Below are 110863 nucleotides of genomic sequence, written 5' to 3' on the forward strand. Positions count from 1 at the left end.
TCGCCTTGATCGCCTATGTCTCCAGCCTGGTCGTGGCTGAGGCGCTGGCGCGCCGGCGCAGCGAAAAGGTGCAGGCCGGCGCTGAGCTGCGCGGCCTGGCAGCGGCCAATTTGTGTGCCGCCCTGAGCGGCGGCATGCCGGTGGCGGGCAGCTTCTCGCGCAGCGTGCTGCTTCACGAGGCAGGCAGCCGCAGCCGCGCCAGTGGCGTGTTCGTCGCGCTGTTCATGGGCCTGGCCATGCTGCTGCTGGCCGGCCCCCTGGCCTGGCTGCCCAAGTCCGTGCTGGCAGCAACGATTCTGGTGGCCGTGCTCTCAGGCCTGAAGTTCCAGCCCTTTGTCGAGGCCTGGCGCTATGCCCGGCCAGAAGCCCTGCTGATGGCCGGCGTGAGCGCCATCGTGCTGTGCTGGAGCGTGACGGCCGCGCTGGCGCTCGGGGTGCTGGGTTCCATCGCATTGCTGCTGCAACGCACGGCCCAGCCCCATGTGGCCTTGATCGGCCGGGTTCCGGGCACCGAGCATTACCGCAATGTCGGCCGCCATGCAGTCGAGTGCCAGCCCGGGGTGCTGGGCCTGCGCATCGACGAAAGCCTCTTGTTCACCAATGCCCGCAGTCTCAGCGATGTAGTGCAGGGTTTGCTGAACCAGGAGCGCCAGGAGGTACACCGGGTCGTGCTGCTCATGTCGCCGGTCAACAGCATCGACTTCAGCGGCCTGGAGGCCTTGCGCGAACTGCACGCCCACTTGAAACGTCAGGGTTTGCGCCTCGATCTCAGTGAGGTCAAGGGGCCGGTTCTGGACCGTCTGCGTGCGGCCGATTGGCAACAATGGTTCGAGGGTCAGGTCTTTCTCAGCCACCACCAGGGCATGGTGGCCGGTGAAGCACAGGCTTGAGCACCAGCCTGTGGACAAGGCTGTGGACGAAACTTGAACAAGTCAGGGCTTGTCCACAGGCCGACGGCGATCCGCCAAGTTGTTATCGGTCGAGCCGAAAGTTCAGGGGCAGGCCTCCACAAGCTTTGGAAGCTGCCAAACACTTGTCAGGACTGAGAAAATTGCGCTTGTCCACAGCCAGGGTTCACCCTTACTACGACTACCATTCTTAAAGTTCTAAATCCTTATTGATATTGCAAGGCGAAGTTTTTGATGAACACCGACACCCTGTACTCCGCCTCCTGTGGCTTTGAGTCGGCTTGCCAGATTCCGGCATTGCCCTCGGGCCACCGCAGCCGCGGCTTGCATGGGCACAGCTATTTCGCCACCATTCGGGCCCAGCTGCCCGCGGGCTGGGCGCCGTTTCCTGGCGCAGAAGTTGAAGAACTGCGGCGCCGGCTGGAAGCCTGCGTGGCACCGCTGGACCATGCCCTGCTGAACCAGACCATCGAACAGCCAACCGACGAGAACATCGCCCGCTGGATCCGCCAGCGCCTGGAACATGAGTTCGGTGTGCCCGGCATTCAGCAAGTGGGCATCCAGAGTACCCAGCACAGCGGGGTCGATCTGGACGTCAACGGCATGGCCCATGTCTGGCGCCGTTACCGTTTTCAAGCGGCCCACAAGCTGCCCAATGTGCCGATGGGCCACAAATGCGGCCGCATGCATGGCCATGGCTTCGAGGTGATCGTCCATGCCAATCAGGACCTGGGTGAGCGCGACATCAGCATCGATTACGACCATCTGGACGAAGTCTGGGCACCCTTCCATGCCGAGCTGAACTACCACTGCCTGAACGAGATCGAGGGCCTGAGCAACCCGACCAGCGAGGTGATCTCGGCGTGGTTGTGGGCGCGCATGAAGCCGCTGCTGCCCGAGCTGAGCTGGCTGACCGTCTACGAAACCGGCTCCTGCGGTGCCAATTTCGACGGCCAGAACTACCGCATCTGGAAGGAGCTGACCTTGGACAGCGCCATCCAGCTCAAGGCCGCGCCGGCCGACAGCCCGCTGCGTGCCATCCACGGCCACACCTACACCTTGCGCCTGCACCTGAGCGCCGAGCTCGATGCAGTGATGGGCTGGACCGTGGACTTTGGCGATGTGAAAACCTTGTTCGACCCCATCTTCAAGGCCATCGACCACCGGCCGCTCTACGAGATTGCCGACCTGCCCGATGGCGACACCGCCAGCCTGGCAGCCTGGGTGCTGGGCAAGGCCCGGGTCGGCCTGCCTCAGCTGGACCGTGTGGACATGTACGAAACACGCGGCTGCGGCGCCATCGTCAGCGTGGCCACCGCGGTGGACCTGATCCCGGTTTGAACGCCTGCCGACGAGAACCAACCAGCACACACGCATGACTTACGCCGTCAAAGAAATTTTCTACACCTTGCAAGGCGAGGGCGCGCAAGCAGGCCGGGCCTCGGTGTTCTGCCGCTTTGCCGGCTGCAACCTCTGGAGCGGGCGCGAGGAAGACCGCGCCCGTGCTGTCTGCAACTTCTGCGACACCGATTTCGTGGGCACCGATGGCCAAGGTGGCGGCAAATTCGCCACGGCCGAGGCACTGGCCGACGCGATTGCCTCGCGCTGGCCCGCAGACCGGCCTGGAAGGCCTTATGTCGTCTGCACCGGGGGTGAGCCCCTGCTGCAGGTGGATACGCCCCTGATCGAGGCTCTGCACGCGCGCGGTTTCGAGATCGCTGTCGAGACCAACGGCACCCAGCCGGCGCCGGAAGGCCTGGACTGGATTTGCGTCAGCCCCAAGGCCGATGCCGAACTGGTACTGACCCGCGGCCATGAGCTGAAGCTGGTCTATCCCCAGCCGCTGGCGCGGCCCGAACGTTTTGCCGGGCTGGACTTCCAGCATTTCTTCCTTCAGCCGCTGGACAGCGTGCTCAAGACCCAGCACATCCGCGAGGTGGTGGACTACTGCATGCAACACCCGCAGTGGCGCATGTCGGTGCAGATGCACAAGGTCATCGGCATCGAGTGATTCAGCAATGGCCTGGAAGGCATGAAAAAAAGGGAGCCGAGGGCTCCCTTTTTGCTGTTCAGCGATTGCAGGGCTGAAACGCCCCGCTGCTGGCTTTTCTACTTCACTTCCAGCCCTTGGCAGCCAGGCTGCGGCCGATCAGTTCGGCAATCAGCTGGTGACCGTAAGGCGTGGGGTGGAAACCGTCCGAGAAGGCATAGGTCTTCCACCAGTTGGCGCCACCGGTGGCACCAGCCGGGATCGTTGCCGAGAGCGCGCCTGCTGTGCAAGTCGGGAAGGTGTAGGTCGGCAAGCCATCGGCACCGGTGCCGGTCTGCGGGCAGGCCGTGTTCTTGACATTGCTCAGGCCGTACTGGGCCGGGTTGGCAGCTTGGTCGTTGAGGGCGCTGTAGAAGTCGGCCACGGCCACGCGAGCCTGACCGGCAAAACGGGTGTCCAGGCGCTTGTTGAAAGCCGAGATCCAGCTCTTGAACAGTGCCTCGGATTGGGCGCGCGCTGTGGCACCGGCCGTGCCACCGCCGCTGGCCAGAGCGATGCCGTCCAGCACGCGCTGGAAGCGCGGTGTCACTGTGATGCTGGGCACGTTCAGGATCACCACCTGCTGTGCGCCCTTGTCGAGCACATAGCTCTGGATGCCATCGGCAAACTTGTCGGCCAGGGCTTCCATATAGGTCGCACCACCGGTGGCCATGCCCGCGGCGCCGCCGCTCATGATGGTGGTGACCTGGCTGGCGCTCAGCACCGTGCCGAGCAGCGCGGCGTAGGCCGCGGCCTTGTCGGTGGGGGCTTTCAGATAGGCGCCGACCAGGTCGGCCGCGTCATTGCCACCGCCGTCGATCAAGGCCAGGTCCGAAGCCTTGTAAGGGCCGGACAGGGAGGCTGTGATCATCTGCAAAACGATGCCGCGCGGGTCCGAACCATTGGCCTGGTTGATGACACCGCCGCCGATGGCGTAGTTGCCGCAGCCGGGCTTGCTGTTGGTGGTGAAGGTCGTGCCGGTGAAGGCGTAGAAATTGCAAAGCGTGGTACCGAAGCCGGCAGCAATTCGCTCCGGATAGATCTGCGTTTCAGCGCCTTGCACGGTGAAACGGAAACCGAAGGTGCCCGAGTCGGCCAGGCTGTCACCAAAAACCTTGACGGCCATGATCTTGGCCGGCGCCGGAGCGTCAGGGATGGAGTCGCCACTACCGCCGCAGGCTGTCAGGGCCAGGCCGACGGCCAGTGGGACGAGGAGTTTTTGAAACTGCTGCATGGAACAACCTTTGTTTGAAGAGTGGCGACAGGGGCCCGACTTGGGCGGCCCATCTTGGGGCTGAGGCGAACTCTAGGCACCAAGATGGTCCCTGAGCCTGCGTGTTTGCCCCAGAACAAGGCCTGATTTGGGCCAGAAACACAGAATTTAGAGTGATTCCTCCAAGAACTTGTCACACGCGGGACATGGGAGCGGCTGACGAGAACTTGTACGCAGTCCTGCTCAGGGCTGTCAAGGTACAAGCTTGTGGATAAAAAAAGGACAAACCATGGCTTATCCACAGCTGAGATCGCTTGGCCCGACTTGTTATCGCTTCGTGTCTGGCAAGAGCAGGGTCGTACCCACATGGTTTGAAGTGAGTTAAGTCTTTGATATCAAAAGTGAAATGTTACTTGTCCACAGAAAAGTAGCCCCTCTACTAAGACTACCAATTTGAAATATTGAAATTGCTATGAATAAGAGAGCGGCCGAGATTTCTTGGAATGTGCACAGCCGGCTCCGGGCATAGCTGGGCCATGCCACACTTGCTCCCCATGGACATCCCAGACCTGCAAAAGCGCTTACGCAGTTTTGCTGCCGAACGTGCTTGGCAGCCTTACCAAACCCCCAAGAACCTCGCCATGGCCATGGTGGTGGAGGCTGCTGAACTGGTCGAGATTTTTCAGTGGATGACGCCCGAGGAATCGCAGCGCATTGCTGAGGACCCGATCAAGCATCAACACCTGGGCGAGGAAATTGCGGATGTCATGCTCTACCTGCTGCAGATCGCCGATCACACCGGTGTCGATATGGCGGTGGCCGTGGAGCGCAAGCTGGCCTTGAATGCGATCAAGCACCCTGTTGCTTGAGGTCTTGACCTTCTGGCTTTTCTTTTTTGTTTCCGCTGCGACGGCAGCCGCCACGCCATGCAGACGATTGCCGTCATCGACTTTGAAACTTCCGGCCTGGGGCCGAGCAGCGGCGGGCGCGCGACCGAGATTGCTGCGGTGCTGGTTCGTGACGGCCGCATCGTCGACAGCTTTCAAAGCTTGATGCACAGCGGCGTCTGGGTCCCGCCCTTCATCGAGCAACTGACAGGCATCAGCAACGCCATGCTGGCCGAAGCGCCGCCGGCCGCGGAGGTCATGCAGGAGCTGGCTCGTTTCACCCATGGCTGCCCCTTGGTGGCGCATAACGCATCGTTTGATCGCGGCTTCTGGCAGGCAGAGATGGCCATGGCCGACTGCGTACCTGATCCAGCCCATGAATTCGTCTGTACCGTGCTTTTGGCCCGCCGCCTCTATCCCGAGGCGCCCAACTGCAAACTCGGCAGCTTGGTACGGCATTTCCAGCTGCCGGACACCGGGCGCGCGCACCGGGCTTTGGCCGACGCCATGAGCACGGCTCATCTGCTGCTTCGCATACAGGCCGACCTTGCCGATCGTTTTGCTGCCGATCTGGGCGCTTGCAGACCCGACCATGGCCTCCTGAGCCGCCTGCAGCGTTGCAGCAAGACGGCCTTGCAGCGAGCGGTGCAAAGCCATGCACGCGAGCATCAAGCAGCGAGTGCCCCGCTTTCAGCCTAGAAAAAATCGCGCTGTCAAGCGCCAGACCCGGCCGCATTGGCAAGCAAAATACCGCCCTTCCGTTTCGTGTTCCCGCGCCTGAGCACTTGTCGCCACGGCCTGTCTCAGGCTCTTGGCCATAGGTTCGGAACTTCGGGAGTGGTTCGTTCTTGGTTTCCTTTTGAGTTCTTCCTTGTATGTCGAGTATTCAGGTTCGCCCCGCCACGCTGCGTGATGCCAAGGGCATTGCAGAAATCCATGTCGCGGCTTGGCAAGACGCCTACAAGGGCTTGCTGCCCGATTCCGTGTTGGATGCCTTGTCCGTGCAGAAGCGCCAGGCCTTCTGGCGCGAAGCCATCGATCTCTGCGAGCCCCAGGTGGTGGTGGCCCATATCGACAACGAGTTGATGGGCTTCGTCGGCTTCGATCGCTCGCGCGACAAGGGCACACCGTCCAGCACTGGCGAGATCTGGGCCATGTATGCCAACCCCATCCATTGGGACAAGGGTGTCGGCCTGGCACTCTGGGACGCTGCACGCGACGGCTTGCAGGAAGAGGGCTGCACCAAGGTCACGCTGTGGAGCTATCTGCGCAATGAGCGCGCCCTGCGTTTCTTTGACCTGGCCGGTTTCAAGCGCGAGCTCGGCAGCGCCAAGACCACTGAGGTCAGCGGCGTGCGTCTGGAAGAGATTCGCCTGCACCGCTCTTTGGTCTGATGGTGAGCGCGCCGCAGCGGCGCGCGACAGCAGGCTCCGGAACAACCAGCCGCCTTCGGGTCGCTGGTTTTTTTTCGCATAAATAGAATTTAAGTAACTTGTTATTAACGATGACTATCCGTTGATGAGTTCGATTCAGTTTTCTTCTTTGATCATGGATCAGATTGCGTGCAAGGACGGGGTAAAGTAATGGCCCCTTACTTTCTGAATTGACGACAAGTGCTGGCCAAGCTGACTTCCAAGAACCAATTGACCTTGCCAAAAAGCGTGACCGAGCCCTTGGGGCCGGTGCAGTACTTCGAAGTGCACACCCAGGCCGGACAAATCATCCTCACGCCCGTACGGATCCAACGAGGCGATGCCCTCCGGGCCAAGTTGGCCGAGCTGGAAATCGACGCCAAAACCATTGAGACCGCCTTGAGCTGGGCCGGGAACAAGCTCGCCCCTGCGGCCAAAAAAACGGCGGTCGCGAAACCGGCGGCAAAAGAGAAAGCGGTGTCGCGAAAAAGCGCGCTTGTAAAAGCACCCGCAAAAGCACGCGCAAAGGCGCCCACGAAAACGGCCGCAAAACCATTGAGTGAAGCCAAGGCCAAGCCCGCCGCGGCGAAGAAGACCGTCAGCAAGGGGTTGGCAAAACCATCGAGTGGCCGTAAAGCACCAGCCAGCAAGGCCAGCGGCAGCGCAGCCCTGAATGCCCGCCAGGTCTTCGGCCGCAACAGTGGCAAGGCGGCTGGGCGATGAAGGCGAGGGCGGTGTCTGCCCGCCGGGTGGCCCTGGACTTGCCCGTGTTGCTTCAGGCTCTGCTGTGCAGCGATCCCAAGTCGCAGGCTTTGCGTCAGGCCTGGCAAGGTGCCGACTGTTTGCCCTTGGTCAGCGCCGAGATGGCGCAGTCCCTGATCTCGGCTCTGAGTTTTCCGGGCTTGCAGCTCAGTGGTGCGCAGCAGCAGGAACTGCTGGCTGACTTTCTGCCTTATGCCGAGGTGGTGCAGCCTCTGGTTACGGGGCGGCGGCCGCGCGCGGCATCGCCGAGCTTGCAGCTGGCCTTGTCCGAGCAGGCGCGGGCCAGTACTTGGGTCAGTGATTGCCCGAAGGAGCGTGGCCGTTGCCAGCGCGCCTGGCTCAGGCGTCAGCCGGATGCTGTTCGCAGCCTCAGCAGCGATGAGTTTCTCGCCAGCCTGTCAGCACCTGGACAGGATGTAACGAGTTAGTCTGCTAGGCTCCTCGGTTCACCATGAATCGATTCGATCAAGCATCCACCACCACCGGCATGTGGCGTGTCGTCTTCTACGAGCGCCGTGCCAATCGTGTGCGCCTGGACCGGTCCGGGCCCTGGTTGACCAGCAAAAGTCTGGCCCGGCAATGGGCCAGTTGGTTCGGCGAGCGCGGCTATCACGTCGCCTTGCAGGATCAAAGTGGTGAGCTTGAACGCTTGACCGTCGGCTTGCCGGGCTGAGCGCTACGGTCAGTGCAGCTGCGGCCGGATGGCGGCCGTGCAGAAGCCTTGGTGTTCCAGCCCCCAGCCTTCGGTGGCGCTGTCCTTGCAGTGGCTTTGTACCTGCTGGGCGCTCAGCTTTTTGGCGGCCGCACGTTGCACCAGGGCTTCGGCCTGGTTTGGGCTCAGTTGCAGGGCAAACAAGATCCAGCGGCGCTGCAAAAGCGGGTCGGTCCAGGCATCTTCGAGTGCCCAACGGATCTCTTCTTCGCGGTTCAGATGCTGGGCGGCCAGCACGCGGGGTGCCAGGGCCAGGACAAAGCGATTGAAATCGCCGCGCAGCTTGTCGCCTGGCAGCAGGGCTTCGATGCGTGCCAGGCGTTGGCTCCAGCCCGGCGTCGCCAGCTGCCGGGTCACCAGGGCCTGCAAGGCCTGGATGGGGTTGAACAGGCGCAGGCGGTTGGGCGGCAGCACGTGCAGGGGGATGCGGGCGGCCTCCTCGTGGGGCAGGGCGGTGACGAAGCTGCACAGGGTGGCAACCCGTGTCCATTGCTCGGCGTTCAGGCCTGCTGTGCTTTGGATCGGGCCTTGCTGCAGGCTGTGCGCCAGGGTCGTGGCGCTGGCCCAGCTGTGGGCGGCCTTGGCCTGGTTGGCGGATCGACTCAGGGTGACCAAGTTGCCTGCGGCATAGCCGGCATCGTCACGCACCCGGTCAATCGATCGTTGCTGCTCACTGCCGGGCTGATCGTTCAGGCGCAGACGGAGGATCGGGCAGAAGTCGGCGTCGATCTGTTGCAGGAAGTTGGGCGTCAGCTGCACCAGTTCAAAGCTGCGGCCCCGTGTCCAGGCGTGGCTGCGTAAGGCCAGGTAGCGCTGTGTGTGGGCGTGGGCTGGCAAGGTACGTTTTCCGAAGGTCGCGGCACCGGCCAGCCAGCCTTGGCGTACCGGTGAGTTGGCATAGAGCAGGGCCACCGGCGGCGTCAGGCCATGGTGGGCATAGTCCCAGCCCAAGGTCTGGCCGTGCACCAGGTGGGCCGGCAGCGGCAGCGCCGAGGTGGCCTGGGCCTCGAAGGCCAGGTCTTGCTGCTTGGAAGCTGCGGCCGCTTGTGTCGTGACTGCTGATGCTGAAGTGTTTGCGATCTGTGCCATGAGGATGCTCCGGTTGCCGGTCACCACGATGTTGGAGCGACCTTGTGGCACAGTGTCTGGGCCAGCTGGCTCATAGCGTGAGCCAGTGCTTCAATGCGGAGGATGCGGTGGACAGAACCGAGCGTTTTTACAAGATCGAGCTGCTGATTCGCAGTCGCGAGTGCGTCAGCTTTGCCAGTCTGCTCGAGGCCCTGGAGGTGTCACCAGCCACTTTGAAGCGGGACATCCAATATCTGCGCGAGCGCATGGACGCACCGATTGAATATGACCCCGCGGCCAATGGCTACCGTTTCGGCCAGCAGTGGCGCGGTCGCCAGCATGAGCTGCCCGGGGTCTGGTTCAGCGAGAAGGAGCTTCACGCCTTGCTGACCATGCACCAGATGCTGTCCAGTCTCGATGAAGAGGGCATTCTGAGCCGTCACCTTCAGCCCATGTTTGACAAGCTGACCGGCATGCTCGGTGTCGATGCAGCCGAAGCCGCAGCCCTGACCCAGCGCATCAAGCTGATCAGCACGGCCAGGCGGCGTGTGGTGTCGGCCTGCTTCGAGACGGTGGGCAGCGCGGTCGTCAAACGCCAGCGCTTGAGCATCGGTTACCGCAGTCGCGGGCAGGGTGGTCAGCTGCGTCGCCGCCAGGTGTCACCGCAACGCCTGGTTCACTACCGCAACACCTGGTATCTCGATGCCTGGTGTCATGAAAGCGAGGGCCTTCGCCGTTTTGCACTCGATGCCATGGATGGGGTCGAACTGCTGGTGGAGCGCGCCAAGGCCGTGCCGCTGAAGCATCTGGAAGCGGAGCTCGATCAGGGCTACGGGATCTTCGCCGCAGCCCAGGTGCAGCAAGCCCAGCTGGTGTTCAGTGCTGAGGCCGCAGCTTGGGTGAGCAAGGAGGAGTGGCATCCGGCTCAGCGCAGCGAATGGCTGGTCGATGGCCGTTGGCGCCTGGAGTTGCCCTATGCGGACGCGACCGAGCTTCTGATGGACCTGCTGCGTCATGCCGGGCAAGTCGAGGTGCAGGGCCCGGCGGCCCTGCGTACAGCCTATGCCAAGCGCCTGCGAGCGGCGGCTGCGGCGCTGGCCGATTGAGGCGCTTCTGCCTTCAGTCCTGGGTGTCGAGTCGGGCCAGACGTTCGCTGTGCCAGTAGACGTCGTCGCCGCCCAGGCCGTCCAGATTGGCGCGGTTGAGCACCCGTGCCAGCACAAACAGCAGGTCTGACAAGCGGTTCAGATATTGGCGTGGCGCCGCATTGAGGGTTTCCGAGGCGGTCAGGGTGACCACTGCACGCTCGGCACGGCGGGCCACGGTGCGGCAGACATGGGCGATGGCGGCGCTGCGCGTGCCGGCCGGCAGGATGAATTCCTTCAGCCGGGGCAGGGCGGCGTTGTAGTGGGCCAGGGCCTCGTCCAGGCGCAGCACGGCAGCTTCCTTGAGCAGCTCATAGCCCGGCATGCACAACTCGCCTCCGAGGTTGAACAGCTCATGCTGGATGGTCACCAGCAGCTCGCGTACGTCCTCGGGCAGGGGCTCGGCCAGCAGCACGCCAAGGTTGGAGTTCAGCTCGTCCACATCGCCCATGGCCTGCACGCGCAGATGGTTCTTGGGCACGCGGCTACCGTCACCCAGGCCGGTGCTGCCGTCGTCGCCGGTGCGGGTGGCAATGTTTGAAAGTCGATTGGCCATGGGGCTTGCCGGATCCGGCGCTTGCAGTGAAGAGGCCGGCATCTTGCCCCAGATTCAATGGCCTGGGGCTTTCAGTGGCGACGACCGCTGCGGTGGAAGGCAGGCTTTTGGCCTGGGGTCTGGGCCTGGCGAGGGGTTTCGGAGCGTGTGCTGACTTTCAAGCCAGGATCGCCCAATACTGAGTCCGGTTTGGGAGCTAGCTTATCCAGCAGGTTCTTGAAGGCCAGTCGCAACAAGTCCAGCCGCAAGGCGCCAAGCAGGGCCAGCAACAAGGCCAGCAGGATCAGCAAGGTCGAAAGATCAGCCATGATGTTCAAAGCCTCCATCGCGTTTCGGCAATTCGCCGATGCAGCAATGGTGGCACTCGAGTGGCTTGCCGTCCATGACCTGGCTCAGTTTTGGCCAAGAAAAAAGCCACCGGCTTTTGGCCGGTGGCTTGTTGCACTGAACTCAGTCAGGCGCTTCAGAACTGGCGGTTGTACTGCACGCCCAGGAGACCCGAGCTCAGCTTGAAACGACCCTTGATGGTGGCGCAGCTGGAGGTGTTGCCGGCCGCGTTGCAGGTCGGTGCTCCGGCGGCGTTCACTTGGGCGCCGTTGTCATACATATTGATCTGGCTGCTGGCCACGTGGATCAGGCTGGCAGCGAAATCGATCGAGTTTTTGGCGTCCAGCTTCCAGTTCATGCCGGCCGAGATCCAGGTGCGGTCATTGTCGGGAATCGACGGTGTGCGGTTGCTTTCGCTGACCGGGCTCTGATCGAAGGCAATACCACCGCGCAGCTTGACGGTGTCGCTCCACTGGTAGTTCAGGCCGAAGGAGCCGCGCACGGTCTTGACCCAGCGCTCAGGTGTCAACGAGTCGGGCAGGTTGTTGGCGAAGTCGATGCGCAGTTCCTGGAAACGCGAGTGGCGGGTCAGGGTGACATCGGCCATCACAGCCAGCTTGTCCTGCTGCTTGAAGAAGGACAGCGACAGCGATTCCGGGGTGTCCACCTTCAGGCTGGCGGCGCTGTCGGTGTAGAGGCCAACCAGACGCTGTTGCACCGTGGTGCCGGCATTCGTGCCGGGCAGGGCGGTGTTGAGCAGGGTGGCCAGATTGCCGGCCGGTGTGGCGACCGTCCACTTGGCATCGCCCTTCAGGGTGTGGCTGATCTTGGAGCGGTAGGCGATGCCAAAGCGTGTGTCTTCGTTGGGGCTGTACATCAGTCCCAGGTTGAAGCCCACGCCCCAGTCCTTGCCTTCCACGTCGACGCGGCCTGAGTAGGTCGGGTTGCCAGAGACGTTCTGGATCAGACCGCCGAGGCGGTTCAGGACGGCTGCGCGGATCATGGCAGCAGGCACGCCGGGCTGAGCTGCCATGGCGGCTGCCACTTGCTGTTCGACGAGCAGGCCCATGGCGCCGGAACCGAAGTCGGCGGCCTTGGCCAGCACGCCTTCGATGTGCTGCGCGGTCACACCGGCGCCAAGGCTCAGCTTCTCGTTGACCTTGTAGGCGATCGAGGGGTTCAGCGCGATGGTCTTCAGCTCGGTGCCGATGGCGTTGTAGCGGCCCGACCAGCTTTCGTCATAGGTGCTCTTGGAACCAAAAGGCACGAAGAAGGCGAAGCCCACCGAGGTGTTGGCATCCAGCTTGTGGGTCAGGTAGGCATGGGGGACGGCTGTCGCTTTGACGAAGGTACCGCCGTTGTTGCCGTTCTTGATCGGCAGGCCAAAGCTGGTGACGCTGCCTTGGTCGGTGTAGGTGCCGCGCGGTACGACCACGTTCAGGACGCCGGAGGCATGGGTGCCATCCAGGCGGGTCATGCCTGCGGGGTTGTAGAAGAGCACGGAGGCGTCGGAGGCCTCGGCGGTATTGGCATTGGCCGTGCCTTGGGCGGCGGCCGATTGGGAACCGAAGTGGTAGCCCGAAGCCATGGCGGCTTGTGCGCACAGGCTGCCGACGACGGCCAGACCCAGGGCGGAAAGCTTGAATTTCATGATGTCTCCAGTGTTGTAGTGGTGAGCCATTTTTCGGGCTTTTTACCATTTTGATGATAGCCTGGGGCGTCATTTCTCGCCCGTGCGGATGGTGAATTAGAGCGATCTGCCCAGCGTCGGTAGTCACCTTGGAGACATCTTCATGCAAAAACGGACAACTTCGGGTAAGCCCTTCCGTAGCAACCCTGGGTTCTTGCTCGCTCCGGTGTTTTTGTCTGTGACGGGCCGCGGTGGCAATGGCGGCGGCAATCCGCTAACGCTTGGATCAAGCTGTATGCCGCTGAGCGAGTGATGTCCGAGTCAAGCAAGCAGGCCCGCGTGCTGCCGGCAGAGATGCTGACGGCCCTGCAGGGGCGCTTTGGTACCCGCTGCAGCACGGCCCTGGCCCAGCGGGAGCTGCACGGCCGTGACGAATCCCCTTTCGACGTGGCGCCGCCCGACGCGGTGGTGTTTGCCCAAAGCAATGAGGAGGTGGCCTTTGTCCTGCAGCTGGCTCAGCAGCATGGCGTACCCGTCATCCCCTACGGCACCGGCACTTCATTGGAAGGCCATCTGCTGGCGGTGCAGGGTGGCATCAGCCTGGACCTGAGCGGCATGAAGGCCATCCTGCAGCTGCACCCCGAGGACCTGACGGTCACCGTGCAGGCCGGCGTGACCCGACAGCAGTTGAACCAGGAGATTCGCCACAGCGGCCTGTTCTTCCCCATCGACCCAGGGGCCGATGCCTCGCTGGGCGGCATGGCGGCCACACGCGCCAGCGGCACGAATGCGGTGCGCTACGGCACGATGCGCGAGAACGTGCTGGGCCTGACCGTGCTGACGGCCAGCGGCGAGCAGATCCGCACCGGCAGCCGCGCGCGCAAGAGCAGCGCCGGCTACGACCTGACCCGTTTGTTCGTGGGCAGCGAGGGCACGCTGGGTGTGATCACCGAGCTGACCCTGCGCCTTTATCCGCTGCCCGAGGCGGTGTCGGCCGCCATTTGCTTTTTCCCCAGCATCGACGCGGCGGTGCAGACCACGATTGCCATCATCCAGATGGGCATCCCGATCGCCCGCTGCGAGCTGCTCGATGCCCATGCCGTGCGCGCCGTCAATGCCCACGACCATCTGGGCTTGCGCGAATCGGCGATGTTGCTGATGGAGTTCCATGGCTCGGCGGCCAGCGTGGCCGAGCAGGCGCAAAGCGTGCAGGCACTGGCTGTGGATCAGGGCGGCGAGGCCTTCGAGTGGGCCAGCACACCCGAGGCGCGCACGCGGCTGTGGACGGCGCGCCACCACGCTTATTTGTCAGCGCTTCAGACCCGGCCGGGCTGCCGCTGCGTGACCACCGACACCTGCGTGCCCATCTCACGCTTGGCCGAGAGCATCAATGAATCGGTGCGCGAGGTCGAGGCCACCGACCTGCCCTATTTCATCGTCGGCCATGTTGGCGACGGCAATTTCCATATGGGCTATCTGATCGATCCGCAGCAGCCGGCGGAGCGCGAGCTGGCCGAGCGCCTGAGCGCGCAGATGGTGGCCCGAGCCCTGCGCCTGGGCGGCACCTGCACGGGCGAGCATGGCATCGGCCTGCACAAGCAGGGCTTTCTGCTCGACGAGGCCGGGCCGGGCGCGGTGGCCCTGATGCGCAGCATCAAGGCGGCGCTGGACCCGGCTCAGATCATGAACCCGGGCAAGATCTTCGTGGCCTGAGGGGCGGTGGACGCCGCAGGCCACGCGGGATCACAAGGCCTTGACGCTGTAGCTGACCGTGCTGCCGCTGTAGCTGGCCAGCACCTGGTAGTTTTTGGCCACACCGCCGCTGCTCAGCTGCACGCGGTAGCTGACCTGGCCAATGCTGCTGGAGTCGACCGTGATCCACGCCTTGTCCTGGCCGGCCATCAGCGTGGCGCTCGAGCCTTGCACAGGCCGGCCATTGCTGTTTTGCCAGTTGCTGAACTGGTAGTCGACATAGCTCTTGCTGTCGCTCCAATGGGCGGCGCGCAGCTTGCTGCGGCCCAAGCTGAAGTTGCTGCTGTCGCTGCCGCTGACCTGGCCCAGCTCGAAATACTGCACACCGTTCATGGTGAGGCTGCTCTGGCCGAGGGCGTCGACTTCGAGCAAGGCGATGGCGGTGACCGGGCCGAAAGACTCACCGCCGCCGGTGCCGACGAATTTGTCGAAACCCAGCTGCAGCTTGATGTTGTTGCCCGGATTGTCGAGATTGCTGACGGCGGTCAGGAAGTCGATGCGCATGCTGCCATCGAGGGTGAAGCTCTGGCCGTCGATCAGGCCAGCGATCTTGTCGAAGCGAAAGCTGATGAAGCTGCCCGCCGGCAATGACGTTGCCGTGCTGCTGACATTGGTATCCATGACGATGGACCCGGTGCAGTTGCGTATCGTGGTGATGCCCAGGCTGCTGCAGCTGATGGTCTCGGCCAGGATCTTGCGCCGATCGCTGTCGGCGCTGCTGGGCTTGGGGCTGGTCTGACGTCCGCCCATCAGCTCGCCAAAAGGCAGGAACACGCTGCTGGGGTCATTGCTCCGGCGGACCAGGTCGGCGGCAGCGGCCGTGGTGGCCTTGACGCTGTCTTGGGCGGCCTCGCCACTCTGAGCCAGGGTAGCGGCCTTGGTCGGCGGGGCGATCAGCTTGACCGGCTCGGGCACCGGCACCGGCAGCGGGGTGACTACGGAAGAATCGCCGCCCCCACCACCCCCGCAAGCGCTGAGGCCCAGCGAGGCGATGCTGATCAGCAAGCAGGTGGCTGCTGTGGCGATGGGCCGCTGTGCGAAAGCCGGGCGGTGCTTTGAGTTCGTGTCGTGCAGGTTCATCTCAGCCTCCAAGTCTTGAGGCTTGAGATGCTAGGGCGAATGTGGCCTGGAAGCTGTCCCCCACAAGTGGGGCGCTTGTGCGGCTGACGCCTGCCGGCCTGCGCCGGATGGCTCAGTGCGTGGGCGGCGGCACGCTCCAACGCCGCGTGATGTCGCCCTTGTCATTGGCGCTCTCCAGCTGCACGCCAAAGCCCCAGAGTCGCGCCACATGCTTGAGCACCTCTTGTGCGCTGTCGTGCAGGGGCCGGTCCATATGCTGGGTGTGGCGTAGGGTCAGGGAGCGGTCGCCGCGCAGATTGACGTTCCAGACCTGGATATTGGGCTCGCGGGTGCTGAGGTCGTACTGGCGCGACAAGGCCTCGCGCACATGCTGGTAGCCGCTTTCGTCGTGGATGGCCGAGATCTCGTACTCGGACTGCTTTTCATCGTCGAGGATGGAGAACAGCCGGAACTCGCGCATCAGATGCGGGCTCAGGTACTGGCCGATGAAGCTCTCGTCCTTGAAGTTGCGCATGGCGTGGTCCAGCGTGGGCAGCCAGTCGCTGCCGGCGATGTCGGGGAACCAGCGCCGGTCTTCTTCGGTGGGCTTTTCGCAGATGCGCTTGATGTCGGTGTACATCGCAAAGCCCAGGGCATAGGGGTTCAGATTCGCCATGGGCTGCTGTGCCACCACATTGGTGTGCGACTTCAGCCATTCGATCATCATGCCGTCGCTCAGATAGCCGTCGTCGTACATCTGGTTCAGCAGGCGGTGGTGCCAGAAGGTGGCCCAGCCTTCGTTCATCACCTGGGTCTGGCGCTGGGGGTAGAAGTACTGGGCGATCTTGCGCACGATGCGCACGATTTCGCGTTGCCAGGGTTCCAGCAGGGGGGCGTTCTTTTCGATGAAGTAGAGGAGGTTCTCCTGCGGCTCGTCTGGAAAGCGCCGGGCTTCGGCGGCCTCATCGGCCTTGTCAGCCCGCTTGGGCAGGGTGCGCCAGAGCTCATTGATTTGCAGCTGGGCATGGGCCTCGCGGTCGGCCAGGCGGCTGCGTTCCTGGGCCAGGGACAGCTTGGCCGGGCGGCGGTAGCGGTCGACACCGTAGGACATCAGCGCATGGCAGGAGTCCAGCACCTGCTCGACCTGGGCCAGGCCGTGGCGCTGCTCGCAGTCGGCGACGAAGTTCTTGGCATAGACCAGGTAGTCGATGATGCTGGACGCATCGGTCCACATGCGGAACAGGTAATTGCCTTTGAAGAAGCTGTTGTGGCCGTAGCTGGCGTGGGCGATCACCAGGGCCTGCATGGCCATGGAGTTCTCTTCCATCAGGTAGGCGATGCAGGGGTCGGAGTTGATGACGATCTCGTAGGCCAGGCCCATCTGGCCGCGCTTGTAGTTGCGCTCGGTGGCGATGAACTCCTTGCCATAGCTCCAGTGCCGGTAATTGACCGGCATGCCCACCGAGGCATACGCGTCCATCATCTGCTCGGCGGTGATGATCTCGAGCTGGTTGGGGTAGGTGTCCAGGCCGTAACGCTCGGCGGTGGCGCGGATGACGTCGTGGTATTCGTCGATCAGCTCGAAGGTCCAGTCGCTGGGCGAGGGCAGGGGCTGGGCCGGGCGGGGGCCGGCGGGCTTCATTTCTCGCAGGGGCGCGCGGCCGCGGCGGCCGCCGTATTCATCGGTCAAGGGTGCGATGCCGATCTGGCGGCGGTTCTCGATCTGGCTCATGCCTGTGCCCCTTCCTTTTTGAAGAGCTCACGGAAGACCGGGTAGATCTGGGAGGCCTCGGTGGCTTTGCGCATGGCGAAGTGGCGCACCTCTTCGCTGAGCTTGCTGTACTCGTCCCAGAGGTTCTGTTCCTGCTCGGCCACTTGCACATAGGCGAAATAGCGGCAGAGCGGCAAGATCTGCTGCGCCAGCAGCTCGCGGCAGCGGCCGCTGTCGTGGTGCCAGTTGTCGCCATCGCTGGCCTGGGCGCCGTAGATGTTCCATTCGCTGCTGGGATAGCGCGCGCGGATGATTTCTTCCATCAGCACCAGGGCGCTGGAAACCACAGTGCCGCCGGTCTCGGTGGCGTGGAAAAAATTCTGCTCGTCCACCTCCTGGGCCTGGGTGTGGTGGCGGATGAAGACCACATCGATCTTCTCGTAATGCCGCGTCAGGAAGAGGTAGAGCAGGATGAAAAAACGCTTGGCCAGGTCCTTGCGGCTTTCGTCCATGGAGCCGGACACGTCCATCAGGCAGAACATGACGGCCCGGCTGGTCGGCACCGGCGTGCGCACGCGGTTGCGAAAGCGCAGGTCGATGGGGTCGAGAAACGGAATCGCTGCAATGCGCTGCTTGAGGAAGGCGATGCGATCCTCGGTTTCCTTGAGCATGCGTTGCACTTCCAGCTCGGCCGGGTTCTCGCGCTTGAGCAGGGCCAGGCGTTCTTCCAGCTCGTGCAGCTCGCGGCGCTTGCCCGTGCCCAGGGCGATGCGGCGGCTCAAAGCGCCGCGCATGGAGCGCACCACATGGAGGTTGGTCGGCGTGCCGTCGTTGGTGAAGCCGGCCCGGTGGCTCTTCCACTCCGGTGTTTCGGCCAGTTGGGTGCGCTCGAGATTGGGCAGGGCCAGGTCCTCGAAAAACACCTGCATGAATTCTTCGCGGCTCAGGTGGAAGACGAAGTCGTCCTCGCCCTCGCCGGAATCGCTGGCTTGGCCGCCGCCCTGGCCCTGACCGCCACCCTTGGGCTTGGCGACACGGTCACCTTTGACATGCTCGGTATTGCCCGGCCGCACCACCTCGCGCACGCCGCCCTCGCCGTGTCCAAATACCGGCTCGCTCAAGTCCTTTTTGGGGATGTGCACATCCTCGCCGCGCTCCATGTCACGGATGCCGCGGCCGTCCACAGCGCGGCGCACCGCCTCGCGGATCTGTGTTTTGTGGCGCTGCAGGAAGCGCTCACGGTTGCCGATGGACTTGTTCTTTCCAGAGAGCCGTCGGTCGATGATCTGCTGCAGCATGGGTGCTTGCTCCTGCGTGTCGCCTTCGTTTCCTTCAAGAACTCTTGCGAACCCTCAAATACCACTCGCACAGCAGCCGCACCTGCTTGGCCGTGTAGCCCTTGTCCACCATGCGCTGCACAAAGTTCTCGTGCTTCTTGGCCTCGTCGGCGCTGGCTTTGGCGTTGAAGCTGATCACAGGCAGCAGCTCCTCGGTGTTGGAGAACATCTTCTTCTCGATCACCGTGCGCAGCTTCTCGTAGCTGGTCCAGGCCGGGTTCTTGCCGGCGTTGTTGGCGCGCGCGCGCAGCACGAAGTTGACGATCTCGTTGCGGAAGTCTTTCGGGTTGCTGATGCCGGCGGGTTTCTCGATCTTCTCCAGCTCGGCATTCAGGGCCACGCGGTCGAAGACCTCGCCGGTGTCGGTGTCGCGGTACTCCTGGTCCTGGATCCAGTAGTCAGCGTAGGTGACGTAGCGGTCGAAGATGTTCTGGCCGTATTCGGAATAACTCTCCAGATAAGCGGTCTGGATCTCCTTGCCGATGAACTCGGCATAGCGCGGCGCCAGCGCTTCCTTGATGAATCCGACGTACTTCTGCTCGACCTCGGCCGGGAACTGCTCGCGCTCGATCTGCTGCTCCAGCACATACATCAGGTGCACCGGGTTGGCCGCCACCTCGGCGCTGTCGAAATTGAAGACCTTGGACAGGATCTTGTAGGCGAAGCGGGTGGAGATGCCGCTCATGCCTTCGTCGACGCCAGCGTAGTCGCGGTATTCCTGGAAGCTCTTGGCGCGCGGGTCGGTGTCCTTGAGGCTCTCGCCGTCATAGACCTGCATCTTGGAATAGAGCGAGGAGTTCTCGGGCTCTTTCAGCCGGGTCAGCACGGCGAACTGGCTCATGATCTTGAGCGTGCCGGGCGCGCATTTGGCCTCGGCCAGGGAGGAGCCGCGGATCAGCTTCTCGTAGATCTTGACCTCTTCGCTGACACGCAGGCAGTAAGGCACCTTGACGATGTAAATGCGGTCCAGGAAGGCTTCGTTGTTCTTGTTGTTGCGGAAGGTCTTCCACTCGCTCTCATTGCTGTGGGCCAGCACCACGCCGTCGAAGGGGATGGCGCCGAAACCTTCCGTGCCCTTGTAATTGCCTTCCTGTGTGGCGGTCAGCAAGGGGTGCAGCACCTTGATCGGTGCCTTGAACATTTCCACAAACTCCAGCAGGCCTTGGTTGGCCAAGCAGAGGCCGCCCGAGTAGCTGTAGGCATCGGGGTCGTCCTGGGCATAGGTTTCCAGCTTGCGGATGTCGACCTTGCCGACCAGGGAGGAGATATCCTGGTTGTTCTCGTCGCCCGGCTCGGTCTTGGCCACACCCACTTGCTTGAGTACGCTGGGGTAACGCTTGACCACCTTGAAGCGGCGGATGTCGCCACCGAATTCGTCGAGGCGCTTGACCGCCCAGGGACTGAGGATGCGGTTCAGATAACGCCGAGGAATGCCGTACTCCTGCTCCAGCAGGGGGCCGTCTTCGACCACATCGAACAAGCCCAGCGGTGACTCGTTCACTGGCGAGCCGGCCAGGGCATAGAAAGGCACCTGCTCCATCAGGCTCTTGAGCCGCTCGGCGATGGAACTCTTGCCGCCGCCGACGGGGCCCAGCAGGTAGAGGATCTGCTTCTTCTCTTCCAGGCCCTGGGCGGCGTGGCGGAAGTAGCTGACCACTTGCTCGATCGCTTCCTCGAGGCCGTAGAACTCGGCGAAGGCGGGGTAGATCTTGATCGTCTTGTTGGCGAACAGGCGGGACAGGCGCGCGTCGTGGCGCGTGTCGATCATTTCCGGCTCGCCGATGGCCTTGAGCATGCGCTCGGCCGCGGTGGCGTAGGCGAGGGGGTTGCGCTTGCATTCGTTGAGGTAATCCTCGAGCGAAAGCTCTTCGACGCGGGTGCGCTCGTAGCGCTTGGTGAAGCTGCTGATCACGTCCATGCTGACCTCCGGTAAGGTCCCGGGCAGCACGCAGACACGGCTCGTCAGCGCATCACCTGGGAAGTTCTGATGAAGTCCTTGCGCTCACAAGCCATGGCGGTGGCTGGGGGCGTCATCAGAGCTTTCCGGGAACAGTGGCAGTGGTTCCAGCTTGGCCCGGCTGAGGCCGTTCAAAGGGTCAAAAAGCGCGGCAATCACCGCAGTTCAAACCGCCCGCCAAAACCAAGCATGGAGCGATGCTACGCCGATCTGCCGATTTTGGTGTGACGCCGCTTTGGGCGCCCGCGTCAGTCGTTTTTTCGCAGCCGTTCGATCAGGCCGTTGAGCTCGTCCAGCGAGGCAAACTGGATGGACAGCTCGCCCTGTTCACCGCGTTTGGTGCGCTTCTTGACCCGCACCTCGACCACCGCGGTCAACAGGTCAGATAACTCCTCTTCCAAGCGCAGCAGGTCGCGGCTCTTGTCACCTTTGACGCGCAGCAGCGGCGTCTGGCGGCCGGCGCCTTGGCGCGACACCAGCTTTTCGGCTTCACGCACGCTGAGCTTCTTGGCGGCGATCTCGGTGGCGCAGGTGATCTGGTGCGCGCCGTCCAGCGGCAGCAAGGCGCGGGCATGGCCCATGTCGATGTCGCCGGCCATCAGCATGTTCTGCACCGGCTCGACCAGCTGCAGCAGGCGCAGCAGATTGCTGGCGGCGCTGCGCGAGCGGCCCACGGCTTGGGCGGCCTGTTCATGGGTCAGGTGGAACTCGTTGACCAGGCGCTGCAGGCCCTGGGCCTCTTCCAGCGGGTTCAGGTCCTCGCGCTGGATGTTTTCGATCAGGGCCATGGCGGCCGCGGCCTCGTCCGGTACGGCCTTGACCAGCACCGGCACCTCGCGCAGACCGGCCAGCTTGGCGGCACGGAAGCGGCGTTCGCCGGCGATGATTTCATAGCGCACATCGCTGAGCGGCGAGGGCGGGGCGATCGGGCGCACCAGGATGGGCTGCATGATGCCCTGGCCCTTGATGCTCTCGGCCAGCTCGTAGAGTGAGCCTTCGTCCATGCGCGTGCGCGGCTGGTATTTGCCGGCCTGCATCTGCTCCAGGCGCAGCTGGCTGGGGCTGCCTTCGCGGGCGGCGGCTGCTTCCGCTTCGTTGACTTTGGGGCCGAGCAGCGCTTCGAGGCCGAGGCCGAGGCCTTTGGGTTTCTTGGTGACCATGGGGCGATTGTCCCTTATGACTCGGCGCGCATCAGCTGGGCCAGCAAGACCTGACCCTCGGGCCAGTCGCCGAGGCCGGAGTCGGCATTGAGATGACCGCGCGGGCCAGCCAGCACCAGGCTGGCGCCCCAGTCCGCCGCCATCTGCGCGCCGCGCTCGGGCGCACAGAAAGGGTCGTCGCTGCTGATCACGGCGATGGCCGGGAAGGGCAGGCGGCCGCGCTGGATCTGGCGCCAGTTGTGCAGCTGCGGCGGGGTTCCTGGCGCCTCGGTGTCGGGTGGTGCCACCAGCAGGGCGCCGCGAACGCGCGCCGTGTGGCGGGAATGCGAGGCCCAGCTGGCCACCAGCTGGCAGCCCAGGGAATGGGCCACCAAGACCACGGGTTCATCCTGTGCTTGCAGCACCTCGTCCAGGCGCGCCATCCAGTCGCCGCGCAGCGGCCGCTCCCAGTCGGATTGTTCAACCCGCAGGTGGCCGAATTGCGCCTCCCAGAGGCTTTGCCAATGCCCAGGGCCGGAGTTCAACCAGCCGGGCAGCAGGAGGACGGTGCTTGCTTTCATTCGCTTGCCTTATGCTTTCACTTCTTTGAATTTGATTGTGCTGGAGAAGTCATGACGTACGCGGTTTTTGTGGATGGACAAGAGGGCACGACGGGTCTGCGCATCCATGAGTACCTGGCCGCGCGTCAGGATGTGGAAGTGCTGCGCATCGACGCTGACAAGCGCAAGGACTCGGCCGAGCGTGCGCGCCTGCTCAACGCCGCCGATGTGGCTTTCTTGTGCCTGCCCGATGCCGCTTCACGTGAAGCCGCGGCCATGATCAGCAATCCCAAGACCTGCCTGATCGACGCCAGCACCGCGCACCGCACCGTGCCCGGCTGGGCCTTCGGCCTGCCCGAGCTGTGCAAGAGCCAGCGCGATGCCATCCGCGGCGCCAAGCGCATCGCCAACCCGGGTTGCCATGCCAGTGCCTTCATCCTGGCCTTGCGCCCCCTGGTCGATGCCGGCCTGCTGGCGCCCGAGGCCTTGGTCTCGGCCACCTCGATCACCGGTTATTCCGGTGGCGGCAAGGGCATGATTGGCGAGTACGAGGCGGGCGGCAATGCCAAGCTGCTCTCGCCCCGCCCTTATGCCCTGGGTCTGGCCCACAAGCATCTGCCCGAGATGATGGCCCACACCGGCCTCAAGAGCGCGCCGGTCTTCATGCCCATCGTCGGCAATTTCTACAAGGGCCTGGCGGTGACCGTGCCTCTGCACCTGAGCCAGCTGCGTGCCGGCACCCAGGCCGAGCATGTGCAGCAGGCCCTGGCCGCGCATTACGAAGGCGAGCGCTTCCTCCGCGTGATGCCGTTGCGCGATGCTGACACCCTGGCCGAGGGCTTCTTCGATGTGCAGGGCTGCAATGACACGAACCGGGTGGACCTGTTCGTCTTCGGCTCCGAGACGCAGATCCTCGTCATGGCCCGCCTGGACAACCTCGGCAAGGGCGCCAGCGGCGCCGCCGTGCAAGCCATGAATGTGCACCTGGGTCTCGAAGAAAGCCTGGGTCTGGTGTGAGCCCGGCGCTGCGCGGTGAGGCCGAGCGCTGGTGGCGGGATGAGGAGGTCTCGTCGGCGGCCGTGCAGGCCTTGCGCGAGCGCGTGCGCCTGTTCGGCCGCCAGCAGACCCAGGGCAGCGATGCGCAGGACATCGCCTGCGCACGCTTCGATGAACAGGGCGAGCTGCTCTTGGGCGCCAGCGGCCGCACCGAGTTCCAAAGGCTCTACGTCGACTATCTGTGGGTCCGGGAGGACTTACGCGGGCAGGGCTTGGGCAGTGCTTGCCTGCGCCAGATCGAGGCCCAGGCCTTGCGTCGCGGCTGTGTCGACGCCTTGATTGAAACCCAGTCCGACGAGACGGCCGCGCTCTACGAACACCTCGGTTATGTCTGCATCAGCCACGTGCACGATTTCGTGCCGGGCTTCACCCGCCACACCCTTTTGAAGGTCTGGAAACCGCGCGATTGATTCGCACTGGCACCGCTCAAATAGACGGTTCGGGAGAGCGGTAGTGGTAGCGGTAGGCGACGGCAAAGCCCAGATGACGATAGGCGCGCTGAGCGCTTTCGTTGTCACTGCCGACTTGCAGATAGGCTTGGGTCGCGCCCTGGGATTTGGCACGCTCCAGCAGGGCCGCGCACAAGACCCTGGCATGCCCCTGTCCGCGCCTGGCGGGCGGCGTGAAGACGTCATACAGCCCCGCCATGGCCCCTTCGCAGGCCAGCTGTCCGCAGGCCAGCAGTTCACCGTGCTCATCGCTCAAGGTATGGCCTTGGTAGACCACCGGCGAGGCGAGCAGGCGTTGGGCATGGGCCTCGATCTCGACGGCGCTGGATTCGCGCAAGGCTCCGACCAAGTTTGCGTACGAGGGCGCGTCCAAGAGCTCCAGACTTTGGCCTGGGGGCAGGGCGGCGGGCAGTTCGTCCAGATGAGCGCGGACCATCACATCGGCCGCATCGAAACGGGCCCAGCCTTTGGCTCTCAGCGTGGCATCCAGATCAGCCGGCTGGGTGAAGGGCGTGAGGCGGACGATCAAGGGCAGGCCAGCGGCCTGGAAAGCGAGCTGGCAGCGCGACAGCAAGTCGTCGAGCGGCAGGCTGCCGGCTTCCAGCGCATTGATGCAGCGCGAACGCTTGGCCTTGCCGGGTGAGAGGCGGATCAGCCAGCCCTCGACGCGTTGCTGTTGGGGTGGGGCGCTGGCATTGAGCCCGGCCTGCTCGGCCCGCCAAGCCAGGTCCCAGTCGCCGGTCAGCAGCGCAGCCTCTTCGCTCATCGCCGGCCCATTCACTTCACATGCTGCCGACGCGGCGCACCATTTCACGTGCGAACTCGATGAAAGCCTGGGCACCCTTGGAGGCAGGGTCAAACACCACGCCGGGCAGGCCGTAGCTGGGCGCTTCGGCCAGGCGCACATTGCGCGGAATCACGGTGTCGAAGACCTTATCGCCAAAGTGCTGCTTGAGCTGATCGCTGACCTGGTTCTGCAGGGTGATGCGCGGGTCGAACATCACCCGCAGCAGGCCAATGATCTGCAGGTCGGCATTGAGATTGGCATGCACCTGCTTGATGGTGTTGACCAGGTCCGAGAGGCCTTCCAGCGCGAAGTACTCGCACTGCATGGGCACGACCACGCCGTGGGCGCAGCAGAGGCCGTTCAGCGTCAGCATGGACAGCGAAGGCGGGCAGTCGATCAAGACGAAGTCGTAGTCGTCGTTGGCGGCAGCGAGGGCGCCCTTGAGGCGGCGTTCGCGGCGCTCCAAATCAACCAGCTCGACTTCGGCGCCGGCCAGTTCACGGTTGGCGCCCAGCACGTCGTAGCCGACCTTCTCGCTGGTCTGCTTGGCTTCCTTGACCGAGGCCGATTCCAGCAGCACGTCGTAGACGCTGAGCTCCAGCGCGCGCTTGTCGATGCCCGAGCCCATGGTGGCATTGCCCTGCGGGTCCAGGTCCACCACCAACACGCGCTGGCCGACCTTGGCCAGGCCGGCGGCGAGGTTGACGGTGGTGGTGGTCTTGCCGACCCCGCCCTTTTGGTTGGCAACGCAGAAGATCTTGGCCATGGTCTCGTTTTTCTAAGCAGGCGTGATGGTAGCTGCAGAAGGGTCGTGCTTTTGTGGCGAGGCGTGTACGCGGCCGCGCGCGGCACACATTTTCAGGCCTTGGGGCGAATCCAAATCAGGCAGCGCTGGGCATCGAGGCCGGGCACCTGCAGTTGTTCCACGTGAAACACATCCAAGTCGGCGGGCAAGGCGGCCAGCTCATCGCTCGGATGTTGGCCCTTCATGGCCAGCCAAATCGCCCCGGAATCGGCGCCGGGCTTGAGGTGCTGGCGGGTCAAGGTCGTGAAGTCCAGCAGAGATGCAAAGGCACGCGAGGTGATCAGGTCGAAGGGCGAGGTGTTCAGCGCTTCGACGCGTGAATGCTCGCCATGCAGATTGGGCAGACGCAGCTCGGCCGCCACCTGCTTGATGAAGCTGGCCTTCTTGGCCACGGCGTCCACACAAGTGACATCGATGTTCGGTTCGCAGATGGCCACCACCACGCCTGGCAAGCCACCGCCGCTGCCCACGTCCATCAGTCGCAAGCTGCTTTGCCCGCTGCTCTGGCTGTGGCGCCGCAGGGCGGGCAGCAGGCTGAGGCTGTCGACCAGATGCTGGGTCAGCATGGCCTGGGGTTCGCGTACGGCGGTCAGGTTGTAGACCTTGTTCCACTTGCTGATCATGGCCAAGTAGGCCAGCAGCCTGTCGATCTGGGCGTCGCCGAGGCTGAGCTTCAAGGTGTCGGCGGCGGCGACCAGGGTAGGGCGCAAAGTGGACCAGGTGTCGTCAATCATCGAAATCGGGTTCCGGGTGAAATGGGGGGTGGTGAAGGCAGTGAAGCGCTGTGCTCGACTCAGGCCAAGGCCGGGTCGGGTGCCGCGGGAGCCGCGCCGCCCTCAAAGCCCTTGAAGCGCTTCTTTTTGAGGTGCACCAGCAGCAGGGAGATGGCGGCGGGCGTGACGCCCGAAACGCGCGAAGCCTGGCCCAGGGTCTCGGGTCGGTGGGTGTTGAGCTTCTGGCGGACCTCGAAGGACAGGGCCTGGATTTCGTTGTAGTCCAGTTCGGCGGGCAGGCGGAGGTTCTCCAGATTGGCTGCACGGGCCACATCTTCGACCTGCTTGTTGATGTAGCCGGCGTATTTGACGCTGGTTTCGATCTGCTCGATGACGGCATCGGCCATGGTCTTGCCCAGATCGGCCGTCAGTGTTTCACGTGAAACAGCGGCTTCCGGCCGAGCGATGGCCGCCACTTCGGCCAGGGTGTCGTAGACCACGCCGGGGCGGCGCAGTAGGTCGATGAAGTTGTACTCGCGCTCCAGCGCTTTGCCGACCAGACGCTCGGCATCGGCCGCCGGCAGGATGCTGGGGTGCACCCAGGTTGACTTCAGCTTCTCTGTTTCACGTGAAACAGCGTCGCGCTTGCGGTTGAAGGCAGTCCAGCGGATGTCGTCCACCAGGCCCAGCTGGCGGCCGACTTCGGTCAGGCGCATGTCGGCGTTGTCTTCGCGCAGCTGCAGGCGGAACTCGGCGCGGCTGGTGAACATGCGGTAAGGCTCGGTCACGCCCTTGGTGATCAGATCGTCGACCAGCACGCCCAGATAAGCCTGGTCGCGGCCCGGCAACCAGGGGCCTTGGCCGCGCACCTGCAGGGCGGCGTTCAGGCCGGCGAACAGGCCTTGGGCCGCGGCTTCCTCGTAGCCCGTGGTGCCGTTGATCTGACCGGCAAAGAACAGGCCGCCGATGTCCCGGGTTTCGAAGCTGGACTTCAGGCCGCGCGGGTCGAAGTAGTCGTACTCGATGGCATAGCCCGGCCGCATGATGTGGGCGTTCTCCAGGCCCGGGATCGAGCGCACGGCGGCCAGCTGGATGTCGAAGGGCAGGGAGGTGGAGATGCCGTTGGGGTAGTACTCGTGGGTCGTCAGGCCCTCGGGTTCCAGAAAGATCTGGTGGCTGTCCTTGTCGGCGAAGCGGTTGACCTTGTCCTCGATGCTGGGGCAGTAGCGCGGGCCCACGCCTTCGATCACGCCGGTGAACATGGGGCTGCGGTCGAAGCCGGAGCGGATGATGGCGTGCGTTGCCTCCGAGGTGTGGGTGATCCAGCAGGGCAGTTGGCGCGGGTGCTGCGCGGCGTCGCCGAGGAAGCTGAACACCGGTACCGGATCGAGGTCGCCGCCTTGTTCTTCGCACTTGGAAAAATCAATGCTGCGGCCGTCGATGCGCGGCGGCGTGCCGGTCTTGAGCCGGCCTTGCGGCAGCTTCAGTTCTTTCAGCCGGGCCGAGAGGCTGATGGCCGGCGGGTCACCGGCGCGGCCGGCGCTGTAGTTTTCCAGGCCGACATGGATGCGGCCATCGAGGAAGGTGCCGGCGGTCAGCACCACGGTGCGGGCGCGGAACTGCAAACCCATCTGCGTGACGGCGCCGACCACGCGCTCGCCCTGGCCGTCGGACTCGACCAGCAGGTCGTCCACGGCTTGCTGGAACAGCCAGAGGTTCGGCTGGTTTTCCAGGCGGTGGCGGATGGCGGCTTTGTAGAGCACCCGGTCGGCCTGGGCGCGGGTGGCGCGCACGGCCGGGCCCTTGGAACCATTGAGGATGCGGAACTGGATGCCGGACTCGTCGGTGGCCGCGGCCATGGCGCCGCCCAGCGCGTCCACCTCTTTGACCAGATGGCCTTTGCCGATGCCGCCGATCGAGGGGTTGCAGCTCATCTGCCCCAGGGTCTCGATATTGTGGGTGAGCAGCAGGGTGGCGCAGCCCATGCGGGCGGCGGCCAGCGCCGCTTCGGTGCCGGCATGTCCGCCACCGACCACGATGACATCGAATTCCTTGGGGTATTGCATGGGGTTTGCTGCTCTCTCGCTGCTGTCTAGGCGGCCCCCGCAAGCGCTCGCTTTGGGCCGGTTTCCACGTCGCCAAAGCTGGCGCGGGCAAACCCGTGATTTTACGGATCGGCTGTGGATAAGTCACGGCCGCCGGCCGCCTCAGCGCCGACAATATCGCGATGAATTGCCGTCCCCATTGCGCCGCCTGCTGCATAGCGCCTTCGATCAGCTCGCCCATCCCGGGCATGCCCGTCATCAACGGGGTCAGCAAGCCGGCGGGCGTGCGCTGCATCCAGCTCGATGCGCAAGACCGTTGCCAGATCTTCGGTCACCCGGATCGTCCCGCGGTCTGCAGCTCCCTGCAGCCCAGCGAGCAGATGTGCGGCGAATCGCGCGAGCAGGCCATGCGTTGGCTGGGCTGGATGGAGCAGGCGACAGCGCCTTGACAGGCCTGCGTCCTAGACTGGCTCAACAAAGTTCCCTAAAAAAATACCCACCGGAGACAAGAGCCATGAGCCAGGACCTGAACGACCCTCACGCTTCCCCCGACTCGCGGGCCCGCCGCCAGTTTCTGTTGCAGACCGGCCTCGTCGGTGCGGCCGCCGGCTTGGGCTTGCCGGCCTGGGCCGAGGCGGCTTGGCCCAGCCGTTCCGTGCGCCTGGTCGTGCCTTTTGCGCCGGGGGGCAGCTCGGAGATTGTCGCCCGCGCCACCGCCTTCGAGCTGGGCAAGACCCTGGGCCAGACCGTCTACGTGGAAAACAAACCCGGCGGCAGCGGCAATATCGCCATGGCCGAGGTGGCCCGCGCCGATGACCAACACACCCTGGTGCTGGGCCATATCGGCACCTTGGCGGTCAACCCCTTCATCTACGACAAGCTGCCCTACGACCCGGTCAAGGACTTCAAGCCCGTCACCTTGCTGGCCAAGGTGCCCAGCCTCTACGTGGTCCACCCCGATGTGCCGGCGCGCAACCTCAAGGAGTTTGTGGCCTTGGCACGCAGCAAGCCCGGTCAGCTCAACTATGGCTCGGCCGGCAATGGCAGCGCCGGCCATTTGGCCATGGAGTATCTGAAGATGGCGGCCGAGCTCTTCATCGTCCATGTGCCTTACCGCGGCACCGGTCCGCAGCTGACCGATCTGCTGGCCGGCCGCCTCGATGCGGCCTCGGTCGGCGCACCGGCCGTGCTGCAGTTCATCAAAGCCGGCAAGTTGCGCTGCCTGGCCACCGGCTCCAAGGCCCGGCTGCCGCAGCTGCCCGATGTGCCGACCGTGGCGGAGCAGGGCTTTCCGGGCTTTGAGATGACCCAGTGGTACGGGCTGCTGGCGCCGGCCAATCTGGCCCCGGCCCATCTCGACCGCTTGGCCACGGAATCGGCCAAGGCCATCCGCAGCAGCGCGTCGACCGAACGCCTGAGCGCCGATTCGGCCGAGGCCGTGGGCAACACCCCGGCTCAGTTCGCGGCCTTCATCGCCCAGGAACAGCAGCGCTGGAAGCCGGTGCTGAACCGGGCCAAGGTCAAGCCGGATTGATGTGGGCCGGCGTCGCCGCAGCGCCAGTGCTGCGGCGCTGGGCGAGCCAGGCTTTCAAGCGCGGGTGGCCCCAGTACTTCTCGAAGAAGTGATGCATCACCGTGTTGACTGCCGGCTCCACAAAGGTCACCGCGCCGGCCACGGCCACATTGCCGGTCAGGGCGTAGGTGACGCCGAAGGAGGTGCCCAAATGGAGGACGCCGAAGCTCGCGGTTTTGGCCATGGTGTTCTCGCCTATTGATGTTTTGATTTCAATAGGCGAATGCTAAAAGCGCGGCCACTCGCCGTCCATTTGGCAATCTCGATGGCGGCAATAGCCGGTGCTCAACCGGCCTGGTTGCTGGCCGGCGGCACGCTGCGCAGATCCTGCGCCACGCGCCCGCCTTGCAAGGCGATGATGCGCTGGGCCGAGGCGATGGTCTCCGGCCGGTGAGCGATGACGATGCGGCTCAGGTTGAGCGTGCGCAGCGAGGCGTTGAGCTGGCGTTCTTTCTCGACATCGAGCGCGCTGGTGGCCTCGTCCAGGAACAGGTATTGCGGCCGTTTGTAGAGCGCGCGCGCCAGCAGCACGCGCTGCCGCTGCCCGCCCGAGAGGCTGCTGCCCATGTCGCCGACCAGACTTTGATAACCCATGGGCAGGGCGCTGATGTCCTCGTGCACACAGGCGATGCGCGCGCATTCCTGCACCCAGGCCGCGTCGGCCTCGGGGTCGAAGAAGCTGATGTTGTCGGCAATGCTGCCGGCGAAGAGCTGGTCGTCCTGCATGACGGTGCCGATGCGGGCGCGCCAGGCAGCCAGACCCAGCTGGGCCAGTGGCCGGCCACCAATGCGGATCTCGCCGCGCTGCGGGCTGTGGATGCCTAGCATCAGCTTGAGCAAGGTGGTCTTGCCGCAGCCCGAGGGGCCGACGATGGCCACGGCCTCACCGGGCTCGATGCGCAGGCTGCAGCCCTGGATCACCGGTGCTTCGCCTTCCGCGTAGGCAAAGCTCAGGTCCACCAGCTCAAGCGCTTCCGGAGAGCCGGCACTCACTTTGGACCCCGCGCTCAGGTCGGCCGGCTCGGCCGCGCTCAGCACGATGTCGGCCAGGCGCTCGCCCTGCAGGCGCAGCATGCTCAGCTCCACCCCCTTGTCGATCAGGCCGGCCACGCGGGTGCTGAACTGCTCTTTGTAGGCCAGGAAGGCGAACAACATGCCGACCGAGAGCTCACGGTCCAGCACCAGCAGGGCGCCCAGCCAGACGATGGCCACGCGCTCCAGGCCGAACAGCAGGCGCTGGCCCACGGCCATGCCCAGGTCCAGCCGGCGAGTGGCGATGCTGGCGTTCATCTGCTCGACCACCAGATTGGCAAAGGCGGCGCTGCGCTCGACTTCGGCGTTGTAGAGCTTGATGGCTTGGGCGCCGCGCAGCGATTCCAGGAAATGGCTGTTCTGTTTGGCCTCGAACACCAGGGCCTCTTCGCTGGCCTCGCGCAGCGGGCCGAAGTAAGCCCAGCGCAGCAGGCCATAGCCCAGCACGGCCGTCAGCGCCACGGCGCTCAGCCGCGGCGAGTAGACGGCCATCATGGCCAAGGTCAGCAGCACCATGGCGCCGTCCAGCAGGGCTTCGGCGAAACGGGTGGAGAGGGTGCGCTGGATCTGCTGCACGCTGGAAAAGCGCGACCAGATGTCGCCCAGATGGCGCTTCTCGAACCAGGCCAAAGGCAGGCGCAGCAGGTGGCCGAAGACCTGGGTCAGCCACTGCAGATTGAGCGAGGCCGAGAGCACCAGCACCGCCCAGGAGCGCAGGGCACTGATGGCCGTTTGCAGCAGCACCAGCAGGCCAAAGCCCAGGCCCAGGGTGACCAGCAGGTCGCGGTCGGCGCTGACCAGCACCCCGTCCACCACCCATTGCAGCAAAAAGGGCGAGAGCAGGGCCAGCAGCTCCAGCGCCAGGGCCAGCAGCAGGATCTGGCCCAGCGAGCGCTTGAGCCCGCTGATGCGCCCAAACAGCTGCCGCCAGCGCAGGCGCGGCGCTGGAGCCTGGGGCCTGAAGTTCGGACCGGGGCGCAGCTCCAGGGCCACGCCGGTGAAGTGGCGCGACAGCTCGGTCAGGGGGATCTGTCGCCGGCCATGGGCCGGGTCGTGGATCAGGGCCTGCTGGCCGCGCACCTCGACCAGGACCACAAAATGGTTGAAATCCCAGTGCAGGATGGCCGGCAGCTCCAGCCGCGCCAGATGTTCGGGCTCGGCGCGCAGGCCGCGCCCGGCCAGGCCCAGGGGCGCGGCCATGCGCAGCAGGTCGGCCATGGTCGCGCCCTTGAGCGAGAGCGAGAAGCGCCGGCGCAGCTCCGGCAGGTCCAGATGCAGGCCGCGCGCGCTGGCCACCATCGCCAGGCAGGCCAGGCCGCATTCGGCCGCTTCCGTCTGCAGAATCACCGGCACGCGGCCACGGCGGCGCCAGCCCAGGTGCAGGCGAGACAGCAGGCCGGGGGCGGCGTCGGTGGAGGGAGCGGGATCAGACACGTTGGGCCAGGCTCAGCAGGGGTTCGAAAATCCACTCGATCAGGCGACGCCGTTCCAGCATGACATCGGCATCGAGCTGCATGCCGGCGGCCAGGGCTTGGGGCTGTCCGTAGGCGCTGACGGTTTGGTGGTCCAGGCTGACGGTGATGCGGTAGAGCGGCTCGCTGCCGGCGCCCTGGCTGAGCGCGGCCGGCAGGTTGAGGGTGGCCAGCTCGGCCGGGGCCAGGGGCGTGCGAGAAACCTGAAGCACGCGCCCACTTTGCTGGCCGAACTTCTGATATGGAAAGGCCTGGTAGCGAAGCTGCACCGCTTGTTGCGCCTGCAAAAAGCCGACTGCGCTGGAAGGTGCGAACAGCTGGGCCTGCATCTGGGTTCGTGCCGGCAGCAACTGGGCCAAGGCCGCGCCGCCCTGGATGCTCTGGCCGGCCTCGGCCAGCAGGGTGGAGACGATGCCGTCGCTGGGCGCACGCAGCACCAGGCGGCGCCGGCCTTCAGTCTCCAGGCCTTTTTCCTTCAGCTCGGCCAGGTCGCGGGCGATTTCGGCCTGCAGCACCTCGCTGCGCAGCGGCAGCTCGCGCATCTGCGCCTCGGCCGCCTGCAGATCGCGCTGCAGCGCCTCGCCTTGGCGGGCCAGGGCCTGGGTTTGCGATTGCAGGCCGAGCAGTTCCTCGCGCTTGCTCTGCAGCTGGGCGGGCGAGATGAAGTTGTTGCGGGCCAGGTTTTCCTGCCGCTCCAGCGATTCGCGCGCCAGGGCCAGGCGCTCGCCGTGCAGCTGGCGCTCGACCTGCAGCTGGGCTTGTTCGCGCAGCAGGCCGGCGCGTTTCTGCGTCAGGGTTTGCAGCTGTGTGCGCACCAGGGCCAGCTGCTGGTTGGCCGTGCCTTGCAAGCTCAGCTGACGGCTTTGCAGGGTCTGGGCGATGCCTTCGATGGTCTGGCTGGCGCTGTCCAGGGCCAGCACGAACAGCACATCGCCAGCCTTGACCGCCTGGCCTTCGCCGACCTCGCGGCTCAGCACCGTGGCAGATTGGGGGGCTTGGATGCGCAGCACGCCGCGGTCCGGCACCAGATAGCCGCTGACCCGCGCCTTGCGTGTGTATTCCGCCGTGCACAGAAAGGAAACGACCAAAGCAACACTGCCCACGGCAACGGCCGTGAGCAGTGTGAGAGACAGCGGTGGCAGGACTTGCACCCTGCCCAAACCGCTGTGCTGCTGGCCTTGCAAGGCCTCGCGGCGAAACAGCATGTGTTGGGTGAAGACCGGTGCTTGCCTTCTCCGTCAGAGCCCGCTCAGGGAGCGGGTGATGACAGTGAGCAGAGGATTACCAGCCGCCCTTGGGGCTGCCGGGGACAGGGGGTTCCGACGGTGCCTCGGTGGCGTCAGGGACCTGGCCCCAGCCGCCTTTGGGGCTGCCACCGCCGGCCACCGCTTGCAGCTGCTCCAGGCTCAGTTCCACCGGGGCCGGGACGGTCGTGTTCAGTTCAGAAGAGGAGGGGTTGTTTTGCAGTTTCATGATGGAATCCGTTCGTTGAACACACTCCAACGAGTGCTTGGTTCGGATTTGAGCAAGTTGGGAATGGCTCGGACAGTGTCAACTCTTACAGTTGCGCCAAGCCCAGAGCGTATGTCAGGCTCGCAGCGCCTGGCCTGCGGGTTTTCCGTTAGCGAATCAAGCCCATGCGCAGCGCCTTCAACACCGCCTGGTGTTTGGTGGTGCAGCCCAGCTTGTGCATGGCGTTGTTCAGATGCAGCACCGCCGTGCGTTCAGTGATGCTCAGGATGCCGCCGACCTCCCAGGCGGTCTTGCCGTCCATGGTCCAGCGCAGACATTCAAGCTCGCGCGGGGTCAGCCGGGTCGGGCTGCTGATCTGTTCAGGCTCGCGCGGCATCACCACGCGCCAGGCCGCGTCTTGGGCATAGACGGCAAACAGTTGCATATCCGCCACCAGACGTGTCAGTTCGCCGGGATGGTTGGGAAGCGGCTCGGCGCGGTCCATGCCCAGCATGAAATGCCGGCCTTCGGGCAGATGCAGGGCCAGGGCGATGCCGGTGCGGTAGCCAAAGCGGGCCTGCTCTTCCCACATGCCGGCTTGGCCACAGGCCAGATAGGTGTTCTGGTTCCAGACGATGGGCACGCTCTGGCGCTTGCAATGCTGCATGACCGGATCCTGGCGCCAGCTGCTGCGGTCTGAATAGGTCGAGGCAAAGGACTCCGGCGTGTTGTCTACCGTCTCGAACTCCGACTCGCCGACGGTGTGATCCAGCACCACGGTGGCCGACACCGTCGCGAAACCCAGGCTTTGCGCGAAGCGGATCACCTCTTGGCGAAATTCCTCGCGGCTGCGTGCCTCCAGCACGGCCTGGTATCCCCCTTGCAGCATTGAATTGCTCACATCCATGGCGCGCATTGCAATAAACCGCGGGCTTGCGGTCAACTCGGTTATACCCCTGACAAGGTTTACAGCTGTTCGTTTGCGGGCCTCATCTGCACACTGCACAAACAGTTACTGCGTTTCGGCCTTCGACGGTTTCAAAACCCGCCCATCTATGACCCCAGCCTGGATTGTGTATGCATGGCCTCGTGTACTTTGTGATGCCCACGAGGCGCCGAGATTGCAGTTTGCGCATCTGAGCACCCAGGTTCTGATCCATGGTGAAGGTGGGGTACCGGCCATGGGACAAACCCTGTGGCAAGGGGACGACGGTGAGGCACTCGCGGGCGTGGCCTGGGACTGGATCAGCATGTCGGCCGGGGTGGTCGCCATGGTGGACCCCATGGCCCTGGTCACCAACCTGCAATTCCTCAATGCACGTGGCGAGGTGTTAGCGCCATTGGAGTCCGCCCGCCGCCTCAACGAGATCGTGCACACCTTGCCCTGGCAGTATGAGGTTCAGCGGGCCCTTGGCTACCACTGAGCGACCAAGCCTAGGAAGGACAGGATTCGGCACTGAGCCGTCGTTCGCGAAGAAATTTCAGCACGCAGAGCTCGCTGAGGACCGCAGAGGACGCTGAGACTAGAAATCCTGCTCTCTTCTCCGCGACCTCTGCGGTCCTCCGCGCGCTCTGCGTCCGTATTCGAATCTCAGCGAACGACGGCTCTGTGCCGATTGCCGACCCAAGCCCGTAGCGCCCAAGAAAAAGCCCAGGCGAGCCTGGGCTTGATGTTGCGGGAGGGCAGGCCGCGCTAATTTACTTGGAGACGGCGCCGCGCATCGAGCGGGCGACGAAGATCAGGCCGCCGACCATCAGGAGCAGGCCCACCAGAACGCTGGGCAAGACCTTGGCCATGCTCAAGGCCTCTCCCTTGAGCACCAGCATCATCAAGGTGTTCTGCGCCAGGCCGGGCACCCACAGGTACCAGGGTGCTTCGCCGCCCGGGTTGAGCAGGGTGACCATGGGCATCAGGCTCACGGCCGTCATCACCATGGTGCTGCCGGCTTGGGCTTCCTTGAAGGTCTTGGAGCGGATGGCCAGGGCCATCAGCACGGCGCTGATGCCTACGGCCAGCGGCAGCTGCAGCAGCAGGAAGGCGATCACCTCGTAGCTGCCGAACTGGAACATGGCTTGCAGGCTGTCGCTCTGCAGCAGCCACTGTGCCGGTACAAAGCTGACGCAGGCGATCAGCGCCACCGCCATGCCCAGCAAGGCCACCGCGCCCCATTTGCCCAGCACCAGGGCGATGTGCTGCACCGGGTTCATCAACAGGGGCTCGAGTGAACCGCGTTCGCGCTCGCCGGCCGTGCTGTCCAAGGCGGCCGTCAGGGCGCCGTAGAGCACAGCCATGATGATGAACATGGGGATGATGCCGGTGATGCGGGCGGCGCGGGCTTGCACGCTGGCCAGGTCACGCTCCTCGATGGCCACCGGCTGGAGCAATTCGCCCGAGACGCCGCGCAGGGCCAGGCTGATGGCGGCACGCTCCTGGCTGAAAGCGTTGACCAGGCGTTCCAGCCGGCCGACGCCGGCGCTGGCGCGTTGGTTGGCGCTGTCGCTGACCAGCTCCACCGTCGGCTTGTCGCCGGCCAGCAGTTCGGCCTCGAAGTTCTTGCCGATCACTAGCACCGGCTCCAGCAAGGTGCTGGCGCGCAGGCGTGCTTCGTAGTCAGCCGGAGCCTGTTTCAGGGTGTAGGTCTGGCGCTCCAAGAAGTTGCGCAGGCTGGGCGCATGCTCGATGCCCACCACCTGCACCTCGCGCTTGTCGGCCTGGCCTTCCAGCGAAGAGATCAAGCCCGAGAGCGCCAGCAGCAGCAGCGGGCCCATCAGCACGGCCGGGATGGCCAGGCGCAGCAGGGTGCGGCGGTCGCGCAAGGCGTCGACCACCTCCTTGCGCAAGACGATCCAGAAGTTCCTCAGCAGACTGGAGCCGCCGCTGTTGTTGTTGTTGGTGATGCTCGCGCTCATGCCGCCACCTCTTGTTGTTGTTGCTGTTGCTGCTGCTGGGTGAAGGCCAGCTTCACAAAGGCGTCTTCGAAGTGCTTTTCGCCGGCCAGGGCCAGCAACTCAGGCACCGAGCCTTCGGCCACGCTGCGGCCTTGCGCCACCACCACCACATGCTCACAGAGCTGTTCCACCTCCGGCATGATGTGGGTGGAAAAGACGATGCACTTGCCACCGCCCTCGGGCGAGCGCAGATGGCGCAGGGCCTCGCGCAGCGCCCGGGTGGCCAGCACATCGAGGCCGTTGGTCGGCTCGTCCAGCACGATATTGGCCGGGTCATGCACCAGGGCGCGGGCCAGTGCGGTCTTCATGCGCTCGCCCTGGCTGAAGCCATCGCTGCGGCGGTCCAGGATGTGGCGCATGTCCAGCAGGCGCGCCAGCTCCTCGGCGCGGGCGCTGGCGGCATCGGGCTCCATGCCTTGCAGGCGGCCGAAGTAGATGATGTTCTCGCGGGCGCTCAGGCGCGGGTAGAGGCCATGTGCATCGCCCAGGATGCCCATGCGGGCCAGGGCCTGGCGCGGCGCCTGGCTGACCTGGATGCCGTCGACGCTGATCTGGCCGCGGTCGGGCTCGAACAAGCCGCCCAGCATGCGCAAGGTGGTGGTCTTGCCGGCACCGTTGGCGCCCAGCAGGCCGGTGATGCGGCCGTTCGGCGCGCTCAGGCTGACATCGCGCACCGCTTGCACGGTCTGCTTCTTGCCCTTTTTGAAGAGAGAAGAGCCGCCGCTGGCGCTGACGAAGCTCTTGCTGACGTTCTTGATTTCGATCATGGCTTCACCTGGGTGGTGGTGGCGCTGCTGTCTTGCACCGGCACAAAGGCCAGCGGGCGCGGGATGCGGGTGGCGCAGGCGGCGTCCTGGGGCAGGGCGGCGGCGTCGGTTTTGGCGTCGAAGAAGCGGAACATCACATCGCGCATGCAGCCGATGGTGGCCACGCCGTGGCCGGCTTCGGGCACGACGATGTGCTGGGCCTTGTCGCCCAGGGCTTTTGTCACCCGCTCGCCGTGGCGGGGCGGGGTTACGGGGTCAGCGCCACCGCTGAGCACCAGCACGGGCATGGCTGCCTTGGGCACTTGGTAGAAGGCCTCGGGCACCTCGCCGCGGGGCCAGGTCTTGCACGCGGCGCTGTAGAGCAGGGCGTCGCTGTTGCCGTAGTCGGCGCCTGGCTTGTCGGTCGCTTGCGGCAGGCGGGGCAGGTCCTCGGCGCAGACCACCGAGAAGTGCATGCCCATGGCCAGGCGGGTGCTCTTGTTGGAGCTCATGGTGCTGGTCAGGCCCATCAGGCCGTCGAAGCGGCCCTCGGCCGCGTCGCCGATGGCGGCGGGCAGGGCGGCGGCCAGGGCCGGCATGTAGAGCGGGCCACGCACGGCGCGCAGCAGCTGGCTGCGGGTCAGCGTGAACTGCTCCGGCTTGCCGGTCATGGGCTGGCGCACCGTGATCTGGCGCGGCACGCTGGCCAGCAGCGCTTGCCACTGGGCACGCAGCTGCGGGTGGCGGGCCTGGCATGCCGGCTCTTTCTCGCAGGCGCTGAAGGCGGCGTCCAGTGCGGCCTGGTTGTCGGTCGAGAAGCTGGCGGGCAGCACCATGTCCGGCGGCGCCACGCCGTCGATCAGGGATCGGCGCACCTTGCTCGGGAACTGGCGCATGTATTCCAGCGCCGCACGCGTGCCGTAAGAGGCACCGTAGAGGTTCCACTGCGGCGCGCCCAGCTGCTCACGCACGGCTTCGAAGTCCTGCATGGCGATGGTCGTGGTGTACATGCGCAGATCGCCGTGGGGCAGGCGGCTCAGGGCCTCCTGGCAGTCGCGCAGGCGGCGCTCCTGGGCTTGCGGGTCCAGGCCTTCGGCGACCGGCAGCTTGCTGTCATCGGCGCATTGCAGCGGTGCCGATTTGCCGGTGCCGCGTTGATCGATGAAGACCAGGTCGCGGCGGTTGTTCAGACGCTTGAGCACGCTCAGCATGCGCGGCGCCAGCGAGATGGCGCTTTGGCCGGGGCCGCCGGCCAGCATCAGCACCGGTTCGGGCTGCTTGTTGCGCGCCATGGCGGGCACCACCAGGTAGTGGATCTCGATCTGCGTGCCCTGCGGCTTGGCCGGGTCCAGCGGCCGCATCACGCTGCCGCATTGCATCTCATTGGGCATGCCTTCGATGCGGCAGGCGTGGGTGGGGCCGCTGCCCGGCTTGCTCGTGCCGCCCTCGCTCGCGGCGGCTGCCGCCAGGCCGGTGCCCAGCAGCAGGGCCAGGCCGCTCAGTAGCGGGGCGGCTCCTGTTCCTTGTCTTTGTTTCCACATAAGCGTCGTCTCCAGACTTGGGTGCTTGTATGGGGGCGGATTATGGGCAGCGCCTGCAGCGCTTTGACCCCTGCCTGCGGCGAATGGCGGAACGCGGCGACAAGCTGCGGGGAATGCGGGGCGGCCGTTCAGGCACCCGCGCCTGCAGTTTGTCGCAGCGCACGGACTCAGCCCGCCAACCGCGTTAGATTGAGGGCTGGGGCAACAACAGCCCCGCCACTCAGAAGGAGGAACCCAGATGTCCGTCGCCGAAGAACTCCACAAACTGGCCGAGCTGCACCAGCGCGGTGTGCTCAGTGACGCTGAATTCGCCCAGGCCAAGGCCCGGCTGCTGAGCGGCGAGGCAGCGCCAGGCGCCTTCGCCAGCGCGGGCTTTGCGCCGGCCGCCAACGGCCTGAACGAACTGCGCCGCAGCCGTGAGGACCGCTGGCTGGGTGGCGTCTGCGGTGGCCTGGCCCGGATCACCGGCCTGGATTCCTGGGTCTGGCGCCTGCTCTTCACCCTGCTGGTGCTGTGCGTGGGCACGGGCTTGTTCGTCTACCTGCTGCTCTGGATTTTCGTGCCACAGGACTGAGACCGGCCCAGTTCAGGGCCCTCCTGCAAGACTCGGCAAAGCGGCGTATGGTTCGGGCTTTGCCGGCATGTCGACCGGCGAGTTCTTGCAAGGAACCCTGAACCATGAAGCTCTATTACAGCCCCGGCGCCTGCTCCCTCTCCCCCCACATCGCCCTGCGCGAGGCGGGCCTGAGTTTTGACTTGATGCTGGCCAGCACCAAGACCAAGAAGCTGCAGGACGGCAGCGATTTCTACGCCATCAACTCTAAGGGCTCGGTGCCCGTGCTGGAGCTGGACAACGGCGAGCGCCTGACCGAAGGCCCGGCCATCGTCCAGTACATCGCCGACCTGGCGCCCGCGTCGAACCTGGCCCCGGCCGCCGGCAGCATGGCGCGCTACCGCCTGCAGGAATGGCTGAACTACATCACCTCCGAGCTGCACAAGGGCTTCTCGCCCTTGTTCAACCCGGCCACCCCGGAAGACTACAAGCCGCTCGCCCGCGCTGCGCTGATGGCGCGCTTCACCTGGGTCAACGCCCAGCTGGAAGGCAAGCAATACCTGATGGGTGATCAGTTCACGGTGGCTGATGCCTACCTGTTCGTGGTCAGCAACTGGGGCCAGTACGTCGGTGTGGACGTCAGCGGCTTCGAATACCTGGTGGCTTTCCGTGCCCGCGTGGCGGCCCGCCCGGCCGTGCAGGAAGCGATGAAGGCCGAAGGCTTGCTGAAGTGACCTGAGCCGAAGGGCGCAGCGCGGAGGAGGGGAGCCGCCGGGGCCGGACAATGGCCCCATGTCGACCTCCTGCTCCCGCGTTCACGCCCAGGCCTGCCAGATCCTGCAGGCCTATCTGAGCCAGCGCTTTCCGGAAGAAAGCGCGCGGCTGCAAGCCTTGCAGGCCCAGCTGCAAGACCCCGAAGGCGATGCCTTCAACCGCGCCCAGATGCGCGGCCACATCACCACCAGCGCCATCGTGCTGGACCCCGCCACCCGCCAGCTGCTGCTGATCCATCACAAGACGCTGCAGCGCTGGCTTCAGCCGGGCGGGCATTTCGAAACCAACGAGGCGGCCGACCCGCTGCTGACTTCGGCTCTGCGCGAGGCACGCGAGGAAACCGGCGTCGAGGCCCTGCAGCCGCACCCCGAGTACTTCGACGCCGCCAGCGGCCTGGCCCTTCCTTTGGACATCGACAGCCATGCCATCCCCGCCAACCCGCGAAAGCAGGAAGGCGCCCACTGGCACCACGACTACGCCTACCTGCTGCTGGCCGACAGCCGCGCGCCGCTGAGCCCGCAGCTGGCCGAGGTGCATGCCGCCGCCTGGCAGCCGGTGCGCGCCTGGGCCGAGGCGACCGATCTGCGTTTTCAAATGGTGGCGCGCAAGCTGGCGGCGCTGGGCCTGGCCTGAGCTGCCGTGCCGCTATGGCTTTCGCCTGCGGCGGACCTGCCACCTACACTGCGCAGCTTTGCCTGCTACTCCGCTGCGCCCCATGCCCGATCGCTCTTTTGCCGCTCCCGCCCTGCCTCTGACCCCGCTGGCCGCCGGCCTGTTGACGATGATGGCGGCTTTGTCTCTGGTCCCCTTGGCCGCGCGGGCCAATGACGCCGCGGTGCAAGCCGCCAGCGATGCCTTCGGCACCAGCATCGGTCGCGAGACCATCGGGCTCTACACCAGCGGCAGCGTGCGCGGTTTCTCGCCCACAGCGGCCGGCAATGTCCGCATCGATGGCCTCTACTTCGACCAGGTCTGGGGTTTGAGCGCTCGCCTGCGCCAGTCCAGCAATGTGCGCGTCGGCCTTTCGGCCCAGGGCTTTGTGTTCCCGGCGCCCACCGGCATCGTCGACCTCAGCCTGCGCCGGCCCGACGTCGAGCCCAGCGCGCAGCTGGTGCTGGGCCTGGACCAGTGGCGGGGCCGCTATATCGATCTGGACTTCAGCCACCCGCTGAGTACCGACGGCCGATGGGCCGTGACCGGCGGCTTCTCCAAAGCCCATGTCGAATATGGCAACGGCACCGACGGCGAGTTCACCACCGGCAGCCTGGCGGTCTGGTGGCGCCCCGATGTGCACACCGAGGCCATGGTCTTCGCCTCGGCCATCGACACGCCCTACGACCGTATGGGCCCGCAGGTCTCCAGCGCCACCCCCAGCCTGCCGCCGCTGGGCGAGGCGCGGGTCTTCAAGGGCCCGGACTGGGCGGCTTACAGCGGCGTCGGCCGCAACTACGGCGCCACCTTGCGCCATGCCTTCGACCCGGCCTGGCAATTGCGCGCGGGCCTCTTCCACTCCGAAAACGACGACCGCGCCAGCTTCAGCAATCTGCTGCTGGGCATGGACGCCCAGGGCCAGGCCCAGCGCCTGGTGATTGCCGACCCAGCCAGCCGCGTGGCTTCCAACAGCGGCGAGCTGCGCCTGAGCTGGGCCTTTGCCCCGGCGCCGTGGGCGCAGCGCCTGCATCTGCAGCTGGCCGGCCGCGCCCGCGACCGCCGCACCGGTGGTTCGCAAAGCCTGGACTACGGCACGATGAGCCAGCTCCAGCCCTTCCAGCCGCCGCAGCCCGTGTTTGCCTTCGGCGCGCAAAGCCTGGACGAGGTCAAGCAGCGTTGGCTGGGCCTGTCCTACGAGCTGCGCTGGAATCAGCAGCTGGAGTTCAATGCCGGCCTGCAGCACAGCGACTACCGCAAGCGTGTCGACCGCCCCGGCCTGCCGCTGACCGAGACCGAAGCCACGCCCTGGCTCTACAACCTCAGCGCCGCCTGGCATTTCAGCCCCGAGCTGGCGGCCTACGCCGGCCTGACCCGCGGCCTGGAGGAAAGCGGCGTGGCGCCCGGCAACGCCAGCAACCGCAACCAGGCCCTGCCGGCCATCCTGACCACGCAGATGGATGCCGGCCTGCGTTGGCAGATGAGCCCGCGGCTGAAGCTGGTGGCGGGCGTGTTCGATGTGCGCAAGCCCTATTACAACCTCGACGCCCAGCAGCTCTACACCGAGCTCGGCGATGTGCGCCACCGCGGCATCGAGCTTTCGCTGAACGGCCGGCCGGCGCCCGAGTGGCAGCTGGTGGCCGGCGCGGTGCTGATGCAGCCGCGCGTGCGCGGCGAGGGCGTGGCCCTGGGCCGGGTCGGCCCGCGCCCGGTTGGCCAGGCCGAGCGCATCCTCAAGCTCAACGCGGTCTATCGCCCAGCCGAGCTGGGCGGTTTGAGCCTGGACGCTGGTTTCTCGCACACCGGCCGCATGCCGGCCACGCGCGACAACCGGGTCGAGCTGCCCGCCCTCAGCGAGCTGGACCTGGGCCTGCGCTGGCCCCTGCAGCTGGGCGGTCAGCCAAGCACCTTGCGCCTCTTGCTCAGCAACGCCCTGAACCACCGCAGCCTGGAGCTGCGCGGCAGCGGCAGCTATGCCGAACGGCAAGGGCGATTGCTGGCCGTGAATCTCAGCAGCCGCTGGTAATTCGCTGTCGGGGTCCCGGGGTGTGGAACAATGTCCCACACCATCTTCGCGGCCCCAGGGCTGCATGGACCTTCCAAGCTTGCCCATCGCCATGCTGATTGCCTTGCATCAGGCCCATCGTCTGATTTCCACCCGCAGCATCGCCCGGCGGAGCCCTGCCCGATGACTTTGTTGATGATGAAGAAGTCCGTCGCGACGCTGACCCTGGAAGCCAGCCTCAAGGTGATGCGGCCGCTGATCCGCATGTTGGTCAAGCGCGGCGTGGCCTATCCGGCGTTTGCGCAGGCGCTCAAGGCCGAGTTCCTGGCGGCCGCGCAGCGCGAGCTGCAAGAGCGCCAGATGCCGCAGACCGACAGCGCCCTGAGCCTGCTCTCCGGCGTGCACCGCCGCGATGTGCGCCACCTGACCCGCCCGGCCGAGCCCAAGGTGGACGAGGCCGAGCTGGCCCGCCCGCTGAGCTTGGCCGCCGAGGTGGTAGGTGTCTGGCTCAATCTGCCGCCTTTTGTCGATGCCCAGGGCCAGCCGCGCGTGTTGCCGCGCAGCGGCAGCGAGGACAGCTTTGACGCCCTGGTCGCGCGCGTCAGCAGCGATGTCCGCCCGCGTGCGTTGTTGGATGAACTCTTGCGCCTGGGCGGCGTTGAGGAAAGCGCCGAGGGCCTGCGCCTCAACGAAGCGGGCTTCACGCCCCACCAGGGCATGGAAGAGATGGCCTGGATGTATGCCAACAATATGAGCGACGCCCTGGCCGCCGCCAGCGCCAACCTGCAGGGCGAGGCCAAGTTCCTGGAGCAGGCGGTGTTCGTGGATGAGATCACCGCAGCCTCTGCTCAGCAGCTGCATGAGGTTGCGCGCCAAGCCTGGCCCCAGGCCTTGAAGCAAGTGCTGCGCGAGGCCCAGATCCGTTTTGATGAAGACGCCAAGACCGCGCCCAGCGGCGACAGAAACCAGCGGGCGCGTTTCGGTGTGTATTTCTATTCTGAATCGATGAACGAGGGGGAGAAGCCGTGAAACCCAAGCATGTGTTGGCGCTCACGATCGCGGCGCTGTTGAGTGCCTGCGGTCCGGGTGTCGGGGGGACCGGCCGCCCCGCCGAGTCGCGCGAGTTTGTAAGCCAGGCCGGGGCTCAGCCGGTGCCAGTCTGTAGCGCAAGCTGGGCCGGCATGCTCAATTGCCAGCCGCCGGTGCTCAACACCAGTGCCGTGGCCGTCGATCACCCGGGCACCACCAAGATCCAATACGCCAGCGACAGCAGTGGCAAGCCCGAATGGGTGCTCAGCTTCGAAGGCAACAAGCTGAGCCTGGAAGGCGGCTGCCCGCGCGTGAGTTACACGGCAGAGTGGGGCCAGGTGGGCAGCGCCGCGCCGCTGTATTTCGGTGGCTACCTCAACGCCAAGCTGATCCAACCGGTGCTGGCCACCGGCACGGTCAAGGTCTTGCCGCCGTCCAATCTGGACAGCGTGCCGGGCCTGCAACTGGAGCTGCGCGGCGAGGACGGCCAGCTGCTGACCTTGCTGCAGCTGCAGAAGCTGAGCGGCAATACCAGCAACCCGCGCAACTGCCCCTGAGCGCCTGGCGCCCCTCGGTTTCCAAACTGGGGGCGTCCGGTGCAAACCCTGAGGGCTTGGCGGCCTGCCGCCGCTGAGAATGACGCGGACACCCCGCAACTGTCGCGTTAGTTCGGGGCGACCTGTTTCAATCTGAAACATCACTCGAAGCTTGGGGACGCGCAGCGCATGGTGGACGGGGCTGACAATTTGGCGGATGCAGCCACGGCGCCTATGACGCCCCATGCGCTGCGGCCGGTGGTTCGCGTGCCCAGCAGCGGGCGCGTGGACTTTGCCCGTTACGAATTGGGCGAGCTGCTCGGCGAGGGCGGCTACGGCTCCGTCTTTGCGGCCTGGGACAGCCGCCTGCAACGCAGCGTGGCCCTCAAACGCCTGAACCTTCAGGTCGGCGCGGGTGGTGATGCCGAAGCCTGGGTGCAGGAAGCGCGCTTGGCCGCTCGTGTCAGCCACCGCGCCTTTGTCACCGTCTACGACGTCTTCGTCGACCAGGGCGCTGGCCATATCGTCATGGAGCGGGTCCAGGGCCGCAGCCTGAGCCGGGTGCTGGCCGCCGGCCCGCTGCCGGTCGAGCAGGCTGTGCAATGGGCGCTGCAGGCCAGCGAGGCCCTGGCCGAGGCCCACCAGTTGAACATCGCCCACGGCGACATCAAGCCCGGCAATCTGATGGTGGATGAAGGCGGCCAGCTTCGCATCCTCGACTTCGGCGTCGCCCGCCTGATCGACCGCATGGCCACCCTGGGGCCGGGCAGCATTGCCAACAACCCTACAGGCCAGCCCCAGGTGTCCGGCACCCTGGCTTATATGGCGCCCGAGCAAATGCTGGGCCGGCCGGCCAGCGTGGCCAGCGACATCTATGCCCTGGGCCTGGTGCTGGGCGAGATGCTCAGCGGCCAGCGCGCCTTCATGGAGCCTGACCCCCTGGCCCTGGCCCACCACAAGCTGCATGGCAGCGAGCTGATCCTGGCCCTGCCCGAGCTGCCGGCCGGCTTGGCGCCACTGGCCGCCCTGGTGCAGCGCATGGTCAGCCGCCAGCCCGCGCTGCGGCCGGCCAGCATGCTCGAAGTCAGCCAGGCGCTGAAGGCGCTTGTGGCCCAGAGTCAGGGCAGGGCCTTGCTGCCGGTGCAGCGCGCTGCGGCCAAGCGCTGGCTGAGCTTGCCGGGTTCCTTGCAGCCAGCGCGAGCCACCCGCCTGCGCATGCTGCTGGCCACCGGCCTCTTGCTGAGCTTGCTCGGCCTGGCGGCTTGGCGCTGGCAGGGCGAAGCGCTGAGCCAGCCGCCCTGGCCGGTGCGTCTGGCGCAGGCCGAGCAGCTGTACCGCAACCTGGAGGAAGAGGGCGTGGCGCTCGACCGCATCGCCGCCCAGCTCGAATCGGTGGCGAGCGATCAGCCGAAGAACGCCCGCACCCAGGCCCTGCTGGCCCTGGTCTACGCCAGCAAGTACAGCCAGGAGTCCCGTGATGAAGCCTGGCTGCAGCGGGCCGATGCCAGCGCCCAGCAAGCGCTGGCTTTTGAAGACCAGCTGGCGCTGTCGCACATCGCGCAAGCCCAAGTCTTGCGCCTGCAAGGCAAGCCCGAGGCTTCGGCGCAGGCTTTCGAGCAGGCCTTGCAGCTGGACGGGCAGTCCGACCTGGCCTTGCACGGCTACGCCATGCTGGAGCTGGCGCGCGGGCGGGCGGGGCCTGCGCGGGCCTTGCTCGAACGCGGGCTGTCTTTCCATCCCGACCAGGCCCTGCTCTTGAACGGCATGGGTCAGCTGCTCTATGAACAGAATGCCTTGGCCGAGGCCGAGGCCGTGTTCCGGCGTGTGATCGCGGCCGTGCCCCATGCCGTGTCCGGCTATGCCAATCTGAGTGCCGTCTTGGTCCGCTCCAACCGTCTGGAAGAGGCTCAGACGGTCTTGCAGCAAGGCTTGGGTCTACGGCCCAGCAGCCAGCTTTACACCAATCTGGGCAATGTGCTCTTTGGCCGCGCGCGCTATGCGGAAGCGGCCGTGGCCTTTGAGCGGGCCCTGTCGGCCGAGAAGGGCCGGCCCAACGACTACCGCATGTGGGCCAATCTGGCCGACACCTTGCGTGTGCTGCCGGGGCGCGGCGAGGACGCCAAACGCGCCTACCGCCATGCCTTGGAGCAGCTGCTGCCCTTGCTGGAACGCCATGCCCAGGACAGCGTGCCATTCAGCCGGGCTGCTTTGTATGCCGCCCGCATCAATGACCCGGGGCGCGCGCGCCTCTGGTCGCAGAAAGCCCTGGCTCTGGCGCCGCAAGCGCCGGATGTCTTGTTCCGCACGGCCGTCGCGGCCGAACTCAGCGGCGACCGTGAGCAGGCCTTGATCCGCCTGCTGCAAGCGCGAACCCAGGGTTACCCGGCGCATTTCATCGAGCAGGAGGCCGATCTGGCCGCGCTGCGACGTGATTCGCGCTACCACCAGTGGAGCCCCAAGGAGAAGCAATCATCATGAGCCCGATCGAGAACGTCCCCGCAGCCCAAGCCGCAGCACGCCTGAAGCTGAACTTCCATGTCGAACAGCAAGGGCGCGAGCTGTGGTTTGACTTGAGCAACGAGAGCAGCCTGCAAAGCCTGTTCTGCAATTCCGGCGCGCGTGCGGGCGCCTATGTCATGCAGTCCGCCCAGAACTTGAATGTGCAGGTCCTGGCCAATAGCAATGGCAGTACCGCCGAATACCAGGTCGAGCTGATCTCGGCCGTGGTGCAGGCCGCGCTGCTGCGCGGCACGCCGCCTGCCGCTTTTCCCTTCACCACATCCACGGTGAAAGACGGCGAGAACAGCGTCACGCCTATCGTCTTCGCCGGCACGCAGTTCCTTACCTCCAATGAAGACGGAGCGATCCAGTTTCTGAGCAGCCAGCCGCTGATCACCTCGGTGTCAAACACCGAGTGCGCGTACGAGGTCAGTGTGGTGCTGACGGTCAAGATCGGCGCACGCCAGGCCACCTTCACGCTCGACCCGGAAGTCATCGTCGAGCAACCGCGCTGATCGCTAGGCCCCGCGGTCGGGGCCGCCCAGCCGACCTGCCGCTCAGGCAGTCGCCACGCGCAGGCTCAAGGCCGTCATGCCCAGCAGCACCGGCAGCCAGATCTTGCGTTCGCGCGGGCTGGGCGTGGCGGCATTGGCGACGCAGCCGAGCGCGCAATAGCCCACCACGCCCCAGGCCCAGCCGGGGCCGAGCTCAGGAGCCAGGCCCGGCAGCAGGCCGGCGCGCGCCAGCATGATGGCGATGAAGCCCAGCAGCAGCAGCAGGGAGAAGGCCGGGATCAGCCGCACCCGTGCTGGCAGGCGGCCGCGCCAGCGCCCGCCCAGCGTGAACTCGCCCCAGGGTGCGCCCAGGATCAGCGCCACCTGAAAGGCGCAGACGCCGGCGCACACCAGGGCAAACAGCCCGGCGGCCTGCTCTGCGCTCATCAGGCCTTTTTGCCCGGCGCCTTCACCAAGGCTTCGCAGGTCTCGCGCTGCTTGTCGGCCGTGTCCACCTTGGCGCAGATGCCGTCCAGCTGGGTCTTCAGGCGGCCCAGCACGGCGTCATGCTGGCCCTTGTCGTTCCATTTGGCCAGCGAGCTGCCCACCTTCTGTAGCGAGCGGGCGCTGCGCTCGTAGAAGCTGCCCTTGTCCTGCGCGGCTTCGCTGAAGAGCTGGGCGGCGGTTTTTTCGATGCGGGCCGCGTCCTGCGGCGCCAGCTCGGTCAGGGCGGCGAAATAGCCCGAACCCCACTGCAGGCGCGTGGCCGGGCCTTCGCTCTTGTTGAAGGCCTCCTCAAACCACTTCAGGGCCTCGTCCTTGCGGCCTTGCTTCTTGGCGTTGCCGCCCAGCGAGCTCATCAGGTAGTAGGGCGAGTGGCTCTTGCTCAGGCTGGCCTTGAGCAGATCGTCGCTGTCCTTCCACTGGCCGGCCTGGCCCAACAGATAGGCGGCCGAGGTGATCACGGCCTGGCGCTCGTAGCCATCGGTGATCTCGCGGTCGGCACGGGCGGCGTGGTCTTTCACTTCCTTGAGCAGGGCCGGGCTCAGCTTGGGGTGCAGTTCGGTCGGCGCCACATCGAGGCGGGCCAGTTGCACGCGCGCCAGCAGGGACTGCAGGCGGTCGCCGCGCGACAGGCTGGCGTCGCCCTCCAGGCGCTTGAGCACCGTGTCGAACTGGGCCAGCAAGGCCGTGCGCTCCGGGCCGGCGGCCGGCGCCAGGGTCTTGACGATGTCGGGCGCGCCGTTGGTGATCACGTCCATCAAGGCGCGGCTTTGCTCGGGGCTCTCCAGCACCTTGCTCACGCGCTCGCGCAGGGCGGCGTCCACCTTCAGCGCCTTGCCGCTGTCGTTGGCCGAGACGGCCTTGAGCCACAGGCGCGTGCCGGCCTCGCCGTCCACGCCTTGGGCGGCACCGGCCAGCTGGGCCAGCAAGCCCGGCAGCTCGGCCGGCGGCACCAGCTGTTGTTCGTCGGTTTCCCAGGAGTAGAAGCTCAGCAGGCGCCATTCGTTGGCGTTCAGCTTCTTGCCGGCCTTCGCATCGGCCAGCACGCTCTTGACCGGGCGGCCACCGGCCAGGCCCAGCTGCAGCACCTTGATCACCTGGGGCGCATCGATCTCGCCCGGCAGGCGGGTCAGCTCCTGGCCCTCGGGGTTGAACAGAATCATGGTCGGGTAGCCGCGCACCTTGAAGCGCGTGCCCAGCTTCTGCGCGCCAGGCAGGTCGCCGTCGATGTGCACCGGCACGATGGCGCGCGTCTGCTCGATGAAATCCACGCGGTTGAACAGGGTGGCCTTCAGCTGGTTGCAAGGCGGGCACCATTTGGCGCCCCAGTACAGCAGCACCGGCTTCTTCTCGGCGCGCGCCTGGGCAAAGGCGCGTTCGATGTCGGCATCACCGGCCGCCGGCTGCCAGGCCACGCTGGCCGTGGCGCTGGCGGCTGCCTGGGCCGTGGGCAGCCAGGTGCTCGCGCCACCGGCGCTCATCAGGGCCAGGCTCAGCGCCGCGGCGCGGGCCAGGGTGGTCGGGCGCAGCAGGGCGGCGTGGTGGGCGGAAAAAGGCTGGTTCATGGTCTCGCTCGGTGCGCCGCCTCGGCCCGGCGGGGTCCAAGGCAGCGGAAATGAAGATGGGGGATTGTGGGGCGATTGGCCAAGTCTTGCCTATGCGGGGCGCTCCTGAGCTTAGGCGCTTTGTGGTGGATGCCATGCGCCTATCGCACCGAAAGCCGCCAAGCCGGGTTTGCTGGCGACCCGCAGCGCCAGCCGGGCCAGCGGTTATCCTGCCGCCCCATGTACGCGTCCTATTTCGGCCTGAAGCAAGCACCGTTTTCGATCGCGCCGGATCCCCATTACCTGTTCATGAGCGAGCGCCACCGCGAGGCCCTGGCCCATCTGCTCTATGGCTTGGACGGCGGCGGCGGCTTCGTGCTGCTCACCGGCGAAATCGGCGCCGGCAAGACCACGGTCTGCCGCTGCTTTCTGGAGCAGATCCCCAAGAACTGCAACGTCGCCTACATCTTCAACCCCAAGCTCACCGTCAGCGAGCTGCTGCAGGCCATTTGCGACGAGTTCCATGTGCCGGTGCCCGCGGGCGCGCAGACGGTCAAGGACTACCTCGACCCGCTCAATGCCTTCTTGCTGGCCCAGCATGCGGCCGGCCGCAACAACGTTTTGATCATCGACGAGGCGCAGAACCTCTCGGCCGATGTGCTGGAGCAGCTGCGCCTGCTGACCAATCTCGAAACCGCCACGCGCAAGCTGCTGCAGGTGGTGCTGATCGGCCAACCCGAGCTGCGCGGCATGCTGGCTCGGCCGGAGCTGGAGCAGCTGGCCCAGCGTGTGATTGCGCGCTTCCATCTGGGCGCCCTGTCCGAGGCCGAAACGGCCCAATACATCCAGCACCGCATGAAGGTGGCCGGCCTCACGGGCCCGCTGCCCCTGGACCGCGCCGCCCTGCGCTGGGTCCACCGCCTGACCCGCGGTGTGCCGCGTCGCATCAACCTGCTCTGCGATCGCGCGCTGCTGGGCGCTTACGCGGGCAGCCAGGCCACGGTCACGCCGGCCATCGTGCGTCAGGCCGCGGCCGAGGTGTTCGATGCGCCACCGGCGGCCCCGGGGCGCGGGCTGCGCCGGGTGGGTAGTGGCCTGGCCCTGCTGACGGCGGTGGCGGTGGTCGGCGCAGGGCTGAGCTGGGCGCTGCAGATGCAGTCGCAGGCGGGCCGCGGAAAGCCCGGCGCCGTCGCCGCTGCGGTGGCCGCGGCGACCCCTGCTGCCTCCAGCGCCGCAACGGCAGCGAGTTCAGCGGCTGTGCCCGCCGTGCCGCCAGCCTCAGCCGCCAGCAGCGTGCAGCCGCCCGCGATACCCGCTGCCGAGCCGCTGCAGCTGGCCGACTGGACCGCTTCGGACGCCGCCGCTTGGGCCGCACTGGCCCAGCGCTGGGGCCTGCAGCTGGCGCCGAACGAGGTAAAGCCTTGCGACGCGGCCTTGCTGCAGGGCCTGCAGTGCTACCGCAGCGTGAGCGGCAGCCTGTCCCTGATCCGCTTGATGGACCGGCCGGTGCTCATGACCTTGCAACGCCGCGGCCAGCCGCCGGCCTTGGCCGCGCTGGTGGGGCTGGACGGGCAGGATGTGACGCTGTGGGTGGAGGGCCGGCCGCGTCGGCTGGCGCTGGCGGAGTTGGCCACCGTCTGGCGCGGTGAGTTCAGCACCCTCTGGCGTGCACCGCCGGGCTATGTCGAACGCGCCGTCAATGCCGGGCCGCTGCGCGAGTGGCTGGCTGGCCATCTGGACCCTTTGGCCGGTAGCGCCGTGCCGGCCAGCTCCGCTGCGTCGCCCAGCTGGGCCGAGCTGAGCCCACGCATCCAGGCTTTCCAGGCCAGCCAAGGCCTGCAGCCGGACGGCCGCATCGGCCCGATCACGCTGATGCAGCTCAACCGGGCCGCCGGCGTGAGTGAACCGCGCCTGGACCCGGCGCGCTGAACGAAGCTGGCGACAGACCGACCTACAAACAGACCGATCAACCGAGCCGCCATGTCCTACATCCTCGACGCCCTGCGCCGTGCCGAAGCCGACCGCGAACGTGAGCGCGGCCACGTGCCTGGCCTGCACGCCCAGCCATCCGCGGGCGGTGCTGCAGCGGCTGGTGCTGCTGTCAGCCCACACCGCTGGTGGCCCTGGGCCGGTGGCGGCGTCTTGTTGCTGTTGGCTGGCGTGGGCGTGGGCGCGGGCAGCTGGTGGGCCAGCAGCCCGGCGGAGCTGCCCCTTGCGCCACCGTTGCGACAAGCCGAGTCCGCGGCGCCGCAGGGCCGTGCCGAAGCGATGCCAAGGCCGCTGCCTCAAGTGCCGCATCAAGCTGCGATCTCTGCCGCACCCGCAGCGTTGGCGTCGTCGCCCGCTCCAGCGGCAGTGTCTACAGTGCCGCTCATCGCGCCGCCGCCTATCGTTCCGGCCAAGCCGCCTGCCGCTGCTGCTGCTCCCGCGGTCACGGCCGCAGTGGAGGCGGCGCCCATCCCGCGCCTGGCCGAGCTGCCCGAGAGCATCCGCCGCGAACTGCCCAAGCTGGCGATCAGCGGTTCCGTCTACTCCGAAGACCCGGCCAGCCGTTTCGTGATCGCCAACGGCGAGGTCCTGCGCGAAGGCGCCAAGCTCGGCCCTGATCATGTGCTTGAACAGATTGGCGTGCGTGAGCTGGTGCTGCGCTTCAAAGGGCAGCGCTACCGGCAGGCGCTTTAGCAGCCACGCGAATGGAACCAGACCTGCGGCCGCCCGCTGGCATCACGCAAAGGCAACCAAAGCTCGAACACCTCCTGCGGTGACGGACTGCGTTCGCAGTCATTGCCCCAGCTCGCTTCCAAGTGCAGCCAGGTGTGACCACCGACGGTTTTGTGGCCCAGCAAGCGGGCCGACAGAGGCTGCTGGCCGTGGTTGCGAGCGCTGGCTTGCAGGCCCGAAGGCATGGCACCTGAGCCGCCTGGCTGGCTGCGGGCCTGATCGATGGCGCCCTCCAGCAGGTAGAGCGGCTTGTCGGCCAAGAGCGCTTCGATCGAGATGAAGCCCGCTTCGCATTCCTCGTGGATCCAGGCCGTGCCCGAGTGCAGAAGCAGCTGGCACCACGGGCCTGATTTGGCGAGGGCGATGGCGGCAGGCAGCTCGTATTCGATCTCGATCGTCGCCAATGTTGCGGCCACCTTGCCGTCACGCATTCGCAGACCCAGGTCCCGGCTGCTGCACCCCCCGTCCTGTTCAAGCTGCGCCGGGCGGGTCACCTCTATCGTGCCGATGGGCGCCCTTGCCCGAGGCGCGGAATACAGGGGGACGGCCTTGGACTGAGAACGCTCGCAGGGGCCCTCGCCGAAGATGCCGGGCAAACGCACCACGCCCACCATGCCCGCCGGCGGCCGGCGTTCAGGCTCCTGGGCGTGCGCGAGGGCAACAAATTCGAACAGGGCCAAAGCGATCAGTGCGATGCTTTTCATGCGGGGTGTCAGGGAATTGGTCGGCGCTCATTGGCCGGCGAACGCTAAGACATGCGGGCCGGTAAGGGCCCACGATTGATGCCTACTCGCTGGCGACTTTGCCCTTCACATGGCACGCAAAGTTGTCCAGGATCGCCTGCCAGCCCGAGCGCTGTTGTTCTTCCGAGTGGGTGGCTTCGCCGTCAAAAGTGACCGTTACGTGGATGCCCGCGGCGCTCTCGGTGAATTCGACCAAGCCGGTGCGATCTCCAAACACATACTCGATCCGCTGTTGCGGAATGACTTGCGTGTACTCGCCCGCGAAATCAAAGCCGAAGGAGCCGTCCTTGGCCTCCATGCGCGAGGAGAACTTGCCGCCCGGCCGCAGGTCCACCGTGGCCGCCGTCGTGTGCCAATCCGGCGAGGCCGTATTCCAGACCTTGATGTCCTCCGGCGTGGTGTAGGCGAGCCAGACCTCGGGCAAGGGGGCGGGGACGAGGGTGGAGACGGTGATTTTCATGGGTGGCTCCGGTGGATGGGAGGGTGAGACCGAGGTCAGGGGGCTGATCAATCAATGGAACGGAAAAATCCAGGGGCGTCACTGGTCGATGATGACCAGCGTTCCTTGGCTTCCTGCGGCGACGGCGTGTGGCGTTCCAGCGGGAACCATGAAAACCTCGCCGGCCTGAACGCAAACAGTCTTGCCGGCTATCTCCAACTTCATCTGGCCTTCGACCACGAGCAGGGCTTCGACAAAGTCATGCACTTCATTTGGATACGCGGAGGCATCCATGCGCAAGACCTTGATGTTGGATCCAGCCACATGGCCGAGCACCTTGGATCTCCACGGAAGAGGAAGGGCATGGGCTTCTTGTGACAGCTTGATGGTGCTCATGGGCGAGACGGTGTGAGGAGTGAGACCTCGAAGGGTCAGGTCTTGCTATTGGAGCTTGAAACGGCGGGAATTCTCTGCAGGGTCCTTGGGGACGTTCTCGGATAGGCCTCGCGGTTCACGAAGCAGTGACCTTGAAAAAGGCATAGAGGATCAGCAGCATCGCCACCCCCACGAAAGCAAGGGCCAGGCCCGTGGCGACAAAGTTTGATGCTGTGCGAAGCGATGGATAGCGCGACAGCATGCGAATGGCCTGCGGCAGTGCAAAGAGCAGCGAAATCAGCCCAATGACCAGGGCTGCGGAGAAAACAAGAATGAGCGCAATGAGGTTGCCGTGCACATTCCAAGCATGTCCGGCACCCTCCGCAGCCAAGGCAAAAGCAAGGACAGAAACAGGCGCCACCCAGGGCCAAAGCAGCTTGGTCCTGGGAAACTCACTCGGCTTGGGTTTCACTTTGCAGCGGCGCCCCGTTGGGCGCATCGGGTCCACGCCGGTGCCTTGGCATGAATGACAGCAGCCTCGTCGTCATCGGGCGGGACGGGCTCGAGCTTCACTCTCTGAATCAACTTGCCATCGCTCAGCCGGCGCATTTCGAAGCCAATGGGTGTGGATCCATGGGGAAACTGGTAGCGATAGACCACGGCATCACTTCGCGGGCTGAAGCACCATTGGTACACCATGCCGAAGTGTCCGGCGAAGCGCCGAATCTTGTTTGAAGCACCCAACACGACCAATTCGATGGGCTGGGAGTACGAGGCTCCTTGATCCGGATACAACGCGAGCCACCCGACATGACGCCAGTCTGCAGAGATGGCTGGTTTCTCGAATCCGTCTTGGTTGTCGAACTTGGGAGCCGACAAGGCACGGCCGTCAGTTCGCAGCACCTTCAGCTTGGAACCATCGGACTCAAGCTGAATCGCGCTGAAGCCCGCCGCTTGGACGGATAGAGATGCCAAGGCAGTAGCGGCGAGAATGAGGAACTGAGGGATGTTCATGTGATGCGTACCGTTGAATTTCAGCGGCAACAGATGGCATTCGTTTGAATCAAGTGTCAGTGCTTACAAAGTCCCAATCATCACCGCTATCACCTGCCAGCCAGTTAAGCCCATGGTGGCGCTCTTGGATGATTCCAGCGTCAAGGTCGGGGGGCGTCGGGCGGCCGTGGATGCGGGCATCTCTGGCCCTCCAGTTGGCCTCTTGCGCATCCTGGCGGGCATCGAGCAAGGCATCCCGGCTGCGAAGTTTGGCCGACGTAACAAAAGCAGCCGGCGATGACCAAATGCCGCTGGAATTGACGACGCCAGCCATGTCCATCTGAGTATTCGGCGGTGGCATCTTGTCGATTTGATGCAGCGCCCACAGCAGGGGAACGAGCGCCTCAGAGCGCCAGCTGAACGCGATTCGCTCCTGCCTGGGTGGCTTGACGCTCTTGAGAAAGGCTGCTTCGCTCCTCGACAAATAGGCCGTGACTTGATGGGCTTTGACCCAGGCAGAAACACCTGGGTGCGCCAGCGCATGCCGCACAACGGCAAGCAAGGCCAAGCTTCTGAAGGCCACTTGTTCAGGCGTTCTGATCTTCACAGTGGTCTGCGGGACGGTTTCAGTCCCAGCCATGGCAGCAAGCGGTGATGTGGCAATCAGAGTGACAACAGCACGGCGGGAAAGCATCAGACACTCAGAATTTGTCCCCTTGATGGGGTGGTTAGCTCGCATTGCCGCCACCAGAATGCAAGCTGCGCAGGCCGACGACCGCGACACCAAGCGCCGCCAACACCAGCAGTGCAAGGTGCAAAGTGCCGAGCGGAATCACGCCAAGCAAGGGATTCGCTGAGCTGAAAGGGGAAAACGGCTGAATGTCGGCGTGCATGACGCTGTCCAGCACCACGTGCGAGTACGCGCCGAGAGCTGCACCCAGCGCAACAGGCGGAACCAACAGCGATTGCCAGCCGAAGGGATTTGGCAGCCAGAACTTGGATGCGAACGACCGCAAGACCAAGAAAAGCGCGACGGTCGCCACAACCATGAGCGTAGCGCCGACGAATGTATGCATAAACGCGTGAACTGGGTGCTGGCCTAAGACAAGGTTGTATAGCGATTCGACATCAATGAGCACATTCGCCGCGCAGAACGAAAGAAAACTCACACGCTTTGGCGCTGCGGAATGCAGCGCTGCGCCGAGACCAAAGTGGAAGGGAGTGACTGGCATGTCTTGATTCGGGCTAACTTGGCTACGTGGCCCAATCGGCGCTGCATAGTGCCGTGAGCGCGCCATAACGCCGGATGGCCTCGGAAGTCTAAGCGAATGATTTGACTCGGAATTGGTGCTGAAGGTCCTGCCGGGCGCATTCCTTGTTGCATGGCAACACCGCCAGCCTGGCCGGCTCGCAGGCGCCTCATGTTTCCGCACCCAGGCTCGGCAGATACGCAGCCACCGTGTTCGAATGCATGATTGAGCTCCAGCCAGCCAGCGAACCCCAACCCGCCATGCCGCCCGCCAAGCCACAGCTTCGCCTCGTTCCTTCCTCACCATCCCGCCCCACGCTCGCTCAGCGCCTGCAATCCACCTTGTCCCGCTTGCAAGCCGAGGCGCGCCCCGAGCAGCTGGCCGGCATGGCGCGGTTTGGGCTGACGGGGGTTGGCCGCCTGGGTCTGGCCGTGCCCACCTTGCGCGCGCTTGGCAAGGAGCTGGGTTGCGACCATGAGCTGGCGCTGGCGCTCTGGGACAGCGGCATTCCGGATGCGCAGATCCTCGCTTCCTTGCTCGCCGATCCGGAGCGCCTGAGCGCGGTCGAGATGGACCACTGGGCCCAGGGCATGCAGGCCTGGGATGTCTGCGACCAGGCCTGCCTCAATGCCTTTCGGCGCACGCCGCTGGCCTGGGGGCGCATCGAGGCCTGGGCAGTGGCCGAGCCGGAGTTCGTCAAGCGGGCGGCGTTTTCGCTGCTGGCGGTGCTGGCCGTGCATGGCAAGGTCTACGCGGATGCTGCCTTTGCCGCCCAGTTCCCCCTGATCGAAGCCGCCGCGGCCGACCCGCGCAACTTCGTCAAGAAGTCGGTCAGCTGGGCGCTTCGCCAGATCGGCAAGCGCGACCCGGTGCTGCGAGCACAGGCCCTGACTGTGGCCAATCGACTGCGCGAGCGCCCCGAGCCCAGCGCGCGCTGGATCGGCTCCGACGCCTGGCGCGAGCTGAACCCCGACCGCAAGAACACCCCCACCGCCTGAACCCGCCCCTTCACCTGTTCACCTGTTCACCTGTTCACTCCCCCTACACCCAAGATCAAACCCATGACCGCCGAACAACGTCTCGCCCAGCTGGGCTTGGTCTTGCCGCCTTGCAGCGCGCCCGTCGGCAGCTATGCCGCCGCCTTGCGCAGTGGCTCCCTGCTGTTCCTGTCGGGCAAGGCGCCGTCGCCGGTCGACGGGGTTTTGCCCCGGGGCAAGTTGGGGCGCGAGTTCAGCGCCGAGCAGGGCTATGCCTTCGCGCGCTCGGCCGCGCTGGAGCTGATCGCGGCGCTGCGTGCCGAGCTGGACTCGCTCGACGAGGTGGCCCAGTTCGTCGAGCTGCAGGGTTCGCTCAACACCGTGCCCGAGTTCGAGGCCCATGCGGAGGTGCTCGACGGGGCGTCCGATCTGTTGCTGGCGCTGTTCGGCCCGGCTTGTGGCCGCCATGTGCGCTCGGTGGTGGGCGTGTGTTCCTTGCGCAAGGGCGTGCCGCTGACGCTCAAGGCCACCGTCGAGCTTCGCCCAAACCTGGGTGGCAAGACCTGACCCCGCGGCGCGCCACGGGGCAGAGGTGCGATCCGCGGTGAATTGGCCGGGGTTTTCCCATGTCCTAGGGGGGACAAGCTCGGCCCGAGGCGATACCCTCGCAGCAGACCTGTCGTCGCAGTGCCTTGCCCTTTAGGCGTGGTCTTCAATGCTGTTTTTTGACGAAATAAAGTGGAGTGCCCCCGATGAAGAACATGTTTGCCGCTGCTGCCTTTATGCCCAGCCGCCTTGCCATCACCGCCCTGGCCGCCGCCAGTGTGTTCTTGGGCAGCGCCGGCAGTGCCTTGGCCACGCCCACGCTGCTGGTGGACCGCGGCCTGCCCACGGCCAACCTGAACAGCCCGGTCGGCAGCCCGCGCAGCAACACCGCCGTCAATGTCGGCGCGCCGCGCGAATTCGCGGGCGACGACTTTCAGCTGGGCGACAACCTGCTCGGTTGGAACATCAACAAGCTCAGCACCTGGGTGGTGGGCGGCGCCACCGACAGCTTTCTCGGTGACCTCTACAGTTCTTTGGCTTTCTACATCGGCGATGCCGATGGCGACGGCATGCAGCGCCTGGCCTTCTCCAACCTGAGCGCCGGCAGCGACGCCACCCCGGGCAGCGGCCCCAGCATCAGCGCCACCCGCGTGGCCTATGTCGATGGCAGCACCTTCGACAGCCCCGAAGGCCCGCGCGCGCTCTACCGTGTGGACTTCGACAACCTGGGCCTGCACTACGCATCCAACACCCTGGTGCAGTTCGGCATCGACCTCGAGGGCGGCCTGGGCACGGTGGCCCATGCCAGCAACGCGGCCCTGAGCGGCTTGCCGCAGGCCGGCGCCGACGGTCAGTACCGCCAGTTCAAGCTCAGCGACAGCATTCCCGGCACGGCCGATTTCACCGGCTTTGCCTGCACCGGCCAGGACGCCGGCTGCGTCGGCGGCGCTTTCCGCAGCGATGTCAACGTCCAGGTCTTCGGCAACCGAGTGCCCGAGCCGGCCAGCTGGGCACTCAGCGGCATGGCCTTGCTGGCCCTGGCCGCCACTCGCCGCCGCAGCCGCCCGAGCGTCTAAGCGCAAGGACGCCGGCCCGTGCCGGCGCCATGCTTGATCAGCCCGGCGGCGCCCAGCTGACGCGCACTTCCAGCCCGCCCAGCGCGGCGCTGCGGCCGACGCTGATGCGGGCTCGGTGCGCTTCGGCAATGCGGCGCACGATGGACCAGCCCAGGCCGCTGCCTGGCTGCGGGCTGCCCAGGGCGCGGAAAAAACGTTCTCCCAAACGCGCGAGCTGGGCCTCGTCCAGGCCGGCGCCGCTGTCGGCCAGCTGCAGCTCGACCTGGCCCGCTACGCCGCGCAGCTGCAGCTCGATGCGGGCGCCGTCGGGGCTGTAGCGAAGGGCGTTGTCGAGCAGATTGCGGATCAGCACGGCCAGCAGGGCGGGGTTGCCCGGCACCGTGCAAGGGCCGCTGCAGTCCAGGCTCAGGTCCTGGCCGCGCTGCAGCGCCGTCGGCGCGAGCTCGGCCGCCACCTCGCGGGCCAGCAGGGCCAGGTCGACCGGCTGGCCTGGCAGCAGGCACTGCCCTTCATGTTCCAGCCGGGCCAGGGTGAGCAGCTGCTCGACCAGGCGGCTGGCGCGCTCGCAGCCTTGCAGCGTGGCTTGCAGGGCGGCCGTTTGGCCCGCGCTGTCCTGCTGGCGCAGGGCGCCTTGGGCCACTTGCGCCTGGGCGCGGATGGCGGCAATCGGGGTGCGCAGCTCATGGGCGGCGTCGGCGGTGAAGCGGCGCTCGGCCGCCATCATGGCCTGGCTGCGCTGCAGCAGCTGGTTCAGGGCCAGCAGCAAGCCTTCCATCTCGCTGGGCGTGTCGCGCAGCTGCACCGGTTCCAGCGCGTCCGGCGCGCGCTGCGCCAGCGTGCGGCTGAGTTCGCGCAGCGGCCGGGTGCCGCGGCGCACCGCCCACCAGACCGTGGCCGCCAGCAAGGGCAGGGCCAGCAGCAGGGCGCCGAAAGCCCCGCGCAGCAAGGCCATCAGGATCTCGCCACGCGAGCGCTGCTGCTCCGCCACATAGACCTGCACATCGCGTTCGGCCCCGTGGCTGGCGAACACCCGCCAGGTCTCCCCGGCGATCTGCACCGAGCGCAGGCCGGTGCGAAAGCCTTGCTCCTCGCCCACCATGGGCTGCAGCGGCGCGTTGCGCGAGCGCAGGCTCAGCCGGCCTTCGTGGAAGACCTGGAAGGCCACGCGCGGCGCGTAGCGGTGCAGCTCGGGCGCGGCCTCTTCCAGCGCGGCCTCGCCCTCGCCATCGCTCTCGTCATCTTCGCTCTCATGCCCCAGCAGCCGCGGTTGCTGCGCCACCAGCAGGGCCGCCGCCTGGGCCAGGTGGGCGTCCAGCAGCTCGTCGAGTTCATGGCGCGCGTCGAACCAGACGGTGGCGCTGACGGCCGCCCAGATCAGCAGCACCAGGCTCAGCACCAAGGCCAGCAGGCGGGCTTGCAGCGAGCGCGGCGGCAGCCAGTGCAGCGTCTTCATGCGCCGGGCCCGGTTCGCATCAACACATAACCGACACCGCGCACGGTTTGAATCAGGCCAGCGCCGAGCTTCTTGCGCAGGTGGTGGACATGCACCTCGACGGCATTGCTCTCCACCTCCTGGCCCCAGCCGTAGAGCTGCTGCTCCAGCTGCTCGCGCGAGAGCACGCGGCCGGCGCTCAGCATCAGGGCATGCAGCAGGTCGAATTCGCGGGTCGACAGCGGCACCGGCTCGCCGGCGCGGCTGACCGTGCGCGCGCCCGGGTCCAGGCAGACGTCCTGCGCCTGCAGCAGCTCCTGGGCCTGGCCATGGGCGCGCCGCACCAGGGCGCGCAGGCGAGCGCCGAGCTCGAACAGGTCAACCGGCTTGAGCACATAGTCGTCCGCGCCCAGGTCCAGGCCGCGGATGCGCTCGGGCACGGCATCGCGGGCCGTCAGCACCAGCACCGGCACCTTGACGCCGGCTGCGCGCAGCTCGCTCAGCACCTCGAAACCATCGCGCAGCGGCAGGCCCAGGTCGAGCACGGCGGCGGCGTAGGCCTCGCTGCGCAGTTCGCGGCTGGCGGCCAGGCCGTCGCGCACCCAGTCGACCTGAAAGCCCTGCTGGCCCAGGCCGGCGCGCAGGCCGTCGCCAAGCAGGGGATCGTCTTCGGCAAGAAGGATGCGCATGGGGCTATTTTGCGGCCGTGTGGCGGGCGGCTTCAGTCATCGTCCGAATCGTGGCCGGCGCGTTCTTTGCGCAGGCTGCTGCTCTGCGTGCTGCCGTCCGGGCTGGCGGCGGGCGCTTGCTGCCACTGCCAGGCCCAGAAGGCCAGCACCAGAGCGACGATGGCCAAGCCCAGGGGCAGCAGATTGCGCTGCACCAGGTCTGGGCCGCGCCCGGGGGTCTTGCCGCTGATCATGGGCAGGGCCAGGTTCTGGCGCCGCAGCAGGCTGACCCCTAGTACCAGGCCCAGGTGGGCCAGCACCAGCAGCAGCACAAGATTGCCCGTCAGCTCATGGGCTTCTTCCATCACATCTTCCAGCAGCGTGCCCCACCATTCCTGCTCCAGCACCACGCCGCTGAAAGCACTCAGCAGCACGGTGGCCAGCATGGCGACGATCAGCAAGGCATTGAGGGCCTGGAAGCTGGCCTGCACCTGGCCCTTGCCCTCCAGCCAGGCGCGGGCCTGCTGGGGCAGGGCGCGCAGCTTGCCCGTCCAGACCGAGGCGCGCACGCGCCGCGGGCCGACGAGGGCCCAGAGCAAGCGGGCCAGCACCACGCCCAGGGCGGTATAGCCGAGGGTGATGTGAACCAGATGCCAGCGCTCGCTCTCGGCCGTCAGGTAGGCGCCGCTGAAGCTCAGGGCCAGCAACCAGTGCAGCACGCGGGTCGGCGCGTCGATGACACGGCGCTGCGGAGCCGGCGTGCCAGCCGGTGTGCTCTCACTTGGGAATGCGGATGCGGTGTTCATTGAAGTCTCCTTGCTCGGCGCCGCCATGGCAGGCGGCACAGTTGGCGGCGCTCTTGATGGAGGCGCGCTTCCAGGTGGCGGCGGGCACCTCGTCGTGTTCGCGGATGAACCAGGCGCTGCGGGTGATGCGGTCTTCCGGCGGTGCTTCGCGGGCGCGCTTTCCGCCGCTGCCGGCATGGGCCGTCAGCCACTGGCTCAGCTGGGCCACCGTGGCCGGGTCCAGCGAGGCGTCGCTGCCGTAGTGTTTGGCCAAGTTCTGACTGATGCGCTGCCAGGACGCCGCCGGCAACAGGCCCGGCGGGTAGGCAATGTGGCAGGCCGCGCATTCCTGCTGGTAGGCCGGCAGCAGCGGCACGCTCAGGCGCCGGCCTTCGTCGGCCGGGCTCAGCACTGGCGCCAGGGCCAGGCAAAGAAAAAGAAAGCGGGTCTTCATGGGTGGGCCTCCGGGCTCAGGGCTTCAGCGTCATCAGCCAGGCCAGCACATCGGCCTTCTCGCCGGCGCTGCACTCGCGTTCCAACACGTCTTTGCAATTGCGGCGGAACCACTTCTCCACCTTGGCCGGCTCGCTGAAGCGGCGTGGGTTGAAGGCCGGGGCCAGGGCGCCGATCTCCTTGCCGGTGCCGGCATGCTTGCCCGCCTGGGTGGGCAGAGCCTGGTGGCAGGAAGCGCAGCTCCACTCGCCGCCATGGCGCTGGGTGAAAAAGGCCTGGCCGCGGCGGGCATCGGCCGGCGCGCGGGCGGCGGCCACATAGCCGTCCAGCAATTCGGCCGGTGTGGCGGCCCGGGTGGGCACAGGCAGGCTCAGCGCCAAGGCCAGTGCCGGCAGGCTGAAAAATGCGGCGGGCCAGAGGCGGCTTGCTTGGGGATTCGGAGCGTGGGACATGGTGCATTCCTCGTTCAATGCATCCATGCTGCTCGCCCAGGCTTAGCGCTTTCTTAAGCGGCGCGGTAAAGCCGAGCGCGGCGCTCTCCTACATGCCTGTGTCACGGCTCTGGCCATACTCTGTAACCATGAATGCACCCCAAGCAGCCGCAACGGACGACCTGGAAAAAACCGACAGCCAGGACGCCGGTCTGAGCCCGGCCGAGGCTGCCCGCCTGCTGGCGCAAGATGGGCCCAATGAGCTGAGCCCGCCCAAGCACCGCACGGTCTGGCACATCCTGGCCGAGCTGATCCGCGAGCCCATGCTGCAGCTCTTGCTGGCGGCCGGCGCCATCTACCTGCTGCTGGGCAACCGCGGCGAGGCGCTGATGCTGCTGGCTTTTGTGTTGCTGACGGTGATCATCAGCGTCAGCCAGGAGCAACGCACGGCCAAGGTGCTGGAAGCCCTGCGCGACCTGACCAGCCCGCGCGCCCTGGTGCGGCGAGGCGGGCAGACCCTGCGCATCGCCGGCCGCGAGGTGGTCTGCGGTGACCTGCTGCTGCTGGAAGAAGGCGATCGGGTGGCGGCCGATGGGCAGCTGTTGAGCAGCCATGACCTGCAGACCGACGAGTCCCTGCTCAGCGGCGAATCGGCGGCGGTGGAGAAGCGGCTGGGCGGCACGGCCGAGCAGGCACGTGTGGTCGGCGGCTCCCTGGTCGTCAGCGGCCAGGGCTGGGCACGCGTGACGGCCACCGGCCCGCGCAGCGAGATCGGCCGCATCGGCAGCTCGCTGGCGGAGATCGAGATCCCGCCCACGCCGCTGAACCAGCAGACGCGCCGCCTGGTGCGCCTGTTCTCCATCCTGGGCCTCAGTTTGAGCGTGCTGGTGCTCTTGCTCTTCGGCCTCTTGCGCGGCGACTGGCTGGGCGGTGTGCTGGCCGGCATCACCCTGGCCATGTCCATGCTGCCGCAGGAGTTCCTGCTGATCCTGACCGTCTTCATGGCTATGGGCGCCTGGCGCTTGTCCAAGCAGCGCGTGCTGGCGCGGCGCGCCGCCACCATCGAGACCCTGGGCGCGGCCACCGTGCTGTGCAGCGACAAGACCGGCACCCTGACCGTCAACGAGATGGCCGTGGCCGAGCTGGCCCACCTGGGCGAGAGCCCGGCCCGCTGGGTCAGCGCGGAGGGCCAGCCGGTGCCCGAGGCCTTGCTGGACCTGCTCGAAGTAGCCCTGCTGGCCAGCGAAATCGCGCCCGTCGATGCCATGGAACGCGCCCTGCATGGCCTGGCCGAAGTACAGCTGCCCGCCGGGCGCCACCATGCCGGCTGGAACCTGGTGCACGAGTACGGGCTCAGCCCCGAGCTGCCGGCCATGAGCCATGTCTGGCAGGGCGAAGGCATGGCCGGTTCGCGTGTGGCCGTGAAGGGCGCTGCCGAGGCAGTGGCGGCGCTGTGCGGCCTCAGCGAGGCGCAGCGCGCACAGGTGGCGGCCGAGACGCAGGCCATGGCCGAGCGCGGTCTGCGTGTGCTGGGCGTGGCGCGGGCCGACACCCCGCTGCGCGCCGCCCCTTGGCCGGCCGGGCCGCAGGACTTCGAGCTGCAGTTCCTGGGCCTGCTGGCTTTTGCCGACCCGCTGCGCCCCGAGGTGCCCGAGGCGATTGCCCAGTGCCGCGCCGCCGGCCTGCGCGTCATCATGATCACCGGTGACCACCCGGCCACGGCGCGCGCCATCGCCGCCCAGGCCGGCCTGAACACCGAGCAGGCGCCCATCACCGGCACCGAGCTGGCGCAGATGTCCGACGCCGAGCTGAGCCAGCGCCTGGCCCAAGCCAGCGTGTTCGCCCGCATCAAGCCGGAGCAGAAGCTGCGCATCGTCGAGGCCTTGAAGGCCCAGGGCGAGGTGGTGGCCATGACGGGCGACGGCGTCAATGACGCGCCGTCCCTGAAGGCCGCCCATATCGGCATCGCCATGGGCGGGCGTGGCACCGATGTGGCCCGCGAAGCGTCCAGCCTGGTGCTGTTGGACGACCAGTTCTCGGCCATCGTCGGCGCGGTGCGCCTGGGCCGGCGCATCTACGACAACCTGCACAAGGCCATGGCCTTCGTGCTGGCCGTTCATGTGCCGATTGCCGGCCTGTCCCTGCTGCCCCTGTTGTTCGGCTGGCCGCTGCTGCTGTCGCCGGTGCACATCGCTTTTCTGGAGCTGCTGATCGACCCGGTCTGCTCCATCGTCTTCGAGGCCGAGGAAGAAGAGGCCGATGTCATGACGCGGCCGCCGCGCGACCCGGCCGCGCCGCTGTTCTCGGGCCGGCTGATCGCCTGGAGCGTGGCGCAAGGCTTGCTGATCCTGGCGGTGGTGGGCGGCTTGTACGCATTTCTCTTGCAGCGCGGCCTGGACGAGGCGGCCTTGCGCGCCACCGCTTTCGTCGCCCTGGTCAGCTGCAATATCGCCCTGATCCTGGCCAGCCGCAGCCTGGGCGGGCGCTGGCGCGAGGCCCTGCTGCGCCCCAACCGCGTGCTCTGGCAGGTGCTGGCCGCCACCGCCGCGCTGCTGGCCGCCGTGTTCTGGCTGGCGCCGCTGCGCGAGGTCTTCCGCTTCGGGGCGCTGAGCCCGCAGTTGCTGGGCTTGGGCCTGGGCTCCGGCCTGGTGATGTTGCTCCTGCTGCTGAGCTTGCGGCGCTGGAGTGCGGTGCACCCCTAGTTTGTCGGGCCTGCCATGGCCGGTGTGGGCGAAGGAATGCGTAAGGACTGGGTGAGGGCGGGCAGGGCCTGCGGGCTGTATGCCGGCCTTCGTTTTTCTCAAGCAAATCCCCTTACAAATCCCCTTACCCAGGAGTTCGCCATGAACCGTCTTGCCTACTTTTTCTCTCGCTCCTTGCTCAGCGGGGCTGCCGCCGCCGCCTTGACCTTGCCGGGGGCCGCCGCCATTGCCGCCCCGGTCTCACCCACCTCCTACGACATGCCCAATGGCTACGGCATCGCCAGCGGTGGCAGCTACAACTACTGGGACCGCAGCTACACGGGCAGCGGCGATACCGAGCTCGACTTCGCGCCCCTGAGCGGCGGCCTGGGCGACTTGACCGACGGCGTCTTCGCCACCGAGCGCTGGGACCAGGTCGAGAACCTCGCCGGCACCGGCCCCTATGTCGGCTGGGCCTTGATGGACCCGGTCATCACCTTCCACTTTGGCGAAACCCTGGTCTTCAGCCAGCTGACCATCTGGCATGACGATGCCAATGGCTATGGCAATGTGGCCACGCCTCAGGGCTTCATCGTCACGGTGGGTGGCCTGTCGCAGACCTTTGCCGTCATCGACCCGCCGGGCGACGCACCGTTCGCCTCGGTGCTGAACCTGGGCCCCGGCTTTGTGGGTGACAGCCTGCAGCTGCAAGTGCTGCGCTATGACTCCGCCACCATGCTCAGCGAGGTGGCCTTCGAGGCCCAGCCGGTGCCTGAGCCGGCCAGCGCTGCCCTGCTGGGCCTGGGTTTGGCGGCCGTGCTGGGCTGGTCGCGCTCGCGTCGTCGTTCAGAGGACGCATTGACGGGCTGAAGCTGAGCGGCCGTGATAGCCTTCCACCGTGGTGTCAAGTCAAACCATAGTGGAAGGCAAGCTCCATGAGGATGCTGAAACGCTCGGGCGAGGGTGGCTGCAGCAGCTGGGCTCGATGGGGCCTTTGCGCGGTGTTCATGCCATTGACGATGGTCACGGGCTCCGCCCAGGCCGCCGACGTGCGCATGGCCTTTGGCGAGAAGATCCCGCCCTTTTGCTTCCCCAAGACCGACAGCGGCATCGAGCTGGAGGTCATCCGCGGTGCTCTGGCCTACAAAGGGCACCAGCTCAAGCCGCAGTACTTTCCCTTCGCCCGCATCCCGGTGTCCTTCCGCGACGGCACGGTCGATGCGGTCATGACCGACCTCGGCCAGGACCTGAGCCCCGCCGGCGGCCACTACGCCGACCCAGCCGTGCTCTACGACAACGTCTTCATCACCCTGAGCCGGCGCCAGCTCAAGATCAGCACGCCTTCGGATCTGAAGGGGCTGAGCGTGGTGTCCTTTGCCGGTGCGATCAAGCGTTATCCCGAGTGGCTGGAGCCGGTGCGCCGCGCCGGGCTCTACACCGAGATCAACGACCAATCGGTGCAGGTCAAGACCTTGATGCTGGGCCGTTACGACGTGGTGCTCAGCGACCGCAACATCTTCAAGTACTTTGCCCTGCAGCTCAAAAGCGAAGGCTTCACCGAGCTGCAGCCCGCGGACGAAACCGCCTTCGTCAAGCTCAACCCGCAGGACTACCGCCCCGTCTTCCGCGACCCGCGCATCCGCGATGACTTCAACCAGGGCCTCAAGCAGCTGAAGGAATCGGGGCGCTTTCAGGCGATTTACGACAAGTACCTGAAGGACTGAGTCGCTCGTCGTTTGCGCTTGCGCCGGCTGGGAAGCTCAGCGTGTCGCCATCCTCGGGCACCCAGACCCGAGCCTGCAGCCCGCGCGCCAGCGCTAATTCGCGCACCCGTGCTCGCGTGCCCGGGCAATGGTCCAGCGCCTCCAGATGGTTGGCCACGATCTGCGTCTGTGGGCACAGAGCGGCGGCCTCGATCAGCTCTTCGGGCGTCAGCAGGATCTCGGCGCCCAGGTCGAAGCGGGCGCCGCCGGCCGGCAGCACGGCCACATCGGGGCGCAGGGTGCTCAGGCAATCGCGCAGCGGCTCGCACATCACCGTGTCGCCGGCCAGGTAAACGCTGGGTTCGCCGGCCACCTCGATCAGATAGCCGTGGCCATGCTCCATCAGCAGGCCGGCGATGCCGCGGCCATGCACGCAGGGAATCGGCGTGATGAAGGCGCCGCTGAGTTGGGCGGGCAGCAGAGGCTGGCGGCCCGGGCCTTGCAGGGCCTGCACCTGCAGGCCGCGCTGGCGCAGGTAGTCGGCATCGCGCGGCATGGCCAGCACGGGCACGGCAGCTTCGCGCAGCCAGCGCTTGCCGGCGCGGTCCAAATGGTCGAAGTGGCCACGCTGGCAATGCGTGATCAGGCCGTGGCTGACGCGGCCTAGCAGGGCCTCGCTGCCGGGCGGCAGTGGCACCAGCGGATTGCGGCGGCGCTGGCCGCCGAAGTAGCGCAGGGCGGGCAGGGCGCCGGCCTCGGCCAGCATGGGGTCGACCAGGAGCACGATGTCCTGACCCTGGATGTGGAACTCGAGCACGACCGTGGCATTGCGGAGCTGGGTGATCTTCATGGTGGACCGGTGTGAGAGGGGATGGCGCCATTGTTGAAATTTCAGGCTTCTCGCAAAATGGCTGAATCGGAAATTAAATTATCCATTCATGCCATCTTCAATTCGCCGCACGGCCGCGGGCCCGCCCTTCACCCTGGGCCTGCTGCTGTTCGAGGGATGCATGCCGGCCGGGCTGTTCGCCGTGGCCGATCTGCTGCGCGCGGCCAATCTGCGCGCCGGCCGCGAGTTGATGCGCTGGCGCTGGCTGACGGTGGATGGCCGGCCGGTGAACGGAAGCCAGGGCGGGCCGACGCTGACGCCCGAGGGCGCCTTGGTCGACAGCGCGGATGAACTCGATGCCCTGCTGCTGCCGGGGCTGTGGGTCAGCTCGCTGGAGGGCCTGCAGCAGACCTTACAGGCGCGCCGGCCCGAGATCGCCGCCCTGCGCGCCTTGCCCACCCGTTGCGCGCTCTGGAGCTACTGCGCTGGTGTGCCCTTGCTGGCCGCCAGCGGCCGGCTGAACGGCCGGGCGGCCACGGCCACCTGGTGGCTGGCGCCGCAGCTTCAGGCCTTGTTCCCTCAGGTGGCCTGGCAGTTCGACGAGGCCTTGGTGGACAGCGACAGCACGGTCACTGCGGCCGGGGCCAACGGCTACCTTGCCCTGATGCTGGACCAGTTGGCGCGCCGCATGGAGAGTGAGAGCCTGCGCGAGGTGCAAGAGGTCTTGATGCTGCCTCAGCCGCGCCAGCGCCACTCGGCCTTTGCCGCGGTCAGCCTGATGGCCCTGCGCGAGCCTTGGCTGCGCGAGCTCTTGCTCTGGGCCCAGCGCACCCCGGCCATGGCGCTGACCGTGCCGGCCGCCGCCGCAGCCTTGAGCCTCTCACCGCGCACCCTGAGCCGCCATGTGCAGGCCGCCACCGGCCTGCCCGCCGCCAGCTGGCTGCGTCGCGTCAAGCTGCGCCAGGTGGCCGAGCGCCTCTCGCGCGGCCCCGAGCCGCTGAAGCGCCTGGCCGAAGACCTGGGTTTCAGCACCGAGGCGGCTCTTCACCGCATGTTCAAGCAGACCACGGGGCTCACGCCGCAGGGCTATCGGGGGCAGTATCGGCAGGGTGCCTAGGGAAGCTCTGCATAAATCAGCCCGGCCCCTGCTAGCGCGGCCTCGGGCGGTCTGCGGCCTTGCACTTCTCGCCAATAGCTACGGCTATTGGCTTCAAACTGTGCCTTGCAGCCCATCCCGATCCGCACTACATGGTCTCGCCCCGATTTACGCAGAGCTTCCCTAGAGCTTCTGCGCCAATCGGCTGTCAGCCGACCCCGACCATTCGCGGGCGGGCGGGGCCTCAGTTTCTGCCGGCGAGATCAAGGACCTACAGACGCCTTCGCCTTGGCGGCGTCTGCAATCTTCTGCGCCGCGGCCTGGGCGGCGGCGGCCTGCGCGCTGTTGGGTGCGGGCATCTTGATCTGGCCGCTCTTGCCGAGGGCTTGCAGGTGCTGCGGCCCGCCCGCGGAGAGCAGTCCGAAGGCGAGCAGATAGCTGAGCCGCTCCTCGTAGCTGAGGCCCCAGGCGGCGTCCGAGAGCCCCGCATTGATCAGGGTCATGTGATCGCCTGAATTGGCGTCGCGCCGGATCGCGTTGCGCAGCTCCGCTTGCAGGGCCTCGTCGGCCTGCTCGAAGCGCCGTTCGCCGGCATAGGCTACGCCCGCGCCAGCGATGCCGCCGCGCATGGCCTGCAAGGCCAGTTCTGGCAGCAGGGCCTGGTGTGGCGCCGTGACGGTCTGGCAGCGGCGCGCTTCGGTCTGTGCTTCAACGATCAGCCGCGTCATGACCTCAGGCACGGCGCCGTTGTCTCGCGCTTGCTGGTAGGCCAGCATGTTCGAGGCGTTCTGGCGGCAAGCCTGCAGCCAGGCCACAGCTTGCCATGCGGCCTTGGGGCTTGCGCCGTCACGGGCGCGATCGATGTGCGGGCCGTAGCCCTCCGAGCCAATCGGTGAAGCCTCAGGCCGGCGTGCCTGCTCCCCGGGGGCTGAGGCCGCCAAGGCAGCGTTGCCAACAGGCAAGGCCGCAGGCGCTGCGAGCACGGCTTCTGCTGCCTTGGGCGCTGTCGCCATGGCTTGTTCTTCTTTGGGCATCGGCACGGTGTCGTTGCTGGCGGGCCACCAGAACCACGCGCACACGGCCAGAGCGCCGATGAGCACGAGGGACGTGGCGGCGCGGGTCGGAAAGGGAATCGAAGACATGTCCGTCCAAACGGGCTTTGTATAAGGCGCTGAGGTGCGAAGCGTAAAGGGGGAAGCTCAGGTCGGAAATTCTCACACTGGCTGGCCCGCCGTCTGTGGGCTCCGTCGCATCATTCAAGCAGACCACGTGGATGGCGCCGCAGGGGTGCCGGGGGCGGTATCAGTAGGGGGTTCAGTCGATGCTTGCCCGATAAGGGTCTTGGGCCTAGGGATGAGGCGGAAGAAGACGGCCATTGACCTGAAGCTGTCAGAGATTGAGCGGCGCAATGTTCAACTGGCGAGCGACATGCGAATATCAAGCCGCGATTCATTGCTCATCTGATGGACCCTAGTGATCGGAGAACGCCAATGCACGATCCACAGGAATTTTTTGTCACGACTGCGGCGCTGGCGCGCCTGGAAACTCGCGTGCTTGTGTCCAGTGGCGCAAGTCGCCTGCCAAGCCTGATGGATCTCGCCTGGCAGCTGCGTCAGCGAGACACGCATCGGGCCTTGGCGCTGGCTGAAGAAGCGGAGTCCGCACTGGCTGAAGCGGCCTTGACAGGCGCTGCCTTGGCGCGTGTTTTGGGCCGCCTGCTCTTGCTTCGGGCCGAAGCGAAATGGTTGTTCAACGACCTCGACGGGAGTCGAGCGCTGGTCGCGCTTGCATTGCAGGAGTTTTCCGGTCAGAGCGAGGGCTGTGTCGATTCGATCGGCTTTGCTGACGCCAAGTGGCTGCAGGCATGCTTGGCGTATGACTGCGGTCAGAGCGCGGCGGCGCGAGAAGCGCTGGAGGCCATGGCCGGCGCGGCCCGGGAGCTTGATTCCGTGCGCTTCGTCGTGGCGCAGGCCACCTTGGCACGAGACGCTGCGTTCAAGGATGTCGCAACTGCGCAGCAGATCTGGGAGGCAGAGCTGGCGCGCTTCGCGGAGATACCGCAGCCGGCAGCCGTTTTGGCCATCGAGGACTTCAAAGGCCTGGTCGCATCCTTGCGCAGTGACCATGTGGAGTCGATCCGTCACAAGTCGCTCGCCTATTCACTCGCCTTGGATACGGGGCAGCTCAGGCGCGCCATCATCACCGCCACCAATATTGGCGGCAGCTTTGGGAATCTGAACGACCATCATGCTGCGCTTGAATGGATGCAGCGTGGACTTGAATTGGCCCGAGCCTGTGGCTGGCCCGCACGGGTCGGCGGCGCGCTCATGCAGACCGCTGAAACCCAACGTTGCCTGCACCGATATGACGCCGCCGCAGCCATGCTGCAAGAAGCGCTCAGCCTCCTGGGCCCCCTGCATGCATCGCGCAACTACGCCATCGCCTTGCACTATTTGGCGGACGTCGAGCTGGACCGCAAGCGCTACCGAAGCGCTCTGGAGAAGTTTCGGCTGCTTGAGCAACGTGCGGCTGCGCTGGACGCGAACGATCTTCTGGGCGTGGCCAAGCGGGGGCAGGCCAAAGCCTTGCTGGAACTGGGCGAGCCCGAAGCTGCCCTACAGGCGGCCGTGGAGGCCGTGGCCGGAGCCACAGCCGATCCGATCCGCAAGATCGCGGCCTTGAGGGTTCTGGCTGAGATCTACGCGCGCCATCCAGTGGCGCCGCTGGCAGGCATGACGGCGGAGAACGCCTCGCTTCATTGCTTGCAGCAGGCCTTCGAGCAAGCCGCAGCCATCGAGAACTACACCCCGCCCGGGGACCTTTTTGAAGCGATGGCCCGCGAGTACGCCAAAGTCGGCGACACGGGGCGTGCCTACCAGCTCGCCTTGCAGTCGATTGAGGTGAGAGAGAAGACCCACACCGAGGAGGCCAGCAGCCGTGCCAACGCCATGCACATCAGTCACGAAACCGAGAAGGCGCGAGCCGAGAGCGAGCACCAGCGGCAGTTGGGTGCCGCCCATGCGGAACGTGCGGAAGCACTTGAGCGACATAACGCAACTCTAGAGCGGCTGAGCGCAGCTGGGCGACTCATCACGGGCCATCTGATCGCCGAAGGTATCTACGCGGCCTTGGATTCCCATGTCCAAGCCTTGCTGGGTGGAGAACGCCTCGAGATCTATATGCTCCTTGCGGACGGCTCCACCCTGCGGAGCGTGTACGGCGATGACTGCGGAACGGTCGTGGCGCCGCATGAGTTCGATCGGGGCGATGCTTCAGCATTGGTGGCGCGCTGTGCCCAGGAACGCAGTGCGGTCACTCAGTCAGGCACATCAAAGGCAGGCGAGTTGTTCGGTGAACGACTGGCGGCGCCGCTGCTGGTGGGCGAACGGCTTCTCGGTGTCATGTGCATCCAATCCCAGCGCAGGTCTGCTTTCGCCGAGCACGACAAGTCCATCTTCAAGACCCTGTGTGCCTACGGGGCCGTCGCGCTGGCCAACGCGGAAACACAGGCACTGCTGATCGAGCAAAACCGGTTGCTTGAAAAGATCTCAACCTCAGACCGACTGACCGGGCTTTCAAACCGCTTGCATCTGGATCGGGTGTTGCAGGAGGAAGGGCTGCGGAATGAGCGCTATGGCTCCGAGCTGTCCATCATCTTGCTGGATGTGGACCACTTCAAGTCGGTCAACGACACCCATGGTCATCAGGTGGGCGACTCGGTGCTTGTGGCCATGGCGGAAGTGCTGACCAAGGGATCCCGCACGGTGGATGTCGTCGGGCGCTGGGGTGGCGAGGAGTTCTTGATCATTTGTCGCGAGACGAATTCGCACGGCGCCATGGTCCTTGCGGAACACCTGCGCACCCTGATTGCCGCGCACGACTTTCCGGTGGTGGGCGCAAAGACAGGCAGCTTTGGGGTTGCGAGCTTGGACGAGCAAGGCGGCATCGAGGCATTGATCGCGCGAGCCGACGCTGCCTTGTACAAAGCAAAGCAATTGGGAAGAAACCAGGTGCAGTTGGGTGCCGTGTGAAACCCGCTTCAGGCGGCGCGAACGGAGGTTTGGATGCCTGAATTGGCCGGCGGGCTTGCGCAAGCTTGGCGCCGGTCGACCGCGCAAGAGTGGCCAGGGGCTCGGCTCAGCGCATGGATTCGACGGCGTGAAGACCAGAAATCTGAGGCATGCCTCCGGCTCCTGCTCCGGCCTTCGGTTTCGGTGTGCCCGAGAACCATGGCTGCTGCGATCAGTCCTTGTTCTTCGCCAGGCGCGCCACGATCTTTATGAGCGTGGCGCAGCGATTCTTTGTTCTTCAGGTGACTGCTTGTGCCCTGGCTTCGAGCAAGCCGCTGATGGGCTCGGGTTGGTGCAGAAGATAGCCCTGCGCATAGTTCACCCCGATGGCCTGCAGGCGATCCAACACGTCCGCCTTGTCCACGAACTCGGCCACGGTCTTCAAGCCCATCAGCCGCGCGACATCGATGAAGCAGCGAACTGCAGCGTCGTTCAGCGGGTCACTGACCAGGGTGCGGATGTACTGTCCGTCGATCTTGAGGTAGTCCACCGGCAAGGCCTTCAAATAGCCGAACGAAGAGGCGCCCGCACCAAAGTCGTCCAGCGAAACCTTCACCCCTGCTGCTCTGACCTGCTCGATGAAGACCGCCGCGTCGGCGAGGTTGGTCACTGCAACGGTCTCGGTGATTTCAAGGCACAGTTTGGAACAGACCGCGGGCCCCAGCTGGGCGAGCAGTTCGCAGGCCCAGGCATGGAAGGCCCGGTCCCCGACCGACTGGCCTGAAAGGTTGACGCTCAGGCTCTCGATGCGCTCGGGTGAAGCCAGGTTTCGCAGCCAATGGGCCGATCGGCTCAGCACCCAACGATCCACCCGCGAGACCAAATGAAAACGTTCGGCCGCAGGCAGGAAGGAGCCAGGCTGAACCAGGGTTCCATCTGCGTTGCGCATGCGCAGCAGGACCTCGGCGTGAATGCCCTGCGCTTGCCCCTTCAGGCATTCGATGCGTTGCGCGAACAGCTCGAAGCCATCGCCATCCAGCGCGCTCTCGATTCTGGACGTCCATTGGATTTCGTGGCTCCTGGCGCGCATGGCGGCGTCGCTGTCGAACCAGGCGTGGACTCGATTGCGACCCGCTTCTTTGGCGGCGTAGCAGGAGGTGTCCGCGGCCTGCTGGATGGCCGAGGTGCTGGACCAGCGCTTGTCCACGGGCACGAGGCCGATGCTGGTGCCAATGCGGAAGCGCCGGTCCTCGTGGACGAAGCGGAAATCATCCATGCGGTCGCAGATCTTTTGAGCGACGCGATTCGCCTGCTCCATCGTGCAGTGTTCCAGGATGATCGCGAATTCATCACCGCCGAGGCGCGCCAGGGTGTCGCGAGTGCGCACGGCATCGGCCAGCAGCTTGCTGACCTGTTGCAGCAGCTGATCGCCGATCGCATGGCCACAGGCATCGTTGACCAGTTTGAACTGATCCAGATCGATGTACATCAGCGCGTGATGGCTGTCGTTCTCCTGCGCTTGGCGCAGCGTGCGCAGCATGCGAGTCTCAAACTCGGCCCGATTGACCAAGCCGGTCAGCGCGTCGTGGGTGGCGCGATAGGTCATCTCGCCGCTCAAGCGCCGCTGCTCGCTGACGTCATGGAACACCAGAACGACGCCCAGCATCTCTCCCTGCGCGTTCAGGATGGGGGCGGCAGAGTCCTGGATGCCGTACTCGGTGTTGTCCCGCGAGATCAGGATCGTCTGGTGAGCCAAGCCGACGATGCGGCCTTCGGCCATGCACGCTGCCACCGGATCAGGTGCGGGTTCGCGGGTCTCTTCATTGAGGATCTGAAAGACCTGCAGCAGCGGCCGGCCCAGCGCCTCCGAGGACAGCCAGCCCGTCATCCGCTCGGCCACGGGATTGAGCCAGTTGATCAAGCCGGCGGCGTCGGTCGTGATGACCGCGTCACCAATGGACTCCAAGGTGACCCGCATCAACTCGTGCTGTTCCGCCAACTCTGCGCTGAGGCGCAGCACGACCTCGTCGCGGCGTTTGCGCTCCGTGATGTCGATCTGGATGCCGAACACCCATTCCGGGCGTCCGTTTGCCGTGCGCGTGATCAGCCGCCCGCGGTCCTCGACCCAGATCCAATGACCGTCGCGGTGGCGAAGGCGCACCTCAGCCACGTAGGCGTCACTGTGCCCCTTGAAGTGCTCGCGCAAGAGCTTTCGCGTCAGAGGCAGTTCGTCGGGGTGTGCAATCTCGGCGCGGAACTGATTCGTCACAGCGCCGATCTCTTCGACGGACCAGCCCAGGATGGCGGCCCAGCGCGAGTTGACGATCACCTCTCCGGTCTGAACGTTCCACTCCCAGGTGCCGGCGTTCGTGCCTTCGATCAGATTGCGCAGGCGCTCGTGTTCCTTGGCGAGTTCTCGCTCGGCACGCCGACGCAGCGTCACGTTCTGCACCACGGTCAGACTGCGAACCGGTTGGCCGTCCGCGTCGCGCTCGAGGATGGCCGACATCAGCACATCCACAAGCTCGCCCGTCCGCGTCACCATCTGATACGCCACGTCGTCGCAGCGGCCGGTCGCAAAGAAACGAGGAAGCACCTCTTGCCCCGAGTGAATGCGGGACTCTTCAGTCAAAAAGTCTGCGGACGGCCGCCCGATCACCTCGTCGCGGCGGTAGCCCAGGCAAGCCAGCCAGGCATCACTGACGTGCAGCAGGCGGCCTTGGGCATCGATCGAATGCAGCATGGCCGGCGTGGTTTCGTACATCGCCTGCAAGCGGTCTTGCGCCAGTTCCAGCGCCAGTTGCTGTTCGCGGCGCTGCGTGATTACCTGGACGGTCCCGCGCAGGCCGGTGATCTGACCCGACATGCCGCGAACGGTTTCGCCGCGGGCCTCCAGCCAGCCGCCCTGGCCGCTGGGCTGACGGTAGCGAAGCTCCAAGGTGTAAGGCTCGCCGGTCTGCAGCGTGCGCCCCACCTGTTCGCCGAGCCTGGCGTAGTCCTGCGCTTCGTAGAGGCTGGCCTGCTCTGCGAAGCTTGGGGCGGGCGCCTTCGGGTCGCAGCCCAAGATGGCATACATCTGCGGCGACCAGACGACCCGGTCACCGTCCACACGCCAGCTCCAACTGCCGGTCTGCCCCAGTCTCTGCGCCTCTTCGAGTGCGAGCTGCGTCGACTTGAGGGCGGTGACATCACTGACCGTCGCGAAGAAGCCTCGAACCTCCCCGTTGACGAGGTCCGGTATGTAGTGAGCCCAGGTGTGGCCGATGCTGCCGTCGGCTTTGGTCAGTTGGCGCTCAAACTGTTGTTCCTGGCCCGCCAGCGCGCCTTCGATGTAGACCGCATTCAAGCCGAACACATGCTCGCCCAGCAGGTCTCTCAGCGACACACCCAGCAACTCATCGGGGCGCCGCCCAAACCAGTCCTCATACGCTTTGTTGGCGAAGCGGCAGCGCAGATCCTTGTCCCAGTAAGCGACCAGCCCTGGAATGGCGTCCGTGATGGCCTTGATGAAGCGCTGGCTCTCGACGAGTGCCCGATTCGTCGCTTCCGCCAGATTGCGCTGCTCGACCAGTTCGGCCTCGAAGCGGTGGCGATCTCGCGCGGCAAACAGGGTCCAGTAGTACGCCGGTTGGCCCAGATGCGCACCCAGCCTGCAATTCAACAGCACGGGCACGCGCGTCCGGTCGGCGCAGCTCAGCTGAAGGTGAATCTCCTGAATGCGCCCATCGCGCAGCAGGGTCGGCCACACATGGGTTTGCAAGAAGATGCGGCCGGCGGGCGGCAGCAGGTCTTCGATCGACGCACCGATGCGGCTCTCGCGCGAGCCGCCCGCCAGGATCAGAAGCTCAGAGTTGACGTCCAGTACGCGGCCCGTTGCAGCCGTGATCACCACGGCGCACGGCAGCTCGTCCCACGGCGTCATGGCGAAGGCTTCATATCAGGCGGCTGAGGCGGCGGTGGACGAAGCCAGGTATTCCTGCATCGCCTCGATCACCAGTGCGGGGTTGCTCATGTGTGCGCAATGACCCTCCACCTCAAGGATGCGCAAGGTGCTTGCCGGCATGTGGGCGTGCAGATACTCACCGACGCTCACGGGGGCCAGGTTGTCGCGGTGGTGCTGCAAGAGCAGCGAGGGCCGTGGCACCTTGGGCAGGTCCGCGCGGTTGTCCGCAAAGAAGGTGGCGCGCGCGAACACACGGGCCACCGCAGGGTCTGTGGAGCAAAAGCTGTCGTTCAGGGTGCTCGCCACTTCGCCTGCTCCGGAGGCGCCGGCGACGACAGGCGCCAGGTACTGGGCCCAGCCCATGTAGTTCTGGTCCATCAGGGCCAGCAAGCCCTCCAGATCTTCGCGTTCGAAGCCACCGAAATAGCCGGGCGGATCGTTCAGGAAGCAAGGCGATGGGCCCAGCAGGATGAGTTGGCTGAACAGCTCAGGCCGCGCGATCGATGCCAGCATGCCAATGCTGCAACTGACGGAATGGCCAACGAAGGTCACTCCTTCGTGCAGCCCCAGCGCGTCGCAAACCTCGACGACGTCTCGGGCGTAGCCACTCAGGTCGGTGTATCGCTGGGTGTCAAAGGCGGCACGATCCGAGTGGCCGCTGCCGACGTAATCGAACAGTACTTGACGGTGCGTGCCGGCAAAGGCGGGCGTGACGCGGCTCCACATGTCCTGGTTGCAGCCGAAGCCATGGGCATAGAGCAGCACGGGCCCGGTCTCACCGATGACCCTGACATTGTTTCGCTTCAAGATGTTCATGGAACGCTTCCTGGTCAAACGGGCCGGCCAAGGGCACGACCAGCAGTTGCTCGTTCTGCTCTGCAGTTCAAGGGCAGGCTGCGCGCAGTTTGAGCAAGATTCTGCACTGGGCGGCTCGCCGGTATCAGTGAAAGAGCTCTCCTTTCCCATGCAATCAATATGAGTCGGCACGGGAGAGAGGCGCTGGCCCCGCGCCAGGGCGGCCCGGTTTTCGCCGTGCTCAGGCAGATCGCTCAGCGGCCCGCGGCAGAAAGCTGTCGACTTTTGCATGGAGCAGCTTGACCAGGGCCGGGTCCATGAACTTGTAGTTGTCGGGGATGTTCAGGCAGATCACACGCTTGCCGAGCAGATGGGGCTTGAAGTCACGGGCCAGTTTGTCTTTGTGGCTGCGTTCCATCACAAAAATCAGGTCTGCCCACGCCAGCAACTCAGCTGTCAGCGGATTTTCAGCGCCATGGTTCAGGCCGGCTGAGCTGCACTCGATGCCAGGATGCTCGGAAAAGATCTGCTCGGCCGTGGGGCTGCGCCAGCGGTTCATGCTGCAGATGAAGAGAACGTGTTGCATGTTCTTGACGCCGGCCGCAGTCAGTCCTTGTTCTTCGCCAGGCGCGCCACGAGCTTCATCAGCGTGGGCACGCGCTTCCTGCCATGCATCGTGCGCAGGCGAGCCTTGGCCGCGCCGATGTCGATGCCCGCACAGGTGACCAGCAGCGGCTGCGTCTCCTCATCTTCCCGCATCACCTCGAACTGCGCCGTCAGGCCCGGAAGGCGTTTTTTCGAAACGCCGACGATGGGCACGCTGCCGCCCAGGGCGTGAAAGATGTGCTGGCCCAGGCCCGGCGTTTCGTCGGCATCTAGATGGACAAAGCCGTCGATCAAGATGAGCTCGGGCTCCAGCTTGTGCTCGCGCAGCAGTTGCATCACGCAGGGCAGTTCTCTCAGGTCCAGCGTTCCTCGGACCGCTGGCTCGACATGGGCGATGCGCGAGAGGTAAGTTCGGGTCGCTTCCGCCGCATCCCAGGCCTCGAAAGCCACCGCAGCAGCAGTGGCACGGGTCGCCTGCGCGTCTTCGAAATGAACAGCCACGATGAGTTTCATGCGGGATTATGAGCCGCAACGATTCATACGCTGGACGATCGGTGCTTGGCGTTACTTCCAGGTTCTACGGGCAGGTCGAGGCTTTGTGGATGGCGCACACGAAACCCGGTCGAAATGGGACTGCGCGTGCAGCAGACCCGGGTCTGCACTTGGCAAGGGCCATCTCACCGACTTAAACGTCGGTTGACTTGAAACTGCAGGCCTGACTTTTGCCCTCTGCGATGAACCCCCGCATTTGCCCACATTCTGCTGTTACGGCGCAGTCCGAACTATCGCTGTCCCATTCTGCAAACGGGGACCCCGTGACTCTATTCTTGACCGGCACGATTGATAGCCAACTGGCGACTTACGGCCGCCTACGAGTAAGTGGGCGTGGCTGCAATTCCTTGGCCGTTGAAGGGAGGGCATCTGCACCCGTGATGAACTCTTTTGGGTGTAACCCAGAAAACCATCTCCCCTCGAAGGCATTCATTGCTTTCTCTCGGCGAGCGATGAAGGCTGGCATGTCCGATTTTCGCCAAGCACTAAGACAGTCGTCCTCAATGAAGTGTCCATGCAAAGCTTCACGATTCTCTGTATTCAGGGCTTCAAAGAGACCTTCGATATCTTCTCCAGGCCAGATGAAGCGATTCCCTGGCCGCGTTCCTTCGCCAGGGATCAACGAAACAATTGCTCGGGGGCCACGCGAGTGGAGCAATTCGACTTTGTTACATCCAAAGGCGTAACCGTCCGCAAAGTACCGCGCTCGCGCATTGCGTAGATCGAGGCTGGGAAGCGCGCTTGGCGCGGCTGTAGCGTAGAGCAACTTTGGCCACGCATTTGGCTTGCCTGACAGTCCGGCTCTTAGGTGTCGCAGTGCTGCCTGCACGCGATGCGTAGCAGCACTAGCGAAACTACCCCAGACGGTGGTAAGCCCCCACCATCTACGCAGCCACTCCGGATCTGGCTGTCGCTTGCCACTCAGGTCATCCAGTGCAATTGCCGTGAGAGTAAGCTGCATTTGATATGGCACTGCAACCGGCGAATGCACAAAATTCTCGGCCGCTAACGTCATTGCGCGAGCGAGCAGTTCAACCGGCCTGATTGCTAGTTCAGGCTTCTCTTTGATTCTTCGGACTAATAGATCTCCAGGCGAACGAACCACATCCATGCCGAGAAGACCCTTTAGAACGTTTAAGGTTTGTTGTTCGCTTGCAGGCTCCCAGCCATCGGGAAGGCTCTGCTTACTCCATTCCCGCTCGAATATTTCTCGCAGGTCAAACTCGTCACCCCAAGTAAGAGCCGCAACCATATGGAACTCGGTCATGGCAACGCCTTGACTATTCACTCGATGGAACGTTCTTGTAGCCAGCTCGACGTCATCGGTACTCAGGGGGATCACTGGTATGCGACACCACTGCATCGCATACAAAACGCCTTCCGCAATCTCCTGCAGGCGATCCACTTCGTTGGCATCAAGGCCACCTTCTCGCTCCTTGTTCCTGAAGTGTTGTCTGATTCCTACCGCGTCGAGGAATAGATGCAATGGAAGGCAAGACCAAGCGTCGGTCGGATTGCCCACGACGAAGTCATCCTGCTCCAGGTCGAAGAAGATAGGCGTAGGCACATCGTCGTACCCTGACGATCCGGCCTTACCCCTCTTATGTGGCGCTGGCATGAGGAATGCGGCAAAGAGCGTTGTAAGTCGTTGGTGCCCATCAAGCAGATAGCTGATCGTCTGGCCTTTGATCGGCCGCGGAATCTTTACACCTGCGATGGCATCAAAGCTTGGTAGCCGGTTTTGAGAAGTCCGCCATACCAATAGACTTCCAATCGGAATTCCGGCTCGCAGTGAGCGGAGGAGTTCCACCCTGCGTTCATCTTCCCAGACGAAAGGCCGCTGGAAGCGGGGAACCTGGATATGTCCAGCTCGCACATCAGCGAGTAGCTTTGGCAAGTCGATAACTTGCGGTTGAGAAACGTAGCTAGGTGTCTCGTTCATACGTAGTCCTATATCGCGTCCTGTAAGGCACCCATCAAGGCGTCCATCTCCAATAGGACGTCATTTGGCCAAGGATGATTCACGGGCACGTTGTTAAACTTCTCCGAGATTTTTTCCCCAAAACCTTGGGAAAGGGCAGCGACAGCCGGTGGGGAAAGTTGAGACCAAAAGCCCTGACTTCGCCCTGCGCGCACCACTTTCTTCGGATCAGAAGGCATCACGCCGTCACCTGCAAGGCCTCTCTTGAAGTTGTAGAAGTGGGCCATTTGCCCAACTTCCGAGCTGAAAAGCACAGTGGCCGTTGTGACGTTCACAGAGCTAAGGACAGACGGAGGCAAGTAATTCTCGATTGAGCGCCGCCTTAGCATGTGCCATCGACTCCGCGGCAGAGCCTCGCAGGAGCGCTCGAACTTGTACCCCTGGCATCCATCGCCGTTGGGGGGCGTCCAGCCCGATGCAAGTTCCGAATGATGGAGGCGATCACTATCGAATAGATAGAACGTTCGCCACTGCGCTGCAACGTTCATAGCGGTTTCAGAAATGTCTTTCTGCATCTCAGAGCCGCCACCATGATCGGGATCAATCCATTCACGATCGCACCATTGAGTGAACGACGGAATGGTGGACTCAACAAACGCCCTGTCCGAGTTGCCGTTCTCTAAAACGAGGCGGAGTGGACGTTTAACCAAGGCACCTGCAGCAGTAGCAGTGAGCGCCCACGGCGGAGGAGCAGTAGCTCCACTATCACCGGAAGGCAAGACACGTAGAACAATAGCGTTAGCACGCGCCTGTGATGAAGCGAGTCGTATCTTGAAGTACTCAACGTGCATTCTTAAATGCACGCTACACCAAGCGATCATCGAATCTGGCTCGGCTCGCACAGCATGCTGTTCATGCATGACCAGCAGCACCAGAAATTCCAGCAAGCTTCTGTTCCATGACTCATCCTGTTGCGACCAACATGTGTCATCGAAATCGACAATCATGAGGCGCTCCGCTGAGCCTTCAACAGTTCGCCCTTGAGCTGAAGCAAGTCGCCGAATGCGTCGAGAGGCCAACTCCCGCCTAATTGCCCCCTATCGTCAAACGGTACGCGCCGAGCAATGGACACCGGATCTCCTCGACGCTCCACCCAGTAAAGAGCAACGTCCTTTCCTTTGATCTGTTGATGTTGACCCGCTACAGCCAACTGCACTGCCGCCAACAGCACCTCAGAGTGAGTCTCAATAAGTACTTGTGCCCCAGCGGCAACGGCGCTCGAAATCGACTCAGCAAGTGCGCGTTGCGCGTCCGTATGGAGGTGAAGTTCAGGCTGCTCAAGGCACACAAGCCTGGGGCCTAGCCCATACGCGGCGCGCGCTAGTGCAACCAAAGGTGCCAGTACTTGCGTCAAGCCCTCGCCTGTATCAACGAGGTTGATCGAAGCCGAAGGGTTTGCTATCGGCGCAACGTCAAGTCGAAAGAAGCTGGGGGCTACGTCTGTTACGCCCAACTCAAACCCGAGGTTTGAGAAGAAGTTTCGAATGAAGTCAATTGCCTTTCGTTCATTGTCTGAGCGTGCTTGCCGCGCCCAGTGATATAGGAACCGAGCCACTCCCTCCCCAGTAGAAGGCAAGGTTCCAGGAGCAGATGCATGTCCTTTCTCAACACGGGGCACTGCAACACGAATGCCCTGCAACCACTGAACGTCAAGTTGGAACTCACTCCGTTGGCAACCTGCGTTACTGATCCATTTGCCCATGTCCGGCTCTGGCAGGAGTCCACTGACAACTTTGCCTCGCCCCTGCCACTCACCGTCGCCATCATCTTCCAGGTGCCAGACCTGACCGCGTGCCCCGTTCAGCAGGATGCTCTTCAGTTCGCAGCTACCGGGCAGTTCTCCGCCCCGAAACGCCCAACTGGCTTTCTGCGTAGAAACCCAACTCACTGTCACTTCAAGGGGGTGCCGAGATCGGGTGATATGGGCCAAATCGTTCCACAGTGCATCGCGGCCAACGGAACCATCCAGTATTGGGCCGGGCCGCTCATCCTTCATCGATTCAGCTATCCAAGGAAGAAGGCGGAGAAGCGCACTCTTCCCAGAACTGTTCTCTCCATAGAAGAGCGTGAGCGGCGCAAGCTCTACAAGCTGAAGATCCCTAAACCCTTTGTAGTTTTGTACTTCAAATGCCCGAATATGCATCGCAACTCCCCATGGATTTCTTGTATTGAATAGTGAAAGTTAGCTGCCCGGCGGTGAGCGCTACCTCTTTTCAGACTATATGTCGTCCCAAAATACGACTGGCCTGATTTAATGGATCAGTCCCTTGCCCATGCTTGGTAACCACGGTTTGCTTATCAAGAAACGGGTTTCATATGGCTGTGCTTAAAGAAGAACTGGTAGCCGCCCAACAGTGCAAGTAATCCCGATCCAAAGACTTGCAAGATTGGCGATGCGTCCATGAAACCTAATTCTCTGTCTGTTGAACAGTCGCGAATTCTTCCCAGCATATGAGCATATGAGTTTCGCGTTAGCCGGGCAAAGCAAGGCTCGGAGACAGTTCCTTCCCGAACGACCACACTTTCCTAGCTAGCGTGCCGCTCAATCATCCAGGAACTTCCACGTCTCCGCCCCGTCGAACCTGCGAATTCGCACGGACGCGATCAAGGCTGGGTCGAAGTTGCCCAGGTGAACACCGTGCTTGCCACCCGGCTCTGCGGAAACGGGCTCCCAGTGCGTCACGCAGCCACAGTGCCGGCAGCGCATGGTTCGCAGCGTCTTGTCACCCTGCACATAAGCATGCATGGCATCAGGCGCCGCATCAATCGTCACCGTGCCCCACTCGAAATACACCCAGGGGCCGCCGACGCGTCGGCACAGCGAGCAGTTGCAAGACGTCGCGGTCTCGGGCGTGGCTGGCAAGGTGAGGCGGACGGCGCCGCAGTGACAGGAGCCGGTGTGCTGCATGCGGGCGAGTCCTCGGGTGAAGTGCGGGAGTTCAGCGGGCAGGCACTGTGCGGCGCTTGGCTTGCGGCTCAGGGCTCGCTCGGTGGCTGAAGCGTCACCGCCAAGCCATACAACGCCAACAAGCCCAGCATATGCCCCACCGACACCCCGGGCTCGCCGGACTCGATCCGGGCGATGGTCTGCACATGCACGCCGAGGCGGGTGGCCGCGGTGGCCTGGCCTTCGCCGGCGGCGAGCCGGGCCTGCTTGGCGGCCGCGCCGAGGGCGCGGATGGAGGACAGCGCCTGTTCGTCGATGTCCACGGAGATGCGTTTGCCTTGTGCCATGGCGGGCATTGTCACCCGGTTGAGGCCTGAGCTTTGCTACGCCAGAAGGCCACATCAATGGGCACGGCCGTGCCGCTGCGTTCGTTGACCCGCAGCGGTTTGTGAGCGCCTTCGCTGGGAGCAAGAAAGACGATCAGCTTTGCCCGCGCTCGGTTCCAGTGCTGTTGCTGCCTGGCTTGAATGCAACCGCCCAAAGCGCAAATCCATGTGAGCGCACAACCACGCGTTCGAAGCCGACTCGCGTCAACACCTGCTCTAACGATCGGCAGGTGAAGCCAGTTTTGTGGATCATGAAGGCGTTGCCGCCTTCGACGAAGGGAGCGTAGCCGTAAACCATATCTAGCGCATTGATCGGCCCAGCGGGTGATTGATACATGGGCAGCTCCTGCTCGTCGCGCAGAATGCGCTCTGCGGCCGCACGCAGGTCAGGGACCGTGATCAGTGCGAAGCCCCCTGGCTCTAGAACACGCAGGAATTCACTCAAAGCCTTCGGCACTTCGCTGACATAAAGGTGTTCCACGTTGTGCGAGGAGTACAGCGCCTGCATGCTGTCACTGGGCACCACTTTCATGTCGGTGGTCGAGGCGACGAAGTCTGGCTCAACCTGCTTGTCGATATCCAAGCGCACCTCGCGCCAGATCGAGGGATCGAAGTAGACCGGCAGCTTGCCTGCTTCTGGGCTGCCACAGCCTACGTGCAGTACTTTGAGCGGCTGTGCAGGTAGCGGCCTCGCCGTCTTGGCCCAGGCAGCAAACAGGCGCTGACAATGGGCTTCGATCTCGCGCGCTAAGCTGGCGCCGTCTAGCAAGGCAGAGGCCTGCAGCGCATGGCGCTGGGAGGTTCGCAGGGATGCCAGGCCGTCTGGGTTGGAAATGAGCTCGCATGCAATACGCACAAAATGCGAGGCATCTTCTGCGATCCATTCTGGCCGCCCAGCCGCCACCAGCAAAGAAGCCCCCATACGCGTGGCGGGTCGTTCGCCGCGCAGGCTCACGACAGGCACGCCCATCCACAAGGCCTCGCAGGTGTTGCCCGCTAAGTTGAAGGGAATGGTGTCCAGCATGACATCGATGCGGGAAAAGTCAGCCAGGTGTTCGGCGTAGTCTGTCCAGCGCAGCAGGGTGACTCGCTCAGAGGCTACGCCCAGCGCGCTCAGCCGGTCCAGCAGACCTGCTGCGGAGTCGGCGTCGGCCAGTGCGGCCGCCTTAATCAGCAGCCGCGAGTCCGGTACAGCCTTGAGCACCTGAGCCCATAGTGTCAATGTGCTTGGCGTGACTTTGGATAAATTGCAGTAGCAGCCGAAACTGGCATGGCCCAAGGTCAACATCGGCGGTTCACGTACCTCGGGAGCATCGGGCGGAGGCGCGTAACGGAACATGCCACACGCAAGATGCAGCGGCTGCTCGACGCCGGCGTCTCCCCCTGGTGGATCGATCCACGTATCGGTAAAACGATGCCCGATCGCGTCCAGCCCGGTCGTGGTCGGATAGCCCAAATAGGTGATCTGAACAGGGGCCGCACCGCGTGCCAGAGCGGCAAGGCGGTTGCCGGCTGTATGGCCTGCCAAGTCGATCAGCACGTCGATTCTGTCGCGCCGCAGGATGCCAATCAATTCGGCGTCGCTCGCGGCGTGACATTCGCGCCAGACCGCGCCGGTGGCGCGCAGTCGCCGGCTTAGCGCATCGTCCCGCTGGCGTGTAGCAAAAAGCACTGGCTCAAAGCGATCCTGGTCTAAGCTACTCAGAAGGGGTTCGAACAAATAGCCGACCGTGTGTTCGCCAAAGTCGGGCGAAAGGAAGCCCACCCGCAGGCGCCGCCCTAAATTGCGCTCGTTGGCAAAGAGAGGCGGCAGCTGGTTCCAGACGCCTCCATGCTGCGCGCCGTAGGCGCGATGCTGCTGCAGCAACTCAGCAGCATCCAGATGCTCGCTGTAGTTGAGCATTAAAAGCATATTGCTGTGTGTCGCGCTGTCGTCGGCGCGTAGGCGCAGGGCCTCGCGATAGGCCAGTTCAGCAGCTCCGAACTCGCCGCAATCAGTGAGCAAATTGCCGAGTTGCCCATGGGCGCGCGCATCAGCAGGCGCTTGCTGGATTCGTCGCCGACAAACAGTGAGGGCTTCGCGGGTGCGGCCGAGTCTACCCAATGCGACCGAATAGTTATGGATCGCGTCGCCATCGAGTGCCGTGCCTAGCCGCGCGTAGTCAGTCACGGCCGCCAAGTGCTGGCCGCGTGACACCAGCATCGCGGCACGACTGGCAATGAATTCGGGGCGCGCAGGAGCAGCTTCTATGGCCTGTTGGATCAGTCTCAAAGCTGCCTCAGATTCCCCCTGCTGGAACAAAACAAGGCTGAGGTTGTGCAGCACGTCAGCGTGGCCCGGATGAGCGGCCAGTAGTTCCCGATAGAGGCCGGCCGCAGCATCGAGTTCTCCGCCGATGTGATGGTCGAGTGCCTGAGCAAAAACACGCTCTGGCGCCAGCACGGCGGTGCTGATCGTCGCCCGCGTGATAGGTGCCGGTGCTGGCGTAAGTGGATTGCCGTGGCACTTCTTGTATTTCAGGCCGCTGCCACAGGGACAAGGCGCGTTTCTATCCGTCTTCAAATCACCCTCTTGTTCAAGTGGTCCTGAATCGCCGCGCAGTGTAGCAAGCCCCCCCAGGCCCACAGCACAGGGCAAAGAGCTCGATCCATGAAACCGAACGCGACTTTTTCCATTTCAACCGCCGGTACGAGTAAGCCTGGCATCGTTGCGACCAAGTCGACTCGATGGAGAACTCTGCTCGGCGTGCGATAACACTGACTTCAGTGGGTACAGGCTTCCTGAAGGACTTCTGTGCGCGGCGAGCTTGCCTATGCGGTTGCATGAGTCAATGCCACTAGGCCTCTGGCGTAGCAGCTGTGTTCACCAAGACCGTCATAGCCGAAGGTATGAGCGAGCTCACAACCAAGGACCGATTTGCCAGCATCGTCCAATAGCGCCGGAAGACTCAAATGCCACATTGCGATGTGGGTGTCTATGGAACGATGAGCATATCTGGGCCACCTGCTCGGTCAGTCTGGCTTTTCCAGGCTAAAGCACTTGCCGAGCAGCCTGCAGCAGTTGTTGGAGAACCTTGATGTTGATCCGGCCGAGAGTGGATATCGCTCGGTGACTGAATCCTCAGTCGAGATCAATGCGGACTCTTTGGCCGGCCGGCCAATGGGATCGACCGATCGCTCCTGAGATCGCCAATCGAACTGTATAGCAGGGGGCGCAGCACGAAATCTCAGTCGGGCATTTGTCTGTCAGTTGCTCCCTATTGCGGCGCTGCCAGTTCTCCCAGAGTGGCAGGCCCCCTAAAGATCTCGCCCTGCTGCGGAGCATCTTGATGGGGCTGGCCGGCCTAGCCTAGGCTCATTGCGGCCGCGCCGAGGGCGCGGATGGAGGACAGCGCTTGTTCGTCGATGTCCACGGAGATGCGTTTGCCTTGTGCCATGGCGGGCATTGTCACCCGGTTGAGGCCTGCGCCTGAGCAAGCGCTTTGCTGCGCCAGAAGGCTACATCGATGGGCACGGCCGCGCCGCTGCGTTCGTTGATCAAGACGAGCTGGCGGCCGTCGGGGCTGAGCTGGCTGATTTCGCCGCTGAGGCGGCCGGCGCTGACGCGCAAACCGAGCGCATTGGCCGGAAAGCCGGGCTGGGCGGCCAGCTCCAGCAGGGCGTGCACGGGCCGGGTGTCGCCGGCCAGGCGCAGGCGCTGGACGATGGGGGCCAGAAAGGGGTTGTGGGCGCTGTCGCCGGGGGCCAGAAAGACGATCAACTTCGCCTGTGCGCGGCTCCAGGCCACATTGAACAGGCGCTGGGCTTCCTCGGTTTGCAAAAAGGGCTGGCTGCCGTCCACCGGGTCGAAGAGCAGCACCGGCGCCTCGCTGCCCTGGGCGCGGTGCACGGTGCTGACCTTGATCAGCGCTTCGGGCAGGCCGCGGGCGCGCAGGCGCTGGCGGATCAGGGCGCGCTGGGCACGGAAGGGCGTCAGCACCACCAGCTCATGCGGCTGCCAGCCGCCGCCGGGGCCGTCCCCGAGGGCGGTTTCGATCATGTCGGCAATCGCCTCGGCCGACTCGCGCCGCAGCGGCCCGCGGTCGGCGGCCGACCAGGCGCCCGAGGCGCGCATGGTCTGCACATGGATGTGGGTCTCGGCCGGCACCTTGGCGAAGCGGCGCTGGCGCGCCTGCAGCCAAGCGGGCGAGGCGCTGGCGTCGTCGGCCACGCGCAAAGCGCCTTCGTAGAACAACTGGCTGACCAGATCGCTGATGGGCGCGGCCATGCGCGATTGCTCGTCCAGCAGGGCCAGGGCCGGGCCCTGGCGCGGCATCTCGGCGAATGCGGAGCGGCCCAGCCAGCGGCGCGCCTCGCGCTCGCGGCTGCGCAGCACGGGCGAGAGCTGCTGCGGGTCGCCCGCGAACAGCCATTGCCGGCCCAGCGGCATCAGCACCAGGGCATGGGCCAGGCTGACCTGGCTGGCTTCGTCGAAGACCAACAAATCGAAGGGCGGGGTCGTGTCCTCCTGGCCTTCGGGCGCCAGGGCGCGCAGGGTCTTGAGCGTGAAGGCGGCGCGGGTGGTGGTCATGGCCGCCAGGCGGCAGCGTTGCAGCACTTGCAGCGAGGAGGCGCGCAGCTGTTCGCGCAGGTCTTGCACGCGGTCGTGCCAGGCTTTCAGCGCGCTGGCCTCGCCGGCGCTGGCGCGGCCGCTGGGCCGGGCGGCCTCGGCGCGCGCCAGGCGCTGGATCAGCTCGCGGTCCTGGGCGGGGATCAGGTGCTCGCGGCCCTCAAACGCCGCCGCGTCGAAGCGGGTACCCAGGCGCTGCACGCTGGCGCGCAGGGGCTCGCGCCGGCCTTTCTCCAGCGCCTTGTCCACCGCCAGCGTGGCCAGGTCCACGGCCTGGTTGGTGCTGGAGAGCAGCAGCACGCGGGCCTGCGGCCGCAGCTCCAGGTATTCGGCCAGCATCACGCCCAAGGTGGTGGTCTTGCCGGTGCCGGGCGGGCCCCAGAGGAAGGCGGCCTGCTGCTGCAGCAAGCCCAGGGCCTGGCGCTGACCCGGGCGCAGCCAGCGAAACGGTGCGCCCGTCAGCAGCGGGCCCTCGGGCCAGGCGGGCGGCGCGCCGAGGGCGGGCAGGGTGGCCAGGGCGCGCTCGGCCCAGGGCGTGTCCCACCAGGCATCGCTGACGGCCTTGAGGAAGCGGCTGGGGTAGAGGCGGATCAGGGCTTCTGGTCCGGGCGGCGGGCTGCTGGCGTTTTGCAGCAGCAGCTGGTCGTCCTCGGGCAGCACGGCCAGCACGCTGGCGCCGCCTTTGACCGGCGCGCCCCACCAGGCGGCGGCGCCGTCGAGGCTGTCGTCCAGCAGGCTTTGGGCCGAGGCGGTGCCGGGGCGCTGGCCCTCGGCGAACACGTAGCCCGGCTCCAGGCTGACGCGCCAGAGCGAGCCCTCGCGCTCGCTGCGCAGGACCTTGAAGTCGTAGTACTCGGGCGTGGCCGCGAGTTCGGCATGCAGCGCCGCGCGGAGGTCGGCCAGGCTCATGAAGTGGGGCTTGTTGAGAACGCAGGGGCAGCGAGGGAGGGCGGCACTATAGCGGCGCCGGTGGCCGCCAGCCGCCCCCGCGTTCTCCGCTCAGGCTTCGGCTTCCGGGCTTGGCTCGGCCGGTGCCGCGGCCTGACGCGTAAACCGCACGGACACCGCCAGGCCCCGGCCGCCCAAGCCGACGCCCAGCTGCACGCGCGCGCCATGCTGGGCGGCCGCTCGCTCGACGATGGCCAGGCCCAGGCCGCTGCCATGTTCTTCCTGGCCGGGGATGCGGTAGAAGCGCTCGAAGACCTTGGCCTGCAGCTCGGCCGGAATGCCCGGCCCCTGGTCCAGCACTTCCAGCACCACGGCCTCGGGCGTGTCGCTGATGCGCACCAGCACCTGGCCACTGGCGGGCGAGTACTTGATGGCGTTGCTCACCAGGTTGTCGATCAGGGCGCCGACCGACTCGCGGTTGATGCGCAGCCAGCATTCCTCGGGCGCCTGCAGCTCCAGCTCGATGTCGCGGCTCAGCGCCATCGGCGTGGCCAGCACCACGCGGTCGCTGACCAGGGCCACCAGTTCATGCTCGCGCTGCGCCATGTCCTGCGCGTCGGCGCCCGAGCGGGCCAGGGCCAACAGCTGGTGCACGGTGTGGGTGGCGCGGTCCACGCCCTGGTGCAGACGCTGGGCCGAGGCAGCGCGCCGCTCCGGGTCGCTGCCTTGGTCCAGGGCCTCGGCGCTGAGCTTGACGACGGCCAGCGGCGTCTTCAGCTCATGCGCCGCGTCGAGCAGGAATTCGCGTTCGCGGTCCAGGCGCAGCTGCAGGCGCGCCATTAGCGAGTTGACGGCGTTGACCACCGGCGCCAGCTCCACATAGGGCGAGTCGGGCAGGGGCGACAAGTCCTTGGCCGAGCGCTGCGAGATCTGCTGGCCGATGCGCTGCAGCGGCGCGAAGCCGAGCCGGAACAGCAGCCAGACCGGCAGGATCAGCAGGGGCAGGCCGTAAAGCAGGGGGCGGGCGTAGTAGCTGAAGCCGGCCAGGGAGAAATGCCAGTCGCCCGGGCGCTCCTGCCAGCGCCGCACGATCAGGCCTTGCTCGGGCTCGCTGGCCTCCGCATAGAGCCAGCGCGAGTCGCTGGCGTAGAGCGTCTCTTGTGGCTGGCCGCGGGCGCGGCCGCTGAGGTCGGGGTCGACGCGCAGCAGCAGCTGGCCCTCATGCCAGACCTGCAGCAGGTAGAAGGGTGAGCGGTGGCCTTTGTGGCGCCATTCGTCGCGCAGCAGCCCGTCCAGCCCGTTCATGCGCTCGGCCAGGGCGGCCGGCTGCTGCAGATGGGGCAGGGCTTGCAGCTTGGCCAGCTCGGCCCAGAGCTGGTTCTCGGCTTGGCCGTTGCGGCTTTGCAGCAGGCCGATGTCGATCAGCTCGCGCGCGATCAGAGCCGCCCAGGTCAGGAAAATCACCGCGAACACCGCGCCCAGGCTGCGCTTGAACAGCGAGCGGTGGGCCGGCGGCCGCGGGGCGTCGGCGTGGTGGGCAGCTTGGGGGGCAGGGCCGGCTTTCATGGGCCGGTCTCGATCAGGTAGCCGATGCCGCGCACGGTGCGGATATAGCCCTCGCCGATCTTGCGGCGCAGATTGGACATGTGCACATCGAGGCTGCGGCTGTCGGTCTGGTTCAGGGCCTTGCTTTCCAGCTGGCGGCGCGTGACCACGCGGTCGGGCAGCTTGAGCAGGGTCAGCAGCAGGGCGAACTCGCTGCGCGAGAGGTTGATGCGCTCGCCGCCCCGGCTCAACACCATGCGGTGTTCGTCCAGCAGCAGGTCCTTGAATTGCCATTGGTGGGGCGAGTCATCGCCTTCTTCGACGCCGGCGCGGCGCGCCACTGCCCTCAGCCGGGCCAGCAGCTCGGGGCCGGCGAAGGGCTTGACGAGGTAGTCGTCGGCGCCGCTGTCCAGGCCGCTGAGCCGGTCTTCGATGCTGTCGCGCGCGGTGATGACGATCAAAGGCAGCTTGCGGTCCGCCTGGCGCAGGCTGCGCAGCAGGTCCATGCCGTTGCCGTCGGGCAGGCCCAGGTCCAGCACCACGGCGTCGAAGTCCTGCTCGGCCGTCCAGAAGCGTGCATCGGCGACCCGGCGCAGCCAGATCACCTCGTGCTGGGCGTCCTGCAGCAGGGCCTGCACGGCCCGGCCCAACTCCAGATCGTCTTCCACCAAACAGATTTTCATGGCGGCGACTCTAGCAATGCCGGGGGCCGGCCGACAGGGCCGGGCCTTAAGGTGACCTTAATGATGTCTTATCGATCCGTGTAGGCAAGGCGATGGATAGTCGCTTCCGCAGCCTCATCAGGTTCCGTTCTGAGCCCGCCGAGAGCTGCCAGCACCTTCACTCCTTTCGCCTCCCCGAATGCATATGAAGCCCGGCATGACAGCGACGCAGCAAGCGCGGCTCCTCACCCGAGGTGCCCGACTTGCCCGAATGGCAGCAGCCGAAGGCGCAGCAGCCCGCGCCCTGTTGCTGGCGGCCCTGGCCCTGGCGGCGCCCTGGGCGGCCGCGCAGGCCCAAGGGCAGTTCCTGCTCAGCCAGGCCCAGTTCGAGCAGCTGTTTCCTGAGCGCATTGCCTTCTACACCTATGAGGGTTTTGCCCAGGCCGTGCGCCAAACGCCGGCCTTTGCCGCGCGCGGCAGCGAGCAGCAGAAGCGCCAGGAGATGGCGGCCTTTCTGGGCCAGATCGCCCACGAATCTGATCAGCTGAAAGCCCAGCGCGAATACCGGCGCGCCAACTGGGACAAATACTGCCGTGAGCAGTTGCCCGGCGAGCGCTGCGCCCCGGGCCAACAGTACTACGGCCGCGGCCCCATCCAGCTGAGCTGGAACTACCAGTACAAGGCGGCCGGCGAGGCTCTGGGCCTGGACCTTTGGGCCGACCCCGACCGCGTGGCGCGTGACTCCACCGTGGCCTGGCAGACGGCGCTCTGGTACTGGACCACCCAGCCTGGCGTGGCACCGCAGTCGTCCCACGAGGCGATGCTGGCCGGCAAGGGCTTCGGCGCCACCACCCGCGCCATCAACGGCGTGATCGAGTGTGACCAGGGTGCCGACCCCGACACCCTGCGCAAGCTGAACCGCCGCATTGATTTCTACCGCCGCGCAAGCAGCCTGTTGGAGGTGCCGTTGAGCGAGCCGCTGGGCTGCTGAGCGGCTCGGCTGCGCTGGCCGCCGAAGCCGGGCAGGGCCTGCCGAGTGAGAAAAATAGGCGTGTACGAAATCGTGCACCCAGGAGCGAAGAGTAGGAAGTGCAAGAAGTGCAAGAAGAGCATGGGTGTTGGAGCAGTTGGCCGCCCCCTGACGTGATGGAACCAAGACCGACGAGTTTTCGTTAGCAAAAACGCATGGAGACAAAAACATGAGCCCTGTTGAACCCCGCGCCCGACGCCTGATGACCCCAACCGCCCTGGCGGCTGCCGCCCTGGTGAGCCTGCTGAGCCTGCCCGCCCTGGCGCAGACCGCAGGCGACGCCGGCAAGGACGAGAAGAAAGACGCCAAGAAGCTCGAGAAGACCGAGCTGCCCCAGGTCACCGTGACCGCCACCCGCGTGGCCACCGACGCCCTCAAGACCCCCGTCTCGGTGACGGCCTTGCAAGGCGACGACCTGGTGCGCCAGAACGTCAAGGAGCTGCTCAATCTGAGCGGCGCCGTGCCCAATCTGCAGCTGGGCCTGTCCAACGGTGACTCGGGCGTGTTGGCTTCCATCCGCGGCGTCACTTCGACCAACTTCACCGAGATCGGTGACCCTGCCGTGGGCATCCACATCGACGGCATCTACTCGCCGCGCCCTCAGGGTTCGCTGGCGCTGATGTTCGACCTGGACCAGGTTGAGGTGCTGCGCGGTGCCCAGGGCACGCTGTTCGGCCGCAACTCCACGGCCGGTGTCATCAACGTCATCCCGGCCAAGCCCGACTTCAAGAGCAACTATGGCTGGGCCTCGGCCCAGCTCGGCAACTACAACGCCAAGCAGCTGCGCGTGGTTCACAACCAGAGCTTCGGCGACAACTTCGCCCTGCGCGCCGCCTTCATGGTGGACAAGCGCGACAGCTATATCGACCAGGAGCAAGACCTGCGCGACCGCGGCGTCAAGCTGCCCACGGCCGATGGCAAGGGCAAGTTCACGCCCGATGGCAAGCCCGATACCGACCAGCGCCTGAACCGCAAGGTCAGTGCCGCCGACGCCTACGGCAACTCCGACCAATGGGCCGCCCGCCTGACCGCGCGCTGGGCCATCAGCAAGGAACTGGAATGGACCGGCGGCTTCGAGCATTTCCAGAACAGCGGCGCCGGCGACATCGGCCTCAAGGACTGCGCGATGGCCGAGGGCACCAAATGGGCCTGCGGCCCCAAGGGCCACTGGAGCACCATCATCAATGTGCCCGGCAAGATCGACATGACGATCGACACCGTGCGCAGCAACCTGGTCTGGAAACTCGATGCCCAGACGGAACTGGGCTACAAGGTGGCCTACGCGGTGCAGAAGCGCGCCCAGAACCACGACGACGACGGCGGCCAGACCTGGCTGGACAGCGAGGTCGACATCATGCAGCCCTGGGGCAACTGGGGCCGCCAGCACGCCATCGACCAGGCCAGCTACACCCTGGACTCGAACTACAAGTCCTGGGTCCATGAGTTCCAGCTCAAGCAGCAGACCAAGGACTGGCGTTATGTCGCCGGGGCCTTCTTCCTGAATGAGAAGAACGCCATCAACTTTGCCCAGGACAATCTGGTCGCCGCGCCTTACTCCATGCCGCAGGGGCAGTTCTACGCCCAGCCGGACCGCCGCATCGAATCGCAAGGCCTGTTCGCCCAAGGCGACCTGGCCCTGTCAGAGCGCCTGACGGCCACACTCGGCGTGCGCAGCAGCCGCGACAAGCGCAGCGACAACGGCGGCATCTCGGCCGGCCTCTGGGACGCCAGCACGCCCTGGTACTACAACGGCAAGTTCAAGCCGCCTTGCGAGCCCGGCCTGTGCACGCCGCACAATGGTTCAGACCTGACGATGGGCATGGGCCCGTTTGCCGGCCTGGGCGTCTACCCCGAGCCGGTCGTCAACAGCTACAGCAAGAGCTGGAAGAAGAGCACCTACCGTCTGGGTCTGCAATACGACCTGAACAAGACCGACATGGTGTTCGCCTCGCTGGCCACCGGCTACCGGCCGGGCGGCTTCGGCGACAAGTTCGACACCTGCGGCGGTGGCGAATGCGTGGACGGCGGCAGCAAGAAGTACAGCTTCCTGGACTACGGCCCTGAGACCACCAAGAACTTCGAGCTGGGCTACAAGGGCCGCCACTTGAACAACAAGCTGGAGCTGAGCGCCACCTACTTCAATACCCTGTACAAGGGCATGCACGTGACCGGCATGACCGCCGTCGGCCAGAAGAAGCTGACTCGCACCTGCGCCGACTGGGAGCCGGCCTGCGATGTGGTGAACGCATGGAAGACCGAGAACATTGGCGACGCCAAGATCCAGGGCCTGGAGCTGGAGTTCAAGCTGCTGCCCTGGGCCGGTGGCAGCTTCTCGGGCTACTTCGCCTGGCTGGACGCCAAGGTCAAGTCCTACCCGACCTATGACGACAGCTGGATGTGCGGCTACCGCAAGGATTTCGGCGCCCCCGAATGTGCGCCGGTCTACCTGGGCAGCGACCCCAGCAAGCGCGGCCGCCGCATCCTGGACGTGACCGGCAACCAGCTGCCTTACGCGCCCAAGACCTCGTTCGCGCTGAACTACTCGCATTACGTCCAGCTGGGCGACTTCAGCCTCTCGCCGACGGTCGGCATGCGCCACCAGAGCCGCATGTACTTCAGCGTGCGCAACCTCGACAACGACAAGATCGGCGACTTCCAGAAGGCCTACACCGACTGGAATGCCTCGATCCGCCTGTCGCCAGCCAGCGACAAGTGGAATGTCGAGATCTGGGGCACCAACCTGAGCAACAACATCATCAAGAACTGGATGGGCCAGGGCATGGCTGGCGGCTACACCTTCAACAGCTACAACCCGCCGCGCATGTTCGGCGTGCGCGCCACGGTCAATTACTGAGGCTGCTGAAACAGGCGTTCGGGCAGGCGCCAGCCGGTGCCCGCCCGAGCGTGCTAGAGACCCATGTCTCCTCTCCGCCGCACGCTTGCAAGCGGCGGATTTGGGCGGGCTTTGCCCGGGCATCCGGCCCGGCAAGGCCCGCGTTTTTTTGTGGCCGCCAGCGGCCGGGCCGGCCGGGTGATACTGCGCCCCGTCCCCTTCGCTTCAGCGGTTTTGTGATCGCCTGCTTGTGCCCCATGAACTCCATGCTCCCCACGCCCGCCAACGCCGGGCCCTGCTGCTGATGGCGGCGCTGACGCCCATGGTGTCGCTGGCCGGCGCTTCGCGGGCACCCTTCAGCGTCCATGTCGGTGGCTACGCCCCGAACTGCGAAGGCATTTACCGCTTCGCCGCCGACCCCGCCACCGGCCATCTGCGCCCGGCCGGCCTCACGCCCAACCCGCACAGCCCCAGCTGGCTGCAGGCCGACCCGGCCCGGCCCGGCCTGCTGTATGCGGCCAATGAAGGCGGCGGCAGCGTCCATGTTTACCGCCAGCAGGCCGATGGCGCGCTGCAGCTGCTGCAAGCCCTGCCCAGCGGCGGCCATGGCCCCGTGCACCTGAGCCTGCACCCCAGCGCACCGTTTGCCTTTGTGCCCCATTACGGCAGCGCCGAGCTGGCCGTGTTGCGCCGCGCCGCTGATGGCCAGCTCAGCCCCGTGGGCCTGCACCCCAGCTGCGATCGCAGCCAGCCCGAGGACTGCCGGCTCGGCCCGGCCCGCGCGCTCACAGGGCCGCCGGGCAGCTTTGCCCTCAGCGGCCATGAGGCGCCGCATATGCACATGGTCTTGAGTACGCCCGATGGCCGCTTCGTGCTGGCCAGCGACCTGGGCCGCGACCGTCTGGCCGTCTGGCCCTTCGACCCGGAAAGCGGTGCTCTGGGCCGCAGGCAAGACCTGGCCCTCAGCCCTGGCGCCGGCCCGCGCCATTTCGTGTTCCACCCCAAGGACGCGACCCAGCTCTACCTGCTCAACGAACAGGCCTCCACTTTGGCCTGGCTGCAGATGGAGCCGCAGAGCGGCCGCCTGAGCCAGCGCGCCGAGATCAGCAGCCTGCCCCAGGGCTTTGCCGGTACGAACTTCGCCGCCGACTTGATCGCCTCGGCCGACGGCCGCTTTCTCTACGCTCTGAACCGCCTGCATGACAGCATCGCGGTCTTCGCTCTGGGCGCGGACGGCGCCCCGCGCCTGATCGCGCATGAATGGACGCGCGGCTCCTACCCGCGCAGCGCCCGCTTCTCGCCCTGCGGCCGCTGGTTTTATGTCTGCAACCAGCGCAGCGACCATGTCGCGGTGTTTGCCGTCGATGCTGCCACCGGCCTGCCGCGCTTCGCCGGGCAGTATGTGGCGGTGCCAAGCCCGGCTTGCGCGGAGGTGATGTTGGCTGGGGCGAGCCGCTGATCCTGAGCTAAGCCTCGGGCGCTTTCATCACAGCAATCGTGGCCTCGGAAACAGAGGGCCCGTACATGGGATGCGTTTGGCAATGGCGTGAATAGACTGCGCAGCGATCGGAACTGATGGCCTGTTTTCAGCCTCGTCCGATCGTTCGCCCAATCGGTCAGCACGGCCCCTCATTGCCCACAACGCCCATGAAACACGCTTCTCTTTTTGCCACGGCCTTGCTCGCCTTCTGCGCCACCGCGCAGGCGGCGCCCGTCGTCACCCTGGCCACCGACATCGGACATGGTCGGCACGACCAGACCGTTCTGAGCTTTGACGCTCCGGGCGCTTTGTTCCAGGGTGGCTCTTACGGCCGCGGTGCCGCGCTGGCCATGGCCACCGTGGACGAGCATGGCAAGTACGACTTGCTCACGGACGTCCAGGTGGAAGGTTATGCGAGAACTTCGTACAACTATTTCAACAGCGTGCCCTTCTCGCGCAGCAATGCGCCGACGACCTTCACCTTCGACATCGCGCCCATTCAGATCGGTGGCAGTGGCAACACCGATTCGTATGGCTTCTATGGCTATGACATCGTGATCAACGGCATCTCGGTGTTCTCCAGTTCCGGCGGCTACAGAAGCCAAGACGGCAGCACCAGCTACGAGCTGAGCCAGGATCGCCTGGGTGGCGCCGGGCATGGCAGCGCCTACACCACGGCGGCCTTTCACGGCAGCGTGGACATTCCAGGCGACGCCGGTTCGGACACCTACACCTTCGCCGTCCGATCCTGGGTCGAGGTCTCTCTGAGCCCCTGCAGCAGCGACGAACTGTGTAGCGCTTATGGCCAGTTGTCCGACCCCTTTGCCATCGGCAGGCAGCTCACCGCCGCGTTTGACAACGCCCCGCACAGCGTCCCTGAACCGAGCAGCCTTGCACTGGTGGGCCTGGCCTTGGTGTGCGGTGCCGGCCTGCGCCGTCGGACGGCGCGTGCAGCCTGAACTGAGCGGCGGTGAGGGTGCGGGTGGTCAGGTGAGGGGGTGAGTCGCGGGGCTTGAAGGGTCAAGCGACGCGGTAGATGGCTGAGAGGCGCGCACCCAGCAAGGCCAGCAGATGGGCGCCGGCGCAGGCGCTGAGCATCCAGCCCAGATGCAGTTGGCCGGCCAGGCTGCCCGAGAGCACCAGGCTCAGCGGCATGAGCAGCTTGAAGATGGAGCCGGTCAGGCCCGAGATGCGGCCGATGTAACGGCTGTCTGTGCTTTCCTGGCGGTAGCCCCAGACGCAAACATTGCCGAGCACCTGGGCCGCGCTGTTGCCGAGCAGGGCCAGGGCCAGCACCGGCAGGCTGTCGCACCAGCCCAGCAGGGCGATGCAGAGCGCTTCCAGCGCCAGGCTCAGGGTCAGCAAGCGGCCCAGTCCCAGGCGCTGCCTCAGGGCGCTGGTGTACAGCCCGCCGAGGATGCCACCGGCCCCGGCCAGGCCGTAGAGCAGGCCGATCTGGGCGGGGCCCAGTTGTAGCGATTCGCGCGCCCGGAACAGGAACAGCAGCTCGGCCACGCCGGCGCTGCCATTGATCAGCACCACCAGCCAGCTCAGCTGCCAGAGCGGCCGGTTGGCGCGCAGCACGCGCCAGCCCTCGAACCACTCGGCCCAGAAGCCCTGGGCCTCGGGCCGGCGCACCGGCAAGACCAGCTCACGCAAGAGCCAGGCGGCCAGCAGCAGGGCCAGCATGGGCACCCACAAACCCAGAGACAGCTGCCAGGCCAGCAGACCACCGGCCAGGGCCGGGCCCAGCACGGCCGAGACCTGGCCCAAGACCGTCAGCTGGCTTGTCGCCGGCAGCAGCAGGGCGGTGGGCAGCATCTCTTTGATCATGCCCATGCGGCAGATGCCGTAGAGGTAGTTCAGCGTCATCAAGACAAAGCCCGTGAGCAGGAACAGGGGCACGGCCTGCGCGCCCTGGCGGTGCAGAAGCAGAAGCTGCAGTCCCATCAGCGCCACCATGCCGGCCATGGCCAGGCGGGCCCAGCGGCCCCGGTCGATGCGGTCCACCCAGACACCGATGAACATGGCCAGCAGCAGATTGGGCAACAGCTCCACGGCCCGCATGCTGCTCATGGCCTGCAGTGAATGCGTCAGCTCGTAGAGCAACAAGGGCATGGCCAGCTGGTAGATCTGCGTGCCCAGCGAAAAGCTGGCGGTGGAGAGGTAGAGCCGGCGAAAGCCAGCATGGCGCCAGAGCGGCGCGGTGGGGTCAGGGGCTTCGGACATGAGGGGATGTGGGCGCTGGATGCCCGGCAGTGTCCCGCCCAAAGCGGCAAAGAAAAACCCATAATCCCTTCTAGAAATTTCCCCTTTTTCCGGTTCACCCTGTGACTCCACGACTTGGGCAATGGGAGTGAACCAGTGAACCAGTGAACCAGTGAACAGGTGAACAGGTGAACAATACCGCCCCGCAACGCCACCCCCTCACCCCCTCACCCATTCACCCATTCACCCATTCACCCTTGCCTCCCGCCACCCCCACTCACGCCCGCCTGTTCGCCCAGTACCAGCGACTCAGTGCCGGCTTGCCCAGCGATGGTTCGGCTCAAACCCTGAGCCTGGCCGAGATGGCGCAGCGCCTGTGCTGCGGCGAGCGCAATGCCCGGCTGCTGCTGCAGCGCATGCAAGCTTTGGGATGGCTCCGTTGGACCGCGGGCCGGGGCCGCGGGCGGCTCTCCCGGCTCTGCCTGCTGCGCGCTGCTGAAGGCTTGCAGCTCGAGCGCTTGCAAAGCCTGCTGGCGGCCGGCCAGCTGGAGGCGGCGTTCGAGGGCCTGCCTGCCCAAGGCCGCGAGCAATTGCGCCAGAGCCTGCCGCATTTCCTCGGCGCCAGCCCGGCGGGCGGTTTGCGCATTCCTTTCTACCGACCGCTGCACGCACTCGATCCCATCCAGGTGAATCGGCGCACCGAGGTGCACATGCTGCGCCAGATTGGCGCCGGCCTGTGCGAGTTCGAGCGCGAGCAGGGCCAGATCGTGCCGGCCCTGGCCCACCACTGGAGCGTGGAAGCCGGGGGCTGCCACTGGCAGTTCCACCTCCGCCCGGGCCTGCGCTTTCACGACGGGCGCCCGCTGCGCGCCGAGGATGTGGTGCAGACCCTGATCCGGCTGCGCGGCAGCCCGGGCCCCTACCAGGCGCTCTACCAACACTTGCGCGAGATCGCTGCGCGCGGCCCTTGGTGCGTGCAGATCGCCCTGGCCTGGCCCGATGCCTTGCTGCTGAACCGCCTGGCCCACCACGCGGCCATCATCCTGCCGGCCCAGGATTGGCAGCGGGCCGATTTCGCGCGCCTGCCCGTGGCCGCGGGGCCGTTTCGCCTGCAGGTGAACAACGACTACCGGGCCCGCTTGCGGGCCTTCGAGGGCTTCTACCGCGAACGTCCGCTGCTGGACGAGATCGAGCTCTGGGTCGTGCCGCAGGACAGTCCGCTGCCGCGTGTCGATGTGCAGCTGGGGCACGGCCGGCCCGCTCCGGCGGGCTGGCAACGCCTGAGCCAGCTGGAGCAAGGCTGTGATTTCCTCTTGCTCAACCCAGCCCATGCGGCCTTTGCCAGCGCCGAGGCCCGGCTGGCGCTGGCCGCCTGGTTGCGCCAGGAGCTGGTGCTGGAGGAGCCCGGGCGTAAGTCTCCGGCGCTGGGCTACCTTCCCGGCTGGCAGCATGTGCCACCGCGCTCCAGCGCCCCAGTCGCGACGCCACGCCTTCGCGGCCCGCTGCGGCTGATCACCTACCAGCTGCCCAGCCATATTGAGCTGGCCGAGCGCATCGCGGCCCTGTGTCGGCGTGCGGGCGCCTCGCCACAGTTGCGCGTGCTGCCTTACCCCGAATTCGCGCGCATGGACTGGGTCGCTGAAACCGATGTGCTGATCAGCGGCGAAGTGATGGGCGAGGATCTGGATTTCGGCCTCTACAGCGGCCTGGTATCCGATGCCCTGTTCCACATCTGGCTGCAGCCAGCCCTGCGGGCGGAGCTGCACGCCCTGCTGGAGCGCGCCCGATCCGAACCCGATGCCGAGCAGCGCCATGCCCTGCTGGCCGAGGGCTATGAGCGCGTCTGCGCGGCCGGCCAGCTCTTGCCGCTGCGGCACAGCCAGCAGGGCCTGGAGCATGACCCGCGGCTGGGCGGCGTGCAATTGGCCGTCTGTGGCTGGATGCCGTTTCGCCAGCTCTGGCTGCGCGAGGCCGCCGGGGAAGCGCTCAAGGTGTGAACGTACAGTGAGCTCATTTGCAGTTGCTGCCCCTTGCGACTGCCCTCCTTGATGGCCTAACTTGATGAACCCCCAGCCTTTCAGCCCACACCGCCGCCATCTGCTGCTCGCCGGCCTGGCCGCGCTGGGCGGCAGCGCATGTGCCAGCCGTGACCTGCGCAGCTTTCGTGGCCAGGATCTCGCGCAGTTGGCGGCCCAGCAAAGCATCTGCCTGGCCGCTATCGTCACCCTGAAGGGCGGACAGGCGCAGTCGCCGCGTCTTCTGCGGGGCGGCTGCACCGCGCCTGCGCACGCCACGGATTCGGCCGATGGGCCGCCACCCTTGTTCCAGGCCGCCTCGCTGACCAAGCCCGTGGTGGCATACCTGGCCCTGCAGTTGGTGCGCGAGGGGCGCCTGGATCTGGATGCTCCGCTCTCGCGCTACCTGCCTCAGGGCTATTCCCGCAAACCGGCTGCTGCCGGCGCCGAAGCCGAACTCTCGGCCGCCACCTTGGCGCGCATCCCGTTGCGCTGCTTGCTCAACCACAGCAGCGGCCTGCCCAACTGGGGCTCATCCTGGGGCCCGCTGCGCCAGGACTTCGAGGCCGGTCAGCGCTGGCAGTATTCGGGCGAAGGCTATGTGCTGCTGCAGGCCGTGCTCAGCGCCGTCAGCGGTCAGGACTTCGAAGCCCTGATGCAGGCGCGCGTGTTCGAGCCGCTCGGCATGCGCGACTCACGCCTGCGCATGAGCCCGGCCGATGGCGAGCTGCGAGCCCGTCTGGTGCCCGGCCATGCTTGGATGGGCGGCCTGGTCGATCCCATCGAGTTCAAGCGCGCCAACGCCGCTGCGTCCCTGATCACCAGCGCCCCCGATTACGCCCGCCTGATGTCGGCCTGGCTGCGCGATCCGGCCCTGCTGGCGCTGCTGCTCGATCGCGCGGTGTCGGTGGCTCCTGATCTCAGCCTGAGCTGGGGCCAGGGTTGGGGCCTGGAACAGGCCGAGGGCGGCCCCTACCTCTGGCAATGGGGCAACAACCCCGGCTACCGCGCTTTCGCCATGGCCTCTGTTCACAGCGGCGACGGCTTTGTGCTGCTCAGCAACAACGAACGCGGCTTGGCCCTGGCAGCGGCGCTGGGCAGCGAGCTGCTGCCGAAAGCCCGTGGGGTTTGGGGGTTTGGCGGGCTGGATTGAGGGGCTGTGCTGGTGATCGCCGGCGCGACTTCGGTCTGATCGAAGTGTCAACGGAACTCGGTGAAGTCGATGGCCTGCAGGTCTGTGTCTACGACGGTGGCTATCCACAGTATTCTGAGATGCTCCCCGAGCATGTAGCTGCCTATGAGAGAGTCTTCAATCGAGGTGCTGAACCTCTTTGTCAAGGTGACCATTCTGCGGTCAGCTCCTTACCTTCCGCCAAGCCCACCGACCAAGTTTTCACCCATGTTCCGTGCCCTATCGCTGCCACGCCGCGGCACCGCCCCCTGCCTCTTGCCTGGGTTCCTGCCCGCGCTTCTTCTGGTCTGTCTGTCGTCGATGCCTTTGGATGGATGGGCACAAGCGCAAGAGGCGCAGGCTGCGAAGGCAAGGCAGCCCGTGGCCGACGCCAATGCAAAGTCCGGCGCAAAGAGAGCGCTCACGCCAAAGCTCAAGGGAATCGGGCTGCCAGCCGCTGTGCTCGGGCGCCCGTACGCGAGACCGCTCTTTGCCGAGGGCGGCGAGCCGCCGCTTCGTTTCTTGCTCTTGAGCCCGGATCTGGACGGGACCGGCCTGACGCTGAGCTCCGACGGTCTGATCAGCGGCCTTCCCGTGCAGGCCGGTACCTTCAACTTCCGCGCGGCCGTACTTTCCGAAGCGGAAGGCGGCCGTGCGGCTACGCAGCACTACCGCCTGCATATCTTGGCCACCCCGCATGCCCCGGCCCCAGCGAGCGCCGAAGCTCCAGCCCGCGCTTCAGTGGGTGTGAAGTAGGCGAGCCATCGAGCCTCTGGGACTCCTCCTTCATGGCCGTGTTTGCCCGTCTGCATAGGGTCGAGCGGCCGTACGAGCAAGGCTTGTCAGGCGTTCATCTCAAGAGCTGAGCGCATGCGCCTTGCACGCGCGGGATCAGGGCCGGAATTCCGAGCAGGCCGGCGCCCGCCCCAGTTGTTCGGCCTGGCGATGGCACAGCGCGGTCCAGATCCAGTTCAGGAATACCGGGTGGCGCGATTGAAAATCAAGTGAGGCTGCGACGTAGAACGGTTCGTGCCAGACGGGTGGGTCGAGTCGGTGCAGGCCAAGGTCAGACACCAGCTTTTGCGCCAGCAGATCAGGCAGCAGTATTGCCGCGGTGCGGCCCTTGCTTTGCTTGCGAATCAGGCTCTCGTTGTTGGGAGCCAGGTCGACCGGCCACCCTTGGCGCAAGGCGATTTGCTCCATCCCCGTGCCCTTGGAAACGCCCACCGCCTGTCCGGCTGGCAGGCTGAGCTTGCCATCGCGCCAGAGCACCTTGGAGGGCGGCTTCAGGTAGAGCGAAAAGCTGACCTCTCCGGCCGCCTGTTCCATGGCGGGCGCGCCGGGCCGCAAGGGCGGCAGCGCGAAGTCAGCGCTGAAAGGGTTGCTGCGCGTGATGCCTCCGAACAGATCGGCCTCGCCGCTTTTCAGGCGCATGGCGGCCCGGATATTGGGCACCCGGCTCAGCGTCAACTGGGGCGCGCAGCCACTGGTTTTGATGGCATGCCGCAGCGAGTCCACCAGCATGCCGGCGGGCTCGGGCCGTTCACGGATATCGCCCAGCAAATGCGGCTCGGCCGCCGTGTCGAGAAAGTCGACGCGGAGGCGTTCCGGGCAATCTGCGGCCGCCGGCGCTGCTCTGGCTGCAGGGCCAAGGGCCGCGCTGAAGGCGAGCAGGAACATCGACCGCCACGGCTTGTGGACCTGAAGGCGAAACCCAGCTGGGTTCCAGCCGCTGCGTTGACGGGCGTCGAAGGTGAACATGGCCGCTCGATCCTGTGTGGCTGATGTCGGTCGCAGCACGAGCATAGCCGCTCGGCCTGGACTGAGCGAGGTGATGTGCGCGCAAGCGCAAGCTCATGCCTGTTCTTCCCTCCCCTGGCTGGATTGGCGGTCGGCCCACTTTTGGCAATGGAGCCACACTCCGGGCTACCGAGCTTTTGCCATGACGTCTGTTTACAGCGGCGACGGCTTGGTGCTGCTGCTGCTGCAAGCCCGTGGGGTTTGGGGGTTTTGGGGGCTGGATTGATGACAGAACCTGAAGAATGTGCGACATGCACATGTCTTCCACGCTGCCAATGGAGCCCAGCGCTAGATTGCCGATGCAGACTCGTGCCACTGCGATGGCTGCGTGGCTGGGGCTCCTGCGATCGGAGACGCCTATGAGCCAAGCCTTGCTGCTTGGATGGCGTACGAAGCCACACTCCGGCCACGCCGATAGTCCGCGGCATCACTGACAACCCGCGCAGGAACATCCGAATGCAAGTGGAAAGCCGCATCACCATTTCCGTGCCGCCGGAAAAAGTATTCGAGATCTACGCGGATGTCGGCCGCTGGAAGGTCTGGGATCCGGACACCAAGGAGTCGTCGATCGAGGGGCCGTTCCAGACCGGGAGCAAAGGCCGGATCACGCCGCCCAAGGGAATGAGCGTGCCCATGGACTTCATTTCAGTCGTTCCCAACCAGTCCTTCACGGTTGAATCGAAGATCTCGTTCTTCCGCATGGTGTTTGAGCATGAGCTAGGGCCTGTTCACACTGCGGATACCTGATGCGTTGCCTCACAAAACGCCGTGAACTAGGCGCAAAACGAAGCCGGGGTCACGCCCCGGCGAGGCTTTGCAACAACGTGCACGGCGTTTTGTGAGGCAACCCTCCGGGAGAGGGTCAGAAAGGGTCCCATTCGTCGTTGAACTCCTCACCCAGGCGCCAGCCTGGGCTTCGTCGTCCGCCTAGCTTGGGGCCCTTTCTGATCCTCTCGCACAGGCATCCGCAGTGTGAACAGGCCCTATCGGCCACTGCGGCGGGAACCGAGGTGCTGCACCGGGTCACCTTTTCCGGTGCGCTGTCCTTTCTGCTGGGCCCCATGGTGGGCAAGCCTCTGCGCACCGGGCTGCCCATCACCTTGGCCTCGCTGAAGCGCTTGGCCGAGGCCGGCGGGCTTCAATCGATCCTCGCCCCACTCTCCGCCTCAAACACCAGGCAAGCCTCCGCCGGCAGGTAGACGCTGAGGCGTGTGCCCGGCCGTTCGGTTTGCCAGCCGGGGCAGCGCAGGCTGAGGCGCTGCGTGGGGCCGAGTTCGAGCTGCAGGATGCTGTCGGCGCCCGTGGGTTCGACCAGCAGCAGGGGCGCGGAGAGCAGCAGGCCTTGGCCATCGCTGACCTGGAATTCAGGCGGCATCAGGCGCAGCTGTTCGGCGCGCCAGCCCAGCGTCAGCTTGCGGCCGGCCAGCGGGCGCAGGCGTGACTCGGGCCAGGCTGGGCCGCTGGGCGTCCAACTGATGGGCAGAGCAGCGTCGCCGAGATCCAGCTGCAGGCTGCCGTCGTGCATGGCGCGGGCGGGCAGCAAGTTGATGGCCGGGGCGCCCAGAAAGCCAGCCACGAAGAGATTGGCCGGGCGCTGGTAGACCTCTTGCGGCGTGCCGACTTGCTGCAGCCGGCCGTCTTTCAGCACGGCGATGCGTTGGCCCAGGGTCATGGCCTCGACCTGGTCGTGCGTGACGTAGACCGCGCTCGTGCCCAGACGTTGGTGCAGCAGCTTGATCTCGCTGCGCATCTCGGCGCGCAGCTGGGCATCGAGATTGGACAGGGGTTCATCGAAGAGAAAGAGCTGGGGCTGGCGTGCCAGGGCCCGGCCCATGGCCACGCGCTGGCGCTGGCCGCCCGAGAGCTGGGCCGGGCGGCGCTGCAACAGCGGCTCCAGCTGCAGCAGCTGGGCCACCTCACGCACCCGGGCCTCGCGCCGCTCGCGCGGCCAACCCTGCATCTCCAGCGGAAAGCCGATGTTCTGCGCCACGCTCATATTCGGGTAGAGCGCGTAGTTCTGGAACACCATGGCGATGTCGCGCGCCTGCGGCGCCAGGGTGTCGATGCGCCGACCCTTGAGCCGGATCTCGCCGCCGTCGGCCTGCTGCAGGCCGGCAATCAGGCTCAGCAAGGTGGACTTGCCGCAGCCCGAGGGGCCCACCAGGATCAGCATCTCGCCCTCATCCAGGTCGAGGCTGATGTCGTGCAGCACCGGCTGCTTGCCGATGTGCTTGTGAATGTGGGAAAGGCTGAGGCCGCCGGTCATGGTGAGTCGCTATGCAATGAATGAGTGAGTGAGTGATTCAGTGACGGGAAACAGGGAATGCAAGCACAGCGCCTCCAAAGCGCTTGCTGGTGCCGTGCGCAAACGAAAAGGAAAAAAACACTGACGCAGAGCTCGCAAAGAGACGCGGAGCACGCGGAGAGCGTCCATCAAGGCTTTGGCAGAGAGCTCTGCGCGCTCTGCGTCCCTCGGCTGTTGGCTCTGCGTCCAGGTCTTCGTGCCTCTGTGGCACCGTTCGGTGTTCATGGCTCTGGGGCCTAACCCTTCACCGCACCGGCCACCAGGCCGCGGGCGAAGTGGCGCCCGGCGATCAGGTAGACGGCCAGGGTGGGCAGGGCGGCCAGCAGGGCTGCCGCCATCTCCAGGTTGTAGGCGCGCACGCCGCCTTCGCTGTGGGCGGCCAGCTGGGCCAGGGCGGCGGTGATGGGCCGGGCCTCGTCGGGCCCGAAGACCAGGCCGAACAGGTACTCGTTCCACAGCGTGGTGAACTGCAGAATGATCACCACCACAAAGATGGGCCGTGAGAGCGGCAGCACCAGGCGCGTGAACAGGGACCAGAAGCCCGCGCCGTCCAGGCGCGCGGCCTGCAGCAGCTCGTCCGGGAAGCCCAGGAAATGGTTGCGGAAGAACAGGGCCAGGGGCAGGCTGTAGATCACATGGATGGCGATCAAGAGGCCCAGGCTTTTGCTCAGGCCCAGCTTGGCCATGCTGATGGCCAGGGGCAGCAGATAGACCTTGACCGGCAGGAAAAAGGCCACGATCAGCAGCAGCGACACCCATTGCTCGCCCCGAAAGCGGTACTTGCACAGCACGAAGCCGTTGAGCGCCGCCAGCAGGCTGGACAGCAGCACGGCCGGCACCGCCAGCATCAGGCTGCTGGCAAAGCTGCCGCGCAGCAAGGCCCAAGCCTCGCGCCAGGCGCTGCCGCTGAAGGCTTGCGGCCAGGCCAGAAAGCTGCCCTGGCTCAACTCGGCCCCGCTCTTGAAGCTGTTCATCAGCATCAGCAGCAAGGGCCCGGCCATCAGCAGGGCGGCCGCCAGGGCCAGAGCGTGCAGCAGCGCGCGCAGGGGCCAGGTCTTTTTCATGCGCCGGCCCTCCTGCGGGCATCGCCGCGCGAGCGTGCCAGCGCGTAGGGCAGGGCCACGGCCAGCACCATCATCAGCATCACCATGCTGCTGGCCGCGCCCAGACCCAGGCGGCTGCGCTCGAAGGCCATCTGGAACATATAGAAGGCCGGCAGCTCGCTGCTCTGGCCCGGCCCGCCCTCGGTCAGCGCCACCACCAGATCAAAAGTCTTGATGGCCGCCGGCAGCAGGATCAGCAGGGCAGAGAACAGGCTGGGCCCCAGCTGCGGCAGCAGCACGCGGCGGTACAGGGTCCAGCCCGATGCGCCGTCCAGGCGCGCGGCTTGCACCAGGCTCTCGTCGATGCCGCGCAGGCCGGCCAGGAAGAGCGCCATCACAAAGCCGCTGATCTGCCAGACGGCGGCCACCACCAGGGCATACACGGCCATGTTTTCATCGGCCAGCCAGTCCCAACGGAAGCTCGTCCAGCCCAGCGCGCGCAAGCCCTCGGCCAGGCCTTGGTCTGGGTCCATCAGCCAGCGCCAGGCGCTGCCGGTGACGATCATGGACAAGGCCATGGGGTGCAGATAGATCCAGCGCAGAACCCCCTCGGCGCGCAGCTTCTGGTCCAGCAGCACGGCCAGGCCCAGGCCGATCAGCAAAGGCAGGGCGACGAAAAGGCTGGCGAAGCGGAGCAGATTCCAGAGCGCGGCCAGCCAGCGCGGGTCCTCGAACAGGCGCTGGTACTGCAAGAGCCCGACGAACTCATGGCTGGGCAACATGCCCGAGCGCGTCAGCGAGAGCCAGGCCGTCCAGGCCAGAAAGCCGTAGAAGAACAGCGCGCCCAGCAGCAGCCCCGGCGTGATCAGCCAGAGGGCGCTGCTACGGTCGCTGAATCCGAATCGGGTAAGCAAGTGCATCTTCCTTGTTTCCGGGGGCTAGTCGCGCACCTTGGCCGCCTGCAGCAAGCGCTTCTGCGCCAGCTCGGGCGTCAGCCGCTCGCTCGCCCAGCAGGCGGCCACCACATCGCGCAGCGCGCCGTAGCCGGCCTCGGGCAGGCGGGCGCCCAGGGCCAGCACCAGTCGGCCGCTGGCCTCGGCCGCGCGGAAATCGGCATGGCTTTGCCGAGCGCAGGCGTTGAAGCCGGCCAGACTGGCATCGCGCCGCACCGGGATGCCGCCCTTGATCCGCGCGTAGCGCGCCGAATCCTCGGCCTGCATCAGAGTCGTGGCCAAGCGCTGTTGCAGCAGCGCTTGCTCGGGGCTCTGGGGTTTGAAGAACAGCAGCCGATCGAACTCAAAGTAATGCAGATCGGCGTGTCCCGGTGCGGCGTGGCAGTCGTAGTCTTCGCCGGGCTGCCAGCCGGCTTTCTGAAACTCTCCATTGGCCCAGTCGCCGGTGAACTGCAGTGCGGCCCGGCCCTGCAGCAGCAGGCCGGTGGCGCCGGCCCAGTCGCGGCTGACTTGGGCGGCATCGGTGTAGCGTTTGATGCGCTTGAACTCGCGCAGCATGTCCAGCATGGCGGTGCTGCCCAGCAGGCGGGCATCGCCCTGTACCAAGGCCTGCTCGAAGAACGCCGGGCCGCCCCGGCCCAGCACCAGATTGACGAAGACGCTGAGCTTCTGGCCCACCGAGCTGCCGATCGCCAGGGGGATGACGCCGGCCTGCTGCAAGGCCTCGGCCACGCGGAAGAACTCGTCCCAGCTGCGCGGCGCGGCCAGGCCCAGGCGCTGCAGCAGGCGGCGGTTGCTCCACATGCTGTTGAGGCGATGCACATTGAGCGGCACGGCCACGGGCCGGCCCTGCCAGCGCAGCTCGCGGTCGATGGCGGCCGGTAGAAGGCGCGGCCAGTCGGCGCTGACCGGGCTCAGGTCGGCCAGGGGCACGGCCTCGCCCCAGAGCCGCACGGATTTGTCGATTTGCGCCAGCGCCGGCGGGTGGCCGGACAGAAAACGGGTCTTGAGCACCGTGTTGGCATGGCCGGCGCCGGCCACCGGCGTGTCCTTCCAGGGCAGGCCGGCCGCCTGGGCGCTGCGGCGCAGCTCGGCCAGCATGGCGGCCTCGCTGCCCGAGGTCCACCAATGCAGCAGCTCCAGGGGCGGCGCGGCTTCGGCGTGGCTGCAGGCCGGCAAGGCCAGGGCCGCGGCCAGGCCGAGCAGCTCGCGGCGTTGCATCGATGCTGGGTGGCCGCTCACAGCGCGTCCAGCTGTGTTTGCAAGGCCTGCACCAGGGCGGGCACCAGCTCGTCCACCATCCGGGCCGCCGCGTGGAGCGTGGCCTGGGCCTGCGTCCGCTCGGCCGCCATCAGCGCTCCGGGGGCCAGGTCTTGCCAGAGCCGCAGGCCCAGGTCGAGCAGGGCCGCCAGCGTCGGTAGCAAGGGCAGCAGCGGGCGCAGCCGGGCATGGCGCTGCAGCAGGCTCTCCCAGTGGGGCAGGGCGTCTCGGCAGCGCTGCAGTTCCGTGCAGGCCTCGGCGCGGCCGAGTCGGTTCAGGCTGTGGGCCCAGGCGCTCTCGGCCGGCAGGGCGTCGGCCAGGCGGTCCAGGGGCTCGTCCAGGTGGTAGCGGCCCTCGCGCTTTTTGTGGTGGTGGCGGGCATAGCCGCTGGCGGGTTCCAGCAGGGCGGCCAGGCCGGCCAGGCTGAGCGTGTCGCTGGCATCGCCCTCGCACAAGGCGGCCCAGGCGAGCTGCAGGCTGGGCCGTGCCTGCACCTTGGCATGGCATTCGGCCCAGGCCTGGGCGGCGCTGAGGCGGGTCTGCAATGTGGTCTCAAGCTCTGAGGCCTCGCCCGCCGGGTCGCTCCACAGCCGCTCGGCCACGGCCAGCAGGCGCGGCCAGAGGCGCAGGTCCAGCTGCTCGGGCGCCACCAGCTCGCTCCAGAGCGCGGCTTCGCCGCCGAGCAAGACGGGGGGCGGGCTGGCGGGCGCCGGCATCTCATCTGGCGCGGGCGTCAGCGCCTGCAGCGTGCAGGCGTGGCGCAGATTGCCCAGGCGCAAGACGCCCTGTCCCTCGCCTTCTTGGACCACGCTGCACCAGAGCTCCAGCTCGCCCAGATCGCAGTCGCCGCGGGCGCGCAGGCGCCAGGGTGCGGCCGCCGTGCCGGCGCCGTCGAAGCTCAGGGTTTGCAGCGGCACGGGGTTCTCCAGGCTGCCCGCGCCTTGGGCTTGCAGGATCAGGCGCGCCCGGCCCTGGGCGTCGCAGCGCAGCTCAGCGCTCAGCGGGTGCAGGGTCAGCTGGGCGTGCAGCTGCCAGCGGGCCGCGCCCGCGGCCAGGCTTGGGGCTGATGGGGCGGGCCGGCTCAGCGGCGTGCGCCAGTGGTAGGCGGCGCTGTGGAACTGGTCCAGGTAGAAGCCGGCCGAGCGCAGCAGGGCCGGGGCCGGGGTCAGGTCTTGCCCAGGAGCGTCGTCGGCCTGCAAGGCCGCCGCGCCCCGCCAGCATTGCAGCACCGCTCCCTCGGGCAGGCCCGGGCCGCGCAGCTCGTCCCAGCCGACCAGGCGCCTTTCGCGCGCGGCCAACAGCGCGGCCATGCGCCGCACATAGCCCGCCTGCG

At 65.8% G+C, this 110863-nt stretch carries 103 protein-coding genes (2 of these 103 running past the window's edge); 44 read left to right on the forward strand and 59 right to left on the reverse strand.

Annotated features, from left to right (window positions below; genetic code table 11):
• The 3 genes from LNV28_RS06160 to queE form a co-directional block, all read left to right on the forward strand.
• A protein-coding gene (locus LNV28_RS06160; protein WP_263515933.1) for a SulP family inorganic anion transporter crosses the window boundary here: on the forward strand, positions 1–890 show its 3' portion. 790 nt of this gene lie to the left of the window's left edge; 890 of the gene's 1680 nt are visible here — the last part of the coding sequence; its start codon lies off the left edge, out of view; it ends in the stop codon at positions 888–890.
• A 252-nt stretch (positions 891–1142) separates the two neighbouring features.
• On the forward strand, positions 1143–2249 hold the full coding sequence (locus tag LNV28_RS06165; protein ID WP_263515932.1) for a 6-carboxytetrahydropterin synthase: 1107 nt from the start codon (positions 1143–1145) through the stop codon (positions 2247–2249).
• A gap of 34 nt (positions 2250–2283) precedes the next feature.
• A complete protein-coding gene (queE, locus tag LNV28_RS06170) occupies positions 2284–2919 on the forward strand; it encodes a 7-carboxy-7-deazaguanine synthase (RefSeq protein ID WP_263515931.1) in 636 nt (211 codons plus the stop codon).
• A 103-nt stretch (positions 2920–3022) separates the two neighbouring features.
• On the opposite strand, the gene LNV28_RS06175 is transcribed toward queE, so the two are convergent.
• Positions 3023–4171, reverse strand: coding sequence for an SGNH/GDSL hydrolase family protein (locus LNV28_RS06175; protein ID WP_263515930.1), 1149 nt, complete (start codon positions 4169–4171; stop codon positions 3023–3025).
• 533 nt (positions 4172–4704) lie between these two features.
• On the opposite strand from LNV28_RS06175, the gene LNV28_RS06180 reads away from it, so the two are divergent.
• From LNV28_RS06180 to LNV28_RS06205, 6 genes are all read left to right on the forward strand, one after another.
• Positions 4705–5019, forward strand: coding sequence for a nucleotide pyrophosphohydrolase (locus LNV28_RS06180; protein WP_263515929.1), 315 nt, complete (start codon positions 4705–4707; stop codon positions 5017–5019).
• 57 nt (positions 5020–5076) lie between these two features.
• Entirely contained in the window at positions 5077–5736 is a 660-nt protein-coding gene (locus LNV28_RS06185; RefSeq protein WP_263515928.1) for a 3'-5' exonuclease, read from the forward strand.
• 176 nt (positions 5737–5912) lie between these two features.
• Positions 5913–6431: a GNAT family N-acetyltransferase gene (locus LNV28_RS06190; RefSeq protein WP_263515927.1), complete on the forward strand. Its 519-nt coding sequence runs from the start codon at positions 5913–5915 to the stop codon at positions 6429–6431.
• Positions 6432–6650: 219 nt separating this feature from the next.
• Entirely contained in the window at positions 6651–7172 is a 522-nt protein-coding gene (locus LNV28_RS06195; protein WP_263515926.1) for an AbrB/MazE/SpoVT family DNA-binding domain-containing protein, read from the forward strand.
• Positions 7173–7183: 11 nt separating this feature from the next.
• On the forward strand, positions 7184–7639 hold the full coding sequence (locus LNV28_RS06200; protein ID WP_263515925.1) for a hypothetical protein: 456 nt from the start codon (positions 7184–7186) through the stop codon (positions 7637–7639).
• Between the two features lie 23 nt (positions 7640–7662).
• Positions 7663–7884 carry a hypothetical protein gene (locus LNV28_RS06205; protein WP_263515924.1) on the forward strand — a complete coding sequence of 74 codons (222 nt, stop codon included), beginning with the start codon at positions 7663–7665 and terminating at the stop codon, positions 7882–7884.
• Positions 7885–7893: 9 nt separating this feature from the next.
• On the opposite strand, the gene LNV28_RS06210 is transcribed toward LNV28_RS06205, so the two are convergent.
• Positions 7894–9012 (reverse strand): hypothetical protein, encoded by a 1119-nt coding sequence (locus LNV28_RS06210; protein ID WP_263515923.1) that lies wholly within the window; start codon positions 9010–9012, stop codon positions 7894–7896.
• 44 nt (positions 9013–9056) lie between these two features.
• Between LNV28_RS06210 and LNV28_RS06215 the strand changes: the two genes are divergently transcribed.
• Complete coding sequence (locus LNV28_RS06215) at positions 9057–10097, forward strand: helix-turn-helix transcriptional regulator (protein WP_263515922.1); 1041 nt, start codon at positions 9057–9059, stop codon at positions 10095–10097.
• Between the two features lie 13 nt (positions 10098–10110).
• Here the strand turns inward: LNV28_RS06215 and LNV28_RS06220 are convergent, their stop codons facing one another.
• The 3 genes from LNV28_RS06220 to LNV28_RS06230 all read right to left on the reverse strand — a co-directional run bounded on the left by LNV28_RS06220 (position 10111) and on the right by LNV28_RS06230 (position 12670).
• Positions 10111–10692 (reverse strand): cob(I)yrinic acid a,c-diamide adenosyltransferase, encoded by a 582-nt coding sequence (locus LNV28_RS06220; protein ID WP_263515921.1) that lies wholly within the window; start codon positions 10690–10692, stop codon positions 10111–10113.
• Positions 10693–10763: 71 nt separating this feature from the next.
• Positions 10764–11000: a hypothetical protein gene (locus LNV28_RS06225; protein WP_263515920.1), complete on the reverse strand. Its 237-nt coding sequence runs from the start codon at positions 10998–11000 to the stop codon at positions 10764–10766.
• Between the two features lie 155 nt (positions 11001–11155).
• A complete protein-coding gene (locus tag LNV28_RS06230) occupies positions 11156–12670 on the reverse strand; it encodes an OmpP1/FadL family transporter (RefSeq protein WP_263515919.1) in 1515 nt (504 codons plus the stop codon).
• 291 nt (positions 12671–12961) lie between these two features.
• Here LNV28_RS06230 and LNV28_RS06235 point away from each other — a divergent pair, with 291 nt between their 5' ends.
• Positions 12962–14362, forward strand: coding sequence for an FAD-binding oxidoreductase (locus tag LNV28_RS06235; protein ID WP_263515918.1), 1401 nt, complete (start codon positions 12962–12964; stop codon positions 14360–14362).
• A gap of 30 nt (positions 14363–14392) precedes the next feature.
• Here the strand turns inward: LNV28_RS06235 and LNV28_RS06240 are convergent, their stop codons facing one another.
• The 4 genes from LNV28_RS06240 to LNV28_RS06255 all read right to left on the reverse strand — a co-directional run bounded on the left by LNV28_RS06240 (position 14393) and on the right by LNV28_RS06255 (position 20426).
• A complete protein-coding gene (locus tag LNV28_RS06240; RefSeq protein ID WP_263515917.1) occupies positions 14393–15481 on the reverse strand; it encodes a hypothetical protein in 1089 nt (362 codons plus the stop codon).
• Between the two features lie 112 nt (positions 15482–15593).
• Positions 15594–17102 carry a SpoVR family protein gene (locus tag LNV28_RS06245; RefSeq protein WP_263517118.1) on the reverse strand — a complete coding sequence of 503 codons (1509 nt, stop codon included), beginning with the start codon at positions 17100–17102 and terminating at the stop codon, positions 15594–15596.
• A gap of 86 nt (positions 17103–17188) precedes the next feature.
• Positions 17189–18469 (reverse strand): YeaH/YhbH family protein, encoded by a 1281-nt coding sequence (locus tag LNV28_RS06250; protein ID WP_263515916.1) that lies wholly within the window; start codon positions 18467–18469, stop codon positions 17189–17191.
• A 34-nt stretch (positions 18470–18503) separates the two neighbouring features.
• A complete protein-coding gene (locus tag LNV28_RS06255) occupies positions 18504–20426 on the reverse strand; it encodes a PrkA family serine protein kinase (protein WP_263515915.1) in 1923 nt (640 codons plus the stop codon).
• 69 nt (positions 20427–20495) lie between these two features.
• Here LNV28_RS06255 and LNV28_RS06260 point away from each other — a divergent pair, with 69 nt between their 5' ends.
• On the forward strand, positions 20496–20693 hold the full coding sequence (locus tag LNV28_RS06260; protein ID WP_263515914.1) for a hypothetical protein: 198 nt from the start codon (positions 20496–20498) through the stop codon (positions 20691–20693).
• A 20-nt stretch (positions 20694–20713) separates the two neighbouring features.
• Here LNV28_RS06260 and LNV28_RS06265 read toward each other — a convergent pair whose 3' ends face one another.
• Entirely contained in the window at positions 20714–21625 is a 912-nt protein-coding gene (locus tag LNV28_RS06265; protein WP_263515913.1) for a ParB/RepB/Spo0J family partition protein, read from the reverse strand.
• Positions 21626–21639: 14 nt separating this feature from the next.
• Entirely contained in the window at positions 21640–22185 is a 546-nt protein-coding gene (locus tag LNV28_RS06270) for an RBBP9/YdeN family alpha/beta hydrolase (RefSeq protein WP_263515912.1), read from the reverse strand.
• Positions 22186–22236: 51 nt separating this feature from the next.
• Here LNV28_RS06270 and argC point away from each other — a divergent pair, with 51 nt between their 5' ends.
• Both argC and LNV28_RS06280 read left to right on the forward strand, forming a co-directional pair.
• Positions 22237–23181 (forward strand): N-acetyl-gamma-glutamyl-phosphate reductase, encoded by a 945-nt coding sequence (argC, locus tag LNV28_RS06275; protein WP_263515911.1) that lies wholly within the window; start codon positions 22237–22239, stop codon positions 23179–23181.
• Positions 23178–23630, forward strand: a complete 453-nt coding sequence (locus tag LNV28_RS06280) for a GNAT family N-acetyltransferase (RefSeq protein WP_263515910.1) — start codon at positions 23178–23180, stop codon at positions 23628–23630. Before argC ends, LNV28_RS06280 begins: the two co-directional genes overlap by 4 nt.
• A gap of 16 nt (positions 23631–23646) precedes the next feature.
• Here the strand turns inward: LNV28_RS06280 and LNV28_RS06285 are convergent, their stop codons facing one another.
• The 4 genes from LNV28_RS06285 to mnmG form a co-directional block, all read right to left on the reverse strand.
• On the reverse strand, positions 23647–24435 hold the full coding sequence (locus LNV28_RS06285; RefSeq protein ID WP_263515909.1) for a GNAT family N-acetyltransferase: 789 nt from the start codon (positions 24433–24435) through the stop codon (positions 23647–23649).
• Positions 24436–24451: 16 nt separating this feature from the next.
• Positions 24452–25222: a ParA family protein gene (locus LNV28_RS06290; RefSeq protein WP_263515908.1), complete on the reverse strand. Its 771-nt coding sequence runs from the start codon at positions 25220–25222 to the stop codon at positions 24452–24454.
• 92 nt (positions 25223–25314) lie between these two features.
• A complete protein-coding gene (gene rsmG / locus LNV28_RS06295; RefSeq protein ID WP_411969923.1) occupies positions 25315–26001 on the reverse strand; it encodes a 16S rRNA (guanine(527)-N(7))-methyltransferase RsmG in 687 nt (228 codons plus the stop codon).
• A gap of 53 nt (positions 26002–26054) precedes the next feature.
• Entirely contained in the window at positions 26055–28040 is a 1986-nt protein-coding gene (gene mnmG, locus LNV28_RS06300) for a tRNA uridine-5-carboxymethylaminomethyl(34) synthesis enzyme MnmG (protein WP_263515906.1), read from the reverse strand.
• A gap of 161 nt (positions 28041–28201) precedes the next feature.
• Here mnmG and LNV28_RS06305 point away from each other — a divergent pair, with 161 nt between their 5' ends.
• Together LNV28_RS06305 and LNV28_RS06310 are read left to right on the forward strand one after the other, a co-directional pair.
• The gene (locus LNV28_RS06305) at positions 28202–28468 is read left to right on the forward strand and encodes a YkgJ family cysteine cluster protein (RefSeq protein ID WP_263515905.1); all 267 of its coding nucleotides are present in this window, start codon (positions 28202–28204) and stop codon (positions 28466–28468) included.
• A gap of 65 nt (positions 28469–28533) precedes the next feature.
• The gene (locus tag LNV28_RS06310; RefSeq protein ID WP_263515904.1) at positions 28534–29553 is read left to right on the forward strand and encodes a Bug family tripartite tricarboxylate transporter substrate binding protein; all 1020 of its coding nucleotides are present in this window, start codon (positions 28534–28536) and stop codon (positions 29551–29553) included.
• Here LNV28_RS06310 and LNV28_RS06315 read toward each other — a convergent pair.
• The 5 genes from LNV28_RS06315 to LNV28_RS06335 all read right to left on the reverse strand — a co-directional run bounded on the left by LNV28_RS06315 (position 29540) and on the right by LNV28_RS06335 (position 34455).
• On the reverse strand, positions 29540–29776 hold the full coding sequence (locus LNV28_RS06315; protein WP_263515903.1) for a DUF2061 domain-containing protein: 237 nt from the start codon (positions 29774–29776) through the stop codon (positions 29540–29542). The genes LNV28_RS06310 and LNV28_RS06315 overlap by 14 nt on opposite strands.
• Positions 29777–29877: 101 nt before the next feature.
• Positions 29878–32058 carry a peptidase domain-containing ABC transporter gene (locus tag LNV28_RS06320; protein ID WP_263515902.1) on the reverse strand — a complete coding sequence of 727 codons (2181 nt, stop codon included), beginning with the start codon at positions 32056–32058 and terminating at the stop codon, positions 29878–29880.
• Positions 32051–33301 (reverse strand): HlyD family secretion protein, encoded by a 1251-nt coding sequence (locus LNV28_RS06325; RefSeq protein ID WP_263515901.1) that lies wholly within the window; start codon positions 33299–33301, stop codon positions 32051–32053. The genes LNV28_RS06320 and LNV28_RS06325 overlap by 8 nt, the downstream gene beginning before the upstream one ends.
• Before the next feature lie 76 nt (positions 33302–33377).
• Positions 33378–33569, reverse strand: coding sequence for a CCRG-2 family RiPP (locus tag LNV28_RS06330; protein ID WP_263515900.1), 192 nt, complete (start codon positions 33567–33569; stop codon positions 33378–33380).
• 148 nt (positions 33570–33717) lie between these two features.
• Positions 33718–34455, reverse strand: a complete 738-nt coding sequence (locus tag LNV28_RS06335; RefSeq protein WP_263515899.1) for an autoinducer binding domain-containing protein — start codon at positions 34453–34455, stop codon at positions 33718–33720.
• A 274-nt stretch (positions 34456–34729) separates the two neighbouring features.
• Here LNV28_RS06335 and LNV28_RS06340 point away from each other — a divergent pair, with 274 nt between their 5' ends.
• Positions 34730–34972: a DUF4902 domain-containing protein gene (locus LNV28_RS06340; RefSeq protein ID WP_263515898.1), complete on the forward strand. Its 243-nt coding sequence runs from the start codon at positions 34730–34732 to the stop codon at positions 34970–34972.
• Between the two features lie 274 nt (positions 34973–35246).
• On the opposite strand, the gene LNV28_RS06345 is transcribed toward LNV28_RS06340, so the two are convergent.
• From LNV28_RS06345 to LNV28_RS06355, 3 genes are read right to left on the reverse strand one after another with little or no spacing between them, the layout of a single operon-like run.
• Positions 35247–36458, reverse strand: a complete 1212-nt coding sequence (locus LNV28_RS06345; protein WP_263515897.1) for an ABC transporter permease — start codon at positions 36456–36458, stop codon at positions 35247–35249.
• Entirely contained in the window at positions 36455–37264 is an 810-nt protein-coding gene (locus LNV28_RS06350; RefSeq protein ID WP_263515896.1) for an ABC transporter ATP-binding protein, read from the reverse strand. The genes LNV28_RS06345 and LNV28_RS06350 overlap by 4 nt, the downstream gene beginning before the upstream one ends.
• Complete coding sequence (locus LNV28_RS06355) at positions 37261–38784, reverse strand: alpha/beta hydrolase (protein WP_263515895.1); 1524 nt, start codon at positions 38782–38784, stop codon at positions 37261–37263. Before LNV28_RS06355 ends, LNV28_RS06350 begins: the two co-directional genes overlap by 4 nt.
• A 238-nt stretch (positions 38785–39022) precedes the next feature.
• Here LNV28_RS06355 and LNV28_RS06360 point away from each other — a divergent pair, with 238 nt between their 5' ends.
• From LNV28_RS06360 to LNV28_RS06395, 8 genes are all read left to right on the forward strand, one after another.
• Entirely contained in the window at positions 39023–39358 is a 336-nt protein-coding gene (locus tag LNV28_RS06360; protein ID WP_263515894.1) for a PspC domain-containing protein, read from the forward strand.
• Positions 39359–39462: 104 nt separating this feature from the next.
• A complete protein-coding gene (gstA, locus tag LNV28_RS06365) occupies positions 39463–40071 on the forward strand; it encodes a glutathione transferase GstA (protein ID WP_263515893.1) in 609 nt (202 codons plus the stop codon).
• A gap of 58 nt (positions 40072–40129) precedes the next feature.
• On the forward strand, positions 40130–40744 hold the full coding sequence (locus LNV28_RS06370; protein ID WP_263515892.1) for an NUDIX hydrolase: 615 nt from the start codon (positions 40130–40132) through the stop codon (positions 40742–40744).
• Between the two features lie 82 nt (positions 40745–40826).
• On the forward strand, positions 40827–42785 hold the full coding sequence (locus LNV28_RS06375; RefSeq protein WP_263515891.1) for a TonB-dependent siderophore receptor: 1959 nt from the start codon (positions 40827–40829) through the stop codon (positions 42783–42785).
• A gap of 162 nt (positions 42786–42947) precedes the next feature.
• Positions 42948–43793, forward strand: coding sequence for a DUF6502 family protein (locus LNV28_RS06380; protein ID WP_263568751.1), 846 nt, complete (start codon positions 42948–42950; stop codon positions 43791–43793).
• Positions 43790–44350 carry a hypothetical protein gene (locus LNV28_RS06385; RefSeq protein ID WP_263515889.1) on the forward strand — a complete coding sequence of 187 codons (561 nt, stop codon included), beginning with the start codon at positions 43790–43792 and terminating at the stop codon, positions 44348–44350. Before LNV28_RS06380 ends, LNV28_RS06385 begins: the two co-directional genes overlap by 4 nt.
• 213 nt (positions 44351–44563) lie before the next feature.
• Positions 44564–46807, forward strand: a complete 2244-nt coding sequence (locus LNV28_RS06390) for a serine/threonine-protein kinase (RefSeq protein WP_263515888.1) — start codon at positions 44564–44566, stop codon at positions 46805–46807.
• On the forward strand, positions 46804–47343 hold the full coding sequence (locus LNV28_RS06395) for a hypothetical protein (RefSeq protein WP_263515887.1): 540 nt from the start codon (positions 46804–46806) through the stop codon (positions 47341–47343). Before LNV28_RS06390 ends, LNV28_RS06395 begins: the two co-directional genes overlap by 4 nt.
• A gap of 42 nt (positions 47344–47385) precedes the next feature.
• Here LNV28_RS06395 and LNV28_RS06400 read toward each other — a convergent pair whose 3' ends face one another.
• Positions 47386–47769 (reverse strand): hypothetical protein, encoded by a 384-nt coding sequence (locus LNV28_RS06400; RefSeq protein WP_263515886.1) that lies wholly within the window; start codon positions 47767–47769, stop codon positions 47386–47388.
• Positions 47769–49391, reverse strand: coding sequence for a thioredoxin family protein (locus LNV28_RS06405; RefSeq protein ID WP_263515885.1), 1623 nt, complete (start codon positions 49389–49391; stop codon positions 47769–47771). The genes LNV28_RS06400 and LNV28_RS06405 overlap by 1 nt, the downstream gene beginning before the upstream one ends.
• Before the next feature lie 219 nt (positions 49392–49610).
• Between LNV28_RS06405 and LNV28_RS06410 the strand changes: the two genes are divergently transcribed.
• Together LNV28_RS06410 and LNV28_RS06415 are read left to right on the forward strand one after the other, a co-directional pair.
• Complete coding sequence (locus LNV28_RS06410; protein WP_263515884.1) at positions 49611–51299, forward strand: ExeA family protein; 1689 nt, start codon at positions 49611–49613, stop codon at positions 51297–51299.
• A 51-nt stretch (positions 51300–51350) separates the two neighbouring features.
• Complete coding sequence (locus LNV28_RS06415; protein ID WP_263515883.1) at positions 51351–52052, forward strand: general secretion pathway protein GspB; 702 nt, start codon at positions 51351–51353, stop codon at positions 52050–52052.
• On the opposite strand, the gene LNV28_RS06420 is transcribed toward LNV28_RS06415, so the two are convergent.
• The 7 genes from LNV28_RS06420 to LNV28_RS06450 all read right to left on the reverse strand — a co-directional run bounded on the left by LNV28_RS06420 (position 52049) and on the right by LNV28_RS06450 (position 55873).
• Positions 52049–52795 carry a hypothetical protein gene (locus tag LNV28_RS06420; protein ID WP_263515882.1) on the reverse strand — a complete coding sequence of 249 codons (747 nt, stop codon included), beginning with the start codon at positions 52793–52795 and terminating at the stop codon, positions 52049–52051. The two genes, LNV28_RS06415 and LNV28_RS06420, sit on opposite strands and share 4 nt — an antisense overlap.
• Before the next feature lie 82 nt (positions 52796–52877).
• Entirely contained in the window at positions 52878–53294 is a 417-nt protein-coding gene (locus LNV28_RS06425; RefSeq protein ID WP_263515881.1) for an SRPBCC domain-containing protein, read from the reverse strand.
• 78 nt (positions 53295–53372) lie between these two features.
• Complete coding sequence (locus LNV28_RS06430; RefSeq protein ID WP_263515880.1) at positions 53373–53669, reverse strand: cupin domain-containing protein; 297 nt, start codon at positions 53667–53669, stop codon at positions 53373–53375.
• Positions 53670–53784: 115 nt separating this feature from the next.
• Positions 53785–54120: a hypothetical protein gene (locus LNV28_RS06435; protein ID WP_263515879.1), complete on the reverse strand. Its 336-nt coding sequence runs from the start codon at positions 54118–54120 to the stop codon at positions 53785–53787.
• A complete protein-coding gene (locus LNV28_RS06440) occupies positions 54117–54662 on the reverse strand; it encodes a hypothetical protein (RefSeq protein ID WP_263515878.1) in 546 nt (181 codons plus the stop codon). Before LNV28_RS06440 ends, LNV28_RS06435 begins: the two co-directional genes overlap by 4 nt.
• Before the next feature lie 49 nt (positions 54663–54711).
• On the reverse strand, positions 54712–55335 hold the full coding sequence (locus tag LNV28_RS06445) for a DUF4272 domain-containing protein (protein ID WP_263515877.1): 624 nt from the start codon (positions 55333–55335) through the stop codon (positions 54712–54714).
• Positions 55336–55369: 34 nt separating this feature from the next.
• Positions 55370–55873, reverse strand: a complete 504-nt coding sequence (locus LNV28_RS06450; protein ID WP_263515876.1) for a hypothetical protein — start codon at positions 55871–55873, stop codon at positions 55370–55372.
• A gap of 359 nt (positions 55874–56232) precedes the next feature.
• On the opposite strand from LNV28_RS06450, the gene LNV28_RS06455 reads away from it, so the two are divergent.
• The 3 genes from LNV28_RS06455 (at position 56233) to LNV28_RS06465 (ending at position 58490) form a co-directional block, all read left to right on the forward strand.
• Positions 56233–56889, forward strand: coding sequence for a DNA alkylation repair protein (locus LNV28_RS06455; protein ID WP_263515875.1), 657 nt, complete (start codon positions 56233–56235; stop codon positions 56887–56889).
• A gap of 63 nt (positions 56890–56952) precedes the next feature.
• Positions 56953–57435 (forward strand): RidA family protein, encoded by a 483-nt coding sequence (locus LNV28_RS06460; RefSeq protein ID WP_263515874.1) that lies wholly within the window; start codon positions 56953–56955, stop codon positions 57433–57435.
• Between the two features lie 185 nt (positions 57436–57620).
• Positions 57621–58490, forward strand: coding sequence for a PEP-CTERM sorting domain-containing protein (locus LNV28_RS06465; protein WP_263515873.1), 870 nt, complete (start codon positions 57621–57623; stop codon positions 58488–58490).
• A 37-nt stretch (positions 58491–58527) separates the two neighbouring features.
• Here LNV28_RS06465 and LNV28_RS06470 read toward each other — a convergent pair whose 3' ends face one another.
• The 5 genes from LNV28_RS06470 to LNV28_RS06490 are packed head-to-tail and all read right to left on the reverse strand — an operon-like array spanning position 58528 to position 62280.
• A complete protein-coding gene (locus tag LNV28_RS06470; protein WP_263515872.1) occupies positions 58528–59943 on the reverse strand; it encodes an ATP-binding protein in 1416 nt (471 codons plus the stop codon).
• The gene (locus tag LNV28_RS06475; protein WP_263515871.1) at positions 59940–60611 is read right to left on the reverse strand and encodes a winged helix-turn-helix domain-containing protein; all 672 of its coding nucleotides are present in this window, start codon (positions 60609–60611) and stop codon (positions 59940–59942) included. Before LNV28_RS06475 ends, LNV28_RS06470 begins: the two co-directional genes overlap by 4 nt.
• A 32-nt stretch (positions 60612–60643) precedes the next feature.
• A complete protein-coding gene (locus LNV28_RS06480) occupies positions 60644–61396 on the reverse strand; it encodes a cytochrome b/b6 domain-containing protein (RefSeq protein ID WP_263515870.1) in 753 nt (250 codons plus the stop codon).
• The gene (locus LNV28_RS06485) at positions 61368–61829 is read right to left on the reverse strand and encodes a diheme cytochrome c (protein WP_263515869.1); all 462 of its coding nucleotides are present in this window, start codon (positions 61827–61829) and stop codon (positions 61368–61370) included. The genes LNV28_RS06480 and LNV28_RS06485 overlap by 29 nt, the downstream gene beginning before the upstream one ends.
• 16 nt (positions 61830–61845) lie before the next feature.
• A complete protein-coding gene (locus LNV28_RS06490) occupies positions 61846–62280 on the reverse strand; it encodes a DUF1924 domain-containing protein (RefSeq protein ID WP_263515868.1) in 435 nt (144 codons plus the stop codon).
• A gap of 128 nt (positions 62281–62408) precedes the next feature.
• On the opposite strand from LNV28_RS06490, the gene LNV28_RS06495 reads away from it, so the two are divergent.
• From LNV28_RS06495 to LNV28_RS06505, 3 genes are all read left to right on the forward strand, one after another.
• Positions 62409–64961: a cation-translocating P-type ATPase gene (locus LNV28_RS06495; RefSeq protein WP_263515867.1), complete on the forward strand. Its 2553-nt coding sequence runs from the start codon at positions 62409–62411 to the stop codon at positions 64959–64961.
• 141 nt (positions 64962–65102) lie between these two features.
• Positions 65103–65810 carry a PEP-CTERM sorting domain-containing protein gene (locus tag LNV28_RS06500; protein WP_263515866.1) on the forward strand — a complete coding sequence of 236 codons (708 nt, stop codon included), beginning with the start codon at positions 65103–65105 and terminating at the stop codon, positions 65808–65810.
• A gap of 65 nt (positions 65811–65875) precedes the next feature.
• The gene (locus LNV28_RS06505; protein WP_263515865.1) at positions 65876–66664 is read left to right on the forward strand and encodes a substrate-binding periplasmic protein; all 789 of its coding nucleotides are present in this window, start codon (positions 65876–65878) and stop codon (positions 66662–66664) included.
• On the opposite strand, the gene LNV28_RS06510 is transcribed toward LNV28_RS06505, so the two are convergent.
• Positions 66603–67493, reverse strand: a complete 891-nt coding sequence (locus LNV28_RS06510) for an MBL fold metallo-hydrolase (protein ID WP_263515864.1) — start codon at positions 67491–67493, stop codon at positions 66603–66605. The genes LNV28_RS06505 and LNV28_RS06510 overlap by 62 nt on opposite strands.
• Before the next feature lie 88 nt (positions 67494–67581).
• On the opposite strand from LNV28_RS06510, the gene LNV28_RS06515 reads away from it, so the two are divergent.
• On the forward strand, positions 67582–68589 hold the full coding sequence (locus LNV28_RS06515) for a GlxA family transcriptional regulator (RefSeq protein ID WP_263515863.1): 1008 nt from the start codon (positions 67582–67584) through the stop codon (positions 68587–68589).
• A gap of 242 nt (positions 68590–68831) precedes the next feature.
• Here LNV28_RS06515 and LNV28_RS06520 read toward each other — a convergent pair whose 3' ends face one another.
• On the reverse strand, positions 68832–69710 hold the full coding sequence (locus LNV28_RS06520; RefSeq protein ID WP_263515862.1) for a hypothetical protein: 879 nt from the start codon (positions 69708–69710) through the stop codon (positions 68832–68834).
• Between the two features lie 447 nt (positions 69711–70157).
• On the opposite strand from LNV28_RS06520, the gene LNV28_RS06525 reads away from it, so the two are divergent.
• A complete protein-coding gene (locus LNV28_RS06525; protein WP_263568752.1) occupies positions 70158–72599 on the forward strand; it encodes a GGDEF domain-containing protein in 2442 nt (813 codons plus the stop codon).
• A gap of 277 nt (positions 72600–72876) precedes the next feature.
• Here LNV28_RS06525 and LNV28_RS06530 read toward each other — a convergent pair whose 3' ends face one another.
• Positions 72877–76500, reverse strand: a complete 3624-nt coding sequence (locus LNV28_RS06530; RefSeq protein WP_263515860.1) for a bifunctional diguanylate cyclase/phosphodiesterase — start codon at positions 76498–76500, stop codon at positions 72877–72879.
• Between the two features lie 15 nt (positions 76501–76515).
• Complete coding sequence (locus LNV28_RS06535; protein ID WP_263515859.1) at positions 76516–77337, reverse strand: alpha/beta fold hydrolase; 822 nt, start codon at positions 77335–77337, stop codon at positions 76516–76518.
• Here LNV28_RS06535 and LNV28_RS06540 point away from each other — a divergent pair.
• A complete protein-coding gene (locus LNV28_RS06540) occupies positions 77336–77500 on the forward strand; it encodes a hypothetical protein (protein ID WP_263515858.1) in 165 nt (54 codons plus the stop codon). The genes LNV28_RS06535 and LNV28_RS06540 overlap by 2 nt on opposite strands.
• Before the next feature lie 57 nt (positions 77501–77557).
• On the opposite strand, the gene LNV28_RS06545 is transcribed toward LNV28_RS06540, so the two are convergent.
• The 11 genes from LNV28_RS06545 to LNV28_RS06595 form a co-directional block, all read right to left on the reverse strand.
• Positions 77558–77902, reverse strand: coding sequence for a low molecular weight protein tyrosine phosphatase family protein (locus LNV28_RS06545; RefSeq protein ID WP_263515857.1), 345 nt, complete (start codon positions 77900–77902; stop codon positions 77558–77560).
• A 20-nt stretch (positions 77903–77922) separates the two neighbouring features.
• Positions 77923–78435 carry an endonuclease V gene (locus tag LNV28_RS06550; protein ID WP_263515856.1) on the reverse strand — a complete coding sequence of 171 codons (513 nt, stop codon included), beginning with the start codon at positions 78433–78435 and terminating at the stop codon, positions 77923–77925.
• A 346-nt stretch (positions 78436–78781) separates the two neighbouring features.
• Positions 78782–80416 carry a DUF262 domain-containing protein gene (locus tag LNV28_RS06555; protein ID WP_263515855.1) on the reverse strand — a complete coding sequence of 545 codons (1635 nt, stop codon included), beginning with the start codon at positions 80414–80416 and terminating at the stop codon, positions 78782–78784.
• An 8-nt stretch (positions 80417–80424) separates the two neighbouring features.
• Positions 80425–81402, reverse strand: a complete 978-nt coding sequence (locus tag LNV28_RS06560; RefSeq protein ID WP_263515854.1) for a hypothetical protein — start codon at positions 81400–81402, stop codon at positions 80425–80427.
• The gene (locus tag LNV28_RS25160) at positions 81399–82598 is read right to left on the reverse strand and encodes an AAA family ATPase (protein WP_411969909.1); all 1200 of its coding nucleotides are present in this window, start codon (positions 82596–82598) and stop codon (positions 81399–81401) included. Before LNV28_RS25160 ends, LNV28_RS06560 begins: the two co-directional genes overlap by 4 nt.
• Before the next feature lie 399 nt (positions 82599–82997).
• On the reverse strand, positions 82998–83363 hold the full coding sequence (locus LNV28_RS06570) for a GFA family protein (RefSeq protein WP_263515852.1): 366 nt from the start codon (positions 83361–83363) through the stop codon (positions 82998–83000).
• A 68-nt stretch (positions 83364–83431) separates the two neighbouring features.
• Positions 83432–83689: a helix-turn-helix domain-containing protein gene (locus LNV28_RS06575; RefSeq protein WP_263515851.1), complete on the reverse strand. Its 258-nt coding sequence runs from the start codon at positions 83687–83689 to the stop codon at positions 83432–83434.
• A 133-nt stretch (positions 83690–83822) separates the two neighbouring features.
• Positions 83823–86291, reverse strand: a complete 2469-nt coding sequence (locus LNV28_RS06580; protein ID WP_263515850.1) for an O-linked N-acetylglucosamine transferase family protein — start codon at positions 86289–86291, stop codon at positions 83823–83825.
• Positions 86292–87176: 885 nt separating this feature from the next.
• Positions 87177–89246, reverse strand: coding sequence for a DEAD/DEAH box helicase (locus tag LNV28_RS06585; RefSeq protein ID WP_263515849.1), 2070 nt, complete (start codon positions 89244–89246; stop codon positions 87177–87179).
• A gap of 90 nt (positions 89247–89336) precedes the next feature.
• Positions 89337–90791 (reverse strand): sensor histidine kinase, encoded by a 1455-nt coding sequence (locus LNV28_RS06590; RefSeq protein WP_263515848.1) that lies wholly within the window; start codon positions 90789–90791, stop codon positions 89337–89339.
• Positions 90788–91453, reverse strand: a complete 666-nt coding sequence (locus tag LNV28_RS06595) for a response regulator transcription factor (protein ID WP_263515847.1) — start codon at positions 91451–91453, stop codon at positions 90788–90790. The genes LNV28_RS06590 and LNV28_RS06595 overlap by 4 nt, the downstream gene beginning before the upstream one ends.
• A 250-nt stretch (positions 91454–91703) precedes the next feature.
• Here LNV28_RS06595 and LNV28_RS06600 point away from each other — a divergent pair, with 250 nt between their 5' ends.
• The 4 genes from LNV28_RS06600 (at position 91704) to LNV28_RS06615 (ending at position 97734) form a co-directional block, all read left to right on the forward strand.
• A complete protein-coding gene (locus LNV28_RS06600) occupies positions 91704–92423 on the forward strand; it encodes a chitinase (RefSeq protein WP_263515846.1) in 720 nt (239 codons plus the stop codon).
• 208 nt (positions 92424–92631) lie between these two features.
• The gene (locus LNV28_RS06605; RefSeq protein ID WP_263515845.1) at positions 92632–95316 is read left to right on the forward strand and encodes a TonB-dependent receptor; all 2685 of its coding nucleotides are present in this window, start codon (positions 92632–92634) and stop codon (positions 95314–95316) included.
• A 229-nt stretch (positions 95317–95545) separates the two neighbouring features.
• On the forward strand, positions 95546–96754 hold the full coding sequence (locus tag LNV28_RS06610; protein ID WP_263515844.1) for a lactonase family protein: 1209 nt from the start codon (positions 95546–95548) through the stop codon (positions 96752–96754).
• Positions 96755–96942: 188 nt separating this feature from the next.
• On the forward strand, positions 96943–97734 hold the full coding sequence (locus tag LNV28_RS06615) for a PEP-CTERM sorting domain-containing protein (RefSeq protein WP_263515843.1): 792 nt from the start codon (positions 96943–96945) through the stop codon (positions 97732–97734).
• 61 nt (positions 97735–97795) lie between these two features.
• Here the strand turns inward: LNV28_RS06615 and LNV28_RS06620 are convergent, their stop codons facing one another.
• Positions 97796–99004, reverse strand: a complete 1209-nt coding sequence (locus tag LNV28_RS06620) for an MFS transporter (protein WP_263515842.1) — start codon at positions 99002–99004, stop codon at positions 97796–97798.
• A 236-nt stretch (positions 99005–99240) separates the two neighbouring features.
• On the opposite strand from LNV28_RS06620, the gene LNV28_RS06625 reads away from it, so the two are divergent.
• The 3 genes from LNV28_RS06625 to LNV28_RS06635 all read left to right on the forward strand — a co-directional run bounded on the left by LNV28_RS06625 (position 99241) and on the right by LNV28_RS06635 (position 102925).
• The gene (locus LNV28_RS06625; RefSeq protein ID WP_263515841.1) at positions 99241–100980 is read left to right on the forward strand and encodes an ABC transporter substrate-binding protein; all 1740 of its coding nucleotides are present in this window, start codon (positions 99241–99243) and stop codon (positions 100978–100980) included.
• A gap of 64 nt (positions 100981–101044) precedes the next feature.
• Complete coding sequence (locus tag LNV28_RS06630) at positions 101045–102151, forward strand: serine hydrolase domain-containing protein (protein WP_263515840.1); 1107 nt, start codon at positions 101045–101047, stop codon at positions 102149–102151.
• Positions 102152–102397: 246 nt separating this feature from the next.
• Entirely contained in the window at positions 102398–102925 is a 528-nt protein-coding gene (locus tag LNV28_RS06635) for a hypothetical protein (RefSeq protein ID WP_263515838.1), read from the forward strand.
• A gap of 135 nt (positions 102926–103060) precedes the next feature.
• On the opposite strand, the gene LNV28_RS06640 is transcribed toward LNV28_RS06635, so the two are convergent.
• Entirely contained in the window at positions 103061–103849 is a 789-nt protein-coding gene (locus tag LNV28_RS06640) for a transporter substrate-binding domain-containing protein (protein WP_263568753.1), read from the reverse strand.
• 576 nt (positions 103850–104425) lie between these two features.
• Between LNV28_RS06640 and LNV28_RS06645 the strand changes: the two genes are divergently transcribed.
• Positions 104426–104716, forward strand: coding sequence for an SRPBCC family protein (locus LNV28_RS06645; protein ID WP_263515836.1), 291 nt, complete (start codon positions 104426–104428; stop codon positions 104714–104716).
• Positions 104717–105107: 391 nt separating this feature from the next.
• Here the strand turns inward: LNV28_RS06645 and LNV28_RS06650 are convergent, their stop codons facing one another.
• The 5 genes from LNV28_RS06650 to LNV28_RS06670 all read right to left on the reverse strand — a co-directional run.
• Positions 105108–106235 carry an ABC transporter ATP-binding protein gene (locus LNV28_RS06650; protein ID WP_318013828.1) on the reverse strand — a complete coding sequence of 376 codons (1128 nt, stop codon included), beginning with the start codon at positions 106233–106235 and terminating at the stop codon, positions 105108–105110.
• Positions 106236–106510: 275 nt separating this feature from the next.
• Positions 106511–107338, reverse strand: a complete 828-nt coding sequence (locus tag LNV28_RS06655) for a carbohydrate ABC transporter permease (RefSeq protein WP_263515835.1) — start codon at positions 107336–107338, stop codon at positions 106511–106513.
• A complete protein-coding gene (locus LNV28_RS06660; RefSeq protein ID WP_263515834.1) occupies positions 107335–108231 on the reverse strand; it encodes a carbohydrate ABC transporter permease in 897 nt (298 codons plus the stop codon). Before LNV28_RS06660 ends, LNV28_RS06655 begins: the two co-directional genes overlap by 4 nt.
• A gap of 24 nt (positions 108232–108255) precedes the next feature.
• Positions 108256–109491, reverse strand: coding sequence for an ABC transporter substrate-binding protein (locus LNV28_RS06665; protein ID WP_263515833.1), 1236 nt, complete (start codon positions 109489–109491; stop codon positions 108256–108258).
• A gap of 17 nt (positions 109492–109508) precedes the next feature.
• Positions 109509–110863: the 3' portion of a family 20 glycosylhydrolase gene (locus tag LNV28_RS06670; protein WP_263515832.1), read on the reverse strand. The gene runs 973 nt beyond the window's last position; 1355 of the gene's 2328 nt are visible here — the last part of the coding sequence; its start codon lies off the right edge, out of view — the gene reads right to left on this strand; its stop codon occupies positions 109509–109511.

Source organism: Paucibacter sp. DJ2R-2, assembly GCF_025717675.1.
GTDB lineage: Bacteria > Pseudomonadota > Gammaproteobacteria > Burkholderiales > Burkholderiaceae_C > Paucibacter_A.

What these genes read in the sequence shown, in the direction of transcription:
- LNV28_RS06235 (WP_263515918.1), top strand. Translation starts at nt 12,962, where the DNA reads ATGTCCGAGTCAAGCAAGCAGGCCCGCGTGCTGCCGGCAGAGATGCTG.
- LNV28_RS06585 (WP_263515849.1), bottom strand. Translation starts at nt 89,246, where the DNA reads ATGAGCCTGGCCGACCTCCGCGCGGCGCTGCATGCCGAACTCGCGGCC.
- LNV28_RS06305 (WP_263515905.1), top strand. Translation starts at nt 28,202, where the DNA reads ATGAATTGCCGTCCCCATTGCGCCGCCTGCTGCATAGCGCCTTCGATC.
- LNV28_RS06505 (WP_263515865.1), top strand. Translation starts at nt 65,876, where the DNA reads ATGAGGATGCTGAAACGCTCGGGCGAGGGTGGCTGCAGCAGCTGGGCT.
- LNV28_RS06400 (WP_263515886.1), bottom strand. Translation starts at nt 47,769, where the DNA reads ATGAGCGCAGAGCAGGCCGCCGGGCTGTTTGCCCTGGTGTGCGCCGGC.
- LNV28_RS06190 (WP_263515927.1), top strand. Translation starts at nt 5,913, where the DNA reads ATGTCGAGTATTCAGGTTCGCCCCGCCACGCTGCGTGATGCCAAGGGC.
- LNV28_RS06450 (WP_263515876.1), bottom strand. Translation starts at nt 55,873, where the DNA reads ATGCCAGTCACTCCCTTCCACTTTGGTCTCGGCGCAGCGCTGCATTCC.
- LNV28_RS06390 (WP_263515888.1), top strand. Translation starts at nt 44,564, where the DNA reads ATGACGCCCCATGCGCTGCGGCCGGTGGTTCGCGTGCCCAGCAGCGGG.
- LNV28_RS06645 (WP_263515836.1), top strand. Translation starts at nt 104,426, where the DNA reads ATGCAAGTGGAAAGCCGCATCACCATTTCCGTGCCGCCGGAAAAAGTA.
- gstA (WP_263515893.1), top strand. Translation starts at nt 39,463, where the DNA reads ATGAAGCTCTATTACAGCCCCGGCGCCTGCTCCCTCTCCCCCCACATC.
- LNV28_RS06590 (WP_263515848.1), bottom strand. Translation starts at nt 90,791, where the DNA reads ATGAAAGCCGGCCCTGCCCCCCAAGCTGCCCACCACGCCGACGCCCCG.
- LNV28_RS06260 (WP_263515914.1), top strand. Translation starts at nt 20,496, where the DNA reads ATGAAGTCCTTGCGCTCACAAGCCATGGCGGTGGCTGGGGGCGTCATC.
- LNV28_RS06270 (WP_263515912.1), bottom strand. Translation starts at nt 22,185, where the DNA reads ATGAAAGCAAGCACCGTCCTCCTGCTGCCCGGCTGGTTGAACTCCGGC.
- LNV28_RS06440 (WP_263515878.1), bottom strand. Translation starts at nt 54,662, where the DNA reads ATGAACATCCCTCAGTTCCTCATTCTCGCCGCTACTGCCTTGGCATCT.
- LNV28_RS06225 (WP_263515920.1), bottom strand. Translation starts at nt 11,000, where the DNA reads ATGGCTGATCTTTCGACCTTGCTGATCCTGCTGGCCTTGTTGCTGGCC.
- LNV28_RS06310 (WP_263515904.1), top strand. Translation starts at nt 28,534, where the DNA reads ATGAGCCAGGACCTGAACGACCCTCACGCTTCCCCCGACTCGCGGGCC.
- LNV28_RS06240 (WP_263515917.1), bottom strand. Translation starts at nt 15,481, where the DNA reads ATGAACCTGCACGACACGAACTCAAAGCACCGCCCGGCTTTCGCACAG.
- LNV28_RS06510 (WP_263515864.1), bottom strand. Translation starts at nt 67,493, where the DNA reads ATGAAGATCACCCAGCTCCGCAATGCCACGGTCGTGCTCGAGTTCCAC.
- LNV28_RS06410 (WP_263515884.1), top strand. Translation starts at nt 49,611, where the DNA reads ATGTACGCGTCCTATTTCGGCCTGAAGCAAGCACCGTTTTCGATCGCG.
- LNV28_RS06265 (WP_263515913.1), bottom strand. Translation starts at nt 21,625, where the DNA reads ATGGTCACCAAGAAACCCAAAGGCCTCGGCCTCGGCCTCGAAGCGCTG.
- LNV28_RS06430 (WP_263515880.1), bottom strand. Translation starts at nt 53,669, where the DNA reads ATGAGCACCATCAAGCTGTCACAAGAAGCCCATGCCCTTCCTCTTCCG.
- LNV28_RS06405 (WP_263515885.1), bottom strand. Translation starts at nt 49,391, where the DNA reads ATGAACCAGCCTTTTTCCGCCCACCACGCCGCCCTGCTGCGCCCGACC.
- LNV28_RS06650 (WP_318013828.1), bottom strand. Translation starts at nt 106,235, where the DNA reads ATGACCGGCGGCCTCAGCCTTTCCCACATTCACAAGCACATCGGCAAG.
- LNV28_RS06495 (WP_263515867.1), top strand. Translation starts at nt 62,409, where the DNA reads ATGAATGCACCCCAAGCAGCCGCAACGGACGACCTGGAAAAAACCGAC.
- LNV28_RS06530 (WP_263515860.1), bottom strand. Translation starts at nt 76,500, where the DNA reads ATGACGCCGTGGGACGAGCTGCCGTGCGCCGTGGTGATCACGGCTGCA.
- LNV28_RS06540 (WP_263515858.1), top strand. Translation starts at nt 77,336, where the DNA reads ATGGAACGCTTCCTGGTCAAACGGGCCGGCCAAGGGCACGACCAGCAG.
- LNV28_RS06470 (WP_263515872.1), bottom strand. Translation starts at nt 59,943, where the DNA reads ATGAAGACGCTGCACTGGCTGCCGCCGCGCTCGCTGCAAGCCCGCCTG.
- LNV28_RS06475 (WP_263515871.1), bottom strand. Translation starts at nt 60,611, where the DNA reads ATGCGCATCCTTCTTGCCGAAGACGATCCCCTGCTTGGCGACGGCCTG.
- LNV28_RS06325 (WP_263515901.1), bottom strand. Translation starts at nt 33,301, where the DNA reads ATGCTGTTTCGCCGCGAGGCCTTGCAAGGCCAGCAGCACAGCGGTTTG.
- LNV28_RS06290 (WP_263515908.1), bottom strand. Translation starts at nt 25,222, where the DNA reads ATGGCCAAGATCTTCTGCGTTGCCAACCAAAAGGGCGGGGTCGGCAAG.
- LNV28_RS06175 (WP_263515930.1), bottom strand. Translation starts at nt 4,171, where the DNA reads ATGCAGCAGTTTCAAAAACTCCTCGTCCCACTGGCCGTCGGCCTGGCC.
- LNV28_RS06575 (WP_263515851.1), bottom strand. Translation starts at nt 83,689, where the DNA reads ATGGCACAAGGCAAACGCATCTCCGTGGACATCGACGAACAGGCGCTG.
- LNV28_RS06415 (WP_263515883.1), top strand. Translation starts at nt 51,351, where the DNA reads ATGTCCTACATCCTCGACGCCCTGCGCCGTGCCGAAGCCGACCGCGAA.
- LNV28_RS06560 (WP_263515854.1), bottom strand. Translation starts at nt 81,402, where the DNA reads ATGATTGTCGATTTCGATGACACATGTTGGTCGCAACAGGATGAGTCA.
- LNV28_RS25160 (WP_411969909.1), bottom strand. Translation starts at nt 82,598, where the DNA reads ATGCATATTCGGGCATTTGAAGTACAAAACTACAAAGGGTTTAGGGAT.
- LNV28_RS06220 (WP_263515921.1), bottom strand. Translation starts at nt 10,692, where the DNA reads ATGGCCAATCGACTTTCAAACATTGCCACCCGCACCGGCGACGACGGC.
- LNV28_RS06360 (WP_263515894.1), top strand. Translation starts at nt 39,023, where the DNA reads ATGTCCGTCGCCGAAGAACTCCACAAACTGGCCGAGCTGCACCAGCGC.
- LNV28_RS06555 (WP_263515855.1), bottom strand. Translation starts at nt 80,416, where the DNA reads ATGAACGAGACACCTAGCTACGTTTCTCAACCGCAAGTTATCGACTTG.
- LNV28_RS06485 (WP_263515869.1), bottom strand. Translation starts at nt 61,829, where the DNA reads ATGAAGACCCGCTTTCTTTTTCTTTGCCTGGCCCTGGCGCCAGTGCTG.
- LNV28_RS06480 (WP_263515870.1), bottom strand. Translation starts at nt 61,396, where the DNA reads ATGAACACCGCATCCGCATTCCCAAGTGAGAGCACACCGGCTGGCACG.
- LNV28_RS06615 (WP_263515843.1), top strand. Translation starts at nt 96,943, where the DNA reads ATGAAACACGCTTCTCTTTTTGCCACGGCCTTGCTCGCCTTCTGCGCC.
- LNV28_RS06210 (WP_263515923.1), bottom strand. Translation starts at nt 9,012, where the DNA reads ATGGCACAGATCGCAAACACTTCAGCATCAGCAGTCACGACACAAGCG.
- LNV28_RS06380 (WP_263568751.1), top strand. Translation starts at nt 42,948, where the DNA reads ATGACTTTGTTGATGATGAAGAAGTCCGTCGCGACGCTGACCCTGGAA.
- LNV28_RS06535 (WP_263515859.1), bottom strand. Translation starts at nt 77,337, where the DNA reads ATGAACATCTTGAAGCGAAACAATGTCAGGGTCATCGGTGAGACCGGG.
- LNV28_RS06640 (WP_263568753.1), bottom strand. Translation starts at nt 103,849, where the DNA reads ATGTTCCTGCTCGCCTTCAGCGCGGCCCTTGGCCCTGCAGCCAGAGCA.
- LNV28_RS06630 (WP_263515840.1), top strand. Translation starts at nt 101,045, where the DNA reads ATGAACCCCCAGCCTTTCAGCCCACACCGCCGCCATCTGCTGCTCGCC.
- LNV28_RS06635 (WP_263515838.1), top strand. Translation starts at nt 102,398, where the DNA reads ATGTTCCGTGCCCTATCGCTGCCACGCCGCGGCACCGCCCCCTGCCTC.
- LNV28_RS06520 (WP_263515862.1), bottom strand. Translation starts at nt 69,710, where the DNA reads ATGTCTTCGATTCCCTTTCCGACCCGCGCCGCCACGTCCCTCGTGCTC.
- LNV28_RS06285 (WP_263515909.1), bottom strand. Translation starts at nt 24,435, where the DNA reads ATGAGCGAAGAGGCTGCGCTGCTGACCGGCGACTGGGACCTGGCTTGG.
- LNV28_RS06370 (WP_263515892.1), top strand. Translation starts at nt 40,130, where the DNA reads ATGTCGACCTCCTGCTCCCGCGTTCACGCCCAGGCCTGCCAGATCCTG.
- LNV28_RS06205 (WP_263515924.1), top strand. Translation starts at nt 7,663, where the DNA reads ATGAATCGATTCGATCAAGCATCCACCACCACCGGCATGTGGCGTGTC.
- LNV28_RS06330 (WP_263515900.1), bottom strand. Translation starts at nt 33,569, where the DNA reads ATGAAACTGCAAAACAACCCCTCCTCTTCTGAACTGAACACGACCGTC.
- LNV28_RS06340 (WP_263515898.1), top strand. Translation starts at nt 34,730, where the DNA reads ATGGGACAAACCCTGTGGCAAGGGGACGACGGTGAGGCACTCGCGGGC.
- LNV28_RS06655 (WP_263515835.1), bottom strand. Translation starts at nt 107,338, where the DNA reads ATGAAAAAGACCTGGCCCCTGCGCGCGCTGCTGCACGCTCTGGCCCTG.
- LNV28_RS06595 (WP_263515847.1), bottom strand. Translation starts at nt 91,453, where the DNA reads ATGAAAATCTGTTTGGTGGAAGACGATCTGGAGTTGGGCCGGGCCGTG.
- LNV28_RS06515 (WP_263515863.1), top strand. Translation starts at nt 67,582, where the DNA reads ATGCCATCTTCAATTCGCCGCACGGCCGCGGGCCCGCCCTTCACCCTG.
- LNV28_RS06315 (WP_263515903.1), bottom strand. Translation starts at nt 29,776, where the DNA reads ATGGCCAAAACCGCGAGCTTCGGCGTCCTCCATTTGGGCACCTCCTTC.
- LNV28_RS06545 (WP_263515857.1), bottom strand. Translation starts at nt 77,902, where the DNA reads ATGCAACACGTTCTCTTCATCTGCAGCATGAACCGCTGGCGCAGCCCC.
- LNV28_RS06465 (WP_263515873.1), top strand. Translation starts at nt 57,621, where the DNA reads ATGAAGAACATGTTTGCCGCTGCTGCCTTTATGCCCAGCCGCCTTGCC.
- LNV28_RS06165 (WP_263515932.1), top strand. Translation starts at nt 1,143, where the DNA reads ATGAACACCGACACCCTGTACTCCGCCTCCTGTGGCTTTGAGTCGGCT.
- LNV28_RS06605 (WP_263515845.1), top strand. Translation starts at nt 92,632, where the DNA reads ATGAGCCCTGTTGAACCCCGCGCCCGACGCCTGATGACCCCAACCGCC.
- LNV28_RS06375 (WP_263515891.1), top strand. Translation starts at nt 40,827, where the DNA reads ATGCCCGATCGCTCTTTTGCCGCTCCCGCCCTGCCTCTGACCCCGCTG.
- LNV28_RS06550 (WP_263515856.1), bottom strand. Translation starts at nt 78,435, where the DNA reads ATGAAACTCATCGTGGCTGTTCATTTCGAAGACGCGCAGGCGACCCGT.
- LNV28_RS06345 (WP_263515897.1), bottom strand. Translation starts at nt 36,458, where the DNA reads ATGAGCGCGAGCATCACCAACAACAACAACAGCGGCGGCTCCAGTCTG.
- mnmG (WP_263515906.1), bottom strand. Translation starts at nt 28,040, where the DNA reads ATGCAATACCCCAAGGAATTCGATGTCATCGTGGTCGGTGGCGGACAT.
- LNV28_RS06445 (WP_263515877.1), bottom strand. Translation starts at nt 55,335, where the DNA reads ATGCTTTCCCGCCGTGCTGTTGTCACTCTGATTGCCACATCACCGCTT.
- LNV28_RS06350 (WP_263515896.1), bottom strand. Translation starts at nt 37,264, where the DNA reads ATGATCGAAATCAAGAACGTCAGCAAGAGCTTCGTCAGCGCCAGCGGC.
- LNV28_RS06245 (WP_263517118.1), bottom strand. Translation starts at nt 17,102, where the DNA reads ATGAAGCCCGCCGGCCCCCGCCCGGCCCAGCCCCTGCCCTCGCCCAGC.
- LNV28_RS06230 (WP_263515919.1), bottom strand. Translation starts at nt 12,670, where the DNA reads ATGAAATTCAAGCTTTCCGCCCTGGGTCTGGCCGTCGTCGGCAGCCTG.
- LNV28_RS06250 (WP_263515916.1), bottom strand. Translation starts at nt 18,469, where the DNA reads ATGCTGCAGCAGATCATCGACCGACGGCTCTCTGGAAAGAACAAGTCC.
- LNV28_RS06525 (WP_263568752.1), top strand. Translation starts at nt 70,158, where the DNA reads ATGGATCTCGCCTGGCAGCTGCGTCAGCGAGACACGCATCGGGCCTTG.
- LNV28_RS06500 (WP_263515866.1), top strand. Translation starts at nt 65,103, where the DNA reads ATGAACCGTCTTGCCTACTTTTTCTCTCGCTCCTTGCTCAGCGGGGCT.
- LNV28_RS06420 (WP_263515882.1), bottom strand. Translation starts at nt 52,795, where the DNA reads ATGAAAAGCATCGCACTGATCGCTTTGGCCCTGTTCGAATTTGTTGCC.
- LNV28_RS06355 (WP_263515895.1), bottom strand. Translation starts at nt 38,784, where the DNA reads ATGTGGAAACAAAGACAAGGAACAGGAGCCGCCCCGCTACTGAGCGGC.
- LNV28_RS06620 (WP_263515842.1), bottom strand. Translation starts at nt 99,004, where the DNA reads ATGTCCGAAGCCCCTGACCCCACCGCGCCGCTCTGGCGCCATGCTGGC.
- LNV28_RS06255 (WP_263515915.1), bottom strand. Translation starts at nt 20,426, where the DNA reads ATGGACGTGATCAGCAGCTTCACCAAGCGCTACGAGCGCACCCGCGTC.
- LNV28_RS06395 (WP_263515887.1), top strand. Translation starts at nt 46,804, where the DNA reads ATGAGCCCGATCGAGAACGTCCCCGCAGCCCAAGCCGCAGCACGCCTG.
- argC (WP_263515911.1), top strand. Translation starts at nt 22,237, where the DNA reads ATGACGTACGCGGTTTTTGTGGATGGACAAGAGGGCACGACGGGTCTG.
- queE (WP_263515931.1), top strand. Translation starts at nt 2,284, where the DNA reads ATGACTTACGCCGTCAAAGAAATTTTCTACACCTTGCAAGGCGAGGGC.
- LNV28_RS06460 (WP_263515874.1), top strand. Translation starts at nt 56,953, where the DNA reads ATGACCGCCGAACAACGTCTCGCCCAGCTGGGCTTGGTCTTGCCGCCT.
- LNV28_RS06335 (WP_263515899.1), bottom strand. Translation starts at nt 34,455, where the DNA reads ATGGATGTGAGCAATTCAATGCTGCAAGGGGGATACCAGGCCGTGCTG.
- LNV28_RS06180 (WP_263515929.1), top strand. Translation starts at nt 4,705, where the DNA reads ATGGACATCCCAGACCTGCAAAAGCGCTTACGCAGTTTTGCTGCCGAA.
- LNV28_RS06185 (WP_263515928.1), top strand. Translation starts at nt 5,077, where the DNA reads ATGCAGACGATTGCCGTCATCGACTTTGAAACTTCCGGCCTGGGGCCG.
- LNV28_RS06425 (WP_263515881.1), bottom strand. Translation starts at nt 53,294, where the DNA reads ATGAAAATCACCGTCTCCACCCTCGTCCCCGCCCCCTTGCCCGAGGTC.
- LNV28_RS06600 (WP_263515846.1), top strand. Translation starts at nt 91,704, where the DNA reads ATGGCAGCAGCCGAAGGCGCAGCAGCCCGCGCCCTGTTGCTGGCGGCC.
- LNV28_RS06665 (WP_263515833.1), bottom strand. Translation starts at nt 109,491, where the DNA reads ATGCAACGCCGCGAGCTGCTCGGCCTGGCCGCGGCCCTGGCCTTGCCG.
- LNV28_RS06490 (WP_263515868.1), bottom strand. Translation starts at nt 62,280, where the DNA reads ATGTCCCACGCTCCGAATCCCCAAGCAAGCCGCCTCTGGCCCGCCGCA.
- LNV28_RS06570 (WP_263515852.1), bottom strand. Translation starts at nt 83,363, where the DNA reads ATGCAGCACACCGGCTCCTGTCACTGCGGCGCCGTCCGCCTCACCTTG.